General features: G+C 69.7%; 103 protein-coding genes and 1 tRNA gene (1 of these 104 only partly in view). 27 read left to right on the top strand and 77 right to left on the bottom strand.

What is annotated here, in order from left to right; translation table 11 throughout:
- The 5 genes from OG453_RS25645 to OG453_RS25625 form a co-directional block, all read left to right on the top strand.
- Positions 1-592, top strand: the 3' portion of a protein-coding gene (locus tag OG453_RS25645) for an ABC transporter ATP-binding protein (protein WP_266870834.1). The gene continues 398 nt to the left of window position 1, outside the view; only the last 592 of its 990 coding nucleotides appear in the window; its start codon lies off the left edge, out of view; its stop codon occupies positions 590-592.
- A gap of 3 nt (positions 593-595) precedes the next feature.
- Positions 596-1,366: an ABC transporter permease gene (locus OG453_RS25640; RefSeq protein WP_266870833.1), complete on the top strand. Its 771-nt coding sequence runs from the start codon at positions 596-598 to the stop codon at positions 1,364-1,366.
- Positions 1,359-2,147: a hypothetical protein gene (locus OG453_RS25635; RefSeq protein WP_266870832.1), complete on the top strand. Its 789-nt coding sequence runs from the start codon at positions 1,359-1,361 to the stop codon at positions 2,145-2,147. Before OG453_RS25640 ends, OG453_RS25635 begins: the two co-directional genes overlap by 8 nt.
- A gap of 109 nt (positions 2,148-2,256) precedes the next feature.
- Complete coding sequence (locus OG453_RS25630) at positions 2,257-3,432, top strand: ABC transporter ATP-binding protein (protein WP_266870831.1); 1,176 nt, start codon at positions 2,257-2,259, stop codon at positions 3,430-3,432.
- Positions 3,433-3,566: 134 nt separating this feature from the next.
- Positions 3,567-4,355, top strand: coding sequence for an ABC transporter permease (locus tag OG453_RS25625; protein ID WP_266873126.1), 789 nt, complete (start codon positions 3,567-3,569; stop codon positions 4,353-4,355).
- 3 nt (positions 4,356-4,358) lie between these two features.
- On the opposite strand, the gene OG453_RS25620 is transcribed toward OG453_RS25625, so the two are convergent.
- A complete protein-coding gene (locus OG453_RS25620) occupies positions 4,359-4,697 on the bottom strand; it encodes an ATP/GTP-binding protein (RefSeq protein ID WP_266870830.1) in 339 nt (112 codons plus the stop codon).
- Positions 4,698-4,908: 211 nt separating this feature from the next.
- Here OG453_RS25620 and OG453_RS25615 point away from each other — a divergent pair, with 211 nt between their 5' ends.
- The gene (locus OG453_RS25615) at positions 4,909-5,979 is read left to right on the top strand and encodes an LLM class flavin-dependent oxidoreductase (protein WP_266870829.1); all 1,071 of its coding nucleotides are present in this window, start codon (positions 4,909-4,911) and stop codon (positions 5,977-5,979) included.
- A gap of 70 nt (positions 5,980-6,049) precedes the next feature.
- On the opposite strand, the gene OG453_RS25610 is transcribed toward OG453_RS25615, so the two are convergent.
- Positions 6,050-6,442, bottom strand: coding sequence for an SCO5389 family protein (locus tag OG453_RS25610; protein ID WP_266870828.1), 393 nt, complete (start codon positions 6,440-6,442; stop codon positions 6,050-6,052).
- Between the two features lie 212 nt (positions 6,443-6,654).
- Here OG453_RS25610 and nucS point away from each other — a divergent pair, with 212 nt between their 5' ends.
- Positions 6,655-7,326: an endonuclease NucS gene (gene nucS, locus OG453_RS25605; RefSeq protein ID WP_266870826.1), complete on the top strand. Its 672-nt coding sequence runs from the start codon at positions 6,655-6,657 to the stop codon at positions 7,324-7,326.
- Positions 7,327-7,395: 69 nt separating this feature from the next.
- On the opposite strand, the gene OG453_RS25600 is transcribed toward nucS, so the two are convergent.
- From OG453_RS25600 to OG453_RS25585, 4 genes are all read right to left on the bottom strand, one after another.
- Entirely contained in the window at positions 7,396-9,867 is a 2,472-nt protein-coding gene (locus tag OG453_RS25600; RefSeq protein ID WP_266870825.1) for an ATP-binding protein, read from the bottom strand.
- Positions 9,868-10,102: 235 nt separating this feature from the next.
- Positions 10,103-10,426 carry an STAS domain-containing protein gene (locus tag OG453_RS25595; RefSeq protein WP_016643271.1) on the bottom strand — a complete coding sequence of 108 codons (324 nt, stop codon included), beginning with the start codon at positions 10,424-10,426 and terminating at the stop codon, positions 10,103-10,105.
- A 162-nt stretch (positions 10,427-10,588) separates the two neighbouring features.
- Positions 10,589-11,437, bottom strand: a complete 849-nt coding sequence (locus OG453_RS25590; RefSeq protein ID WP_266870824.1) for a 3-hydroxyacyl-CoA dehydrogenase family protein — start codon at positions 11,435-11,437, stop codon at positions 10,589-10,591.
- A gap of 147 nt (positions 11,438-11,584) precedes the next feature.
- Positions 11,585-12,226, bottom strand: a complete 642-nt coding sequence (locus tag OG453_RS25585) for a TetR/AcrR family transcriptional regulator (RefSeq protein ID WP_266870823.1) — start codon at positions 12,224-12,226, stop codon at positions 11,585-11,587.
- Positions 12,227-12,310: 84 nt separating this feature from the next.
- Here OG453_RS25585 and OG453_RS25580 point away from each other — a divergent pair, with 84 nt between their 5' ends.
- The 3 genes from OG453_RS25580 to OG453_RS25570 are packed head-to-tail and all read left to right on the top strand — an operon-like array spanning position 12,311 to position 14,450.
- Entirely contained in the window at positions 12,311-13,093 is a 783-nt protein-coding gene (locus OG453_RS25580; RefSeq protein WP_266870822.1) for an ABC transporter ATP-binding protein, read from the top strand.
- Positions 13,094-13,108: 15 nt separating this feature from the next.
- The gene (locus OG453_RS25575; protein ID WP_266870821.1) at positions 13,109-13,864 is read left to right on the top strand and encodes an ABC transporter permease; all 756 of its coding nucleotides are present in this window, start codon (positions 13,109-13,111) and stop codon (positions 13,862-13,864) included.
- A 13-nt stretch (positions 13,865-13,877) separates the two neighbouring features.
- Positions 13,878-14,450 (top strand): cob(I)yrinic acid a,c-diamide adenosyltransferase, encoded by a 573-nt coding sequence (locus tag OG453_RS25570; protein ID WP_266870819.1) that lies wholly within the window; start codon positions 13,878-13,880, stop codon positions 14,448-14,450.
- Here OG453_RS25570 and OG453_RS25565 read toward each other — a convergent pair.
- Positions 14,447-15,064, bottom strand: coding sequence for a hypothetical protein (locus OG453_RS25565; RefSeq protein WP_266870818.1), 618 nt, complete (start codon positions 15,062-15,064; stop codon positions 14,447-14,449). The two genes, OG453_RS25570 and OG453_RS25565, sit on opposite strands and share 4 nt — an antisense overlap.
- Positions 15,065-15,218: 154 nt before the next feature.
- Here OG453_RS25565 and OG453_RS25560 point away from each other — a divergent pair, with 154 nt between their 5' ends.
- The 3 genes from OG453_RS25560 to OG453_RS25550 all read left to right on the top strand — a co-directional run bounded on the left by OG453_RS25560 (position 15,219) and on the right by OG453_RS25550 (position 19,071).
- Positions 15,219-16,409 carry a sensor histidine kinase gene (locus tag OG453_RS25560; RefSeq protein ID WP_266870817.1) on the top strand — a complete coding sequence of 397 codons (1,191 nt, stop codon included), beginning with the start codon at positions 15,219-15,221 and terminating at the stop codon, positions 16,407-16,409.
- The gene (locus OG453_RS25555; protein WP_266870816.1) at positions 16,406-17,062 is read left to right on the top strand and encodes a response regulator transcription factor; all 657 of its coding nucleotides are present in this window, start codon (positions 16,406-16,408) and stop codon (positions 17,060-17,062) included. Before OG453_RS25560 ends, OG453_RS25555 begins: the two co-directional genes overlap by 4 nt.
- Before the next feature lie 179 nt (positions 17,063-17,241).
- Complete coding sequence (locus OG453_RS25550; protein ID WP_266870815.1) at positions 17,242-19,071, top strand: glycoside hydrolase family 18 chitinase; 1,830 nt, start codon at positions 17,242-17,244, stop codon at positions 19,069-19,071.
- Between the two features lie 72 nt (positions 19,072-19,143).
- Here the strand turns inward: OG453_RS25550 and OG453_RS25545 are convergent, their stop codons facing one another.
- The 25 genes from OG453_RS25545 to OG453_RS25425 all read right to left on the bottom strand — a co-directional run bounded on the left by OG453_RS25545 (position 19,144) and on the right by OG453_RS25425 (position 44,908).
- A complete protein-coding gene (locus OG453_RS25545) occupies positions 19,144-19,593 on the bottom strand; it encodes a DUF2550 domain-containing protein (RefSeq protein ID WP_135331165.1) in 450 nt (149 codons plus the stop codon).
- 129 nt (positions 19,594-19,722) lie between these two features.
- Entirely contained in the window at positions 19,723-20,097 is a 375-nt protein-coding gene (locus OG453_RS25540) for a F0F1 ATP synthase subunit epsilon (RefSeq protein WP_266870814.1), read from the bottom strand.
- A 109-nt stretch (positions 20,098-20,206) separates the two neighbouring features.
- On the bottom strand, positions 20,207-21,649 hold the full coding sequence (atpD, locus tag OG453_RS25535) for a F0F1 ATP synthase subunit beta (protein WP_266870813.1): 1,443 nt from the start codon (positions 21,647-21,649) through the stop codon (positions 20,207-20,209).
- A complete protein-coding gene (locus tag OG453_RS25530; RefSeq protein ID WP_266870812.1) occupies positions 21,649-22,566 on the bottom strand; it encodes a F0F1 ATP synthase subunit gamma in 918 nt (305 codons plus the stop codon). The genes atpD and OG453_RS25530 overlap by 1 nt, the downstream gene beginning before the upstream one ends.
- Positions 22,567-22,586: 20 nt before the next feature.
- Positions 22,587-24,185 carry a F0F1 ATP synthase subunit alpha gene (gene atpA / locus OG453_RS25525; RefSeq protein ID WP_266870811.1) on the bottom strand — a complete coding sequence of 533 codons (1,599 nt, stop codon included), beginning with the start codon at positions 24,183-24,185 and terminating at the stop codon, positions 22,587-22,589.
- A 127-nt stretch (positions 24,186-24,312) separates the two neighbouring features.
- Positions 24,313-25,134 (bottom strand): F0F1 ATP synthase subunit delta, encoded by an 822-nt coding sequence (locus tag OG453_RS25520; protein ID WP_266870810.1) that lies wholly within the window; start codon positions 25,132-25,134, stop codon positions 24,313-24,315.
- Positions 25,131-25,679, bottom strand: a complete 549-nt coding sequence (locus tag OG453_RS25515) for a F0F1 ATP synthase subunit B (protein ID WP_266870809.1) — start codon at positions 25,677-25,679, stop codon at positions 25,131-25,133. Before OG453_RS25515 ends, OG453_RS25520 begins: the two co-directional genes overlap by 4 nt.
- 35 nt (positions 25,680-25,714) lie before the next feature.
- Positions 25,715-25,954 carry an ATP synthase F0 subunit C gene (gene atpE, locus OG453_RS25510; RefSeq protein WP_135331172.1) on the bottom strand — a complete coding sequence of 80 codons (240 nt, stop codon included), beginning with the start codon at positions 25,952-25,954 and terminating at the stop codon, positions 25,715-25,717.
- 79 nt (positions 25,955-26,033) lie between these two features.
- The gene (gene atpB, locus OG453_RS25505) at positions 26,034-26,804 is read right to left on the bottom strand and encodes a F0F1 ATP synthase subunit A (protein WP_266873125.1); all 771 of its coding nucleotides are present in this window, start codon (positions 26,802-26,804) and stop codon (positions 26,034-26,036) included.
- Positions 26,805-27,080: 276 nt separating this feature from the next.
- Positions 27,081-27,518, bottom strand: a complete 438-nt coding sequence (locus tag OG453_RS25500) for a hypothetical protein (protein ID WP_266870808.1) — start codon at positions 27,516-27,518, stop codon at positions 27,081-27,083.
- A gap of 261 nt (positions 27,519-27,779) precedes the next feature.
- Positions 27,780-29,141, bottom strand: a complete 1,362-nt coding sequence (locus tag OG453_RS25495) for an MraY family glycosyltransferase (RefSeq protein ID WP_266870806.1) — start codon at positions 29,139-29,141, stop codon at positions 27,780-27,782.
- A gap of 130 nt (positions 29,142-29,271) precedes the next feature.
- Positions 29,272-30,513: a serine hydroxymethyltransferase gene (gene glyA, locus OG453_RS25490; protein ID WP_266870805.1), complete on the bottom strand. Its 1,242-nt coding sequence runs from the start codon at positions 30,511-30,513 to the stop codon at positions 29,272-29,274.
- Between the two features lie 92 nt (positions 30,514-30,605).
- Entirely contained in the window at positions 30,606-31,250 is a 645-nt protein-coding gene (locus OG453_RS25485) for a protein-tyrosine-phosphatase (protein ID WP_266870804.1), read from the bottom strand.
- A complete protein-coding gene (locus tag OG453_RS25480; protein WP_135331177.1) occupies positions 31,247-31,894 on the bottom strand; it encodes an L-threonylcarbamoyladenylate synthase in 648 nt (215 codons plus the stop codon). Before OG453_RS25480 ends, OG453_RS25485 begins: the two co-directional genes overlap by 4 nt.
- A gap of 47 nt (positions 31,895-31,941) precedes the next feature.
- Positions 31,942-32,787 (bottom strand): peptide chain release factor N(5)-glutamine methyltransferase, encoded by an 846-nt coding sequence (prmC, locus tag OG453_RS25475; protein ID WP_266870803.1) that lies wholly within the window; start codon positions 32,785-32,787, stop codon positions 31,942-31,944.
- A 35-nt stretch (positions 32,788-32,822) separates the two neighbouring features.
- A complete protein-coding gene (gene prfA, locus OG453_RS25470) occupies positions 32,823-33,899 on the bottom strand; it encodes a peptide chain release factor 1 (RefSeq protein WP_266870802.1) in 1,077 nt (358 codons plus the stop codon).
- 119 nt (positions 33,900-34,018) lie between these two features.
- Positions 34,019-34,240: a 50S ribosomal protein L31 gene (gene rpmE / locus OG453_RS25465; protein WP_135331180.1), complete on the bottom strand. Its 222-nt coding sequence runs from the start codon at positions 34,238-34,240 to the stop codon at positions 34,019-34,021.
- 160 nt (positions 34,241-34,400) lie between these two features.
- Complete coding sequence (locus tag OG453_RS25460) at positions 34,401-35,522, bottom strand: LCP family protein (RefSeq protein ID WP_266870801.1); 1,122 nt, start codon at positions 35,520-35,522, stop codon at positions 34,401-34,403.
- Positions 35,523-35,836: 314 nt separating this feature from the next.
- Positions 35,837-37,849, bottom strand: a complete 2,013-nt coding sequence (gene rho, locus OG453_RS25455; protein WP_266870800.1) for a transcription termination factor Rho — start codon at positions 37,847-37,849, stop codon at positions 35,837-35,839.
- 382 nt (positions 37,850-38,231) lie between these two features.
- The gene (gene thrB / locus OG453_RS25450) at positions 38,232-39,149 is read right to left on the bottom strand and encodes a homoserine kinase (protein WP_266870799.1); all 918 of its coding nucleotides are present in this window, start codon (positions 39,147-39,149) and stop codon (positions 38,232-38,234) included.
- Between the two features lie 226 nt (positions 39,150-39,375).
- Positions 39,376-40,434, bottom strand: coding sequence for a threonine synthase (gene thrC / locus OG453_RS25445; RefSeq protein ID WP_266870798.1), 1,059 nt, complete (start codon positions 40,432-40,434; stop codon positions 39,376-39,378).
- A 6-nt stretch (positions 40,435-40,440) separates the two neighbouring features.
- Positions 40,441-41,730, bottom strand: a complete 1,290-nt coding sequence (locus tag OG453_RS25440; RefSeq protein WP_266873124.1) for a homoserine dehydrogenase — start codon at positions 41,728-41,730, stop codon at positions 40,441-40,443.
- 99 nt (positions 41,731-41,829) lie between these two features.
- The gene (lysA, locus tag OG453_RS25435; protein WP_266870797.1) at positions 41,830-43,221 is read right to left on the bottom strand and encodes a diaminopimelate decarboxylase; all 1,392 of its coding nucleotides are present in this window, start codon (positions 43,219-43,221) and stop codon (positions 41,830-41,832) included.
- Positions 43,222-43,237: 16 nt separating this feature from the next.
- A complete protein-coding gene (gene nrtL / locus OG453_RS25430) occupies positions 43,238-44,326 on the bottom strand; it encodes an ArgS-related anticodon-binding protein NrtL (RefSeq protein WP_266870796.1) in 1,089 nt (362 codons plus the stop codon).
- Positions 44,327-44,455: 129 nt separating this feature from the next.
- Positions 44,456-44,908, bottom strand: coding sequence for a response regulator (locus OG453_RS25425; RefSeq protein WP_266870795.1), 453 nt, complete (start codon positions 44,906-44,908; stop codon positions 44,456-44,458).
- Between the two features lie 235 nt (positions 44,909-45,143).
- On the opposite strand from OG453_RS25425, the gene OG453_RS25420 reads away from it, so the two are divergent.
- Positions 45,144-45,215 (top strand) — tRNA-Arg (locus tag OG453_RS25420).
- Positions 45,216-45,347: 132 nt separating this feature from the next.
- On the opposite strand, the gene OG453_RS25415 is transcribed toward OG453_RS25420, so the two are convergent.
- The 22 genes from OG453_RS25415 to OG453_RS25310 all read right to left on the bottom strand — a co-directional run bounded on the left by OG453_RS25415 (position 45,348) and on the right by OG453_RS25310 (position 59,430).
- Positions 45,348-46,178, bottom strand: a complete 831-nt coding sequence (locus OG453_RS25415) for a DUF6602 domain-containing protein (RefSeq protein ID WP_266870793.1) — start codon at positions 46,176-46,178, stop codon at positions 45,348-45,350.
- A gap of 67 nt (positions 46,179-46,245) precedes the next feature.
- Entirely contained in the window at positions 46,246-47,688 is a 1,443-nt protein-coding gene (locus OG453_RS25410; RefSeq protein ID WP_266870792.1) for a tyrosine-type recombinase/integrase, read from the bottom strand.
- Complete coding sequence (locus OG453_RS25405; RefSeq protein WP_266870791.1) at positions 47,685-47,876, bottom strand: AlpA family transcriptional regulator; 192 nt, start codon at positions 47,874-47,876, stop codon at positions 47,685-47,687. Before OG453_RS25405 ends, OG453_RS25410 begins: the two co-directional genes overlap by 4 nt.
- Positions 47,877-48,004: 128 nt before the next feature.
- Positions 48,005-49,441, bottom strand: coding sequence for a phage/plasmid primase, P4 family (locus OG453_RS25400; RefSeq protein WP_266870790.1), 1,437 nt, complete (start codon positions 49,439-49,441; stop codon positions 48,005-48,007).
- 355 nt (positions 49,442-49,796) lie between these two features.
- Complete coding sequence (locus OG453_RS25395) at positions 49,797-50,699, bottom strand: bifunctional DNA primase/polymerase (RefSeq protein WP_266870789.1); 903 nt, start codon at positions 50,697-50,699, stop codon at positions 49,797-49,799.
- A gap of 85 nt (positions 50,700-50,784) precedes the next feature.
- Positions 50,785-51,249 (bottom strand): hypothetical protein, encoded by a 465-nt coding sequence (locus OG453_RS25390; RefSeq protein ID WP_266870788.1) that lies wholly within the window; start codon positions 51,247-51,249, stop codon positions 50,785-50,787.
- 3 nt (positions 51,250-51,252) lie between these two features.
- A complete protein-coding gene (locus OG453_RS25385; RefSeq protein ID WP_266870787.1) occupies positions 51,253-51,648 on the bottom strand; it encodes a hypothetical protein in 396 nt (131 codons plus the stop codon).
- A 19-nt stretch (positions 51,649-51,667) separates the two neighbouring features.
- Positions 51,668-51,961: a hypothetical protein gene (locus OG453_RS25380; RefSeq protein ID WP_266870785.1), complete on the bottom strand. Its 294-nt coding sequence runs from the start codon at positions 51,959-51,961 to the stop codon at positions 51,668-51,670.
- Between the two features lie 2 nt (positions 51,962-51,963).
- Complete coding sequence (locus tag OG453_RS25375; RefSeq protein WP_266870784.1) at positions 51,964-52,563, bottom strand: hypothetical protein; 600 nt, start codon at positions 52,561-52,563, stop codon at positions 51,964-51,966.
- A gap of 12 nt (positions 52,564-52,575) precedes the next feature.
- Positions 52,576-52,770 carry a hypothetical protein gene (locus tag OG453_RS25370; RefSeq protein ID WP_266870783.1) on the bottom strand — a complete coding sequence of 65 codons (195 nt, stop codon included), beginning with the start codon at positions 52,768-52,770 and terminating at the stop codon, positions 52,576-52,578.
- Between the two features lie 42 nt (positions 52,771-52,812).
- Positions 52,813-53,022: a hypothetical protein gene (locus OG453_RS25365; RefSeq protein ID WP_266870782.1), complete on the bottom strand. Its 210-nt coding sequence runs from the start codon at positions 53,020-53,022 to the stop codon at positions 52,813-52,815.
- Positions 53,023-53,070: 48 nt separating this feature from the next.
- A complete protein-coding gene (locus tag OG453_RS25360; RefSeq protein WP_266870781.1) occupies positions 53,071-53,322 on the bottom strand; it encodes a hypothetical protein in 252 nt (83 codons plus the stop codon).
- 141 nt (positions 53,323-53,463) lie between these two features.
- Positions 53,464-55,704 carry a cell division protein FtsK gene (locus OG453_RS25355; protein WP_266870780.1) on the bottom strand — a complete coding sequence of 747 codons (2,241 nt, stop codon included), beginning with the start codon at positions 55,702-55,704 and terminating at the stop codon, positions 53,464-53,466.
- A 99-nt stretch (positions 55,705-55,803) separates the two neighbouring features.
- Positions 55,804-55,995, bottom strand: coding sequence for a hypothetical protein (locus tag OG453_RS25350; RefSeq protein WP_266870779.1), 192 nt, complete (start codon positions 55,993-55,995; stop codon positions 55,804-55,806).
- Between the two features lie 11 nt (positions 55,996-56,006).
- Positions 56,007-56,177 (bottom strand): hypothetical protein, encoded by a 171-nt coding sequence (locus tag OG453_RS25345; RefSeq protein ID WP_266870777.1) that lies wholly within the window; start codon positions 56,175-56,177, stop codon positions 56,007-56,009.
- Complete coding sequence (locus OG453_RS25340; protein WP_266870776.1) at positions 56,174-56,590, bottom strand: RRQRL motif-containing zinc-binding protein; 417 nt, start codon at positions 56,588-56,590, stop codon at positions 56,174-56,176. The genes OG453_RS25345 and OG453_RS25340 overlap by 4 nt, the downstream gene beginning before the upstream one ends.
- A complete protein-coding gene (locus OG453_RS25335) occupies positions 56,590-57,696 on the bottom strand; it encodes a conjugal transfer protein (RefSeq protein ID WP_266870775.1) in 1,107 nt (368 codons plus the stop codon). The genes OG453_RS25340 and OG453_RS25335 overlap by 1 nt, the downstream gene beginning before the upstream one ends.
- A complete protein-coding gene (locus tag OG453_RS25330) occupies positions 57,693-57,908 on the bottom strand; it encodes a hypothetical protein (RefSeq protein WP_266870774.1) in 216 nt (71 codons plus the stop codon). The genes OG453_RS25335 and OG453_RS25330 overlap by 4 nt, the downstream gene beginning before the upstream one ends.
- Entirely contained in the window at positions 57,905-58,504 is a 600-nt protein-coding gene (locus OG453_RS25325; RefSeq protein ID WP_266870773.1) for a hypothetical protein, read from the bottom strand. The genes OG453_RS25330 and OG453_RS25325 overlap by 4 nt, the downstream gene beginning before the upstream one ends.
- Positions 58,501-58,800 carry a hypothetical protein gene (locus OG453_RS25320; RefSeq protein WP_266870772.1) on the bottom strand — a complete coding sequence of 100 codons (300 nt, stop codon included), beginning with the start codon at positions 58,798-58,800 and terminating at the stop codon, positions 58,501-58,503. The genes OG453_RS25325 and OG453_RS25320 overlap by 4 nt, the downstream gene beginning before the upstream one ends.
- A 179-nt stretch (positions 58,801-58,979) precedes the next feature.
- Positions 58,980-59,159, bottom strand: a complete 180-nt coding sequence (locus OG453_RS25315) for a hypothetical protein (protein ID WP_266870771.1) — start codon at positions 59,157-59,159, stop codon at positions 58,980-58,982.
- A gap of 40 nt (positions 59,160-59,199) precedes the next feature.
- Entirely contained in the window at positions 59,200-59,430 is a 231-nt protein-coding gene (locus tag OG453_RS25310) for a hypothetical protein (RefSeq protein ID WP_266870770.1), read from the bottom strand.
- An 821-nt stretch (positions 59,431-60,251) separates the two neighbouring features.
- Between OG453_RS25310 and OG453_RS25300 the strand changes: the two genes are divergently transcribed.
- A complete protein-coding gene (locus OG453_RS25300) occupies positions 60,252-61,022 on the top strand; it encodes an XRE family transcriptional regulator (RefSeq protein ID WP_266870768.1) in 771 nt (256 codons plus the stop codon).
- Positions 61,019-61,492 (top strand): NUDIX domain-containing protein, encoded by a 474-nt coding sequence (locus OG453_RS25295; RefSeq protein WP_266870767.1) that lies wholly within the window; start codon positions 61,019-61,021, stop codon positions 61,490-61,492. Before OG453_RS25300 ends, OG453_RS25295 begins: the two co-directional genes overlap by 4 nt.
- Here the strand turns inward: OG453_RS25295 and OG453_RS25290 are convergent.
- The 6 genes from OG453_RS25290 to OG453_RS25265 form a co-directional block, all read right to left on the bottom strand.
- The gene (locus tag OG453_RS25290) at positions 61,480-62,049 is read right to left on the bottom strand and encodes an HD domain-containing protein (protein ID WP_266870766.1); all 570 of its coding nucleotides are present in this window, start codon (positions 62,047-62,049) and stop codon (positions 61,480-61,482) included. The two genes, OG453_RS25295 and OG453_RS25290, sit on opposite strands and share 13 nt — an antisense overlap.
- Positions 62,050-62,060: 11 nt before the next feature.
- Complete coding sequence (locus OG453_RS25285) at positions 62,061-62,507, bottom strand: GntR family transcriptional regulator (protein ID WP_266870765.1); 447 nt, start codon at positions 62,505-62,507, stop codon at positions 62,061-62,063.
- Positions 62,508-62,626: 119 nt separating this feature from the next.
- Positions 62,627-63,220: a hypothetical protein gene (locus OG453_RS25280; protein WP_266870764.1), complete on the bottom strand. Its 594-nt coding sequence runs from the start codon at positions 63,218-63,220 to the stop codon at positions 62,627-62,629.
- 60 nt (positions 63,221-63,280) lie between these two features.
- On the bottom strand, positions 63,281-63,688 hold the full coding sequence (locus OG453_RS25275) for a helix-turn-helix domain-containing protein (protein WP_266870763.1): 408 nt from the start codon (positions 63,686-63,688) through the stop codon (positions 63,281-63,283).
- A 234-nt stretch (positions 63,689-63,922) separates the two neighbouring features.
- Positions 63,923-64,696 (bottom strand): hypothetical protein, encoded by a 774-nt coding sequence (locus tag OG453_RS25270; protein ID WP_266870762.1) that lies wholly within the window; start codon positions 64,694-64,696, stop codon positions 63,923-63,925.
- Positions 64,697-65,170: 474 nt separating this feature from the next.
- Positions 65,171-65,311 (bottom strand): DUF6233 domain-containing protein, encoded by a 141-nt coding sequence (locus OG453_RS25265; protein WP_266870761.1) that lies wholly within the window; start codon positions 65,309-65,311, stop codon positions 65,171-65,173.
- Between the two features lie 34 nt (positions 65,312-65,345).
- Here OG453_RS25265 and OG453_RS25260 point away from each other — a divergent pair, with 34 nt between their 5' ends.
- Positions 65,346-65,537 (top strand): hypothetical protein, encoded by a 192-nt coding sequence (locus tag OG453_RS25260; protein ID WP_266870760.1) that lies wholly within the window; start codon positions 65,346-65,348, stop codon positions 65,535-65,537.
- A gap of 274 nt (positions 65,538-65,811) precedes the next feature.
- Positions 65,812-66,621 (top strand): phage antirepressor KilAC domain-containing protein, encoded by an 810-nt coding sequence (locus tag OG453_RS25255; RefSeq protein ID WP_266870759.1) that lies wholly within the window; start codon positions 65,812-65,814, stop codon positions 66,619-66,621.
- A gap of 329 nt (positions 66,622-66,950) precedes the next feature.
- On the opposite strand, the gene OG453_RS25250 is transcribed toward OG453_RS25255, so the two are convergent.
- The 3 genes from OG453_RS25250 to OG453_RS25240 all read right to left on the bottom strand — a co-directional run bounded on the left by OG453_RS25250 (position 66,951) and on the right by OG453_RS25240 (position 68,669).
- Positions 66,951-67,364 (bottom strand): hypothetical protein, encoded by a 414-nt coding sequence (locus tag OG453_RS25250; RefSeq protein ID WP_266870758.1) that lies wholly within the window; start codon positions 67,362-67,364, stop codon positions 66,951-66,953.
- A 229-nt stretch (positions 67,365-67,593) separates the two neighbouring features.
- Positions 67,594-67,779, bottom strand: a complete 186-nt coding sequence (locus tag OG453_RS25245) for a hypothetical protein (protein ID WP_266870757.1) — start codon at positions 67,777-67,779, stop codon at positions 67,594-67,596.
- A 449-nt stretch (positions 67,780-68,228) separates the two neighbouring features.
- Entirely contained in the window at positions 68,229-68,669 is a 441-nt protein-coding gene (locus OG453_RS25240; protein WP_266870756.1) for a VOC family protein, read from the bottom strand.
- A gap of 521 nt (positions 68,670-69,190) precedes the next feature.
- Between OG453_RS25240 and OG453_RS25235 the strand changes: the two genes are divergently transcribed.
- The 3 genes from OG453_RS25235 to OG453_RS25225 all read left to right on the top strand — a co-directional run bounded on the left by OG453_RS25235 (position 69,191) and on the right by OG453_RS25225 (position 69,755).
- Positions 69,191-69,349, top strand: a complete 159-nt coding sequence (locus OG453_RS25235) for a hypothetical protein (protein ID WP_266870755.1) — start codon at positions 69,191-69,193, stop codon at positions 69,347-69,349.
- 33 nt (positions 69,350-69,382) lie between these two features.
- Positions 69,383-69,523, top strand: coding sequence for a hypothetical protein (locus OG453_RS25230; protein WP_266870754.1), 141 nt, complete (start codon positions 69,383-69,385; stop codon positions 69,521-69,523).
- A gap of 79 nt (positions 69,524-69,602) precedes the next feature.
- The gene (locus tag OG453_RS25225; RefSeq protein ID WP_266870753.1) at positions 69,603-69,755 is read left to right on the top strand and encodes a hypothetical protein; all 153 of its coding nucleotides are present in this window, start codon (positions 69,603-69,605) and stop codon (positions 69,753-69,755) included.
- 60 nt (positions 69,756-69,815) lie between these two features.
- Here OG453_RS25225 and OG453_RS25220 read toward each other — a convergent pair whose 3' ends face one another.
- From OG453_RS25220 to OG453_RS25180, 9 genes are all read right to left on the bottom strand, one after another.
- Entirely contained in the window at positions 69,816-70,928 is a 1,113-nt protein-coding gene (locus OG453_RS25220; protein ID WP_266870752.1) for an alpha/beta fold hydrolase, read from the bottom strand.
- A complete protein-coding gene (locus OG453_RS25215) occupies positions 70,925-73,951 on the bottom strand; it encodes a thioester reductase domain-containing protein (protein WP_266870751.1) in 3,027 nt (1,008 codons plus the stop codon). The genes OG453_RS25220 and OG453_RS25215 overlap by 4 nt, the downstream gene beginning before the upstream one ends.
- On the bottom strand, positions 73,944-82,112 hold the full coding sequence (locus OG453_RS25210) for a type I polyketide synthase (RefSeq protein WP_266870750.1): 8,169 nt from the start codon (positions 82,110-82,112) through the stop codon (positions 73,944-73,946). The genes OG453_RS25215 and OG453_RS25210 overlap by 8 nt, the downstream gene beginning before the upstream one ends.
- Positions 82,113-82,122: 10 nt before the next feature.
- Complete coding sequence (locus OG453_RS25205; RefSeq protein WP_266870748.1) at positions 82,123-102,081, bottom strand: type I polyketide synthase; 19,959 nt, start codon at positions 102,079-102,081, stop codon at positions 82,123-82,125.
- Between the two features lie 225 nt (positions 102,082-102,306).
- A complete protein-coding gene (locus OG453_RS25200) occupies positions 102,307-102,840 on the bottom strand; it encodes a response regulator transcription factor (RefSeq protein ID WP_266870747.1) in 534 nt (177 codons plus the stop codon).
- A gap of 415 nt (positions 102,841-103,255) precedes the next feature.
- Positions 103,256-103,465 (bottom strand): ferredoxin, encoded by a 210-nt coding sequence (locus OG453_RS25195; protein ID WP_266870746.1) that lies wholly within the window; start codon positions 103,463-103,465, stop codon positions 103,256-103,258.
- Positions 103,466-103,467: 2 nt separating this feature from the next.
- Positions 103,468-104,676 (bottom strand): cytochrome P450, encoded by a 1,209-nt coding sequence (locus OG453_RS25190; protein WP_323178713.1) that lies wholly within the window; start codon positions 104,674-104,676, stop codon positions 103,468-103,470.
- Between the two features lie 162 nt (positions 104,677-104,838).
- Positions 104,839-105,621, bottom strand: a complete 783-nt coding sequence (locus tag OG453_RS25185; RefSeq protein ID WP_266870744.1) for a thioesterase II family protein — start codon at positions 105,619-105,621, stop codon at positions 104,839-104,841.
- 44 nt (positions 105,622-105,665) lie between these two features.
- Positions 105,666-106,601, bottom strand: coding sequence for an oxidoreductase (locus OG453_RS25180; protein WP_266870743.1), 936 nt, complete (start codon positions 106,599-106,601; stop codon positions 105,666-105,668).
- An 81-nt stretch (positions 106,602-106,682) separates the two neighbouring features.
- Here OG453_RS25180 and OG453_RS25175 point away from each other — a divergent pair, with 81 nt between their 5' ends.
- Positions 106,683-107,288 carry a TetR family transcriptional regulator gene (locus tag OG453_RS25175; RefSeq protein WP_266870742.1) on the top strand — a complete coding sequence of 202 codons (606 nt, stop codon included), beginning with the start codon at positions 106,683-106,685 and terminating at the stop codon, positions 107,286-107,288.
- Positions 107,289-107,393: 105 nt separating this feature from the next.
- Here OG453_RS25175 and OG453_RS25170 read toward each other — a convergent pair whose 3' ends face one another.
- On the bottom strand, positions 107,394-107,708 hold the full coding sequence (locus tag OG453_RS25170) for an HGxxPAAW family protein (protein ID WP_266870741.1): 315 nt from the start codon (positions 107,706-107,708) through the stop codon (positions 107,394-107,396).
- 121 nt (positions 107,709-107,829) lie between these two features.
- Here OG453_RS25170 and OG453_RS25165 point away from each other — a divergent pair, with 121 nt between their 5' ends.
- On the top strand, positions 107,830-108,303 hold the full coding sequence (locus OG453_RS25165) for a MarR family winged helix-turn-helix transcriptional regulator (protein ID WP_266870739.1): 474 nt from the start codon (positions 107,830-107,832) through the stop codon (positions 108,301-108,303).
- Here OG453_RS25165 and OG453_RS25160 read toward each other — a convergent pair.
- Positions 108,276-109,652, bottom strand: a complete 1,377-nt coding sequence (locus OG453_RS25160; RefSeq protein WP_266870738.1) for a DUF1254 domain-containing protein — start codon at positions 109,650-109,652, stop codon at positions 108,276-108,278. The two genes, OG453_RS25165 and OG453_RS25160, sit on opposite strands and share 28 nt — an antisense overlap.
- On the bottom strand, positions 109,649-109,897 hold the full coding sequence (locus OG453_RS25155; RefSeq protein WP_266870737.1) for a type B 50S ribosomal protein L31: 249 nt from the start codon (positions 109,895-109,897) through the stop codon (positions 109,649-109,651). The genes OG453_RS25160 and OG453_RS25155 overlap by 4 nt, the downstream gene beginning before the upstream one ends.
- Before the next feature lie 123 nt (positions 109,898-110,020).
- Here OG453_RS25155 and OG453_RS25150 point away from each other — a divergent pair, with 123 nt between their 5' ends.
- Complete coding sequence (locus OG453_RS25150) at positions 110,021-110,821, top strand: class I SAM-dependent methyltransferase family protein (RefSeq protein WP_266870736.1); 801 nt, start codon at positions 110,021-110,023, stop codon at positions 110,819-110,821.
- A gap of 192 nt (positions 110,822-111,013) precedes the next feature.
- On the opposite strand, the gene OG453_RS25145 is transcribed toward OG453_RS25150, so the two are convergent.
- Entirely contained in the window at positions 111,014-112,045 is a 1,032-nt protein-coding gene (locus OG453_RS25145; protein ID WP_266870735.1) for a Ku protein, read from the bottom strand.
- A 93-nt stretch (positions 112,046-112,138) separates the two neighbouring features.
- On the opposite strand from OG453_RS25145, the gene ligD reads away from it, so the two are divergent.
- From ligD to OG453_RS25130, 3 genes are all read left to right on the top strand, one after another.
- On the top strand, positions 112,139-113,035 hold the full coding sequence (gene ligD / locus OG453_RS25140) for a non-homologous end-joining DNA ligase (RefSeq protein WP_266870734.1): 897 nt from the start codon (positions 112,139-112,141) through the stop codon (positions 113,033-113,035).
- Positions 113,032-113,913: an RNA ligase family protein gene (locus tag OG453_RS25135; RefSeq protein WP_266870733.1), complete on the top strand. Its 882-nt coding sequence runs from the start codon at positions 113,032-113,034 to the stop codon at positions 113,911-113,913. The genes ligD and OG453_RS25135 overlap by 4 nt, the downstream gene beginning before the upstream one ends.
- A 117-nt stretch (positions 113,914-114,030) precedes the next feature.
- Complete coding sequence (locus OG453_RS25130) at positions 114,031-114,459, top strand: DUF4440 domain-containing protein (RefSeq protein ID WP_266870732.1); 429 nt, start codon at positions 114,031-114,033, stop codon at positions 114,457-114,459.
- A gap of 12 nt (positions 114,460-114,471) precedes the next feature.
- Here OG453_RS25130 and OG453_RS25125 read toward each other — a convergent pair whose 3' ends face one another.
- The gene (locus OG453_RS25125) at positions 114,472-115,275 is read right to left on the bottom strand and encodes a nuclease-related domain-containing protein (RefSeq protein ID WP_266870731.1); all 804 of its coding nucleotides are present in this window, start codon (positions 115,273-115,275) and stop codon (positions 114,472-114,474) included.
- Positions 115,276-115,343: the final 68 nt, after the last annotated feature.

Below are 115,343 nucleotides of genomic sequence, written 5' to 3'. Positions count from 1 at the left end.
CCAGCGCCTTGGCATCGCGGGCGCGCTGCTCGGCGACCCCGAGATCCTGATGTTCGACGAGCCGGTCAACGGCCTCGACCCCGAGGGCATCCACTGGATCCGCAACCTGATGAAGTCCCTCGCCTCGCAGGGCCGTACGGTCTTCGTCTCCTCGCACCTGATGAGTGAGATGGCGCTGACCGCCGACCATCTGGTCGTCATCGGCCAGGGCCGGCTCCTCGCCGACACCTCCATGTCGGACTTCATCCAGCAGAACTCACGCTCGTACGTCCGAATGCGCTCCCCGCAGCGCGAACGGCTCCTCGACGTGCTGCACCAGGAGGGCATCACCGCCGTCGAGACGGGCAGCGGCTCCCTGGAGATCGACGGCACGCCCCCGGAGAAGCTCGGGGAAATCGCCGCCCGGCATCAGCTCGTCCTCCATGAGCTGAGCCCTCAACAGGCCTCCCTGGAAGAGGCGTTCATGCAGCTGACCGCGGAGTCGGTGGAGTATCACGCGCACGCCGACCATGAAGGGCCCGGCGCACCGCCGCCCCCGCAGCAGGCCGCGGACTGGGGCGCGGGCTGGCAGCAGCAGAAGAAGGGGTCCTGAGCGATGGCCGCGACGCAAGTCCTGAAGTCGGAGTGGACCAAGATCCGCTCGGTCGCGTCGACCGTGTGGACGCTGGGGCTCGCCGTGGTCGTCACGGTCGGGCTCGGCCTGCTGATCAGCATCCTGGCGAAGAACGACTACGACAGCCTCAACGCCCAGGACCGCAGGGTCTTCGACCCGACCTTCACCAGCTTCGCCGGGATGAGCCTCGGCCAGCTCGCGATGATCGTCTTTGGTGTGCTCGTCGTCTCGAACGAGTACAGCACCGGCATGATCCGCACCTCGCTCTCCGCGGTCCCGCAGCGCGGCACCTTCATGTTCAGCAAGGTCGCGGTCGCCACGCTGCTCTCGCTTGCGGTCGGCATCGTGACGAGCTTCATCGCGTTCTTCGTGGGGCAGGCGATGCTCGGCGAGCACAGGGCCGAGATCGGCGATCCCGGTGTGCTGCGCGCGGTCATCGGCGGCGGGCTCTACATGGCGCTCATCGCGATGTTCTCGATGGGCGTCGCCACGATGCTGCGCAGCCCGATGCTCTCGCTCGGCATCCTGATGCCGTTCTTCTTCCTGATCTCCAGCATCCTGGGCAACGTATCGGCCACGAAGAAGGTCGGCCGCTACCTCCCCGACCAGGCCGGAAGCAAAATCATGCAGGTGAAGACGCCGCTGGACGACGACACTCCGTACGGTCCGTGGGGCGGGCTCGCGATCATGGTGGCGTGGGTCGTGGTCGCCCTGATCGGCGGCTACGCCCTGTTGAAGAAGCGTGATGCCTAGCCTCTCGGCGCTCGGCCTCGACGAGGTGCCCGCCCTGCGGCCGCTGACGTATCCGGGGCGTCCGGCCCCCTGGCCCGCCGTCCTGGCCGGCGACGAGCTGCTCCCCCTCGATGTACGTCCGCTGCCGCTCGGCCAGTGGCCCGTGGCGGGGCTGACGCTCGACGAGACGCTGAGCGGGCGGGGCGAGGCGCCCACCGGCCGCAGGCACCCCGTCATCGCCGTGGGATCGAACGCCTCGCCCGCGCAGGTCGCGTACAAACTGGCCCGGCGCGGCATCACCTCCGCCGTGCCGATGGTCCCGATGCGGGTGCGCGGCGTCGCGGTGGGCTGCTCGGCGCACATCGGGCGTGCCGGGTATGTGGCGGCCGCCCCTTACCTGGACCCGGCGGTCGAAACCTCCCTGGTCGTGAGTTGGCTGGATCAGGACCAGTTCCGTGTGGTCGACGACACGGAGCTGCCCAACTACCGGCGGGCGCTGCTTCCGGGCGGCGACTTCGCGATGACACTGCCGTCCGGTGAGCGGCTCGACGGCGCGTATCTCTACGTCAGTACGTACGGCGTCCTCGCCGATCCGCGGTCGGGCCTGCCACGCCCCGGCGGCGGCGACCAGGCGGCGCTGCTCGCCTCGCTCATCGCGGATTCGGCCGCCCTGCGCGGGCTGCTCGGGCCCGGTCCCGCCGACTGGGTGCGCAAGGCCGCCGCGGACCGCGAGCTGCGCGATCGCGGCAGGCGCGCCTTCGCCGACGCGGGCTGGGCGCTGCCACAGCCGGGTTTCCCGTGATGCCGCACTTTTACCCTCTCTTGGCTGGAACCGTCAGCTCGGCTATATCCTCCTAACCCTTACGGGGGCGTGTGCCCCGACGTCCTGAACCATTCGATGGGTGCGGAGAATGATCGAGGCAGTCGGCCTGACGAAGCGCTACGGCGCCAAGACAGCCGTGTACAACCTTTCCTTTCAGGTGCGACCCGGCACCGTCACCGGCTTCCTGGGCCCCAACGGCTCCGGCAAGTCGACGACGATGCGCATGATCCTCGGGCTCGACCAACCCACCACGGGCCAGGTGACGATCGGCGGCTACCCGTACCGCAAGCTCCCCAACGCCCCGCGCCAGGTCGGCGCCCTGCTCGACGCCAAGGCGGTGCACGGCGGCCGGCACGCCCGTAACCACCTCCTGTGCCTGGCGCAGCTCTCCGGCATCCCGGCCCGCCGGGTCGACGAGGTGCTCGGCGTCGTGGGCCTCCAGGACGTGGCGAAGAAGCGCTCCAAGGGCTTCTCGCTCGGCATGGGCCAGCGCCTGGGCATCGCGGCCGCTCTCCTGGGCGACCCGCAGGTGCTGCTCTTCGACGAGCCGGTCAACGGCCTCGACCCCGAGGGCATCCTCTGGGTCAGGAACCTGATGAAGTCCCTCGCGGCCGAGGGGCGTACGGTCTTCGTCTCCTCGCACCTGATGAGCGAGATGGCGCTGACCGCCGAGCACTTGATCGTGATCGGCCGCGGGCAGCTGCTCGCGGACATGAGCGTCAAGGACTTCATCTCGCACAACTCCGCCGACTTCGCCCGGGTGCGTACGCCGGACAGCGAGCCGCAGCAGCGCGAGAAGCTGACGGCCGCGCTGACCGAGGCCGGCGGCCAGGTCCTGCCCGAGCAGGACGGCGCGCTCCGGGTCACCGGGCTTCCGCTGCCCCGCATCAGCGACCTCGCGCACGGCGCGGACGTCCGCGTGTGGGAGCTCTCCCCGCACCAGGCCTCGCTGGAAGAGGCGTACATGCGGATGACGCAGGGCGCCGTCGACTACCGCTCCACGGTCGACCAGCGGGCGGGCCTGCAGCAGCCCGTGCAGCAGGGCGCCATGCCCGGTGGCATGCCGCCGCAGGGCCAGATGCCCGTGCCCGGCCAGGGCCAGCCCGGGTGGTACGCACCGCCGCCGCCCCAGCAGGGCGGTCAGCCCTTCGCGATGCAGCAGGGCGCCCCGCAGGGCCCGCCTCAGGGCACCCCCAACCCGTACGCGGCCGCCCCCGCACCTGAGATGACCAAGAGCGCCACCGACAACGAGGATGCCCGATGACCACGCCTCCGACTCCGCAGCCGCAGGCGCAGCCCCAGCAGGCGTACGCACAGGCCGGCGCCCCCATGCCGCAGGGCGCCCCGATGGCTCCCCCGCCCGCCGCGCCCGCGCCGCCCTCCGCCTGGCAGCAGGCGATGAGCAACGCCTACACCTCGCCGATCCCGGTCAAGAAGACCCACATCGGCAACGCCCTGGCCTCCGAGTGGACGAAGATCAAGTCGGTCCGCTCGACGATGTGGACGCTCGGCGTCTTCCTCCTCCTGGTCATCGGCATCGGCCTGCTCGTCGCCGCGCAGACGGAACCCCGTGACTATCTGGACGTGCCGTTCACCATCCCGGCGTTCTTCGGTCTGGTCCTCGGCCAGATCTGCCTGATCACGCTCGGCGTCCTGGTGACGTCGTCCGAGTACGGCACGGGCATGATCCGTACGACGTTCACGGCGTCGCCGCAGCGCTACCGCGTCCTCGCCGCGAAGATCGTGGTCTTCTTCGTGATCGCCTTCGTCGTCTCGGCGGCGTCCATCTTCCTGGTGGGCGCCATGACGTCGGGGATGCACAGCGGCTCTGAGGCGGGCGACGTGGCGTGGGGCGGCACGGTCCTCAAGGGCGGCCTCTACGTCTCGCTCCTGGGCGTCCTCGCCCTGGCGGTCGGCTCGATGCTGCGCCACTCGGCGGGCGCGATCACCGCGATGCTGGGCCTGGTCCTGGTGCCCGCGATCCTGCCCGCGTTCCTGCTGATCTCGGAGAGCACCCGCAGCGTGGGCGAGAAGATGATGGACTACAACGCGCCCAACTCGCTCGCCAAGATCTTCCAGATCGACACCGGCTCGGGCAACGGCAACTCGCAGCTGGTGCTGCTGATCGTCGTGACGCTGGCCGCGATCGTCGGCGCCTTCGCGCTTCTGGAGAAGCGCGACGTCTGATCCTCAGTACCGAGGCGCGTTACGGGACCGCTGCACCCGCGAGGTGCGGCGGTCCTTCGCGTTCCAGCAGGCCTTGTGCCAGTGCCTGCGCTCGTCCACGCCCGAGTGCTCGGGCCAGGCCACCACATGCGCCATGCCGGACGGGATCTCCTGGTCGCAGCCGGGGCAGCGGTAGGTCTTGCCCGCCGCGCTCGCGCCCGCGACATGGCGCACGCTCCACTGCTCGTCCTGCCAGCTCTCGGCCCGCTGGAAGCCGCCGTAGCGGCCCGAAGGCTCCGCGTCCGCACGCGGACTGTCTTCTCCGGCTCCGGCGCCCTTGGGGCGGTTGCGACGCGGGGACACAGGACACCTCACTGGATGTACGGGGTTCAGGGGTGTGTCCAGCCTACGCGTCGCCCTCAGGGGTAGGCGTCCTGCACCAATCCCCACAGATCCCCCCTGCATTGCGCAGAAAATCCGTCAATCTTCATGCCAGGCCGTGCCTTTGGCACGTGTCACGCGTTGTTGCCCGTAGGGGGAGTGCCTGCGTCGGCGCCAAGGAGGCAGGAGTGCGATGCGTGTAGGTAGTTTTGTTCTGGCCGCCCAGTTCCCCGGACAGGGGCAGGGGGAGGCGCTGCACCGTGCGGTGCGGTCCGCCGAGGTGGCCGAGGAGGCGGGTCTGGACGCGGTCTGGCTCGCCGAGCACCACTTCGTGCCGTACGGCACGTGTCCGTCCGCCGTGACCCTCGCCGCGCTCCTTCTCGGGCGTACGCGGCGCATCCGCGTCGGCACCGCCGTGAGCGTGCTGCCGACCGCGCATCCCGTCGCGCTCGGCGAGCAGGCGGCGCTGCTGCACGTGACGTCCGGCGGGCGCTTCTCGCTGGGTGTGGGGCGCGGCGGGCCATGGGTGGACCTGGAGGTCTTCGGCTCCGGTCTCGACGCGTACGAGAAGGGCTTCCCGGAGTCCCTCGATCTGCTGCTGCGGTGGCTGACCGAGCCCCGGGTCGCCAGCGAGAACGGCCGCTTCGCCTTCCGCGAGGTCGCCGTGGTGCCCCGCCCGCAAGAGGCCCTGCCCGGCTCGGACGTCTCGGACGCCTCGGGCGCCGACACTCCGGAGGCGGTGGGCGGCCCCGAGCTGATCGTCGCCTGCACCTCGCCGTCGAGCGTGCGGCTCGCTGCGGAGCGCGGTCTGCCGATGCTGCTCGGCATGCATGTCGGCGACGAGGAGAAGGCCGAAATGGTGGCGTTGTGGCGCAGGCACGCGCGCGCCTCGGGGCGCACGCCGGAGGAGATCCACACGGCCGCGCACGTCTCCGCCGGGGTCGCGCAGATCGCGGACCGGCGCCTGGAAGCGGCGGAGACGCTGCAGAAGGCGATGCCGGGCTGGCTGAAGCAGGGACTGGACGCGCATGTCACGGTCGACGGCCGGGCGCGGGCGATGCGGGACCCGCTCGCGTACACCGAACTGCTCTGCGGCATCCACCCGGTGGGCACCCCCCAGGTGTGCGCCGACCGGATCTCGGCGACCTCGGAGCGGACGGGCATCACACGCTTCGCGCTGCTTGTCGAGGGCTCGGGAGATCTGTCCACGACGGAGGAGAACGTCCGCAGGCTGGGCGCCGAGGTGCTGCCCCAGCTGGGCTGAGCCGCCGGGGCGGGGAGCTGCCGCTCCGGTACTAGAACACCTCCCGCGTACGGAGCGGCAGCAACAGGCGTCAGCAGTCCCGCAGTTCGGGTGACTGATTGAGCAACTGACCTCGGATCGAGGTGAATCGGGCCAGCCGGTCGTCCACGGAAGCATCCAGGGGGAACACCGCCACACGGTGGCAGTTCTGGAATGCCAGGCGCACGCCGAAGTGCCGTTGCAGCGCACCGCGGATCGCGTCACTCGCGAGTGCGCGCAGCAGCTGGCCACGCGCCTGCTCGTCGGGCGGCGGCGTCTGATTGTCGGCGAACTCTCCGCCGTCAACCTTCAGCTGGGCCACCAGGGAGCTGATCATCTCCCATGCGTAGGGCAGGGAGGTCCGGACGCAGTCGACGAATTCCGCTTCATCGACCTCGCCTCGCTCGGCCTGTTCCAACAGTGCCGGTGAGACGTCGAGCGACATGGGTTCTCCTCTCGCACCCCCGGGGAGCGGGGGCTTACGGACAGGGAAGAAGTCTGCATACGCAGAGTGCACGCATGACGACCTCCTGCTTATACGGTAAGCATCGGACCGGCACCGCACCAGGAGATTGGGCACATAACCGGCCAGGATCGAACAGCCCCATCGACGGCGAAATCGCGCGCACCACCTGGTGTCGAGTAGCGTTGCGCCCCATGCGTCTCGTCATTGCCCGATGCTCCGTGGATTACGCGGGCAGGCTCACCGCCCATCTCCCGTCGGCCCCCCGCCTGATCCTTGTGAAGGCGGACGGCAGTGTCTCGATCCACGCGGACGACCGGGCCTACAAACCCCTCAACTGGATGTCCCCGCCCTGCACGTTGAAGGAGGGTTCGGGGGACGACGCCGGCGTCTGGACCGTCGTGAACAAGGCGGGCGAGAAGCTCATCATCACGATGGAGGAGATCCTGCACGACTCCTCGCACGAACTCGGCGTCGATCCCGGCCTCATCAAGGACGGCGTAGAAGCACACCTTCAGGAACTGCTCGCCGACCGGATCGAGACCCTCGGCGACGGCTACTCCCTGATCCGCCGCGAGTACATGACGGCGATCGGCCCGGTGGACATCCTCTGCCGTGACGCCGACGGGCAGACCGTCGCCGTCGAGATCAAGCGGCGCGGTGAGATCGACGGCGTCGAGCAGCTCACCCGCTATCTGGAGCTCCTCAACCGCGACCCGCACCTCGCACCGGTCAAGGGCATCTTCGCCGCCCAGGAGATCAAGCCCCAGGCGCGCGTGCTCGCCACGGACCGGGGTATCGGCTGCACCGTCCTGGACTACAACGCGATGCGCGGCATCGAGGACGACAAGCTGCGGCTGTTCTAGTCTTCCGTCGGTTTCCGTACGTACGTGAGGGCCGGGTCCTGATGGACCCGGCCCTCCTCTTTTCGTACATCAGATGCTCGGCGACGCGGGCTCGCTGCTCGTCGCCGGGCCGCTCGCCGAGTCCGAGGTGTCCGGGGACGACGGCGGATCCGAGGTCGGGTCCGTGGTCGTCGGCGGCGGCGTCGTCGGCGGCTTCGTCGTGGGCGGCTTCGTCGTCGGGGGCTTGGTCGTGGGCGGCTTCGTGGTCGGCGGCTTCGTCGTGGTGGGCGGCTTGGTCGTGGGCGGCTTCGTCGTCGTCGGGTCGTCGGACGGGTCGTCCGACGGCTTGTCGCTGCCGCTCGGGTCGTCCGACGGTTCGCCGCTTTCGCTCGGCTCGTCCGAAGTGCCCGGCACACCCTGGTCCGTGTCCTCAGGACGGCTCGTCGAGTCCTTCGCCGGCTTGTCGGCGGTCAGGCCGTCGTCGTCGCGGTCCTCGCTCGCCGACTGCTCCGTCTTGACCTTGTCCGGCGGCGGATCGTCGTTCCCGGACGTCGCGCCCAGCGTCACCACCGTGCCGAGCACGGCGGCGAGGAGGGCTCCCGCGCCCGCCGCCACCAGGTTGCGCCGGGTGCCGCTCACGATGGAGCGGCGGGTCGGTGCCGCGCCGGAGCCCCCGGCGGGCGTGGCCTTGCGGGTCACCAGCGTCTCGGGCTCCGGGGGCGGCCCAGGCAGCGAGAACGCCGCGGGGACGCCGCCCGGGGGCGACGCCGACTCTTCGTAGCGCGCGTCGGGCACTTCCTCGCCCGCGGCCGTGCGGCCGCCGGGCAGCGCGCCGCCGGAGCGGTCGGCGACCAGCGCGAGGGCCCTGCGGCCCGCGATCATGCCGCGCTTGTCGGCGAGGGCGCCGCGCAGGCCGATGGAGGCCTCCAGCTCGGCGCGGGCCCGGTCGAGGTGGCCGCCGCAGAGCGCGAGGATGCCGAGCTCGTGGTGGAAGTACGCCTCCTCGGCGACCTCACCGGCGGTGCGCGCGGCCTCCTGGCCCGACCGCAGAGCACGCTCCCACGCGCCCCAGTTGAGCCCGCCGGCGAAGGCGGGCGCGACGGTGCGGGCCAGCAGCACGGCGGCGCTCTGCTCGCCTCCCACGGCGCCTGAGGTCTGCCCCGGCCGCCCGGCGACCAGGACGCCGAGCGCGGCGAGCACGGCGTCCGCCTCGGCCGCTACCCGCTCGGGGCTGACCGAGGGGTGCCCGGCCCACCAGGCGTAGTGCTGGGCGGCGCTCTGCGCGCGCTCGGCCATGTCGTCGGCGTACCCGGAAGTCTCCAGCTGGGTGCGGACGCCGGCGGCGAGGCGGTAGTGCGCGCCGACCGGCGTGACGAGCGCGGTGGAGACCAGCTCGGCGAGGGCCGCGTCCGCGTGGGTGTTCCCCACCAGGGCCGGCAGATGCGCCTGATGCGGCAGCTCGCCGCCGAGCGCGACGGCGAACCGCAGGGTGGTGCGGGCGGACGGGCTCAGCCGGGAGGCGAGCAGGGCCGCGGGCGCCGCTCCGTCGGCGAGCGAGGGCAGCGGTACGTCGTGGCCCTCGGCGTCGAAGGGCGCGTCGACCGGGCCCTCTACGTAGTAGCCGTACTCGTCGAAGGCGTTGGGGTCGGCGCGCAGCTGGTCGCGCTGGCGCAGCAGGGCGCCGGCCTGCACGAAGCGCAGCGGCAGGCCCTCGGACTCGAACCACAGGTCGCCCGCCCAGGCCGCCTCGTCGTCCGTCAGGACGCGGCCGACGCCGCGCTCCAGGAGCTCGAGGCCGCCGCTGCGGCCGAGGCCGCCGAGGAAGACCTCTTCGAGGTGCGAGTCGGCGGAGGGTGCCGCGACGTCGGGCGTCGCGGATATCAGGAAGGCACACTCGGGCGTCGCGTCGAGCAGCTCCTCCAGGCCCGAGCCGCCGAACTCCAGGTCGTCCAGGACGACGACCGCCCCGATCTCATGGACGAGTTCGAGCAGCAGGGTGCGGTCGGGGCGGTGCAGCGGTGCGTTGTAGACGGCCCCGAAGAGGTCCTGGAGCAGATCGCCCGGGCTCTTGTGGTAGCCGGAGAGCCGGACGACGCCGTCCGGTGCGAGGTCGGCGCAGTCCTCCGCGACGGCGTTCAGGAGCGCCGTGCGCCCCGAGCCCGCGGGACCGGTGAGCCGGACCGAGCGCCCGCGCGCGAGCAGGCGTACGAGCCGCTCGCGCTCCTCCTGGCGTTCGAGGAGCGGCATCCGGGGCAGCGCAGGACCCGGCGGCACGGGCGGCACCGCGGCGCGGCGCAGCTCGGCGCGCTCGGCGGCGGAGCGCTTGACGGGGCGCGAGGGCCGCTCGCCCGGCGGGCAGGGCTCTATCTCGCTGCCGTCGACCGGGTTCACGGTGAGCAGGAAGTCGCCCGAGATGAGCTGGACGGTGCGGGCAAGCGCGGGTGCGGGCTGCCCGAAGTCGGGTGTCAGAGGATCGCGGGGTGGCCGCGATCGGCGCGCCGAATCGTCGTCATTCATGCCGTCTTGGCCATACTCTTCCGGTCCCCGGTTCATCGGGTCCATGGTCAAAGCCCCCCAGATGCGTGGTGTACACAGCCCCCTCCGGCCTTGTGCACACTGCGCTGTCGCTTCTGGTCCGGTGCCCCCGCTCGGGTTCTCACATCGGTGGCGACCGAACCCTAGACCTTCGCTCAGTATCTACGAACGGGCGGGGTACCGCCCCGTCCGAGACGTCACAGTCTCGTGAGGATTGTGCGCGAGATGCGTTTCCTACCGGATCGCCGGGGATCCCCGGCGATCACACACGGGGAAGCGATTCCACCCCGATGCCACCCTCGATCGCGAGGATCCGGTGCAGCCGGGTGGCCACCAGCAGACGCTGCATCTGGGGCGGTACATCACGCAGCACGAGCCGGCGTCCGCACCGTCCCGCGCGCCGGTGCGCGCCCATGATCACGCCGAGTCCCGTGGCGTCCCACGAGTCGAGTTCGGACAGGTCGAGCACCAGGTCGCCGGCTCCGTCGTCGACGGCCGAGTGCAGGACCGTACGGGCGTCCGCCGCGCTGCGTACGTCGAGGCGTCCCCCGACGACCAGCTGGGCCTGGTCGCCCCTGATGTGCATATGCGCTCCCCGAGAGTGCCGAGTTTCCTGTGACGTCTGTTCCGTAAGGCGTCTGCGTATGTCACTGCAACTGACTGCCGCATGGACAAGGAAGTTGCCGTCTGTAAGCGAACCGATACCGAATTCACTCCGAGGGGTGACCCCGCAAGGGAGGAGATGGCGTCAGTGCTTGTAGAACCCCTGCCCGCTCTTGCGTCCGATGTCACCGGCGTCAACCATCCGGCGCATCAGCTCGGGCGGTGCGAACTTCTCGTCCTGGGACTCCGTGTAGATGTTGCTGGTGGCGTGCAGCAGGATGTCGACGCCCGTCAGATCGGCGGTCGCGAGCGGCCCCATGGCGTGCCCGAAGCCGAGCTTGCAGGCGATGTCGATGTCCTCGGCGGTGGCGACACCCGACTCGTAGAGCTTGGCGGCCTCGACGACGAGCGCGGAGATCAGACGGGTCGTCACAAAGCCGGCCACGTCGCGGTTCACGACGATGCAGGTCTTGCCGACGGACTCGGCGAACTCCCGGGTGCGGGCGAGGGTCTCGTCGCTGGTCTTGTAGCCGCGGACGAGTTCGCAGAGCTGCATCATCGGCACCGGCGAGAAGAAGTGCGCGCCGACGACCCGCTCCGGACGCTCCGTCACGGCCGCGATCTTCGTGATCGGGATGGCGGAGGTGTTGGAGGCGAGCACCGCGTCCTCGCGCACGATCTTGTCGAGCGTACGGAAGATCTCGTGCTTGACCTCGAGCTTCTCGAAGACGGCCTCGACGACGATGTCCGCGTCGGCGACGGCGTCCATGTCGGTGCTCGTCGTGATGCGCCCGAGCGCCGCCTCGGCGTCCTCGGCGGCCAGCTTGCCCTTGCTCACGAACTTGTCGTACGACGCCTTGATCCCGTCGGTGCCACGGGTCAGGGCCTCATCGGTGACGTCGCGCAGGACGACGTCCCAGCCCGCCTGTGCGGAGACCTGTGCGATACCGGACCCCATGAGTCCGGCTCCGATGACGGCGAGCTTCCCTGCCACTGTTCCGACTCCCCTACCGCTTATCACGCCTGGCTTACACGCTGTTTACGTCTGCCTGTTCGCCGGACATTAGCGGTCGTGAGCGCCCAGGTGGCGGCGAAGAGATGCGCGTCACGTCTCAGATGACGGACATCACACTGGTACGGCTCATTCGGCGTCCCGCACCGCGTAGTTGAGGACCTTTTCGCTCAGTAGGTCCTCCATCTCGTCGAGGAGTTCGAGGGCATCGCGGGACACCTCGGCGGGCTTGCGGCACTTGACCATCTCGTCGCCGATCCAGGCCATGAGCGTGCTGTGGACCCAGGAGAGCTGACCCGCGATCAGTCCGGGCATGGGGTCGCCGTCGGCGGCCTTCGCCTCTTCGGCGAGGGTCGTCGTGAGATGCGCGAGCGCCTGCTGCTGGATCTCCCAGAGCCGGGAGCGCAGCGGGTGGGCCTCGTGGATGACCTTCATGAAGTCGGCCCATCCTGCGAAGAGGCCGATGCTGGGCGAGACGCTCTCCACGTCCGAGCGCAGCGCACGCAGGACGGCATGGGCGGCGGACTCCCCCGCGCGACGGCCGCGTACGTAGCCGGAGAGCCGGTCGACGACGGCCTCGCCGCGGTCGAGGAACAGGTCCTCCTTGGCGGGGAAGTAGTTGTAGACGGTGTTCACGGAGACGTCCGCGGCCTCCGCGACCTCCGCGACCGTCACCGTGACGAAGCCGTGCTCCAGGAACAGCCCCGTCGCGATGTCCGAGATTCGCTGCCTGGTCTGCCGCTTCTTGCGTTCCCTGAGCCCTTCAGCCATGAGCCCACCCTACGACCCTCTGCTTGGGCAACTGAAAAATTGGTGCCATTGCAAAATTTAAGAGACTCTGTTTTTGTGGTCGCCATGGCAATCATCAGCACGGCTGGGCTCACCCAGACCTTCCGCACCAAGCGCGGTCCCGTGGAGGCGGTGCGGGGCATCGACCTGACCGTCGCGCCCGGCGAGATCGTCGGCCTCCTCGGGCCGAACGGCGCGGGCAAGACGACGACGCTGCGCATGCTCACCACGCTCCTGCGGCCCACCGGCGGCGCCGCCACCGTCGCGGGCCTCGACCTGGCAGGCGATCCGGCGGGCGTCCGACGCAGGATCGGTTACGTCGCCCAGTCCGGCGGCGTCGACCCCAGCATCTCCGTACGCGAGGAACTGGTCACCCAGGGGCGCCTCTACCGCCTGACGAGGACTCAGGCTGCCTCCCGCGCCGAGGAGTTGGCGCACGACCTGGGCCTCACCGAGCTGCTCGACCGCAAGTGCGCCGCGCTCTCCGGCGGCCAGCGGCGGCGGCTCGACGTCGCCATGGGGCTGCTGCACCGGCCCGACGTGCTCTTCCTCGACGAGCCGACCACGGGGCTCGACCCGGGCAGCAGGGCCGATCTGTGGGCGCTGGTGCGGCGGCTTCGCGACGAGCACGGCACCACCGTGGTGCTCACCACGCACTACCTCGACGAGGCGGACGCGCTCTCCGACCGCCTCGTCGTCATCGACAAGGGCCTCGTGGTCGCCGAGGGCACGCCGAGCTCGCTCAAGCTCCAGTACGGCGGCTCGATCGACGCCTCGCTCCAGGACACCTTCCTCGCCATCACCGGGCGCGACCTCGCCCCCAAGGACACGGCGCCGGTCGCCGTCTGAACCCCAGGACCTCTCATGTCTGCGTTTCTCTCCGACACCGCCCTGATCTTCGGGCGGTACGCGCGCCAGACCCTGCGCTCCAAGTTCCAGATCCTCTTCGGCGTCCTGATGCCGCTGCTCTACCTGCTCTTCTTCGGCCCCCTCCTGACCGATCTGCCGCTCGGTTCGCGCGGCGACTCCTGGCAGGTGCTCGTGCCGGGGCTGCTGCTCCAACTCGGCCTGTTCGGAGCCTCGTACAGCGGATTCGCGATCATCATCGAGAAGCAGTTCGGGGTGGTGGAGCGGATGCGGGTCACGCCGGTGAGCCGGCTCGCGCTCCTGCTCGGGCGTGTCCTTCGCGATGCCGCGCTCTTCGTCTTCCAGGCGGTGCTTCTCGTCGTCGCGTCCCTGGCGATGGGGCTGCGGGCGCCGCTGGCCGGCATCCTCATCGGCTTCGCCTTCGTGGCGGTGCTCACCGTCGTCCTCGCGTCCCTGTCGTACGCGCTGGCGCTGCTCGTCTCCAAGGCGCACGAGTTCGGTCCCGTCATCAACGCGGTGAGCATGCCCTCGATGCTGCTCTCCGGCCTGATGCTGCCGATGGCGCTCGCGCCGGGCTGGCTGGACGTGCTCTCGCACTTCATGCCGTTCCGCTATCTCGTGGACGCGGTGCGGGCCGCCTATGTGGGCGACTACGCGAGTACGGCGATGCTGTACGGCGTGCTGACGGCGGCCGCGCTCACCCTGGTGTCCGTGACGGTCGGCACACGTGTCTTCCGGACGGCGGGCGCGTAACTAGGCTGACCCCATGGTCAATCTGACGCGCATCTACACCAGGACCGGCGACCAGGGCACGACGGCCCTCGGCGACATGAGCCGCACCGCCAAGACCGATCTGCGGATCGCGGCGTACGCCGACGCCAACGAGGCCAACGCCGCCATCGGCACGGCGATCGCGCTCGGCGGGCTCGACGAGGAGGTCGTGAAGGTCCTGGTCCGGGTCCAGAACGACCTCTTCGACGTGGGCGCCGATCTGTCCACGCCGGTCGCGGAGGACCCCGAGTACCCGCCGCTGCGCGTCGAGCAGTTCTACATCGACAAGCTGGAGGCGGACTGCGACCGCTTCAACGAGCAGCTGGAGAAGCTGCGCAGCTTTATCTTGCCGGGGGGCACAGCGGGCGCGACGCTGCTGCATCAGGCGTGCACTGTCGTGCGGCGGGCGGAGCGGTCCACTTGGGCTGCTTTTGAAGTCCACGGGGAGGTCATGAACCCGCTGACCGCCACGTACCTCAACCGCCTCTCCGACCTGCTGTTCATCCTGGCGAGGACGGCGAACAAGTCGGTGGGCGATGTCCTGTGGGTGCCCGGGGGCGAGCGCTAGGCACTCCGTCGGGAAGCGGGTACCTCGTCTGCGGGTACTTCGTGGCTGGTCGCGCAGTTCCCCGCGCCCCTTCGGGGCCCGACCACCGGCGGTGCCTTCTTCGGGAAGACCGTGTATGTCGCCGCGATGATGATGTTGATGCCGATCAGCCACAGCATCTTCTGCTGCCACATCCGCAGTGAGTCGATGTCGCCGTCGTCGCCCACGTACCAGACCGCGCCCTGCAGCAGCGCCATCGCGATCAGACCGGCGAGGACCCAGCGGGCGGCGATCTTCCACTCGTCGATCGCCTTGGCCGTGCCGTAGAGCTTGACGGGCGGCGGGCCGCCCGCGAAGCGGTGGGCCACGCGGACGTCGACCCACTTGATCGTGTAGTGGCCAAGGGCGATCGAGTAGCCGATGTAGACGGCGGCCAGGCCGTGCTTCCAGTCCGGCTCGGCGCCGTTCTTCAGGTCGATCGCGGTGACGACGAAGAGGACGACCTCCAGGATCGGCTCACACAGCAGTACGGCGATGCTCGCGCGCGGCATCTTCGCCCAGTAGCGCAGGGTCAGGCCTCCGGCCAGCAGCAGCCAGAAGCCGACCTCGCAAATGATGATCAGCGTGACAATCACGGTTCGCTCCTCTCGGTCACCTTTCCAGGCTCCCGTCAGGGCGGCCGCGGATCATCGTCGGCAGTGACGAAGTGGGACTGCATCCTTCGATGTACCGGGCGGTTCCTCCCTCAGGATCAGGCACCGCCCGCGCCCGCCGTGTTGGATGGAGGGCATGGCCCTGTCCCTGCCCCGCCCGCAACGTTTCGACGTACAGATCGCCGTGGGCAGCGTGCTCGCAGGGCTCGCGTGGTGGGGGCTCGGGCTGCAGATGCAGGCGGACCGGCTACTCGGCGGCACCTGGGCACTGATCCCGCTCTTCGTTCTCTCGGGGCTCGAACTGCTGCGCAGGAGCAGACCGCAGTTCGCCCTGGTCGTCGGCACCCTCGCGTTGGTCGCCGATCAGTTCACGGCGGGCAATCTGGCCTCGGTCTTGATGTTCACTGACATCATGTACGCGGCCGTGGTGTACGGGACACCGGCCGCCGCCCGTCGCATCCCCGTCACCACGGGGCTGATCACGGTGGCCGTGACGCTCGGGTTCCTGGCCTGGTTCCGGGAGCCCGAGGCGATCCTCATCGGTGTCGTCACCGGCATGGTGTCCTTCGGCCCTGCGACGACCGGTGTGCTCGTACGCAATCACCGCGAGGCCGCCGAAGCGGCCAGGCTCCGTGCCGAGCAGACCGCGCTGCTCGCCGAGATGGACCGCGTGCAGGCCGTCACGGCCGAGCGCGCCCGGATGGCCCGCGAGCTGCACGACATGGTCGCCAACCACCTCTCGGCGATCGCCATCCACTCCACGGCCGCGCTCTCCCTGGACGACCCGCAGACCAGCAAGGACGCCCTGGCCGTCATCCGTGAGAACAGTGTCGAGGGCCTTGCCGAGATGCGCCGACTGATCGGCATCCTGCGCGACTCCAGCGACGACCGGGAGCCGGCGGCCGCACCCACCCTGGACGGCCTCGGTGCCCTCATCGGCAACGCCCGTACCAATGGTCTGGACGTCACCCTCGACGACACCCGCGCCCCGGAGGACGACAAGCTCCCCGCCCCGGTCGAGCTCGCCGCGTACCGCATCGTCCAGGAGTCCCTGACCAACGCCCTCAAGCACGCGTCCCCCGGCCGGGTCACCGTGACCCTCGCCCAGGAACCCCGCGCACTCACGGTCCGCGTCACCAGCCCGTACGGCGATCCGTCGGGTCCCCGCGCCCCGGGCTCGGGCGCGGGCCTCGTCGGTATGCGCGAGCGCACCGAACTCCTCGGCGGCACCTTCGATTCGGGCCCCGAGAGCAGCCCCGACGGCAAGGTGTGGATCGTGTACGCGACGCTGCCCGTCGACCCCGCAGACAAGGAAGTGACCGAATGATCCGCGTGCTCGTCGCCGAGGACCAGTCCGCCGTACGCGCGGGACTTGTCCTGATCCTGCGCAGCGCGCCCGACATAGAGGTGGTCGGCGAGGCCTCGAACGGTGAGGAGGCGGTGGCGCTCGCCCGTGAACTGCGGCCTGATCTGGTCCTCATGGACATCCAGATGCCGCGCCTCGACGGCGTGTCCGCGACCCGTCAGGTCGTCGCCGAAGGCCTCGCGGACGTGCTCGTCCTGACCACCTTCGACCTCGACGAGTACGTCTTCGGGGCGCTGCGCGCGGGTGCCTCCGGGTTCCTCCTGAAGAACACCGAGGCCAAGGACCTCCTGGAGGCGGTCCGTACGGTGGGGCGCGGCGAGGGCCTGATCGCGCCGGCCGTCACACGACGGCTGATCGCCGAGTTCGCCGCCCCGAAGACGATGAAGCCCGTACGCCGCGAGAACGGACCCGATCCCGCCATCCTCGACGCCCTCACGCGCCGCGAGCGCGAGGTGCTCGCGTGTCTCGGCGAAGGGCTGTCGAACGCGGAGATCGCGAGCCGTCTGGTGATGGCGGAGGCGACAGTGAAGACGCATGTCAGCCGGTTGCTCGCCAAGCTGGAGCTGCGCAGCCGGGTCCAAGCAGCCGTCCTCGCACAGGAGTTGGGCGTATAAGTCGCGAGATCGCGGTCGCGACCGACGCAATTCGGCCAATGGTTCAGACCTCTTGACCGCTGGTCCAGACCTTTCTATTCTCACCGCACTGCGGTGAGCACTCCCCCACGTGTTCCACGTGCTCACGGGCGGCGCAGGGTCCCATCCCTAACCCCCGTAACTCACCCGAGGAGCACACCGTGCGCTTCAGACACAGAGCCGTGGCAGGCCTCACCACCCTGCTGCTCCCGCTCGCCACCCTGGTCGCCCTCACGGGTCCCGCCGAGGCAGCACCCGAAGCCGCCCCGGCCGCCACCGCCACGTACGCCAAGACCCAGGACTGGGGCAGCGGCTTCGAAGGCAAGTGGACCGTCAAGAACACCGGCACGACCTCCATCAGCTCCTGGACCGTCGCGTGGGACTTCCCCGCCGACACCAAGGTGACGTCCGCCTGGGACGCCTCCGTCACCAACTCCGGCACCCGCTGGACCGCCAAGAACCTCGGCTGGAACGGGACGCTCGCCCCCGGCGCCTCGGTCTCCTTCGGGTTCAACGGCTCGGGCCCCGGATCGCCCGCCAACTGCACACTGAACGGCGGCAGTTGTGACGGCGGCAGCGTCCCCGGCGACAACCCGCCGAGCGCCCCCGGCACCCCGACCGCCTCCGACATCACCAATACCTCGGTGAAGCTCGCCTGGAGCGCGGCCACCGACGACAAGGGCGTCAAGAACTACGACGTGCTGCGCGACGGCGCCAAGGTGGCGACGGTGACCGGCACTTCGTACGCCGACAGCGGTCTGACCGCCGGCACCGACTACTCGTACACGGTCCAGGCCCGCGACACCGCGGACCAGACAGGACCGGCATCCGGCGCCGTCAAGGTGCACACCACGGGCGGCACCGACCCGGGCCCCGGCGGCAAGGTCAAGCTCGGCTACTTCGCCCAGTGGGGCGTCTACGGCCGCAACTACCACGTGAAGAACATCGACACCTCGGCATCCGCCGCCAAGATCACGCACATCAACTACGCCTTCGGCAACGTCCAGGGCGGCAAGTGCACCATCGGCGACGCGTACGCCGACTACGACAAGGCCTACACCGCCGACCAGTCCGTCGACGGCGTCGCCGACACCTGGGACCAGCCGCTGCGCGGCAACTTCAACCAGCTGCGCAAGCTCAAGGCCAAGCACCCGAACCTCAAGGTCCTGTGGTCCTTCGGCGGCTGGACCTGGTCCGGCGGCTTCACCGAGGCGATGAAGAACCCGGCGGCCTTCGCCAAGTCCTGCCACGACCTGGTGGAGGACCCGCGCTGGGCCGACGTCTTCGACGGCATCGACCTGGACTGGGAGTACCCGAACGCCTGCGGCCTGACCTGTGACACCAGCGGCGCCGCCTCGATGAAGAACATGATGTCGGCGTTCCGCACGGAGTTCGGCAAGGACGCCCTGGTCACCGCCGCGATCACCGCCGACGCCTCCAACGGCGGCAAGATCGACGCGGCCGACTACGGCGGCGCCGCGCAGTACGCCGACTGGTACAACGTGATGACGTACGACTTCTTCGGCGCGTGGGCGGCGAAGGGCCCGACGGCCCCGCACTCGCCCCTCACCTCCTACGCCGGCATCCCCCAGGACGGCTTCAACTCCGCCGACGCGATAGCCAAACTGAAGGCGAAGGGCGTGCCCGGCGCCAAGCTGCTGCTGGGCATCGGCTTCTACGGGCGCGGGTGGACCGGGGTCACGCAGAAGGAGCCCGGTGGCACGGCTACCGGCGCCGCGCAGGGGACGTACGAAGCAGGCATCGAGGACTACAAGGTCCTGAAGAACTCCTGCCCCTCTAACGGCACCATCGCAGGTACCGCCTACGCCCACTGCGGCAGCAACTGGTGGTCGTACGACACCCCGGCGACGGTCAAGAGCAAGATGGCCTGGGCGAAGGGGCAGGGTCTCGGCGGCGCGTTCTTCTGGGAGTTCAGTGGGGACACCGCGAACGGGGAGTTGGTGTCTGCCATCAATGACGGTCTGAAGTAGCGGCCGTCCCGCATAGACGAAGCCGGGAAGACAAGTACGCCCCTTGTCTTCCCGGCTTCTCGATTCAGGGCTCTACGCCACGTTCACTCGCTGGCCCGGAGGTGCCGCCTCCAGCCAAGCCAGGAACCCCGTCAGCGCGTCCTCGCCCATCGCCAGTTCAAGGCGTACGCCCCGATGCAGGCAGCCGAGGACGATCGCGTCGGAGAGCAGGGCCAGCTCTTCCTCGCCGTCCGGGGCGCGGCGGTCCACGACCTCGATGGCCGAACGCTCGAGGACCCGGCGCGGCCGGGGAGCGTACGAGAAGACGCGGTACCACTCGATCCGGTCGCCGTTGTAGCGGGCCACCCCGTAGCCCCAGCCCTTGCCGGAGGTGTCGCCCTTCTCCGGGGCGTTCCAGCGCAGGCTGCAGTCGAAGGTGCCGCCGGACCGCTGGATCAGCCGGCGGCGCAGTCCGAAGACGAAGAGCCCCACCAGTACCAGCGCGACCAATACGAGTCCGCACACGAGCAGAGTGAGGATCATCGGCACCGACCTCCTCGCCTCTTCGAAACGGACCAACAGAATTGCACCCGCATTGCCTCAGCCGCGACCCGCTCCGGATTGCTCCGGATCAGGCCGCGGCTGAGTCACGTCAACGCCGACACGCTGGGTTCAGCGCGTCGCCACCGCCCGCAGTCGGACGTCCGCGCGGCGCTCGGCGGAGGCGTCGGCCTCCGACTTCGCGCGCTCGAGCGCCCGCTCCGCGCGCTGGACATCGATCTCGTCCGACAGCTCGACGATCTCAGCAAGCAGTGACAGCTTGTTGTCCGCGAAGGAGATGAATCCTCCGTGGACGGCGGCGACGACAGTGTTGCCGTCGCTCGTACGAATGGTCACCGGGCCCGACTCCAGCACACCCAGAAGCGGCTGGTGACCGGGCATGACGCCGATGTCGCCGGACGTGGTGCGCGCGACGACCAGGGTGGCCTCGCCGGACCAGACACTGCGGTCCGCGGCGACCAGCTCGACATGCAGCTCAGCAGCCAAGGGTGGCTCCTCGGGTCACCACCCGGCGGCTTCGCCGGGTGTTGGGTCAAATTCTAGTGGGCGTACCGGGAGGGGCGGGACGCGCCCACCCCTCCCATGAGTCAAGGACTCAGGAGACGCCGAGCTCCTTGGCCTTCGCCTTGAGGTCCTCGATGCCACCGCACATGAAGAACGCCTGCTCGGGGAAGTGGTCGTACTCGCCGTCGATGATCGCGTTGAACGCGGCGATCGACTCGTCGAGCGGCACGTCCGAACCGTCCAGGCCGGTGAACTGCTTGGCGGCGTGGGTGTTCTGCGACAGGAAGCGCTCCACGCGACGGGCGCGGGAGACGACCAGCTTGTCCTCTTCGCTCAGCTCGTCGATGCCGAGAATCGCGATGATGTCCTGGAGGTCCTTGTACTTCTGCAGGATTCCCTTGACGCGCATGGCGGCGTCGTAGTGGTCCTGCGCGATGTAGCGCGGGTCCAGGATGCGGGACGTCGAGTCCAGCGGGTCCACCGCCGGGTAGATGCCCTTCTCCGAGATCGGACGCGACAGCACGGTCGTCGCGTCGAGGTGCGCGAAGGTCGTGGCCGGGGCCGGGTCGGTGAGGTCGTCCGCGGGGACGTAGATCGCCTGCATCGAGGTGATCGAGTGACCACGCGTCGAGGTGATGCGCTCCTGGAGGAGGCCCATCTCGTCGGCCAGGTTCGGCTGGTAACCCACCGCGGAGGGCATACGGCCGAGCAGGGTCGAGACCTCGGAGCCGGCCTGCGTGAAGCGGAAGATGTTGTCGATGAAGAACAGCACGTCCTGCTTCTGCACATCGCGGAAGTACTCCGCCATGGTCAGACCGGCAAGGGCGACACGCAGACGCGTGCCCGGCGGCTCATCCATCTGACCGAAGACAAGGGCGGTCTTGTCCAGAACGCCCGACTCTTCCATCTCGTCGATGAGGTCGTTGCCCTCACGGGTGCGCTCGCCGACGCCGGCGAACACGGAAACGCCCTCGTGCAGCTTGGCCACACGCATGATCATTTCCTGGATGAGGACGGTCTTGCCGACGCCCGCTCCACCGAACAGACCGATCTTTCCACCCTTGACGTACGGGGTGAGAAGGTCGACGACCTTCAGGCCGGTCTCGAACATCTCGGTCTTCGACTCGAGCTGGTCGAACGCCGGGGCCTTGCGGTGGATCGGCCAGCGCTCGGTGACGTCGGCCTCGGCCTCGGGGTGGTTCAGGATCGCACCGAGGGTGTTGAACACCTTGCCCTTGGTGATGTCACCGACGGGGACGGTGATGCCCTCGCCCGTGTTGGTCACCGCGGCCTGGCGGACCAGACCGTCGGTGGGCTGCATGGAGATCGCGCGGACCACGCCGTCACCCAGGTGCTGGGCGACCTCGAGGGTCAGCGTCTTCAAGGCGCCGTCCAGAGCCGGGTCTGCGACCTCGACGTGCAGGGCGTTGTAGATGTCCGGCATCGCGTCGACGGGGAACTCCACGTCGACGACCGGGCCGATCACCCGGGCGACGCGGCCCGTGGCAACGGCCGTATCAACAGTGGTCGTCATTACTTGTCACTCCCCGCGGTCGCGTCGGCCAGGGCACTGGAGCCACCGACGATCTCGCTGATTTCCTGGGTGATTTCGGCCTGGCGGGCCGCGTTGGCAGAGCGGGTGAGCGCAGTGATCAGGTCACCCGCGTTGTCGGTCGCCGACTTCATCGCGCGGCGCGTGGCGGCGTGCTTGGAAGCAGCCGACTGGAGCAGCGCGTTGTAGATACGGCTTTCGACGTAGCGCGGCAGCAGGGCGTCGAGGACGTCCTCCGCCGACGGCTCGAAGTCGTACAGGGGACGGGCCTCGTCCGTCGCGCCCGCCTCCTTCGCCACCTCGTCGAGGCTCAGCGGGAGCAGCCGGGAACCGACCGCGTCCTGCGTCATCATCGAGATGAACTCGGTGTAGACGATGTGGAGTTCATCCACGCCGCCCTCGGCCGAGTCCTTCTCGATGGCCTCGATCAGGGGTCCGGCGATCGCCTTGGCGTCCGCGTAGGAAGGGGCATCCGTGAAGCCCGTCCACTGCCCGGCGATCTTGCGCTCACGGAAGTTGTAGTGCGCGATGCCACGGCGGCCGACGATGTACGTGTCGACCTCCTTGCCCTCGCCCTGCAACTTCTTCGTGAGCTGCTCCGCACCCTTGATGGCGTTGGAGTTGAAGGCGCCGGCCAGACCGCGGTCGCTCGAGAGGAGCAGGACAGCGGCCCGGGTCGGAGCCTCGGCCTCAGTGGTCAGCGGGTGCTTGTCGCTCGCACCCGTGGCCACCGCGGTGACCGCGCGCGTGAGCTCGGTCGCGTACGGAGTGGAGGCCGCCACCTTGCGCTGTGCCTTGACGACACGCGAGGCGGCGATCATCTCCATCGCCTTGGTGATCTTCTTGGTCGCGGTGACGGATTTGATGCGACGCTTGTAGACCCGGAGCTGGGCTCCCATGAGTCAGGTCCCTTCCGTCGTCACTTGGACGCGTCGACGGCGGCCGGAGCGTCCTCGCCGAGCAGCTTGCCGTCCGACGTCTCGAACTGCTTCTTGAACTCCGCGACGGCGTCGGACATGGCCGTGATCGTGTCGTCGGACATCTTGGCGCCCTCCTTGATGGAGGTCATGAGGCCCTGCTCCTTGCGGTGCAGGTGCTCAAGAAGCTCGCTCTCGAAGCGACGGATGTCCTTGACCGGAACCTCGTCCATACGGCCCGTGGTGCCGGCCCAGATGGAGACGACCTGGTCCTCGGTGGCCATCGGCTGGTACTGCGGCTGCTTGAGCAGCTCGACCATCCGCTGACCGCGCTCGAGGGAGGCCTTCGACGCGGCGTCCAGGTCGGAACCGAAGGCGGCGAACGCCTCGAGCTCACGGAACTGGGCGAGGTCCACGCGGAGACGGCCGGACACCTGGCGGATCGCCTTGTGCTGCGCGGAACCACCGACTCGGGAGACGGAGATACCGACGTTCAGCGCGGGGCGCTGACCGGCGTTGAACAGGTCCGACTCCAGGAAGCACTGGCCGTCGGTGATGGAGATGACGTTGGTCGGAATGAACGCCGACACGTCGTTCGCCTTGGTCTCGACGATCGGGAGACCCGTCATCGAGCCCTTGCCCATCTCGTCCGACAGCTTCGCGCAGCGCTCGAGCAGACGCGAGTGCAGGTAGAAGACGTCACCCGGGTAGGCCTCGCGCCCCGGCGGGCGACGGAGCAGCAGGGACACGGCGCGGTAGGCGTCGGCCTGCTTCGAGAGGTCGTCGAAGATGATGAGGACGTGCTTGCCCTCGTACATCCACTGCTGGCCGATGGCCGAACCGGTGTAGGGCGCCAGGTACTTGAAGCCCGCCGGGTCGGACGCCGGGGCGGCGACGATGGTCGTGTACTCGAGCGCGCCGGCCTCTTCCAGGGCACCGCGCACGGAGGCGATGGTGGAGCCCTTCTGACCGACGGCGACGTAGATGCAGCGCACCTGCTTGTTCACGTCGCCCGAGCGCCAGTTGTCGCGCTGGTTGATGATCGTGTCGACGGCCAGGGCGGTCTTGCCCGTCTGGCGGTCGCCGATGATCAGCTGACGCTGGCCACGGCCGATCGGGGTCATCGCGTCGACGGCCTTGTAGCCGGTCTCCATCGGCTCGTGCACCGACTTGCGGTCCATGACCGTGGGGGCCTGCAGCTCGAGGGCGCGGCGGCCGGACGTCTCGATCTCGCCGAGGCCGTCGATCGGGTTGCCGAGCGGGTCGACGACGCGGCCGAGGTAGCCCTCGCCCACCGCGACGGACAGGACCTCGCCGGTACGGGTGACCGGCTGGCCCTCTTCGATACCGCTGAACTCGCCGAGGACGACGGCGCCGATCTCGCGCTCCTCAAGGTTGAGGGCGAGACCGAGAGTGCCGTCCTCGAACTTCAGCAGCTCGTTTGCCATGGCCGAGGGGAGGCCCTCGACCTTCGCGATGCCGTCACCGGCAGCGCTGACCGAACCGACCTCCTCGCGCGAGGCCGCGTCCGGCTTGTACGCCTGGACAAAGTTCTCCAGTGCGTCCCGGATCTCCTCCGGCCGGATCGTGAGCTCCGCCATCTGGGTTCCCTGCTCTCCTTGTTGGGCCCGAAGTTTCACTTTGGGGGTCTGGGGACTCCCCCCAAGTAAGAGGTGAATCCTCTGCACGGCCCAACTAGGGCCGTAATTACTACGTGTTGCGTTACTGCTAGCTCGCCATGCGGCGGTGCGCGTCCTCGATGCGGTCCGCGATGCTGCCGTTGATGATCTCGTCGCCGACCTGCACCGTGATCCCGCCGAGGACCTCGGGGTCCACGTCGAGGTTCAGGTGCATCTGCCGGCCGTAGACCTTCGCCAGGACGGCACCGAGGCGCTGCTTCTGCTGGTCCGAGAGCGGCACAGCAGAAGTGACGACGGCGACCATCCGGTTCCGGCGGTCCGCGGCCAGCTTCGAGAGGGACTCGAGTCCATCTTCCAGGCTACGTCCACGGGGCGCGGTCACAAGGCGCTCGACCAGCCGCTCGGTCACCGCGTTGGCCCGGCCGCCGAGCAGGCTGCGCAGCAGCTCGCTCTTGGCCGCGTCGGTGGCGCCGTGGTCGGTCAGCGCGGACCGGAGGGCGGGGCTCGAGGAGACGATCCGGCCGAACCGGAACAGTTCGTCCTCGACGTCGTCCAGCGCGCCGGACTTCTGCGCACCGGTCAGGTCGGCGAGGCTGGCGAGCTCCTCGAGGGAGTCCACCAGGTCGCGCGACTGCGACCAGCGCGAGCGGACCATGCCGGCCACCAGGTCGACGGTCTCGCCGCCCACCTGCCCGCCGAGCAGCCGCCCGGCGAGCTCGGCCTTGGACTCGCCGCTCTGCGACGGGTCGGTCAGGACCCGGCGCAGCGAGACCTCACGGCCCAGGAGCGCGGTGACAGCGGCCAGCTCGTCCGCGAGCTTCTTCGCGTCGACCGACGTGTTGTCGGTCAGCGCGTCGAGGCGCTCGCGCGCGGCGGCCGTGGCCTCGCGGCTAGCTCCGTGCGCTGTCATCGAGTGGCCTCGGCCTTCTCCTCGAGCTCGTCGAGGAAGCGGTCGATCGTGCGGCTCTGCCGGGCGTGGTCCTCGAGGGACTCGCCGACGAGCTTGCCGGCCAGGTCGGTGGCCAGCTGGCCCACGTCCTGACGCAGCGTCTGCGCGGCGGCCTTGCGGTCGGCGGCGAGCTGCGTGTGACCGGCGGCGACGATCTCCTCGCGCTGCCGCTGGCCTTCGGCACGCATCTCAGCGATGAGCTGGGCGCCCTGCTCCTGCGCCTCCTGGCGCAGACGCGCGGCCTCGTGCCGAGCCTCGGCGAGCTGAGCCTTGTACTGCTCAAGAACGCTCTGGGCCTCGGTCTGAGCGGCCTCGGCCTTCTCGATACCGCCTTCGATCGCCTCCCGGCGCTCGTCCAGAACCTTGTTGATGTTCGGGAGGAGCTTCTTCCAGAAGAAGAAGAAGACGATGGCGAAGGCCAGTGCGCCGACGAGCAGCTCGGGGCCGGGCGGGATCAGCGGGTTCTGCTTCTCCTCGGCCGCCAGCTGCACCAGGTTGGCGATCACATCAGTGCCTTTCGTCGAAGTGTCAGTAAGAGTGATTACTGACCGAACACGAACGGCATGACGATGCCGATGAGGGCGAGCGCCTCACAGAAGGCGAAGCCGAGGATCTGGTTCGAACGGATCAGCGCGGCAGCTTCGGGCTGACGGGCCAGGGCCTCGGTGCCCTTACCGAAAACGATGCCGACGCCGATGCCGGGGCCGATCGCGGCGAGGCCGTAGCCGATGGAGCCGAGGGAGCCGGTGACGCCAGCGGCGAGTTCGAGGGTCGCGGACATGCCGTTACTTCCTTCTCTTTCATGGACCGGTGGGGGTTGGCCACCGGGCGATCTGGGGGGCTAGAAAGCCGGGGGGCACTCAGTGGTGCTTGGCGAGAGCGCCCTGAATGTAGGTGGCGGAGAGGAGTACGAAGACGTACGCCTGGACCGCCTGCACGAAGAGCTCGAAGAGGATCATGGCGATGGTCATCACGAAGGACACACCAGCGGCCGGGATCATGAAGCTGTTCAGCAGGTACCAGGAGGCGACGGTGAACATCACCAGCATCAGGTGACCGGCGAACATGTTGGCGAACAGTCGCACCGAGTGCGTGAACGGCCGGACCAGCAGGTTCGAGAAGAACTCGATGAACGACACGAGCCACTTGATCGGGCCCAGCGAATTGTCGTAGCCGGTGATGTTCTTCCAGCCGCCGACGAATCCGTGCCGCTTGAAGGTCAGGGGCACCCAGATGAAGTAGACGATCGCGGCCAGGACCACCGGGTACGCGAAGATCGACGAGACCGGGAACTGGGTCAGCGGGATCACGGACCAGATGTTCATGATCCAGATGAAGAAGAACATCGAGACCATCAGGGGGACGTACTTCTCGCCCTCCTTCTTGCCCATCGTCTCGTAGACGATGCCGCGGCGTACGAAGTCGTAGCCGGCCTCACCGATCATCTGCAGCTTGCCCGGGACGACCTTGGCCTTGCCGAACGCCGAGTAGAAGAAGGTGACGACGACGAGCGTGGTCAGCAGGGCGAGCAGCATGACCTTGTTGAACTCGAACCCGCCGACCTCGAAGATCGGCTTGAAGAGGAACGAGTGCAGGCCCGGAGCCGGGAAGCCACAGCCGTTGTCGGACATGATCCGACAGCTCCAGTCAAAGGCGAGCTCAGTTTGGTCAGCACTCACCGCGGGCTCCTTCGGCGTGACGCATAGGTACGGCAACCTCGTTGTCGTGTCGGCGCGGCGCGCGGCCGCGTGTCGGCACCAGACTGGTGTTTCGGATGTGGGCGCGGCGTTCAGGCATCGAGCCTCGCGATCGTGCAGGCGTCAGCTCAGATGCCCGCGCCAGCAGTGCCGCAGTTGGCACCGGACGATAGCAGCATCTCGAACGGGCATTTATCCCGGCCCTACCCTTCACGTCGAGGACCCCGACTTCTCCGGCTTGTCCTTCTGCTCGGAGTCGGGATCGACGTAAAGGATCTTGGCCTTCATGTGCGCGCGGGCCTGCGACGCCATCCATACGACGGTCGCCACGACAAGACCCACGGCGAATGCCTTGGGGTTGAACAGCGTGGTGTCCTTGAAAAGGGCCACAAAGACGAGAAGCAGCAGGAGTTGAAGGACGTAGAGCAGCAGACCCATCATCTGGAACAGATGCGGGAGCGCCTTCGCCGTTCGCTGCAGCGCGAACATCCCGAGCCCCATGAAAGCGATGACAACCAGAGTGCCGACGACTGCACCGAGCGCCCCCTTGCCGCCCGCGACCACAGCACTGACGACGGCGACGATCGCGCCTGCGACAAGCGTGGGTACGGCGGTCTGAAGGAGTGTTCGGGTGTCTTGAGACGGCATGGCGGCGCTCCGCTTACTGATGGGGGCAGGGTGTCGTCATGGACGAGCGTAGTCCGGGGTCGAGAGCGTTCCTCGGGCCAACGGACCGTCGCACTACGGTCCTTCGGCTCTGTCCCCGGGTTTCGTGAACGGTATCACAAACTATTTGATGAGGTCTTTACCTGTCAGGTGTGCTCGCCGTCACACATGAGAGTGAACCTGCGCGTCTGTGCACTCAGCGAGGCAACTTGTCTGGTATTGGGCGAGTTTGGCCTCGACCCGTCAGCTCGACGAGCCGGCCTTGCGCCGATCCTCGAAGCGCGAGCGAGTGCCGACGGCGGTCGCTCCGTTGACGCCCGCGCCGACCGGAGGAAGGGAATCCGCATCCGCTTCGGCCTCTCCCTGCTCATCCGTCCCGGCTGTCGCGTTCGTCTCATCGCCCGCGCCGGCGGCGGCCTCCGCCGCGGCGGCCCGACGGCGGCGCCGGTACCGCGGCGGCACGAACGACTCGGCCCAGCGCGGGATATGCGGCGTGAAGCGCGGCAGCAGGAGCAGCACCAGGCCCACGGAGCTGAGCGCGACGATGCCGAGCAGGATCCACATGCTCGTGGAGTGGACCGAGTACGCGACCGTCCCGAAGGCGATGAGCGCCGACCAGAAGTACATGATCAGCACCGCGCGGCTGTGCGAGTGGCCGATCTCCAGGAGCCGGTGGTGCAGGTGCCCGCGGTCGGCGGCGAACGGCGACTTTCCGTTCCATGTACGGCGGACGATGGCGAGCACCAGGTCGGCGAACGGGATCGCGATGATCGTCAGCGGCATCAGGAGCGGGATGAAGACGGGGAGCATCGCGTGGGTGGCGTCGCGGGTGCCGCCGAAGTTCAGCTTCAGGGCGTCACCGTCGATCTGCCCGGTGGCGGAGATCGCCCCCGCCGCCAGGATCAGCCCGATCAGCATCGAGCCCGAGTCCCCCATGAAGATCCTGGCGGGATGGATGTTGTGCGGCAGGAAGCCCACACACATGCCGATCAGGATCGCGGCGAAGAGCGTCGCGGGGGCCGCGGCCTCGATGCCGTAGCCGTACCAGAGGCGGTAGGCGTAGAGGAAGAACGCCGATGCGGCGATGCACACCATGCCCGCGGCCAGGCCGTCGAGGCCGTCCACGAAGTTCACGGCGTTGATGGTGATGACGACGAGCGCGACCGTCAGGAGCGTGCCCTGCCCCTGGTCCAGGAGGACCATGCCGTAGCCCGGGACCGGGATCCACAGGATCGTCAGACCCTGGATGACCATGACGCCCGCGGCGATCATCTGGGCGCCCAGCTTGATCAGTGCGTCGATCTCGAACTTGTCGTCGAGCACACCGATCAGCCAGATCAGCGCGGCACCGGAGAGCAGCGCGCGCGGCTCGTTGGACCGCTCGAAGACGTCGTTCAGATTCGGCAGGTGGTCGGCGACGAGCAGCCCCGCGCACAGTCCGAAGAACATCGCGATCCCGCCGAGCCGGGGCGTCGGCTCCCGGTGCACGTCGCGGGCGCGGATCTCCGGCATGGCGCCGGCCACGATCGCGAACTTCCGCACCGGGCCGGTCAGCAGGTAAGTCACCGCGGCCGTGATGCAGAGCGTCAGCAGGTATTCACGCACGGGCTTCCCCACAGGTATCGCTGGCCATCTCAGCCCCACAGCCTAGCTCTGCGGGCATATGGCTGGGGACTTCCGGGTAGCGACGATGGTTGCACGAGAACGCGCCTCTTCCGGACGCCTCTACCCCGACCTAGCCCGGATACGGCGGAAATCTGCCCACCAATTCGCGCACTTCCTCTCGTACCCCTGGTTCCTCGCGCACCGCTTCGGCGAAGAGCCCGGCGATGCGGACCATCTCCGCGTCGCCCATTCCCTGTGTGGTGACGGCGGCCGTGCCGAGCCGCAGTCCCCGGCTGTCGCCATACGGCAGGGCGCAGGTGTCGAGGACCAGGCCCGCCGCGGAGAGGCGGCCGCGGGCGGTGCTCGCGTCGACGCCCAGCGGGGCCGGGTCCGCCAGGATCAGGTGGGTGTCGGTGCCGCCGGTGCTGATCACGCAGCCCGCGGCGGCCAGCGCCTCGGCGAGGATCCGCGCATTGGCGACCACGTCATGGGCGTACGCCGTGAAGGCCGGGGTGGCCGCCTCGCCGAAGGCCACGGCCTTGGCGGCGATCGTGTGCATCTGAGCACCGCCCTGGGTGAAGGGAAAGACCGCCCGGTCGATACGTTGCGCGAGCTCGGCCCCGCACAGGATCAGGCCGCCGCGCGGGCCGCGGAGCACCTTGTGGGTGGTGGCGCAGACGACGTCCGCGTACGGCACCGGGCTGGGGGCCGCTCCCCCGGCGACCAGGCCGATGGGGTGCGCGGCGTCGGCGATGAGATAGGCGCCCACGTCGTCGGCGATGTCGCGGAAGGCCGCGTAGTCGATGTGCCGGGGGTAGGCGATGGAGCCGCAGACGATCGCCTTCGGCTGGTGCGAACGGGCGAGGGTGTGCACCTGTTCGTAGTCGATGAGGCCGCTCTCGGGGTCGACGCCGTAGCCGACGAAGTCGAACCAGCGGCCCGAGAAGTTCGCGGGCGAGCCGTGCGTGAGATGGCCGCCGAACGGCAGGCCCATGGCGAGGACGGTGTCGCCGGGGCGCAGCAGCGCGGCGTACGCGGCAAGCACGGCGGACGATCCGGAGTGGGGCTGCACATTGGCGTGCTCGGCGCCGAAGAGTGCCTTCGCCCGGTCGATGGCGATGCGCTCGGCGACGTCCACCAACTCGCAGCCGCCGTGGTGGCGGGCGCCGGGGTATCCCTCGGCGTACTTGTTGGCGAGCGGGGAGCCGAGGGCTTCCAGGACGGCCGGCGAGGTGAAGTTCTCGGCGGCGATGAGCTGGAGGCCGCTCGCCTGGCGTTCGGCCTCGGCGAGGATGACCTCGGCCATCTGGGGGTCCTCGCGGCGGAGCGCGTCAGCCCCCACGGCGGGCGGTTGTTCTGTGGTGACCGGCATCGTGGGCTCCGGGCCTAGCGGGGGTTGAAGTCCCTCCAATGTAGGCCTGCCGCACGCGGCACGCGCGGTGTCCGCCCCCGCAGGGGAAAGGTTCAGGCTTTGGCCCGTACGCCGGTCAGCGCCGTCACCACGGGATCCAGCGCCTCGTTGATCTCGTCGCCCACCGAGCGGAAGAAGGGCAGCGGCGCCCCGTAGGGGTCGTACACCTCGTCCGCCTCGACGCTCGGCGCGAGCAGCCAGCCGCGCAGTGCCGCGGCCGCCCGCACCAGGGCACGCGCACGCTCCACCACGCCCTCCCCGTCGGGGTCGGGCAGCGTGGCCGGGTCTATGGCCCGCACCAGACGGGTGAACTCCTTGAGCGTGAAGGTGCGCAGTCCTGCCGAGTGACCCATCGAGATGACCTGCGCACGGTGGTCCCGCGTCGCCGTCAGGACGAGGTCCGCCCGGATGACGTGGTCGTCGAGCAGCTCACGGCCCATGAAGCCGGAGGCGTCCGCCCCGAAGTCCGCGAGGACCGTCTCGGCGTTGGTCTCCATGGGGGCGCCCTCGTGCCCCCACGTACCCGCGCTCTCCACGATCAGGCCGCCCGTGAACGGGTCGCCGAGGCGGTCCGCCAGGGCATGCCGCGTCAGCCGCTCGGTGATCGGCGAGCGGCACACATTGCCGGTGCTGACGTGGAGGATGCGGAACGAATCTCGACAAGCCGCTATGCCACGCCCCGTCTCAGGGGCTGTCAATTCGCCACCTCGAGGTCGGGTACCACCTTGCGGAGCTCCTCCGCGGTCAGCGCACCCGCGCGCAGCAGTACCGGCACCTTCCCGGTGACGTCCACGATCGACGAGGGGACGATGCCCGGCGTCGGGCCGCCGTCCAGGTACACGGAGACGGAGTCCCCGAGCATCTCCTGCGCGGCGTCACAGTCCTCGGGGGCCGGGTGGCCCGTGAGGTTGGCGGACGAGACGGCCATCGGGCCGACCTCGGTGAGCAGCTCGATGGCGACAGGGTGCAGCGGCATGCGGATCGCGACCGTGCCGCGGGTGTCGCCGAGGTCCCACTGGAGCGACGGCTGCTGCTTGGCGACCAGCGTCAGCGCGCCCGGCCAGAAGGCGTCGACGAGCTCCCAGGCCGACTCGGAGAAGTCCGTGACCAGGCCGTGCAGGGTGTTCGGGGAGCCGATGAGGACAGGGGTGGGCATATTGCGGCCACGGCCCTTGGCGTCGAGCAGATCGGCGCAGGCCTCCGGGGTGAAGGCGTCGGCACCGATGCCGTAGACGGTGTCGGTGGGCAGCACGACCAGCTCGCCACGGCGGACGGCGGACGCGGCCTCGCGCAGACCGGTCGTACGGTCGGTCGCGTCGTTGGTGTCGTATCGCCGTGCCATCTAGCGAGCCTCCTCGTACACGTACTGCTGGCTTGAAGTGTTCGTCCTCACGGCATCGCCTTGCGGGCGGTCGCGAAGCGCGGGCGGTTGTTCAGGTCCGGGTGGTCGGCCGCGTCGGCCCAGCCCCGCTCCTCGGTGAAGATCCACGGGACCTGGCCGCCCTGGGTGTCCGCGTGCTCGATGACGACGACACCGCCGGGCCGAAGGAGGCGGTGCGCGGTGCGCTCGATGCCGCGGATCAGGTCGAGGCCGTCCTCGCCGGAGAAGAGGGAGAGCTCGGGGTCGTAGTCGCGGGCCTCCGGGGCGACGTACTCCCACTCCGTGAGCGGGATGTACGGCGGGTTGGAGACGACGAGGTCGACCTGGCCGTCGAGCTCCGGGAACGCGTCACGCGCGTCGCCCTGGGAGAGCTTGACCCTGGACCCCTCGACGTTCTTCCGCGTCCACTTCAGCGCGTCCTCGGACAGCTCCACGGCGTGCACCCGCGAGCGCGGCACCTCCTGCGCCATGGCGAGCGCGATGGCGCCGGAGCCGGTGCACAGGTCGACGATGAGCGGCTCGACGACATCCATCGCGCGCACGGCGTCTATGGCCCAGCCGACGACCGACTCGGTCTCGGGGCGCGGCACGAAGACACCGGGGCCCACCTGCAGTTCGAGGTAGCGGAAGAAGGCACGCCCGGTGATGTGCTGAAGCGGTTCGCGGGCCTCACGGCGCGCGATCGCCTCCCAGTAGCGTGCGTCGAAGTCCGCGTCCTTGACGGCGTGCAGCTCGCCCCGCTTCACGCCGTGCACGAAGGCGGCGAGCTCCTCGGCGTCGTTGCGCGGCGAGGGCACGCCGGCGTCGGCCAGCCGCTGGGTGGCCTGGGCCACTTCCGCGAGCAGCAGGTTCACGCTGGTCCTCCGGGGGCAGTGCGGTTGTCGGGTGCTTACGCGGCCGCGAGCTTGGCGGCGGAGTCCGCGTCGACGCAGGCCTGAATGACCGCGTCGAGCTCTCCGTCGAGCACCTGGTCCAAGTTGTACGCCTTGAAGCCGACGCGGTGGTCCGAGATCCGGTTTTCCGGGAAGTTGTACGTACGGATCTTCTCGGAGCGGTCAACCGTGCGGACCTGGCTGCGACGGGCGTCCGCCGCCTCCTTCTCCGCTTCCTCCTGGGCCGCGGCAAGGAGCCTGGAGCGCAGGATACGCATCGCCTGCTCCTTGTTCTGCAGCTGGCTCTTCTCGTTCTGGCAGGAGGCGACGACTCCGGTGGGAATGTGCGTGATGCGCACCGCGGAGTCGGTGGTGTTGACGGACTGGCCGCCGGGGCCCGAGGAGCGGTAGACGTCGATACGGAGGTCGTTCGCGTGGATCTCGACGTCGATCTCCTCGGCCTCCGGCGTCACCAGGACACCGGCCGCGGAGGTGTGGATGCGGCCCTGCGACTCGGTCGAGGGAACGCGCTGCACGCGGTGTACGCCGCCCTCGTACTTCAGCCGCGCCCAGACGCCCTGGCCGGGCTCGGTCGCACCGTTGCCGCCCTTGGTCTTCACGGCGACCTGGACGTCCTTGTAGCCGCCCAGCTCGGACTCGGTGGCGTCGATGATCTCGGTCTTCCAGCCCACGCGCTCCGCGTACCGCAGATACATGCGAAGGAGGTCGCCGGCGAAGAGCGCCGACTCGTCGCCGCCCGCGCCCGCCTTGACCTCGAGGATGACGTCCTTATCGTCGGACGGGTCCCGGGGTACGAGCAGCAGCCGCAGCTTCTCGGTGATCTCCTCGCGCTGCTTCTCCAGGTCCTTGACCTCCGCGGCGAACTCCGGGTCCTCCGCGGCCAGTTCACGGGCCGTCGCGATGTCGTCGCCGGTCTGCTTCCAGGCGCGGTACGTCGAGACGATCGGGGTGAGCTCGGCGTAGCGCTTGTTGAGCTTGCGCGCGTTGGCCTGGTCGGCGTGGACCGAGGGGTCCGCGAGCTTCGTTTCCAGATCGGCGTGCTCGCCGATCAGTTCCTCGACCGCCTCGAACATCGGGGGCTCCTGGTTTCGTACGCGAATTTCGTTCGCGGAGTGGCGCTTGCGTCAGACGGCAAAGCGCCGGTCCCGGCCACCCCCTCCCGAGGGCGGCCGAAGACCGGCGCAGTGGCTCGCTACTTGTTGGAGCCGGCAGCCTTGCCGAAGCGGGCCTCGAAGCGGGCCACACGGCCACCGGTGTCGAGGATCTTCTGCTTGCCCGTGTAGAACGGGTGGCACTCGGAGCAGACCTCGGCACGGACGGTGCCGCTGGAGATCGTGCTGCGGGTGGTGAACGACGCGCCACAGGTGCAGCTGACCTGCGTCTCGACGTACTCGGGGTGGATGTCGCGCTTCAAGGTGTCTCCTAGTTTCGGGAGGGCACCGGGTCGTACGTGCGGATTGCTCGTACGTGAACCGGGGCCGACGTACCAGTCTGCCAGGACTGGTCGCATCTGCCCAAACCGGGGTGGGTGCCGATCTATTCCCGCCGGGCCCGTGCGACCGATCGGGTCACGGCTAGTTACTGGTCACGACGTCGTCCGCTTCGCCCTTGTCGCCCGCGGACTGCTCGGTCGCGGACTTGGGGATCGCCTTGTCGGCCTTGAGCGCGGCCCAGACCTGGCGGTCGGCCTTCTCCAGGGGCAGTACGCGGTTGGGGTCGGCCGGGTCGTACTGGATGGGCAGGGTGACCATGTGCATGTCGCCCGCGCCGATGCCCTTGAGGCCGCCCGCGAAGCCCGCGAGGCTCTTGACGTCGTTCAGGTCCGAGTCGGTGGTGATGGCGCTCGTCGCGTCGTCCGCGAGGTCGTAGAGCTTCTTCGGGTTGCTGAACACGCCGACGTCGTTGACCTGGTTGATCAGGGCCTTGATGAACGCCTGCTGGAGCTGGATGCGGCCGAGGTCGCTGCCGTCGCCGACGCCGTGCCGGGTGCGGACCAGGCCGAGTGACTGCTCGCCGGTCAGCTGGTGCTTGCCGGCTTCGAGGTCGAGGTGGCTGTCCTTGTCATGGATGGCCTCCTTGGTGGTGATCTCGACGCCGCCGAGGGTGTCGATGAGCTTCTTGAAGCCCGTGAAGTCGACTTCCAGGTAGTGGTCCATGCGGATGCCGGACATCTTCTCGACGGTCTTGACGGCGCAGGCCGGGCCTCCGACCTCGTACGCCGTGTTGAACATCTGCCGCTGACCGCCCGGATCGGTCTGGCCGTCGTCGGTCTTGCACTCGGGCCGGGTTATCAGGGTGTCGCGGGGTATCGAGACGACGCTGGCCGTCTTGTGGCCCTTGTTGACGTGCACGACCATCGCCGTGTCCGAGCGGGCGGCGCCCTCGTCCTTGCCGTACTTGGCGTTGTCGCCGGAGCGGGAGTCGGAGCCGAGGACGAGGATGTCCTGCGAGCCGTTGTCGACGTTCTCGGGGCGGTCCGTGCCGAGCGCCGCGTTGATGTCGACGCCCTTGATGTTGCCGTTGAGCTTGAAGTACACGAAGCCGAGGCCCGCACCGCCGAGGACGATCACCGATGCGGCGGTCCACGCCGTGATGACGAGGGCCTTGTGCCGCTTGGTGGTCGGCCTGCGGCGCCGGCCGCCTCCGCCACGGGGGCGCTGGGGCTTCGTATCCTCGGGCGCGCTCTCGTCGGTCATGTGCTCCTCAGTCCTCGTCGGGTCGGTTACCCCCTGCTTTCAGGGTCAGGCGTGGTTGTGGCGTCATTTGTCAGACGTGCAAACCGCCTGAAGGGTTGCACAGCGCCCTGTGGGCGCCCCTGGCGCACACCGGTGACCCACCGTGCACTCCGAACCCGCCCTTCCAGCTTCTCACCTGCGATTTCGTCGGCGCCGGGGCTACTGCCCGTGACCGTAAGAATCTCTTATGTGTGTGGCCAAGGTCTCTCGGCAGGCAAAAGGGCCGCCCCCGTCGGATGACGGGGGCGGCCCTTTGGTGGTGCTGTTCGCTGTGACTAGTCGTTGCCGTTGCCCGGCGTCGGCGTCGTCTTCGCGATCTGCATCAGGAACTCGGCGTTCGACTTCGTCTGCTTCATCTTGTCGAGAAGCAGCTCGATGGCCTGCTGCGAGTCGAGGGCGTGCAGCACCCGGCGCAGCTTCCAGACGATCGCCAGCTCTTCGCTGTTGAGCAGGATCTCTTCCTTACGGGTGGAGGACGCGTCGACGTCCACCGCCGGGAAGATGCGCTTGTCCGAGAGCTTCCGGTCGAGCTTGAGCTCCATGTTGCCGGTGCCCTTGAACTCCTCGAAGATCACCTCGTCCATGCGCGAACCGGTGTCGACGAGCGCGGTGGCCAGGATGGTCAGCGAGCCGCCGTCCTCGATGTTGCGCGCCGCACCGAAGAAGCGCTTCGGCGGGTAGAGCGCGGTCGAGTCGACACCACCGGACAGGATGCGCCCGGACGCCGGGGCCGCGAGGTTGTACGCACGGCCGAGGCGGGTGATGGAGTCGAGCAGGACGACCACGTCGTGACCCAGCTCGACGAGACGCTTGGCGCGCTCGATGGCCAGCTCGGCGACGGTGGTGTGGTCCTCGGCGGGACGGTCGAAGGTCGAGGAGATGACCTCGCCCTTCACCGACCGCTGCATGTCGGTGACCTCTTCCGGACGCTCGTCGACCAGGACGACCATCAGGTGGCACTCGGGGCTGTTGGTGGTGATCGCGTTGGCGACCGCCTGCATGATCATGGTCTTGCCGGTCTTCGGCGGGGCCACGATCAGCCCTCGCTGACCCTTACCGATCGGCGACACGAGGTCGATGATGCGGGTGGTCAGGATGCCCGGGTCGGTCTCCAGACGGAGCCGGTCCTGCGGGTAAAGGGGCGTCAGCTTGTTGAACTCCGGTCGCCCGCGCCCGGATTCGGCCGCCATGCCGTTCGCCGAGTCGAGGCGTACGAGCGCGTTGAACTTCTCGCGGCGCTCGCCGTCCTTGGGCTGACGGACCGCGCCGGTGACGTGGTCGCCCTTGCGCAGACCGTTCTTACGGACCTGGGCGAGCGACACGTACACGTCGTTCGGTCCGGGCAGGTAGCCCGACGTACGAATGAACGCGTAGTTGTCGAGGATGTCCAGGATGCCCGCGACGGGGATCAGTACGTCGTCCTCGGAGACCTGCGGCTCGTTGGCGCCGAACTCGTCGCGGCCACGGCGGCCACGGCGGTCGCGGTACCGGCCGCGACGCCCGCGACGGCCGCCCGCCTCGTCGTCGAAGTCGTCCTGCGGGCCGTTGTCCCGCTCCTTGCGGTCCTGACGGCCGCCACCCTGCTGGCGGTCCTGACGGCCACCGCCCTGCTGGTCGTCGCCCTTGTTGCCACCACGGCGGTCACGGTCGCGGCCACGGCCCTGGCGGTCGCGGCCCTGACGGTCACGACGGCCCTCGGCGCCCTCACCGGAGCCGTCGCCGCGGGACTCGGGCTGCGCGTCCTGCTTCGGCTCGGCCTTCGCCTCGGCGGTGACGGTCTCGGGGCTGCCCGCGTCGGCGGTGGCGCGGCGACGCCGGCGCTCGCCCTTGTCGGCACCCGCGGGCTGGCCCGGGATGTCGATCTGCTGCTGGGCGACGGCCTCTTCGGCCTTGCCGCCCGAAGCCTGCTCCGTCTTCTCGGCCTTGTCGGCCTTGCTCGACTTGCCGCCGCCGGCCGCCGCGTCCTCGCCCGTACGGGCCTTGGAGGTCGCGCGGCGCTTCGGCTTGGTCTCGGCATCGGCCGAGGACGGCGCGGCACTCTTCGCGGGGGCGCCCCCTCCCGCCTGCGCCTCCTTGATGACCTCGATCAGCTGGCTCTTGCGCATCCGCGCAGTGCCCTTGATACCGAGGCCGGATGCGACCTGCTGCAGTTCCGCCAGCACCATGCCCTCGAGGCCGGTGCCGCGGCGCCGCCGGGACCCGGCCGAAGCACCGGTGGCAGGCGCCGCAGAGGCGTCCGTGGCGGGCGTGTCGGCAGTCACGCCCATCAGATCGGTGGTGTCGCTCACGAAGGGTCCTTCCCTGGAGCGGACGTCGGCCTGTCTGGCTCGGCGACCGGTTGTGCTGTCCGGCGGTCCTTTGGTGTGTGGACCTGGCCGGGGCGGTGGTCCGCCAATGCGCGGCGGAAGAATTCACTGGTGATGGCGAGTCCCGGTGAGGTGCCACTGATGTGCGGTGTCACTCGGCTCGGTCACGCCGGTTCCGGAGCGTGCTCGGCACTGCTCAGTGCAAGGCACGAAGCAGTTTGGGAGGCTCCCGGAAGGATGGATGTCCCGGACGGGGACACGAAGCACCTCGCCATGGTGGGGTCGGGTGCAGACTTGAGGTTAACACTACCGGATCCAACAAACATTCCCCCTCTCCAAATCCGGTTACCCGGAGGTCACTGCGTCAAGGCGCGAGCGGCAGCACGCTCGCCCCGGTCGCGTCGAGCGCCAGACGGTTGGCCGCCCAGCCCTCGCCCGCGAGGCGTGCGACCTTGTCGGCCGTACTCTCATCGGCCAGCGCGAGGACCGTGGGTCCCGCGCCGGAAATCATCGCGGGGACGCCGTCCGCCCGCAGTCGGTCCACCAGGGCGGCGCTCTCCGGCATGGCGGGTGCGCGGTACTCCTGGTGGAGGCGGTCCTCGGTGGCGGGGAGCAGCAGCTCGGGGCGCCTGGTCAGCGCCTCGACGAGCAGGGCGGCCCGGCCCGCGTTGGCGGCCGCGTCCACATGGGGGACGGTGCGCGGGAGCAGTCCGCGCGCGGTCTCGGTGAGGACCGGCTTTCCCGGTACGAAAACCACCGGAACGATGGAATCGGCGGGGTCCATCCTGATCGCCCGCGCCGCTCCCCCGTCCATCCAGGAGAGCGTGAAGCCGCCGAGCAGACAGGCGGCGACGTTGTCGGGGTGGCCCTCGATCTCGGTGGCGAGCTCAAGCAGGGCGTTGTCGTCGAGCCGGGCGTCACCGCCTATCGTCACGGCGCGCGCGGCGACGATTCCGGCGCAGATGGCCGCGGACGACGAGCCGAGGCCCCGGCCGTGCGGAATGCGGTTGGCGCAGACGATTTCGAGCCCGCGCGGCTGTCCGCCGAGCAGGTCGAAGGCGGTACGCAGGGAACGTACAAGCAGATGCGACTCGTCGCGCGGGAGCGTCTCGCTGCCCTCACCTGCGATGTCGATGTTCAGTCCGGAGTCGGCCACCCGGACGACGACGTCGTCGTACAGCCCCAGCGACAGGCCGAGGGCGTCGAAGCCCGGCCCGAGGTTGGCGCTGGTGGCGGGGACGCGCACCCGGACGGCGGCGGCGCGGAACGCGGGACCGGCCATCGCTCGATGACTCTCCTTGAGCTGCGATCTTTTGGAGGACTTGCCACATGTGAGGCAGTACCCGGAGGCCGATACACGGCGGCACCGCGGCATATGCGGCGGGGCGGGTTGGGTACAGCCTATCGAAGGAAGGTTCTGTGGCGACATAGGGCGCACAGGAGGCGCACGATGCGTGCTGTAAGCCCCCTGTGCACCCCCTGTGGGGAGTTGCGGGTTTTCCCCGGGGTTATGCCAGACCGAGGCGCTCGGCGGCGGTGGCCGCGTCGACCGGCACGGTGACCGGCTGCGGGGCGCCGGCGACGGCCCAGTCGGGGTCCTTCAGGCCGTTTCCGGTGACCGTGCAGACGATCTTCTGGCCCTTGTCGACCTTGCCCTGCTCGGCGGCCTTCAGGAGACCGGCGACCGAAGCAGCCGACGCGGGCTCGACGAAGACACCCTCCTGGGACGCCAACAGCTTGTAGGCGCGCAGGATCTCACGGTCCGTCACCTCGTCGATGAAGCCGCCCGACTCGTCGCGCGCGGCAAGGGCGAAGTCCCAGGACGCGGGGTTGCCGATGCGAATCGCGGTGGCGATGGTGGACGGGTCCTTGACGACCTCGCCGCGCACGATGGGCGCCGAGCCCGAGGCCTGGAAGCCCCACATCCGGGGAGTGTGCGTCGACACCGAGTCGGCGGCGTACTCCTTGTAGCCCTTCCAGTAGGCCGTGATGTTGCCGGCGTTGCCGACGGGAAGGACATGGATGTCCGGGGCGTCGCCGAGCGCGTCGACGATCTCGAACGAGGCGGTCTTCTGGCCCTCGATGCGGAACGGGTTGACCGAATTGACCAGCGCCACCGGGTAGTTCTCGGAGAGGGCGCGGGCGAGGTTCAGGCAGTCGTCGAAGTTCCCGTCGACCTGAAGGATCTTCGAGCCGTAGACGAGCGCCTGGCCCATCTTGCCGAGCGCGATCTTGCCCTGCGGCACCAGGACCGCACAGACCATTCCGGCGCGTACGGCATAGGCGGCCGCGGAGGCGGACGTGTTGCCGGTGGAGGCGCAGATGACGGCCTTGGCGCCCTCCTCCTTGGCCTTCGTGATCGCCATCGTCATGCCGCGGTCCTTGAAGGACCCGGTCGGGTTGGCGCCCTCGACCTTGAGATGGACCTCGCAGCCCGTGCGCTCGGAGAGCACCTGCGCGGGCACGAGCGGCGTGCCGCCCTCGCGGAGCGTCACGACCGGCGTCGTGTCGGAGACGGGGAGACGGTCCCGGTACTCCTCGATGATTCCGCGCCACTGGTGGGTCATTGCTGGTTACTCTCCTTCAACCCGCATGATGCTCGCGACACCACGCACGGTGTCGAGATTCCGCAGCGCCTCGACCGTGCCGCTGAGCGCGGCGTCGGGTGCCCGGTGGGTGACGACGACGAGGGATGCCTCGCCGTCCTTGCCCGTCTGACGGACCGTATCGATCGATACGCCGTGCTCGGCGAAGACCGTCGCGACCTGGGCGAGGACACCCGGCTTGTCGGCCACGTCGAGGCTGATGTGGTACCGCGTGACGACCTCGCCCATGGAGCTCACGGGCAGCTGGGTGTACGCGGACTCGCCGGGCCCGGTGGCCTCGCCGAGCTTGTTCCGGCAGACGGCGACGAGGTCGCCGAGCACGGCCGACGCGGTGGGCGAGCCGCCCGCGCCGGGCCCGTAGAACATGAGCTGACCGGCGGCCTCGGCCTCCACGAAGACGGCGTTGTACGCCTCGCGCACGGACGCCAGCGGATGGCTGAGCGGAATCATCGCGGGATGCACGCGCGCGGTGACGGACTCGCCGTCCGCGGCCCGCTCACAGATGGCGAGCAGCTTGATGGTGCAGCCCATGCGCTTCGCGGAGGCGAAGTCGGCGGCGGTCACCTCGGTCATGCCCTCGCGGTAGACGTCGTCGAGCCGCACGCGCGTGTGGAAGGCGATTCCGGCGAGGATCGCGGCCTTGGCGGCGGCGTCGAAGCCCTCGACGTCGGCGGTCGGGTCGGCCTCTGCGTACCCGAGAGCGGTGGCCTCGTCGAGGGCTTCCTGGTAACCGGCCCCGGTCGTGTCCATCGCGTCAAGGATGAAGTTCGTGGTCCCGTTGACGATCCCGAGGACCCGGTTGACCTTGTCGCCGACGAGGGACTCGCGCAGCGGCCGGATCAGCGGAATCGCGCCGGCGACGGCGGCCTCGTAATAGAGATCCCGCCCGTGCTCCTCGGCGGCGGCGTGCAGCGCGGCACCGTCCTGGGCGATGAGGGCCTTGTTCGCCGAGACGACGGACGCGCCGTGCTCGAAGGCGGTGGTGATGAGGGTCCGGGCGGGCTCGATCCCTCCGATGACCTCGACGATGACGTCGATGTCGCCCCGTTTGACCAGCGCGGTCGCGTCGGTGGTGATGAGGGAGGGGTCGATTCCCTCGCGCACCTTCGAGGGACGGCGGACGGCGACCCCGGCGAGTTCCACCGGGGCGCCGATCCTGGCTGTGAGGTCGTCGGCGTGCGTCGTCATGATGCGCGCCACCTCTGAGCCGACAACCCCACAGCCCAGCAGCGCCACCTTCAGCGGACGCTTACGCATCATCCGACCTCACTTCTCATACATCTAAACGATGGGACCAGTCTCACCCACCGGACCGGAGTTTCTATCCCCTGTCCGAATCATGAGACATCTATTTCATTACCCGACATCGAGACGCAGGAGATCTTCCTCCGTCTCGCGCCGGACGATTACGCGCGCCGCACCATTCTTGACCGCGACGACCGGCGGACGGAGCGCGTGGTTGTAGTTGCTCGCCATGGAACGGCAGTACGCGCCGGTCGCGGGCACGGCGATCAGATCGCCGGGAGCCAGGTCGGCGGGGAGGAAAGCGTCCTTCACCACGATGTCGCCGCTCTCGCAGTGCTTGCCCACGACGCGTACGAGCATGGGCTCGGCGTCGGACTCGCGCGACACCAGGGCGACGCTGTACTCGGCGTCGTAGAGCGCGGTGCGGATGTTGTCGGACATGCCGCCGTCGACGGAGACGTACGTACGCAGACCCTCGAGCGGCTTGACCGTGCCGACCTCGTACAGCGTGAAGGCGGTCGGCCCGACGATGGCGCGCCCCGGCTCGACGGAGATACGAGGAGTGCGGAGATCGGCGGCCTCGCACTCACGCGTGACGATCTCGCTCAGCGCCTTGGCGATCTCGTGCGGCTCGCGCGGGTCGTCGTCGGAGGTGTACGCGATGCCGAGCCCGCCGCCGAGGTCGATCTCGGGAAGCTCGACACCGTGCTCGTCACGGATCTCGGCAAGCAGCTGCACGACACGACGGGCGGAGACCTCAAAGCCCGCCATGTCGAAGATCTGCGACCCGATGTGGCTGTGTACGCCGATGAGCTCGAGCCCATCCAGCCGCAGCGCGCGGCGCACGGCCTCGGCGGCCTGTCCTCCCGCGAGGGCGATGCCGAACTTCTGGTCCTCATGGGCGGTGGCGATGAATTCGTGGGTGTGCGCTTCCACGCCGACGGTGACGCGGATCTGTACGGGCTGCCGCTTGCCGAGCCGCTCGGCGATGTGCGCGACCCGAACGATCTCCTGGAAGGAGTCGAGCACGATGCGCCCCACTCCGACGGAGATGGCCCGCTCGATCTCCTCTTCACTCTTGTTGTTGCCGTGGAAGGCGATGCGGTCGGCGGGCATCCCGGCGTCGAGGGCGGTGGTGAGCTCGCCCCCGGAACAGACGTCGAGGTTGAGCCCTTCTTCGTGCAGCCAGCGCACGACGGCACGCGAGAGGAAAGCCTTGCCGGCGTAGAAGACGTCGGCGTCGGTTCCGAAAGCACCGCGCCAGGCGTGGCAGCGGGCGCGGAAGTCGGCCTCGTCGAGGAAGTAGGCGGGGGTGCCGAACTCCTCGGCGAGCCGGGTCACTTCGATGCCGCCGACGGTGGCGACACCGTCCGCGTCGCGGGTGACGGTCTGCGCCCAGACCTTCGGGTCGAGGGAGTTCAGATCGGCGGGCGGCGCGGTGTAGTGCCCTTCGGGCAGTACGTCGGCGTGGCGGGGCCCGGCGGGGTGTGCGGAACGGCTCATGTCGCGGTCGTCTCTCTCACAGATGTTCTGGTGCGCTGATGCCGAGCAGGGACAGGCCACCGGCGAGCACCGTCCCGGCGGCTTCGGCGAGCGCGAGCCGGGCACGGTGGGCGGCCAGGGGTTTTTCGTCACCGCGCGGCAGGACGGAGGGCTGAAAGGCGAGGAAGGCGTCGGCGGTGGTGACGAGGTGCCGGGCGAGGCAGTCGGGCGCGTGACGCCGGGCGGCGGCTGCGAGGACGCGGGGGTGGTCACCGATGGCGTCGAGAAGGTCTCGCGCTTCTTGTCCGTCTTGCACGTCTTCCACGTCTTGCACGTCGCCGGGGGCGGCGTCGAACCCGAGGGCCTCGGCGTTCCGGCTCAGGGCACGGGTACGGGCGTACGCGTACCGCACGCGGAAGAGGGGATTGCTCTCGCGCTGGGCGAGGTGCCGCTCGGCCGGCTCGATCCGGGGGCGGTCGTGCCCGGCCGGATACAGCAGGGCCCAGCGGGCGGCGTCGCGGCCGAGGGGGGTGGGGTCCTGCGGGGCGGGGACGGGACGGAGCGTGTTGAGCGGGACGGGAGGCTTCCCGTGGGCGTCGACGCGCACCCCGAGGCCGGTCGTCCAGCCGGGATCGGGCGCCTCGTCACAGGTGACACGGACGAGGGCGCCCTGCGAGCGGAGGATGCGGCGGAGGGTGTCGGCGAGGACTGCGGCGCGGACTTCGCGGGGGAAGTGGAGCTGGTGGCGGGCGCCGGTGTCGGGGTGGACGTGCCCGTAGCAGGCACCGCGGTCGCGTACGTCGCGTACGAGGGCCGCTCCGCTGCTGCCGGTGTCGTCCCCCTCTGTGAGGGTGATGTTGAGGAAGCCGGGCCCGGTGATGTCGATGGAGGCGATGCCGGGCTCCGCGGTGAGTCGCGGGGACAGAATCTCGGCTACCTGCATCGGCGGCCGCCCGGCGGCGCGGGCGACCTGGAGGGCGACGTTGGTGGCGTAATCCCCACGTCCCCCGGGCCGAGGCCGCTCGACGATCACCCGCTCGGGCATGCCCACGTCACGAAGCTCACCGTCATCGACGGCACGGCGCATGGCGCGCAGCACGGAACGGGAGAGCTCGACGGGGGTCACGGGGACAAGCGTATGGGAGGAGGGGGGTAGGGACGCGACCCGGTTTGGCGGATGGTCCGCGATGTGGACGGGGGGTAGGGGTCTCTGGGGTAGCCGGGCTTCCGCGACAGGGCCCGCGGGGCGGTCGGCTCAGCCGCCGGTGCGGCCGGCGCGCTCGGCCTCTCCGGTCCCGGCCGCGCAGTCGCCGCCGAGCGCTTCGCCGCCGCGGCCGCGCTCCAGCAACTGCCGTACGATCCCGACGAGTTCACTCGGCTCGAAGGGCTTGGCGAGGAAGGCGTCCACGCCCACTTCCAAACCGCTCTCCACCTCGTACTGAGTACAGGCGCTGACGATCACGATGGGCAGATGCCGGGTCCGCGGATCGGAACGCAGCCGCGCGGCGGTCCGCAGCCCGTCAAGGCGGGGCATCACGACATCAAGGGTGACGGCGTCGGGCCTGACCTCTTGCACCACGTCCAGGCACTCGGCACCATCGGCCGCGGTCACCACCTCGAAGCCCTCCAGCTCGAGGTTGACCCTGATCAGTTGCCGGATGACCTTGTTGTCGTCCACAACAAGCACGCGGCCGGGCACGCCTGACACAACTCGAGAGTAGGTCTGCCGACACCGCCGCGTCCGGGTTTTCCCCACTTCTGCCCTGTGCGGGGGACGCCTGGGGTGCGCGTCCGCCCCGGGCGGGGGACCCCAGGGCGACCCCTGGGAAGCGCGGTGCGGTGCGGGCGTTCCGGCGGCCGCGGAGATGCGGAAATACCTGTTCATGGGGAGCCCATTGGAGCTGGTAGGGTTCTACCCGTCGCCGCGCAATCAGCGCTGACACGCCCCCGTAGCTCAGGGGATAGAGCAACGGCCTCCGGAGCCGTGTGCGCAGGTTCGAATCCTGCCGGGGGCACCTCGCTTCAACCAGCAGAATCATGCGGTTGACCAGCGCAGATGCCAAGCATGAAGAGCGGGATCCAGTCTCACTGGGTCCCGCTCTTTGTCGTTGTTGCGCGCTCATCGCGATAGAGCTGCGATAGACACGCTAGGCGTCTGTCTCAATGCCCGCCAAGGTCTGCATGTGCCGGATCAGGTAGTGCTGCCCAACAGGGGCGAATCGGTGTGTCCGAGGCGTGGTCGATTCGAGCCAGATCAAGAACTCAGCGACGACCGAGTTCGTGTCACGCCACAGCCAGCCAGGCAACGACACCCACCCGCCCCCTTCAGGATCAGGGACACGCCACTGGAGGGATCCAGCTCCGTCGCCGTAGTCGATCGCGATTCCTCGCCCCAGGATGAACACTCCGTCGAGAGGGCGAAGGTGGGGTCCAGTGGCGCCAGGGCCCGGCACTAGAGCGGCTTCCTGCAACCTCTCCATGAGAGTCTCCAGCGCCACAGCGCTCTCGAAGGCGAAGAGGAAATAGGGCGGACACTCGTAGAATCTTGCAGAGTCCGAGTCATTCGTGTGTCGACTGTCACCGGCCGCATGCTGATTTCGAAGCTTCTTGAAGACGGCCGCCTTCTTCAGCGTGTCGTCTAGGTCGGGCAGCGTCAGCCGTGACTTGACCTCCCCTGCCGCAGAAACACCCTCAACTATGAAGATGCCTGGATCGTGGATGCCGCTTCGAAATGGCTGATCAACGTTGGCGACAACAACATCCGTCTGGGTGGAAGTCTGGTCACGCAGGTCCAGCACTTCGCCAGTACCCACAGTGAAGTGGCGAGGCAGATGTCGGTCTAGGAGCTCTCGGAAAGCGCACTCCACAACGTCACCGCGGAGACCTGCGTGCTTGAAGGCGCTTCTGCTCTCTTCGAGCGCGGCAGAAAGCCTGCGATCCTGAGCCCCCAGCATCGCAACCAGGTTACGGTTAAGCATGTAAGGCCCCTCTCGTACAGACCTAATAGGGTCTATCCCCAAATGGTGGCGGCGACTCGACCACGCATCACTCAGGCCAGTCCAGTTCCGCCTCAATCTTCCTGTTCATGGCCTCCTCCTGGCCGTAGATGCACCCCTCGTAGACACGGTGGATGACCTCCGGTGAGTTGCCGACTCGCCGGGCGACCTCGGCCACAGGCACACCGGCGTTCAGCCACGTCGTGATGCACGTGTGCCTGAGGTCGTACGGCCGCCCCCCAAGGATGGACGCTTGAAGGTCCGGAGGGAGCGCGTACTCCCGAGCGTCCCGCCACACCCGCCAATAGGTGCTGCTACCCACAAGGCCACCCCGCTCGTTCGTGAAGAGCCGCCCGTCCTTGGCCGTGCCGAACTTCTCCAGATGGGAGCGGAGCACGGTCACGAGTGGTGGCGGGATCGGGACTGGCCGGTCCTCCTTGGCCTCCCGAGACTTCAGGCCCCTCTTGTCGTGGCGCTCTCCGCTGTCTGTCCATTGCTTGCCCGACACAGGATGCGTATCGCGGAGCGTCACCACGCCCCACCCCGTCTCCGGGAGGAAGCAATCAGCCTTGCTGAGGCCCACTGCCTCGCTCGGCCGGAGTCCCGCGAAGTACATGACCGCGTAGAAGCCCACTAGGCGGCGCCCCTTCTTGCGGTCCCACGTGCCGACGTACGAGACCGCGGCGAGGAGTTGCGCAGCCTGGGTCTTGTTCACGAGGACACGGGGGTCCACGCGGTCCGATGCAGCGCTCTTCACCTTCTTGATGGCGGTGAGTGGGTTCGTCGTCAGGAGCTTGCGCTCGATGGCGTATTCCACTGCGGTGTTGAGGGCGCGCCGGCGGCGACGGGAGGTCTCCCCCGCTGCGGGGGTGCCGTCCAGCTTGAAGGAAATCCGGTACTGGACATCGCGAAGGATCTTCGGGTCTTCCAGCGAGGAGACGAGAAGAGACTTCTGACGAATCCACCTGAAGGCGTCTTCGAGTTCCTGCGGCGAGTCGAGTTCGACGTTCTTGGGGATGACCGACCACCGGAAGGCCAGCCGCAGCTCTTCCGGCGATGGCATTTCTTGTTCCTGCTCCACCAGGGCCAGCGTCACCGCGGCGAGGCCGTCGGCGATTCCCTCACGGGTCTTGGCTGCGGCCGTCGGCCAGCGCATCGCCATGTACTCCCGACAGAACGCGAACCAGGGCAGTTCCTCACGGGCCTCTTCCGCAGCGGACTCTGCTCGCACCTCGGACTCGGGTAGACCATCTGCGACGCGGAATGCCTCGCCACGGCGCATCGCCTGCCACAGTTCGGACCTGCGGCTCTCCGCAAGGGCCACCGTGGCAAAGGTGGCGCTACTGACCTTCCCTCCGACCTTCCAACGAAGCTGGTACGGACGGGTCTTGCTCTGCGCCTTGCTCACCTTCCACAGACGCACGTTGAGCGAAAACCCCTGCGGGGCCGAACGGCTGTCCCGTCCGGCCCCGCTGTCGGTGCCCTGGGTCACGCGCTCTCCTCCAGCGTCTGGAGCCACCGGCTCAGCTCGGACCGGCGAATCCGCACGGCACCGTTGGGGAGCTTGATGGCCTTCGGGCCCTTCTTGCATTGCCGCCAGCGGTAGAAGGTCGCTCGCGGTACGCCGATTTCTTCGATGACATCGGGGATGGTCAACATCTCGTCTCTGGGCTTGGCCACAGCTTCTCCTCGGATGAAGAGCGGGGAACCGGAAGGGCGCCAGCCCGGCCGCAGCCGTTGGCTGGGCTGGCGCGACACGGACCTGACCGTGTTGAGCCCGCATTGCTCTGTGTCGCGACTCAAGCGACTCAGAGGTGATCCGTACGGGCGGGGTGTCGGCTGATCCGCGACCCGGCCGACTGTGGATCGGACAGGTTGAGCGTGATCCCGGTATAGGTGGGGACCTGCCGGCCGAACTGGTCTCGGGGCCGGGCTCGGTGGAGCTGGGGGACGACGGATTGCAGGTTGCGGCCGAACATCTGCTTGGTTCCGACGGCGCGTACGCCGTTGTCCTCGGCCCATTCCCGCCAGACGGCCCACAGGGTGTCGACCGGCACCGTGGCCTCTGACCCTGTCGTGCAGCACTCGCGGACAAACGCGCTGGTTGGCGAGGCAGTGTCCTGCATGATGACGACCGATTCGCGCGAGGAGGCTGGTTCGGTGATGCGTCCTCCCCGTTCCAGGCGGGCCAGGCCGTCCAAGGCCCAGTTGAGGATGCCGGGCATTTCCTCGGCGAGCTTGTCGGTCAGGCCGGTGTCTTCCTTGCCGAGCCAGGAGAGGGTCATGCTCAGCACGACGAAGCGGCGAGCGATGACCCCAGAGGAGTCGCCGAAGTTGGGCAACTCATTGGTCAGCACCATCAGCCGGGTGGGCAGCTTCCCGGTCCATGGCTCGCGGAACTTCCGGTCGATGTCGATGGTGTCCTCGCCGGAGATGGTCAGCAGCCGTTCGACGACCTGCCCGCCGTCCTTGCCGGACAGCCGCGCATCGGAGATGACCGCAAGGGGCTTGCCGATCAGGGACGACAGACCGAAGTTGCTGCCCAGCCCCGCGAGGGTCGGCCCGGCGAGGTTCTCCCGCCCGACCAACTCCTTTAGGACACGGGCGATGGTGCCCTTCCCGGAGCGCGAGGGTCCTTTGATCAGCAGAATCTTTTGCTGGTCGGTGCGGCCAGACAGGATGTAGCCGAACCACTCCTGCAAAGCCGCGATGGCGGCGGGGTCTTGCGGCCAGATCTCCCGCAGGAATTGTTCCCAGTGCGGCGCGCTCGCCTGCGAGTCGTAGGCGAAGGGGACCGAGACCAGGTTGAAGAATCCCGGCGTGTGCGGCAGCAGGGCCCGGTCCCGGATGCGCAGCAAGCCGTTCTGGCAGGCCACGATGGGGCTGCGGTCGCCGCTGTCCGCGTTCTTCTCGATCCAGGAAGGCGCGTCCGCCTCGGTGGGCAGCAGTGTGATGGCTCCGAGTGCATCGAGAAGGTTGCTGATCTTCTGTTTGGTCGGTGCCCAGTCGCGGATTTCCGGCTGCCCCTCGCGGTCTACGCCGCCCTTGAACGTGGCATGCTCCAGCCGCTTGTACATGGACGCGCGCATCTGGTGCTCATCCAGCTCGCGCCAGTTCGTGCCGGTCCAGCGCATCCACGAGCCACGCCACCGGCGGCACAGCAGGTTGCCGTTCTGGTCCTGCCAGTCAGGGATAACGCGGCGGGCAACGGCCATCGGGTTGGAGGGCGCGGGCAGTTCCTCCAAGGTGGTCATGCGGCTTCCCTCCCTTCCTGGGGAGTACGGAGCGGACATTGATCGCGGTGGCCGGTGTGGTCGTCGATGAGAGCGAGTACACGGGCCTTGCCCACGGCGCTACGGTCCCTTCCGCACTGGCAATGCGAGGTGGCGGTGGGTACGGCGCCGCGCGGGGCAACGATGTGCAGCCAGGCCACGGGATACCGTCCGTCGCCGGGCGGCGGGTGCGGGAGAAGGACAGTGGGGACGCCTTCGGCGACGCCCTTCGGGTCGCCTACCGCCGTCCGGACTACGGCCGGTTCGGCGAGACGGCGGCCGGTCGACGCGTGGGTGAGGCCTTCCAAGGGGGAGTGGAGTTGGTGGCTCATGCCGCATCCCGAGGGCGGGCTTTGCGGATGGAGCTGTCCAAGGCGCTACGGATCGTGGCGCGGCACTCCGCCGCGGTGAGTCCGTGCGCCTCGCCCGCCGCTTGGAAGGCCTCTTCAACCACATGCCGGGGGACATCGCCCCATGCGATGAAACGCCCCACCTTGAAGGCGCACCGATTGAGAGCGATGTTCCGCTGCGATTCCGACGCCGCTGAGAGGACGGCGCACTCCGCCTCCAGTGCCGCCAGCGCCGCGCGGCTCCCGCTGACCGCGGGGAGCCTGAGCGGCCCAACGGGTTGCGCGGGGGCGGGCTCCAGAATGCTTTGAAGCCAGGCGGGCAACGGAACCGTCAGAGCGGTGCCTACAGCTTCGTAGGGTCCGGCGGGGGTGACACTGCCCGCTGCGACGACGTAGCCACCCCATGCCCGGGTATCGACCAACGGGGCAATCGTCCCCGCCGTGTTGGTCAACCGCACGCCCGACAGCGCGGCGAAGTACAGATGCTGTCCCCCGCTCGCGGTCCGCGTGCGGCAGGTGTCGGGGACGGTGTGGTCGGTGCGCTCGCAGAGCGCCGTGAAGGTCGTCACGCCGGAAGGCGTGTCCGAAGTGCCCTTGTGCTTGGGCAAGTCGAGGTCGACAACCAGCAGCCCAGAGGGGCCGGTGGCGATGCCGATATTGAACGGAGCGTGCGTCCAAGCAGCACGGATGCGGTCCGGGTCGGTAGTGGCGCGCTGTTCCCACTTACGGTGCCCACTTGCGCAGACCCCGGTGCGGGGGCAGGCCGCCTCGCCGTGCAGGGCGGGCCGCTTGGTTCCGGGGAAGAGCGGGAAGACGTGCCAGCCGCGTTCTGCGGCTTGAAGCGCTGCGGAGAGCAGCTCGGTGTTGCGCTCAGGTGTCATGCTGGAGGTCTCCTGTTTCTCTCGAAGGGACGGAGAGCCGAGGCGGTCGCGGTCTTTGGCGAGAGGGCGACCGCCTCGGGCACAGCTACTGGTTCTTGGCCCACGCGGCGTACTCGCGCCGGACGTAGTGGCGCGGGTCGCAGATGGCACCGCTGTCATCGACGTCCATCAGCCGGTGGGCCGCCTGCGTGGCAAGCTCGGTTGCGTCCGAGGCGGTGAACGCCCTGGCATCTCCCAGAGCGAGGCGGTCAAGGAGCGCAGCCTTGCGGAGCCAGAACTCTCGGTCGGCCTCGGTGAAGGGCTCACGGTTCGTGGCGGAGTGGGCGACCCACCCGATCTCGCTGACGATGCTGGGGGCGAGCGCGTACGCGCTCTCCGAGTCCGGCCACGGATCGTTCTCGGGACGGTGGTCAGCGGTGATGGACAGCCGAACCTTGTCCGGCGAGGGGGCCTCACGCTCCAACACGCGACCGAGCGTGAAGACCTCGGACAGAGCACGGGTGATGAGTGCGACATCGCCGGACGGACAGAGGATGCGGATCTCGAACACGGGTCAGGACTCCTTGGGGCTCTGGACGGCGGTGAGTTCAGGGCGCCAGGTGGCGAGGTAGTAGAGATCCAGTACCTCGGCGAGGAGTTCGTCGGTCTCGCCGGTGGGGTCGTCGGGGTCGGTGACCAGGACGCGCGGTGGGCAGCTCAGGCGAGCAAGGACGTTCAGCCGGTAGGCGGGCGCGTCGTCGGGGTCGGTGTCCGAGCGCAGCGTCCAACTCTGTCCGGCCTCTGCCAGCACCAGGGGATCGCCGTGCAGGATGCGGCGGACCGTGAGCGCGTAAGCGACGGGCTCAGGCAGGTAGTCGTTGCGGGTCAGCTCCTCGGCCCGCCCCCGAATGAACGCGTTGGCGGCCACGGCCCCCAGGATCAGGTCCAGCGGGGTGGAGTAGGCAGTCATCATCGGTTCCTTTCCAGGGTCAGATGGGCGGTTCGTCGCTGTAGCCGTTGGCGGCCCACGGGTCTGTGCTACGGCCACGCCGCGGCAGCCGCAGACGCCGACGCGGAAGGGGCAACAGGAGCCAGGAGCGCTGTTCGTTCCAGCAGGAGCAGGGCTCCCAATCGGTGCCGTCGTACTCGCCGGTCTCGGGGTGGCCGTAGTCGTGCTCGATTCCGCCGATGCCCTCGCACTCGCGGCAGTTCGGGCGGGGCGTGTCGGTGAGAATGAGCGCTGGGTGGGGCCAGGTGGCGTGCTGGATACGTAGGCGGAGCATGGTCAGTCCCTTTCCACAGTGGGGAGTTCGGGCAGCCCCGCGCGGGTGAGAGCCGTGGGGTCGTAGCCGGGCAGGGCGGCTCGGGTGAGTAGGGCCGTGGCGAGTTGTTCGGCGTACTCGGCTCCGGCGCGGGCGGATTCGATCTGTGCTCCGGCTCGCAGCGCTTCGACGCGTTCCACGTGGGCGTGCTCCTCGCGGCGCACCCCGGTGTGCCGCTGGTAGGCGAGGTGGTCGCGGCGGTCGGTGCGCCAGTAGCGGGCCGCGATCCCGTAGGCGGCGGTCGTGGCGAGCACCCACAGCAGGAGCGGCAGGGGCAGGCCGTCGGCGTATCCGGCGACGCCGGCGAAGGCCAAGGCGCCGGAGGCGGCGAACGCGGTCCCGGCAATCACGCGGTCCCCGGCGCGGCCGACGCTCGCGCAGGCCCCGGCCGCCCCGGCGGCGAGAGAGAGCGCAGTCATCAACACGGCGTTGCCGATGCTGTGTTCGGCGCCGTTGGCGTTCCAGATGCGGGCCAGGATCAGCACGGTGGAGGTGGCCAGCGCGGGCGCGGCCTTGGGGGCGATGATGGCCAGCCAGTGGCGGGCGACGATCTGTTCGTTCACGACCGCGCCTCCTTACGGGTTTCGGTCCGGCAGGGCACTGATGGCCGCGGACATGAGGTCGTTGATGGTGCTGCGGGCTCCGGTGTCGGCGAGGTAGAAGCCGAAGAGCACGGCGATGACCGCGGCTCCGGCACCCAGGGCCTTGAAGCGCAGGAGCAGGGCGAGCAGGACACCGAAGAGCAGAACCAGGGAGACGGTCAGGGCCACGACGGGCCTCCGTTCTGGGAGCGTGCGGCGGTAGGGCCGGGGTCAGCGGCCATGGCGCTTCTTGCGGGCCGCGGCGCGGGCGGCGGCCTTGGCGTCCTCGCGCTCCTGGGCGAGTTCGCGGATGCGTGCTGCCTGCTGCAGGACGCGCTTGTTGGACTTGCCGCGCCCTTCCAGGCGGGCGGCGCGGGCGGCGAGCACGATGATGCGGGCGCCCTCGCGGGCGTTGTAGGGGTCCTTGTCGCTGAGCGCCATCGGGCGTACTCCTCCACAGAGTTGGGATGGGGCGATGCGTGGGGTGGGTTAGCGGGTGCCGGCACGGTGGGTGCAGCGGGCAATGTTGAACCAGTGGCGTCCGCGGCGTATCCGGATGCCGTGGCCGTGGCAGCGGCGGCAGACACGGGCTTTCTTGGCCTTGCCGCGGCGGTTGAACTTGATGAGGTGGCCAAGGCCGTCGCACTTGCGGCAGCGGCCGAACGGGCTCAACCAGCACACAATGCCGTAACTGAGGGTGAGGAACAGGAGGCAGGCGCTAGCGAGCAGGCTGGGGGTCATCACAGGGCCTCTCGGGCGGGTTTCAGGGGTTTATGCAGGTGGGCTGCTAGGCGCTAGCGACCTGATCAGGTGCGGTTTGGGTCGCTAGCGAGGTCGCTAGGTCTAGCGACGGGTCTTGCTAGACCTAGCGACCGTGGCGGGTCAGGAATCGGCCCGCTTCTTGTTACGATGCGTGACGACGTCGATGATGTGCTGACGCTCGATGCCGCGCCGGTTGGCGCCCTTGCCGGACTCGGTCTTGCCCCACACCTGGTCCGTCTTGATGCCGTAGGGCTTGAGCGCGGCGGCGAGCTGGTCGGCCTTGGCGCGGCCCTCCAGGACGGCCCACTCGCCATAGGCGTCGGGGCTGTACTGGGCGAGGCGGTCGACGATGGACTCCGACCACACCTTGTCCTCGCTGCGGCCCAGGACCGCGGCGACGTCGTCGAGGATCGCGTCCGCGGCACGGGTCGTGCTCTGCTCGCCGGCCGCGTCGCCGGACAGCGTGCCCTGGTCCTCGCGCAGTGCGCGGGCCCGGTCCAGCACGGTTTCTGCGTCGCGTCCGTTGGCGAGGTAGGTGCGCACGATCCCGGAGTCGTCGGACATGCCCTTGAGCAGGCCAACGCCCTTGTGGGACTTCAGGAGCTTGGAGGCGTCCAGGCCCTCGGAGTAGGAACCGGCGCCGAGCACCACATCGGAGACCTGCCAGGAGCCGACCCGCAGGGAGAAGCGGCCCTGGTGCTGGTCGCGCAGCACGGAGGGGCAGGCGGTGTCGTCGGGCTTCTGGGTGGAGTTCAGCACCGAGACGCCGACCGCCGGCGCGACGCGGGCGAGGTAGACGAGCAGGTCAAGGATGGCCTTGCCGTGAGTGGGGTGCTGCAAGTACTCCTGCACCTCGTCCACCACCACCAGGGTCAGGGGCATGTTCAGCTTCTTGTCCCGGCTGATCTCCGGGGTGAGCTTGCCCTCGGGGCAGATGTGCAGCGGGAGTTCGGACAGCCGGTGGTAGCGGTCCTCCACATCCGCCTTCAGCTCCATCAGGGCATGGACCAGGTGCTCGACCGGGTCAAAGCCGTCGCGGGGCACGATGCCGAAGCCGACGCGGTGCGCGACCTTGGTGAAGCTGCGCCAGTCCGGCGATGCCTTCCCGTCGAACACGATCAGGCGCACATGCGGATCAAGCGCCGCAGCGAGCGCGATGGTGCGGGCGGAGAACGTCTTGCCCTGCCGCGGCACCGCCCCGACCAGCAGCGAGAGCCACAGCATCGAGATCATGACGGGATTGCCGCGCTCGTCCACACCCCACGGGAACGGCTTCCAGAAGTCCACCCTTGTTGCCCCGAGCAGCGGCGACTTGCCCGACGGGACGGCGAGCGGGTCACGGTCAGCGATCCAGTAGGACACCCGGCGTCCGCTCGTCTCGTCCTTGTCCAGGAAGAGCTGAGTGGGGGCGATGTCCATGCCGGACGCCAGGCGGGCGTGGGCCTTGACCGCGTCCTCGAAGGTCTTGCCGTACGGGAGGTCGACGACCACGCGCCAGCCGTCCCCGTCCCGGCCGATCGGCCGCGGGAAGGCGATGTTCTGGTCCTTGCTGGTCAGCTTGGCGGCCTCGTGGGCGCGGATGACGATGTCCGAGGACAGACGGCGCTTGCGGAAGGTCACCTTGGCCCGGTCGATGAGCGGCCGGTCCGCCGGCGCGCCCACGGCGCCAAGTGCCGTGGTCAGCGAGGTGACCGCCAGCAGGAGCAGCCACGAGGGCGCCATCACATACAGGACCAGGGCTGCGGTCAGGCCGATGACCGTGCCGAGCGCGGCCGTGATGCTCCGCAGCCGAACGCGGTCCTTGCGCTGGTGGGACAGCCGCAGGTACTCCCCCGCGTCCTCGTTCGCGACCGAGGCCAGCCGCAGGGGCTTACCTTCGGCGTCAAAGACCCACCGGCCGATGGCCGTTGACCAGCGCCACGCGCCGCGCGGCGAGTACCAGAGGATCTTGGGGGTGTAGATGGTCGGCACGCGCACCGCGTGGTAGCCGACCATGGTGGAGTAGTGCCGCACCGCCCACTTGCGGACGGCTTTGCGCTGGTCAGGCAGCTTGACCCAGTCCGGCAGGACCGGCAGGCGGGCCTTGTCCTTGGCCTCCATCCATTCCGCCACCGTCGGCGGGTAGACCTGCTTGGGCGGGTCGACCTCCGCGCCCTCGGTCAGGCCCTCGGCCTCCGGGTCGTCGGTGTCGGGGAGTTGGGCCTCCCACTCCCCCGGCTTCACCTCGCCCGGAGCGAGCCTGGCCGCTGCTTCCGGGGCGGGGGTGGTCTCTTTGCGCAGGAACGGCAGCACCCGCGCGGTGTTCTCGGTCTCCTCGTCCGGTGCCTTGGTGGGAGGTCCGGACACGTTGATCTCGGTCACGATGGATCTGCTCCCTCATGTTGAGCGGGGTTGGAAGGGGTCCGGACGGCGCTTTGGTAGGCGAGCCGTCCGGACCCCGCTGAGCGAAGTCGTGCCAGGTCAGTCGGTGATGTCGAAGACAAGTCCGCTGGGCGAGACCGTGACGACGCCCGCGCAGTCGCCGCAGGTGTAGTCGCGGTAGCCGAGCTCGTTGTCCTTCGCGGCCGTCTCCTCGCCGCAGCAGACTGGGGTGGTGTCGAGACCGAGGTCATCGGCGATGGACAGTTCGTAGCTGCCGTAGACGGTGGGCATGGGGCTCTCCCTCAGGCGGGGCGCGGGTAGTTGTTGGTGCTGGGGTGGGTGTGCATCGGAGCGTCGGCGCAGTCCTCGGCCCACTCCTGGTGGGTCCAGCAGGTCTTGCGGTCATCGCCGTGCATGCCGCGCTCCTCCAGCTCGTTTTCACGCTCGATAGCGGCGGCGAGCCTCTTGTTCATCGCGTACTCCCTTGCAGGTCAGCCGCATGCGCGGCGTGCGGCTGCTGTGCGTCGTGGCAGAGGAGGCACATGCCGAGCGAGGTCGGCAGGCAGTAGCTGTAGATGACCCCGCAGGCGGGGCAGGTGCGGCGGGCGAGCATGGCCAGCGCGAGCGCGCCCCACTTGCGCGAGGTCATCGGCCGCACCGGGAGCGCCTTGTCGACGCGGTAGAGATAGGCGACCTTCGCGCCGGACTTCCGGCCGCGCTGGCGAATCATCACCTGAGCCGCTATCGGCTGACCTCCCGGACGCAGCCCCTTCGCCCGCAACTGGCGACGGGTGGCCAGGTCATCCGGGGCCAGGCGCCACGGGAAGGTCGGCACGCCGTAGCGGGCGCCGGAAGGGTCGTAGCACTTGGCGTAGGCGGTGCCCATCACGCCGCCTTAAGACCGCGCTCGGCCCGCAGCGTGTCGCGCAGCGTGCGGGCTCGCTCGGGCGAGGTCCGCACCGCACGACGGATGCCCTCGGCCGTCAGATCCTTGTCCGGCCACTTGGCCGTGATCTCGTGGGCCTGCTCCAGCACCTCAGACCAGGTCCGGCGAGGCTGAGAGGGACGGGCCGACTCGGGTACCCGGCCGGTCGCCCGACGCGGACGGGGCGACTCCGCAGCCACCGGGCGCGCCTCGATCGGCCGGACCGGGGGCGGCTCGATCGCGGGCAGCGGCTTGAGCGGGAGAGTCGACTTCAGGAAACCGACCGCCACCGCACGCGGCAGCGCCAGCGGGTTCGTGGTGATCGGCTCCGGGGTCGATACCGGCAGGTCAGCCGTAGACCCATTCATGGTTGTCTCGGTAGATTCCTCCGCATTCCTTCCCTCGATCGGAAGAGCGTCGGGGGCGAGCAGGAACATCGATCCGAGCGCGGCATCCGCGCCGATCGTGATGCGCTCGCGCTGCACATCGAGCAGCTTCGTACCGAGTGCTGCATCGCCCGATCCGACCTTGCGCGCCAGACGCCACGACGCCCGAACGGAGCGCTTGCGCACGTTGTCATCGGGGTGGTTGGTGGCGCGGGCCCGGTGGTAGGCGAGCTTCTGCACCAGTTCGACCGCGCGACGCTCGCCCTCCGCGTCACGGCCCTCGGTGTGCACGGCGATGCGGCGGGCGAGGAAGGCCATGCCTTCGGCCGACACGCACATGCCCATCGGGGTGATGGCGTAGATGACGGTGGTACCCGGATCGTCGGCCGCCATCGCGGCCATCGCCGATGCGGCGGCGGGCAGCGCCCACAGGCCGAGCCGGATGATGAGCGGGGAGGACTGGCCCAGCATGGTCAGGCCGAGCAGCACCAGGGCGAGCACGGCGGTGGCCCCCTCGCCCGCGGCGACCGCCCCGAGTGCGGTGCCGCTGCCGTAGGCGCCGCTGATGTTGCTGTAGGTGCCGATCCCGCCGAACACGCCGGTGGCGAGCATCGGCACGAACGCCACGCTCAACACACCGATCTGGGTTCGGGTCAGAGACTTGCCGGCGGGGGTTCTCATCGGGCACCGCCCCTCTGGCGGTACATCCGCCGGCCGAGCAGTACCCAGCCGGTGAACTGGACGGCGCTGCCGCCCACGGTCACCCAGCGCCATCCGTGCGTGCCGGTCACCGGCGTCATGGTCGTGGCGAGGATGAGCGCCACCATGCCCAGGGCGATCAGGAACAGTGGCAGGCCGCTGAGGGGAGTCGAGTTGGCGGGATGCTCGCTCATGCCGCCACCTCCAGGCCGCGGGCGTTGTGGAGTCCGGTGATGTCGGCGATCTGGTCGCCGGTCAGGACGGTGTTTTCGTTCATGGCGTGCGCCACGGTGCGGATCTCGCGCCACAGATGGGTGGCCTTGCGGCGGGCGAGGCCGCGCACCATCGCCCAGGACTTCCCGCCGGCCGGAACGTGGCCGCGCCCGATGCGCACGCCGTGCGCGGCGAGCAGGTCGATGGCCTGCTCCCGGTCGTGCAGCGCGGCGCAGCCCAGGGCCCGCTCCGGGGTCCACAGCCCATAAGTCATCAGGTAGTTGACCTGGGTGACCTGGCCGGCCGCGCACATCGCGGCGAAGTGCCACGGCGAGGTGTCGTTGCCCTGCCAGGCGGTATTGCCCGTCACCGCCCAGCCACCCTCGTCGGGCTCCCAGGCGATGACCTCGCTGGTGTGCACGCGCATTCCGTAGGCCAGGGCGAGCACCGCGTGCCCTGCCTCATGGAAGGCCATGCCCAAGCGGGCCTGCTCGTAGGTGAGCGGCATGTGCACGAACGGCCGCGGGTTGCCCTGATAGTCCAACAGAGCCTCAGGCGCCGGGAGATTGCCGCTCATGCCGCCGCCCCCTTGTGGGCGCGGTGCTGGCGGACGGTCGGGCGCGTGAGGGGGATGACGTTGAACAGCTCCGGGGCGTGGGTCTCGATCGCCTGAGCGGCGATGCGGGCCACGTCGTCCGGCAGGTCCCGGTAGTCGGGGTGGGCGAGAATGTCGCGGGCCGCGTCCAGGCGGGCCGCGCGCTCCTCCTCACTCTCGTCCTCGGTGCCCAGCCACAGCTCCACGGGGGTGCCCAGGGCCAGTTCGAGGTAGTCGTCAGCCGAGACGACCTGGTGAGTGCCGATGAAGCTACGCATGGGTGACTCCTGATTCGAAGGAACGGAGAAGCGGGGTGGCCTCGGTCTTTGGCGAGAGGGCGGCCAGCCCCGGCAGGGAAGTCCGGACGGTGGAGCGGTCCGGTAGTGCCCCGGCCGGGAGTCGAACCCGGCCTTGCGACCATCGGGGCGGTGCAGCGATCGAACGGTGGCGCCTGTCGCTAGAAGCTGTAGTAGACGTCGCCGTGGTGGACACCGCCGCTGATGCCGTAGCGCTCACCGTGAACGACGGTCACGTCCTGGCTCGGCTGCTTCCGGGTGGCCTCGATGATCGCGTCGGCCACGTCCATCGCGGCCTTCATGCGGGCGTCGTGCTCTTCGGGGGTTTCGTCGCGGCTCACGAGTGATCTCCTCGGTGATCAGTGCGGTTGATAGGCGGCGTCAGCTCTGTGCGTCGCGGCTCTGTACGAGCTGAATGGCCATCCGGGGGAAGTCGGCGACGGCGTCGAAGTCGGCAAACTTCACGCCGTAGATCTCGGTGGCCTGGACCATGGCGTGCAGGACCGCCGCGGCGTCCGCCTTCTGAAGGGGCGTCGGCTTGTGGCTCGGGGCGAACTGCGCCGCGGCGGAGCCGATGCGGTGGCCGATGTCGTCGATCTGGTTCTGATCCACGGTGAGCGTCCTCTCGAATGGGGCTCGGGACTGTCCCGCTCTCCGCGGCCCGGCACACCAGGCCGGGACCACAGACAGCCGGTCAGCGCCACCAGCCTTTCTTTGGCGTTACGTTGGGGCATCCGTTGACCATGTGGCTGATGCACGGCGCGCAGTCCTCGCGGGTACCGAGACTGCGGTGGATGCTCTTGTCGTAGGCGTGCTGCCAGCACTGCGGGCACTCGCCCGGAGGCGTCTCTGGGTTCGGCATCGCGGGCTCCTTCGTGGGCTCGGGACGATCCCGGCTCCCCTCAGCCCCGCTCGTACGAGACGAGCGAAGGAGGCAACCGGCGCGGCCAGCAGGCCGCGAGGAAGTTGAGATGCGCTGTTCCACGCACGGAGACAGGACCCATGCGCATCCGCCCTCTTCCAGAGGTGGGGCGGACTGACCTCCTCAACCCATCGACCACCCGTGTTCAGGCGGCTGGGTTGGCACACTGTTCAGTTCTCAAAGCGATTCCGCTCCCAGCCCGTCGGCGTGCGACTACGTCGCCTTCCCGGTTCTTCCGGCTGGTGCGGGCACTGCGGTTCGTACGGCTCCGCCGGTCTAGGCGGGCACTGTGGCAATGAGGAACATGTATTACGTGTTCCTCATCATGCAGAGAGAGGTTCGCACCGTCAAGCCCTTCGGCTGTTTGGGGTTCTGCGAGTCCCTCGCGTCGATGTGCTTACAGACTGGCCTGGCGGTCGAAGACGATCGACCTCGCGCATGTACGACTTGTGGACGACTTCGCTACGGTGAAGTCGTCCCAAGTCGTCCCAGCTAGGGGAGAGTTCGCGACATGCCTAATGAGAGGCTCCGAGGCGCGATCGTCGAGAGCGGGATGACGCTCGACAAAGTGGCCGCGAGGTTAGGTGTCTCGGCGAAGACGGTTGAGCGTTGGATCGGCGAGCCGAACCGCAAGCCGTACCGTCGCTTCCAGTACGCGACCGCCTCGCTCCTGCAATGTGAGGTGTCCTACCTGTGGCCGGAAGAGCGGACCTCCGCCGAGATCACCGAGGCTGGGAACGCTGAGCTGATCAAGCTCTACCCCCATCGATCCGTCGTACCGAAGCGCTTGTGGCCACAGCTCTACGCACAAGCAACACAGGCCTTCGACGTGGTCGTTTACTCAGGCTTCTGGCTCACCGAGGACCCCGCGTTCCACCGAGTCGTCAAGGAGAAGTCAGCGGCTGGCGTCTCGATCCGCTTCATGCTCGGGGACCCGGACTGTCCGGCTGTGGCGGTCCGTGGCGAGGATGAGGGGATCGGCCCCGCCATGGCGAGCAAGATTCGAAACGCACTCGTCAACTACAGCCCGTTCTTCGGACTGCCAGGAGTTGAGTTCCGCCTCCACAGCACGACGCTGTACAACTCGCTCTACCGAGCCGATGACGAGATGCTCGCCAACGGCCACCTCTACGGTGTCGGCGCGTACATGGCTCCCGTCCTACACCTGCAACGCGTGCCCGGCGGCGAACTGTTCGACGCCTACGCTGAGAGCATCGAACGGGTCTGGGAGTCAGCTAGGCCCATCTCTTCGCCCGCCGATCGCGGAGGCCTCCACCCATGAGCCGAGTCGACCACTTTCGCGACCCCGACGCGCCCAAGGCCAACTCTGTGGTCCCTTCCGTCACAGCGGTCGTCCTTGACGACGCCGGGCAGCTCCTTCTCATCCACAAGACGGACAACGACCTGTGGGCGCTCCCCGGTGGCGGCCACGACATCGGCGAACGCGTCGGCGACACCGTCGTACGGGAAGTCCTGGAGGAGACGGGGATCACCGTCGAGATTGACAGCATCGTGGGTCTCTACACCGACCCTCAGCACGTGCTCGCCTACGACGACGGCGAGGTACGGCAACAGTTCTCGATCTGCTTCCGCGCCCACCCGACGGGCGGTTCACTGCGGACAAGCAGCGAATCGAAAGAGGTCCGCTGGGTCGACCCAGCGGACCTTGATGACCTCGACATTCACCCGTCTATGCGGCTGCGTATCCAGCATGGACTGGACGGCTCTCGCCAAGAGCCTTACATCGGCTGATCTGCGGCAGGGGCGTGAGCAAGGCGGCCCTCCACTCGCTCCACGGCTCCGTGGATCTCGGGCGCCGCACGTTGAATGAAGCGGCCGACGATGGTGTCTGGGCCATACCTCTGCACGATCTCGTCAAGCCGCTTGGTCGACGTGGTGTGCGTGCCGTCCGGAGTGGTCGTCATGTCGCAGAAGAGGAGCGCGTCAACGAGGTCGGGCCGCTCTAGCTCGAACTCGGTCTCCAGCTCTTGCCTGAGCCCTCGTTCCTCTGCCTCCAGGAGCGCGCAGGAGTGATGCGCCACGAGCCGGATCACCCGCTCGTCCGCCCGTTCCTGGTCCCGGAGAAACCGAGCCCCGTCAAGCGGGTGGAAGCCAGTGACAGCGATCTGCGGTGAGTATCCGATGTCGTGCAGCACGGCGGCTGCTTCCAGCAACTCCGCATCGTCACCCAGGATCGAGCCCAATGAGCGGGCGCGCTCGGCGACTCCCAGGGAGTGCGCCCACCTGCGCGGCAGCGGATCGGACAGCAGCGATTCAGAGAGCGAGTACGCCCACTCAGTCAGTCCCATGGCGGCCAAGGCTACGGCCGACCGCTGGAAGTCGGGAGAGCGCGAACGGTTCGCCCCTTGCCATGGACAGTGGCGAGCAAGCCGGTTCCCTCCATCTGGGCAAGGCCACGGCGCACGGCGGTGCGGGATACACCGAACCGCTCGCAGAGCTTGGCCTCGGACGGATACGCATCCCCGACCACGAGCGAGTCCTCTTCGATCACCGCAATCATGCGCTCCACGAGGGGGCGCCGGTCACCGCCCCGAGAGACCCTCCACCCCACCCCAGGGGCGGACTCAAGGACACCCGCGGCCTCCAGGGTCTTGAGAGCCCGGCGAATCGTGTTGCGCCCGACCCCGTGCGTACGTACAAGGTCAGCCTCGGACGGCAGATCGTCGACGATCTCGCCCTCTTCGATGCCCTTCCGAAGGGCCTCCGAGATCACCAGGTAGGTTCCGCGCGGACTGGCCTCCGACACTGGGGCTCCTCTCGTGTCTCTCCGTTGCTCGCTGCCAAGAATCGCACGGTCGCGCGGAACGCATCGGGGCTCTTCCTGTGGTTGCCGGCCAGCTAAGCCACTCCGTCTCATTTTCCGTCTCAGTTGGGGCGTGGCACGGCTCCATTGCCCTGCAACGACTCGCTCACAGCATCAATCAGGTCGCTGTGTGCCCGTCCGAGTGCGTACCTCTGCTGCTCCTCGCGAGCGCGCCACCCAGCCCTAATTTCATCGGTCGCCGTCATGATGCCGTCGGCCCACTCCTGAATGCCTTCGTGATGCTCCTCGATCAGCTGCCAGAGTTCACGTGCCGCCTGATGCACCCGAGCGGGTCCGAGGAGACGGAGAGGGAAGTAGGCCGCCCGAATCTTGTTCAGGCTCGTGTTGTGGGCACCCCAGACTTCGGCTGATGCCTCGATCTCCAGGTCGAACATGCGCGTGACGTTGGATGCGGCAACCGTGAACTCGTCATACGCCTCAAGCATGAGGACCGCCGCGCGCTTCCTCTCGTCCCGCAACCAGTGGTCGCGCTGGGCACGCTCCTGGGCCCGTGCCTGCTCGATCGTCGCTCGCGCCGTGGTCTCGGCACCCATTCGCGCCCCACGGACCGCCGCCAGTCCGCCCATGGCTGCGCCGCCAAGCGCCCCGACCAGCCCGACTCCCGCCGCCACTAACGCCACAAGCCCTTCGTCCATGTTGGCAGGATGCAAGATCCGAGCCCAAGTAGACGCGAGGTTCAGCAATCTGGGCCGCGATCACGTTGCCGAGCCGACCGCACTGGTAGTCGTTCCACGCGTGCTCCACACGCACCGCCACAGGAGCAGGTGTGGGGAGTTGACGTCCGCCTCAGGCCCGAAGAGCAGGCGCGAGAGACGCCGGGGGCTCATAAGCGCATCACGTACGGCCGGTACGTCGTCCTGGTGCTTCTCATCCTCTACTAGGAGAGTCTGTCCGAGCAGGTCGCCAAGTGGCACACGCAGGATGCGCGCCAGTTCCGCGAGCATGTCGATTCGTGGCGGCTTCCTGCGGCTTGTCTCTGCCTTCGCGAGCCAGTCAGTGCTACGGCCGACCAGTCCGGCCAGCACCTCTTGCGTGTAGCCGCGCCGCTTCCGGTAGAACGCGACGCGCTCGCCGATGCTGAGGTGATCTCCAAGACCACGCATGGGGGCTGCCTCCTGCTGCTGGTAGGGGCGTGTTTCACGGTACATAGCCGGCCAAGGGGCGGGTAGCACCCTGGTGCTTCGTCTCCGCTAGTACGAGCTTGATGGGCCCACGCGGAAGAGACACCGGACGGAGTGTCCGGGTCTCGTGTTTGCAGGTCACGGGATCTTCCTGGGGGCGGAGCTCCACCTACCGCAGCCCTCTGCTACAAGCGGATATTCCGCCCCGCCTACAGATCAGACAGCCTTATTCAAAGCTATCGATCGAAACTTACTGGAGAGTCGGCGTGCGTCGTTTGTCGCTTGGGTAAGGTCGGCAGGAGAAATTGCCGAATATCGCCCATGAGTCACCTTGTTCCGCATGGCAAGAACCGCACGTAGGGCCTCATGATCATCACTCGACAGGCGGGCAGCACGCGAGAAACGATCGACTAGGTCAGACAACGATTGGTCAGCCCTGGATTCACCAAAAGTTTCACTCATTCGCGACCGAATAGAGATTTCCAGTGCGGTAACTTCCGCCATGAAGACACTAAAGGAAGGACGAATCTCCGTTCTCCTGCTCCTTTTGATTATCGGCTCCATGATGAGCATCAGCGGCTTCTGAAGTGAGTTCATTATCAGACCCACCATTGGACCGACCAGAAAGCCAGTGGAGAAGAGTTGCACTTTCTCGGTTGTCCAGGGCTCGCCCCAGGGTTGCCCGGTGCCAGCTATGGCGAAGACGATGAAGCCCGCTGCGGCAATGATGCCCATCGCAACCCAGAGGGATTTCTGGAATAGTGCGATTTCTGCTTTACGTCCCTTGGGGTCACCTAGCTCCGCCATGAGCTGGGCAGTGGCCTCGGCAACATGTCGTGCATTAGCGATAGTTGTAGGGTTACCTTCGGATGCAGCAGCAATCGCAGCTTTTTGTCGAAGATTATTCTCGAACTCCTCGACCGCTTCTTCGACTGCTAGTTCTGCGGCAGGGGAGAATCCGATTGCAACGAACTCTTCTCCATCGTTCATCGCATATACCCCACAGTTACGCATCCGACCGTAATGGCGGCACAAATGGCAAGCCCTATGACACCCCAGGGCTTGTCGGCGTGATTAACAAAGTAACCCGCAAGAAGGGCAGTTAAAGCCGAGGAGCCATTCAAGATGACTGCGGTGTAGTCCCTCTTAAGTGAAACGCGCCCTCGCCGCAGCATGGTGTTAGCGTCATCCACGTCCGTCACGGTAATTTGCGCCGGCCCATTATGCGACCGGTTGATCGACTCCAAACGCTCCGACTCACTGAATAGCAATTGCCCATATTCAGTCACTTTCTGATGGAATGCGCCTTTTGTCGCCGGGGCTAGCGTGTCACACCCAGGAACTTGGATCTGCAATTCGTCCGGCATTCATCACCCTCGAATCTGCCGACAATGTTCGCTCATCGTAGATCGGTGTGTGACACTGCGTGGCGAAAGCGGGAAAGGAGGAACTGCAGCTTGCTCGTCACTCCAGCACGCCGAGGGTCGCGTCTGGCCGGCAGTGTGGACACGAGTCGACCCGATCGACTGAGAGGGCTCGCCACGCCTGCTCGCGCGTGACGCCCTTCGACCGCTTCCCCGCTTTGTGGCAGCCGCCAACATGCACATATACAGGGGCCCATCCGTCAAGGCCCTGCTTGATGAGGCACTCTGGCGCCCGGCGGACGAGCCGCCTCGCCGCGGGGCCGTTCAGCCTGCCGCTGCTGCTCCTGCGCGATCCGTCAGTCGATCTGGTCGAGCTGAAGGACGAGGAAGCTGCGGACGATGCGGAGCTTCTCCAGACGCGACGACTGCAGCCGATCGGACGCCTGTTCGAGTCTAATCGGAAATGATCGAACCGGTGCCGTCGAACCCGGTTTCAGGACAGAGGACCAGGCGTAATGTTCAGTCATGGAGCGGGACATTCCGCCCATGTCGAGGGAGCGCGATTCCCGACCCGCGCTCCCCGTCTGCCGCTTCCGCCCCCGCAAGCGCCAACTCGTTGTCAGTGGCGGAGCGTAGACTTCTCGGCTAGCCGATTCGCATGTGCCGGTCGGCTTCGGGACAAAGATCAGCCCTCGCGCGGAATGTGAGTCCGCCGAGGGCTACGGATCAAGGAGTTACACCTTGGATCAGTTCCACAGTAACGCGTCCATACCTGCTGGCGACAGCGGGGGGTCTAGTCCATTCGACCAGATTCGTCGAGAAGACGAGCACGGTGAGTGGTGGTCAGCCCGTGACCTGCAGCCCCTCCTCGGGTACATCGGCTGGGAGGACTTCCGGAACTCCATCGAACGGGCGCGCGTCGCTATCGAGAACAGTGGGCAGACCTCTGACCTGCACGCTTCGGAGCGCCCCGAAGTGGTGCGCCCCCGGAGTAACGCCGCAGCGGTCAGGCGTCTGAACTACAAGCTGACCCGGTACGGCGCGTACATGGTCGCCATGAACGGCGACCCACGGAAGCCGGAGGTTGCAGCAGCCCAGACGTACTTCGCTGTGCAGACGCGCAAGGCGGAGACTGCGGCCGTCGCCGCCCCGGCACTTCCGCAGGACTATGAGGAAGCGCTCGTCGCCCTGCTGGACAAGGTGCGCGAGAACAAGGCTCTAGATGCCGAGAACAAGGTCCTCGCGCCTAAGGCCACCAAGTGGGACCAGTTCATGAACGCCGAGGGCCTGATCGGCATGACCGCCATCGCCGACATGCTCGACATGCCGGTAACGGGCATGACGAACTGGCTAGTCGATCTGGGCGTCTACCGAAAGCAGCGCTCTAAGTTCGGCTCGAACCAGAACATGCCACGGCGCATGTACCAGACGTCTGGCTACTTCGCGGTCAAGGTAGAAAGCAACGGCAAGGTCTCCTACGAGGTGGCCTACGCCACCCCTGAAGGTGCCGACTTCGTCGTTGAGCAATGGGCCAAGAGGTCGGCCGCCTAACCTGCCTCGGCCATGCTGGCTGTCGGCTGCGCAGCGACGCCCCACCCTCGCGATGCCAAAGGTGGGGCGCTCTGCTGTCAGAAGCCTTCCTTGCCCATCAGGCATTGCTCGCCGGGGCAACGCCAGCTGACGTCGCCCTCCGGATCGAGCTCGGCACTCAGGCCCTGGTGCGCTCTCCATCGTCCCGCTACTGGCTTGCCACAGTCGGGGCAGGCTCGGCGGGGTATGTGACGCTTCTCGGATTGCTGGTAGATCCGTCGCACGTTATCCATGCGTTGACAGTGGCACGAGAAGCTCGTCTTGTCCGAGCTGCTTTCCCTCGGTGCAGGTCAGGCATGCTTTCCTTCGTCGCTCGGCGCAGGGCTGTGAGGGGCTGCGTCGGGGTGATACACCCGCCAATCAGAGCTCGAAGTGACCGGAAATGCTTCACCCGCAGAATCGGTGTCGATAGGAACGGCCTGCCCGTCCGAGTAGACGACCCAGGCAACGACAGGGTCGGCGAACGCCGCCTCCTCACCGTCAACCTGCCACTCGATCATCCAGCCGCCTCCCGGAACGACGCCGATGATCTCGCGCCGCTCACGGACCTCTTTGAAGCCCTCTATGGACTGTGCGCGCTGCAACGCACCTCTCCACAAGGCCACGGCATACCCGTCGTCGTCCCACGCGTGCACGGGCACTGTTTGGGTAACGCCGTGGCGGTTGGTGTAGACGACTTCGGCAGGAACGGATGCCGGGATCACGGGACCTCCTCAAGGCGCGGCTATGCCGGGCACAGTCTCGCGGCTCTCGATGCCGCGCGGGGCGTGATCACGAACTTCTGTCTGCCTCCTGACGACACACCGCAGGAACATCCCCTTAAGGGGATCACCTCTGGCAAACAGCCCCAGGCGCCTGAACCATAGGCCGTGTAGAGCGACTACTCGGCAGGGTCCTCGGCGGAGTGGCCGGACGGCATTCTTCACAACCTGCTCAACCTCGTGCTGCGGCTGTCCGGTCGCTTCGGCGTGGGCCGTAACCCGCCTGGAAGACGACAGCTGCGTCGTACCAGCGGCGCCACTGCGCCGCGCGTTCCTCCCCGTCCAGACCCGCGAGCTTGGCACGCTCTTCCTCGGCGGAACGTTCCAGCTTGATCAGATCTTCGGAGGCCTCTGCCACGAACGGATCCTAGGTACTGAGTCGCGATGCGCCGCTCAGCCTCGCCCCTCCTGACCTGCATTGAGACGCTTGAGTCGCGACAGACAGCATTGCGGGCCCAACAGGCAACTGCCCCCGGCAGCGAGGGCTCCCGCGACCCGCGGCTTCGTGGGCAAAGTGTGCGAGACGTCGGCAGCAGCCGGCGCGCTGGGGTGCCTGCCGACCAGCCTGGCTGAGGATGGCGTGCGCACGGTATGCGATAGAGATCAGCGCACGATCGGGCACCTTGCGGAGGACTTGCAGGTCAACTGGCCTTCTCCACCGTCTTGAGGCATGCCCTCCGGAGCCGTGTGCGCAGGTTCGAATCCTGCCGGGGGCACCTTGTATGAGGTGCCCGAAGACCCCGCCATCAGCGGTTTCGCTGAGGACGGGGTCTTGGCGTATGTGGAGGTGGATGCGGTTCCTTCTTCTCAGCGCAGTTGCTCCGCCAGTCCGACGATGATGCCCTCCGGGCCGCGGAGGTAGCAGAGCAGATAGCTGTCCTCGAACCGGGCGATCTCGCCGACGAGTTCGGCGCCGTGGGGGCGCAGGCGGGCAATGGTGTTCTCGAGGTCGTCGACGGCGAACATGACGCGGTGCGTGCCCAGGATGTTGTGCGGCTTGTTGCGCGGACCGGTGCTGATCGCCGCGGGGCTGCGGTACTTCGACAGTTCGAGCCGGCTGTGGCCGTCCGGGGTCCGGAGCATCGCGATGTCGCAGTGGACGCCGTCGAGTCCGGTGCACTGGTCGGCGACGAGGCCCTTGACCTCCGCCCTGCCCTCCAGCTCCATGCCGAGTTCCTCGAAGAACGCGATGGCGGCGTCCATGTCCTCGACGACGATGCCGACGTTGTCCATCCGCTGAATCGCCATGCTGGCTTCTCCTTCTTCCTCGTCCGGCCGGTGGTGGCCGCTGATGTCCCTGGGACGGAGCCGGTGGCACGTTCTCGACATCCGGAGAGCGCCGAAGTTCAGAGGGTGCCGAGAGCGTGACTCGATTGGCGCACCCAACCGCGAATAAGGCAGCCGAATGAAGTCTTTCCAGTCCAAGAAAGGGAAAGGTATTCAGGACTCCTGTTCCTGAGCCTTGCCATTTACTTGGGCGTCACGGATTCATGCGGCGGATCCATCGCCGCGGCCTTCGGCACAACGTACGGCGTTCTGTTCGGCGTCATTGGGGCAGTGTTCGCCTCCACTCGAGCCTTGGACATTGACATTCAAGGCATCGATGACGATCTGGAACTGCTTGCCGTACAGCGGCAATCGCCCATCCTGCGAGCCTACGCCTCGCGGGCATCGGCTGCATTACCGGCGGCTTCGTCATTGCGGGCGTCACACTTTATCTGCTCGCACGGAACATCGATGCCAATTTTATCGCCGCCCTGTATCTCAACATGTTCACCACCACCACGAAATCACTCACCACCCAGCACGACCGCCTGATCTCGACGTATTTCCTCCACTTCGGGAACTTCCTTGCGACGAAAGTCGATTCCGTGAAGTACTGGGAACCGACCGAAGGCGCCGAAAAGGGCCAGAGCTCAGCGGACTGAATTTTCGGGTGCTGCCCCTGCCCGGGGGTTTCGGTGTGGGCGGGCGACTCCGGCACGATCGCCGAGATCGAGGTGGCGTCGCCGAGCGTGGGCGGGCGGAAGGTCTACGCCTTGGAGATCGAGTCGGCGGTCGACTCGCTGAGGCGGTCGTCGGCGCGGGCGATTCGGGCATGACGCGGCTCGTGCTGATGCTGGAGCCGCAGGGCGACCCGCGGGACTTCCGGCCGATCGCGGAGGAGGCGGCGTCCTGGCGATGGACCGGGCCGGGGTCGCCATCGCCGAGTGTCTGTTCCTGGCGCGCGGCGTGCTGCCGAAGACGCCGAGCGGGAAGATCCAGCGGTTCCGCTGCCGGGCGCTGCTCGATGACGGGCTGCTCGATCCGGTGGCGCGGGTGACGTTCGCCTGACGCGGACCACGACGGCCCCCGCCGCCCGGCATGACAGCCGGGCGACGGGGGCCGTTGACGTCACCTTGCGGCGTTCACGCTCCGGCACTCGTCGAGGAAGTCGACGATGTGGCCGAACACGTCCAAGGCCGCGTTACGGCCGATGAACGTGTCGAGGTGGCCGTAGCCCGGCACCTCGACATAGCGGACGTCCATGTCCGGGTAGCGGCTCGAAAGCACCTCGTGGCAGAGCTTGTTGGAGTCGTACCAGAAGCGGTTGTCGCTGCCCGAGAGCAGAAGGAGCGGCGCCTCGTACTTGCCCGCGTTGTCGAGCGCGTTCTTCGGGAGCGCGTCGTAGCGGCCGTCGGCGTCGTTGAACCGCAGCATGGTGTGGGCCAGTTCGATGCCGCGCAGATGCGGCAGGATCCACATCGGCACCGTGCCGTACAGATCGGCGAGACGGTCGTGGGTGACGTCGTGGAGATTGTCGTGCTCGAAGAGTGAACCGCCCACGCCCCACGAGTCGTTGTGCAGGATCTGGCAGTTGGGGTCCTTGCACTCGGCGCCCAGCGAGACCTCCGCGAAGATCAGCGAGTGCTTCGACCACAGGCCCACCTTCTTGAAGTCGGTGGGGATGTTGACGAAGCGGGACCGCAGCAGCTCCCCGCCGAAGTGCAGCCGCGCCCGCGTCTTCCAGGACATCTTCGGGGTGAGGAAGACGCCCTGCGCGACGACTCCGGCGAGGCCCGGCACAAGCCCGGCCGCCATGCTCATCGACAGGCACATCGCGCCGATGCAGTGCGCGACGACCAGCAGATCACGGCCCTCGATCCGCTCCTTGATCAGCGACACGGCCTCCGGTATGTCGTAGAGCGCCACGTCGTCGAAGCTGTAGCGCACCCGGCCCTCGTTGTACGGAAGCCGGCAGCTGCCGCGCCAGTCGAGCAGCCAGGGCTCGTAGCCCGCGTCCAGCAGCACATCGACCAGGTTGCGGGTCTCGGGCAGCGTGAACATGTCGGCCGACGCGGTGAGTCCATGCAGGACGAGCACGGCCGGGCGGTCGGTGGAGCCGTCCTCCGGAGCGATCCGGCACAGGCCGAGCTCCGTGCCGTCGGACGCGGTGAAGGGGATCTGCTCGACCCTGTCGCCGAATGCGGAGTGGAGTGGCCTCAGCGCCATCGGGCTCAGCGTCATCGGGTCTGCTCCCTCTTGATCATCAGCTTCCTGATCTTGCGTTCCAGCTTGCCCTTGTCCCGGTCGATCGCGTCCTTGCGCAGGTCGAGGAGTTCGGCGCCCGCGCGCAGGGTCGGCTCCGCGAGCCCCATGCCCACCTGGACGAAGAACCACGAGAGCCACGCCAGCTTGGCGAGCCGCTGCTCCTGCGGCGTCAGCTTCGGGTCGACGCGGATCCCGTCGATCTGGTCCGGGACATAGCTCTTGGCGGGCACCTTGACGACACCGGCCAGGCTCGCGGGCTCGCCCTCGCGGCCGATGGTGACGTCGATGGTCCGGGTCTGCTTCCAGAAGTCGCGGCTCGCGCGGGCCGTCTTCCAGCCCTCAAGCCACCAGCGGCCGCCGTCCCTGTCGACGAGGACAAGGCGGTAGCGGAGCAGCGGATGGTCGCTGCCGTGCTGCAGCGGGACGCCCTCGTCGGGGCGGACCCAGATCTCGCCCGCCGCCACCGTCAGCGGCTCCGGGTGCAGCCGCTCGCAGGTCACCTCGCCGCGTACGTCGATCTTCCGGTGCCGTACGACCTGATACATGCTCGCGATGGACAGCGTGAGCGCCATCCGGCACTTGGTGTCGCGGTCCTCGCCGACCGGGCCGACATGACCCTTCGTACGCTCGCGGAACGACAGGTAGGGCGGGTCCTCACGGCTGGGCAGCCGCGCGATGCCGTCCTTCGCCATCCGCTCGAAGGCCTTCAACTGGGCCTGGGAGCCGTACCGTTCGGCCATCGGGAGCCGGTGCCTGGCAAGGAACGCCTCGGTGCGCTCAGAGCCGGCCTCGGGGCCGAACATCAGCGCCTCGAACAGCTTCATCGCGGTGGGGCTGCTCAGGATCCGGATCAGGAAGTCGAGCTCCGGCACCGGCTCCGCGGCGTGCCGGCGCAGCAGGTCGTCGCGCCAGTCCTGCCAGCCGGCCACGCGCACGTTCATCCCGGCCAGCTTCATGTCCTTGACCAGTTCGGGCAGCGTCTCGGCGCGGCCGGTCAAGTTGTAGTTCTGGCCCCACGCCTTGGGGTCGAAGACGACCGCGGCCGCGGTGCGGCTGATCCAGTCGACCGGCGCCAGGTTCATGAACTTGAAGGCGGGCACGGTCCGGTAGCGGGAGAACGCCCCGATCAGGCCGGTGCTGAGGTCGCGCGGGTTGTAGACGCCGGTGCGGGTGTGGCCGCCGATGGCGCCGGGGCGCAGGAACGTCACGGTCAGGCCGTGTTCGCGGGCCCGCCGCAGTACGGCCTCGGCGGCCCACTTCGACTTGTCGTAGCCCGCGAAGAGCCGGTCGATGTGGGCGACCGGGTCGTCCTCGCCCATCTTCTCGATGCCGACCTCGTTGAACACGGCGACGGACGAGATGTGGTGCAGCGGCTTGGTCCGCCCGGTCATCGCCAGCTCCGCGAGGACCAGCGGGCCGATCACATTGGTCTGCCGCAGCGAGGGGTAGCCGCGCAGGAAGTCGACCGCGGCGGCCACGTTGACGATGGAGTCGATGTCCTGGGCCAGGCTCTCCCAGCGGTCCTGCGTCAGGCCGAGGCGCGGCTGCCGCAGGTCGGCGGCGAGCACCGTGACCCGCCGCCGCACCTCGGACGACCACGGCTGGTCGAAGCTGGCCAGGGCGTCGGCGAGGCGCCGTTCGGCGGCCGCGTCGTCCGCGCCGCGCACCAGGCACACGACATGGGCGTCCCCCTGCCGCAGCAGGTCGAGCAGCATGTGGCTGCCGAGGTAGCCGGTGGCCCCGGTGAGCAGGATCCGGCGCGGGACCACGGCATCGGCCTGCCGGCTGAAGGGCAGCCGGTCGGCAAGCGCGAGGTCGGCCAGGATCATCTCCAGGTCCTCGTGCAGGCCTTCGGCACGCGGAGCGGCGGCGACGATGGTGGTGGTCGGCTCGATCGTCGGCGGTGCGGCGGTGGGCGCGGGTGCGGTGGCCGCCGGTGCGGCGGTGGCCGCGGGTGCGGTGACCGCCGGTGCCGCAGTGGCCGCGGGTGCGGTGACCGCCGGTGCCGCGGGCGCGCTGCCCGCCGCCTCAACGGGCAGTCCTGCCGCCTCGGCCCAGCGCTGGGCGATGCGGCGGGGGCGGGCGTCCGCGAAGACGTCGTCGAGGCTGACGCTTACGCCCAGTTCGCGGGCCATCAGTGCGACGAGTTCGACGGCGTCGACCGACGAGAGCCCGGCGTCGAACAGGTCGGTGCCAATGTCCGTCGTGCTGCCCGGCAGGAAACGGGCGGCGCGCGCCGCGATGTCCGCGGCGAGCTGTTCGACGCTGCGGTGTCCCGTGGCCTCGGTGGCCATCGAGCTCCCGGTGGCCGTCGGGCCATGGCTCGCCTTCGAGCCCCCGCTCGCTGTCGAGCCGTCGGCTGCCGTCGAGCCGTCGCTCACCTTCAGACCATCGCTCGCCGTCGAGCCAGCGGTCGCCTTCAAGCGCCCGCTCGCTGTCGAGCCGTCGGTGGCCGTCGAGCCGTCACTCGCCATCAGACCATCGCTCGCCATCAAGCCGTCGGTCGCCGTCGAGCCGTCACTCGCCATCAGACCATCGCTCGCCATCAAGCCGTCGGTCGTCGTCGAGCCGGTGGCCGTCGAACCCTCGCTCACCTTCAGGCCCTCGCTCACCATCAAGCCCTCGCTCACCATCAAGCCCTCGCTCGCCGTCGAGCCAGCGGTCGCCTTCAAGCGCCCGCTCGTTGTCGAGCCGTCGGTGGCCGTCGAGCCGTCACTCGCCATCAGGCCATCGCCCGCCGTCAAGCCGTCGGTCGCCGTCGGGCCGGTGCCCGTCGGACCCCCGCTCACCTTCAAGTCATCGCCCGCCATCAGGCCCTCGCTCGCCGTCGAGCCCCCGCTCGCCTTCGGCCCCGCCGCGGCGGTCCCCGCCGGCCTGCGGAAGCGGGCCAGGAGGTCGGAGGCCTGGGCGCGGCCCGGGCCGCGCCGTTCGATCACCTCTTCCTCGGGCCGACGGTTGACACTGCGGTTGCGGCTTGTGCCGCTGCCCGCCTCAGACATTGCTGACCTCCGCTGCGATTTCCGATCCGGGGTTCCAGGAACGGAACTCCCGGAGTTGCGCCAACGCCACCGTCGTCTCCAGGCGCGGTGCCTCGACCTCGCCGCCGCCGAGCCTCGAGACCAGGCGACGCGCGGGGATGTTGCGGGGCGTGTTGTCGGCTATGAGGCGCACCGTGCGGCACCCGTTGGCCTCGGCCCGGTCGGCCAGCCACTGCAGCAGCCGGTCCTCCACGCCGCGGCCGAGCACGCGGCAGCTCATCATCCAGGCCACCACTTCGAGTGCGTCGCCGTGCGGTTCGACGGCCAGGACGCCGATCTGTCCGTACGCGCCGAACCGGTCGCGCGCGGTCGCCGTCCACACCTCGCCCTCCTTGCCGAGCCGCTCCAGTTCGGCCGCGTCCAGGGGACGGGGCCGCAGGTTGAACTGGTTGGTGCGGCGGCTCAGTTGGATCGTCCGCTCCGCCGTCTGAGCGGAGACCGGCTCGATGTCGAGTTCGAGCTGGAGGTCGGCCAGGAACTGCGCGAAGCTCATCTGCGCGCGGGCCTCGTCGCGCACCTGCTCCTGCTGGTAGAACGCGGCACGGGCGGCGTCCTCCGCCGTCGCCGCGCGCGGCACCACCGGCCACAACCGGCCTACGAAGTCGCCGAGTTCACCGGCGCCCGGGCAGGTGACGCAGAGCACCTCGGGCAGCTGGGTGCGCACCCCGGCGATCTCTACGGGGTTGTCGTCGAGGAACAGGAAGCTGTCGAGACCGAGCCGCAGCTCCTCGGCGATCTTCACGATCCGGGTCCACTTCGGCTCCCACGCCGCGGAGATCGCCGCGAAGTGCTCGCGGCGCAGCGGGCTTTCGGGCCGGTCGAGGATGCGGTACACCGTCTCCTCGTCGTTGTTGGAGACCAGGGCGAGCAGTACGCCGGCCTCCCGCCACTGCAGCAGCCGCCGGGCGAGCAGCGAGCGGGCCCCGCCGAAGTCGACGTTGTCGGGGCCGATCTCACCGGCCACGCCGCTCCACAGCGTCTCGTCGCCGTCGACGACGATCACCTTGGGGGCGCGGCGGCGGATGTTCCAGACGGTGTCGGCCAGGCGCAGCGCGACGACGGCCTGGAACTCGTCCTGGAACGGCAGATGGGCGATGTCGTCGGTGTGCGCGTCGAACACGTCGTCCACCGGGTACTCGTCGTCGCCCCACGAGTCCGACGGCAGTACGGCGATGCCCGGCCGGTCCTCGAGCTGTTCGGTCACCTTCCGCTCCCAGGCGCGCAGCCGTTCGTCGTCGGAGCGCTCCGGCAGGAAGGCCACGACGAGCGGCTTGCGGGTGCGGTCGGCGAGGGCGCGCAGGGCGGCCGGGTACTCGTCGGCGAGCTGGTCGAGAAGTCCGCTGCCCCCGTCCCCGTCCGCGAAGCGCGTCAGGTCGCAGGGCCGCAGCAGGACAAGGCCCGCGGCGGTCGACGGCTGGGCGAGGACGCTGCCCGGGTCGTGCAGGCTCGCCAGGACCTGGTGGTACGGCGCCTCTGCCACCTCGAAGGGGCCGCCGTCGACTCCGGTGTCCTCCAGCGCGACGGACAGCATCGCCGGGAGGTTGCCGAGGGCGAAGGTGGCGGCGACGGCGATCTGGCCGCTGCTGACCGCAGGTTCGGGCTCGGAGGCCACCACAGGTGATCCTTCCGGCAGCGCGACGAACGTGTCGGGCGCGTCGGCGATCTCGGCGGCCAGTGCGAGGAAGTCACGGCCGAGGTCCGCGCAGCTCGCCTCGTCGAGGACGTCGACGTTGTACTCAAGGCCGACCTTCCCGAGGCCCGGCATCACCGTGACCATCAGGTCGAGGTCGGAGTGTCCGGTGCCCGCCGGGACGATCCGCAGGCCCTCCGCGGCACCCGCCTGCGGCGGCATGTAGTTGAAGTAGACCTCCACGAGCGGCGCGTCCTTGCGGTACAGGCCTTCCTGGACGAGGGCGGACATCGCGTCGAAGAACGTGACGCCGCGCTCCAGGACCCGGCTGAGCCGGCTGTCGGTGCGTCGAAGGACGTCGACGGCGGACTCCCCCGTCTCCACCTGTGCGGCGTACGGAATGGGCAGACCGAAGTAGCCGACCGCGTCGAGCGCGTTCACATGCAGCCGGGTGTCGACGGGGACCGCGAGGACGAACCTGTTCCGGTCACGCACCCGGGCGAGGTGCACCGTCAGGACGCCGAGCCAGAAGGCGGCCGGTGTGATGCCGAGGCGGTTCGCCCGTGCGGCCACCCGCTCCTGGAGGTCCTGCGGCAGGTCTGCCAGATGCATGGCCGAGCGGAACGACCGCTCCGCGGGCCGCGGCCCGGCCAGCTCCAGGTCGAGGCGCCCGGCCCCCGCGAAGTCCGCACGCCAGTCGGCGGCGGGGCTTCGCTCGTCCGCCGGGCGCGCGGCCTGCGCCCGCAGCAGCAGGTCGATGTCGCGGTTGGTGACGGCGGCGGGCGGCTCGGTGCCGCCGAGCCCTGCGCCGAGGCCGTGCGCCACCAGCATCAACGAGGCCAGGTCGGAGACAGCGTGGTGCGCGCCGAAGACGAGCACCTGCTCGCCCGACGGGTACGCGAGCAGCTCGAACCGCCACAGCGGGGCGAGCGCGAGGTCGAACGGCGGCTCCATCAGCTCGCGCAGCCGCTCGTCCACGTCCGTGCCCTCGTCCACCGCCGACCAGCGCACCAGGTCGCCTTCGAGGGAACGACGTACCTCCAACTGCTGTCCGCCGTCGGCGTCCTGGACGATCGCGGTGCGCAGCGCGGCGTGCCGTGCGGCGAGCGAGGCGATCACCTCGCCGATGCGGTCGCGGGTCGTCGGGGCGGTGAGCCGCACGGCGAGGCCGATGTGGTGGGTGACGCTCGGCGTGCCGTGCTGCTCGGAACGGAGAAGCCGTACGACGTCCCGGGTGGCCGGATGGCGTACGACCTCCGCGACCTCCTCGGCGTCCTCGGCCGTGTCCTGGCCGGATCCGGCATCCCTCGCGACGGTCTGCCCGGCGCCCGCGATGAGCTGGTCGGCGATGCTCTCGACACTGGCGCCGTTGAACATCGACGCGACCGGCAGGGCCTGGCCGAAGTCCGACTCGATCAGGCTGCGGATCTGCATGGCCATCACGGAGTCGAGGCCCTGGCCGACGAGCGGCGCGGCGACGTCGATCTCCTCGGTGCCGAAGCCCATGGTGCGGGCGATGCGGTACCGCAGCCGGTCGGTCACCGCGTCGCGCGAGTCGAGCGCCACCCGGCCTTCGGCGCCGGCGGGCCGCCCCGAGCGGGCCACGGCGACACGGCGGCGCGGCGGGAAGAGCCCGGCGAGCAGCGGGGGCAGCAGGCCCGGTTCGGTGGTGCGCAGGACGGGCTCGTTGAGGGCGGCCGCGAGGAGCAGCGCGTCGTCCGCGTCCCGGGTGAGTGCGGCGTCCAGGAGCCCGAGCCCCTGTTCGGTGCCGAGGGCGGCGATCCCGCCGCGGTTGATCCGCTCCAGGTCCGCTTCGCCGAGGTGTCCCGTCATCCCGGTCGCCTCCGCCCACAGGCCCCAGGCGAGGGAGAGGCCGGGCAGGCCGGCGCCGCGGCGCTGCCGCATCAGGGCGTCGAGGAAGGCGTTGGCGGCGCCGTAGCTGCCCTGTCCCGCTCCGCCGAGCACGCCCGCCAGCGAGGAGAAGACCACGAAGGCGGACAGGTCCTCGCCCGCGGTCAGTTCGTGCAGATGCCAGGCGGCGTCGGTCTTCGGCCGCAGCACCGTGTCCAGGCCGTCCGCGTCGATCGATTCGATGACGCCGTCGTGCAGCACTCCGGCGGCGTGCACGACGGCCGTCAGCGGATGCCCGGCGGGCACCGCATCGCGCAGTGCCCGCTCCAGCTGGCCGCGGTCGGCCACGTCACAGGCGCGTACGGTCACCTGCGAGCCGGCCGCAGTGAGTTCGTCCCGCAGCGCGTCGATGCCCTCCGCGCCGGGGCCGCGCCGGGAAAGCAGCAGCAGATGCCGGGCGCCGAGCCCGGCGGCGTGCCGGGCCACCTGGGCGCCGAGCCCGCTCGTACCGCCGGTGATCAGGACGGTGCCGGTACCGAGGGCCGCGGCCGCATCGGCGACCGGTTCCGTCGGCTGCCGACGCAGGACGGGCACGTACAACTTTCCGTCCCGGACGGCCAGTTCAGGCAGCCCGGTCCGCAACGCGCTCTGGAGAACGCCCTCGTCGAGGTCACCGTCACCGTCGACGTCGACGCCCTCGTCGACGTCGATGAGGAAGACACGGCCGGGGTTCTCCGCGCGCGCGGCCCGTGCCAGACCCCACACCGGCGCGTGCGTCAGGTTGACGGCGCAGCCGGGCTCCTCGGCGCCGGTCGACACGGCCCGGCGGGTCAGCACGACAAGGCGTTCCGATGCGGGCCGCTCCCCCGCGAGCCACTCCTGCATCTCGCGCAGCGTCGCGTGCAGCGCCACCCGGGCCCTGGTCGCCTCGTCACCGGCGTCCGGCCCTGCGTCGGCGGCCTTCAGGAGCGTCACTTCCGGAGCGCTCGCCCCGGCGTCCGCGTCGCCCTCGTACACGGACCACTCGACGGACAGCAGCGCATCCGTGCTGCTGTCCGGGGTGGCGAGATCCCCGGCCGTCACCGGGCGCACGAGCAGCGAGTCGATCCGGGCGACCGGCGTGCCGGACGCGTCGGCCGCCTCCACCGTGAAGGTGTCGGCGCCGGTGGGGGCGATGCGCACCCGCACCTCGCTCGCGCCGCGGCCGTGCAGGGTGACGGCGCCGAAGGAGAAGGGCAGCGGCGTACGCCCGTCGAGGCCGTCCACCGCGGCGGCCTGGAGCGCCGCGTCGAGCAGGGCGGGGTGCAGCCCGAACCGCTGGGCCTCCTCCGCCTGCCGGCCGGGCAGGGTGACCCGCGCGAGGATCTCGTCGCCGAGCCGCCATACGTCGGACAGGCCCTGGAACGCCGGGCCGTACTCCAGACCGGCGGCGGAAAGGGTGTCGTAGTGGGCGTCCACGTCCAGGCGCTCCGCGTCGGCGGGCGGCCACGCGGTGCCGTACAGGGGCCCGGTGGTCTCCGGCCGCACCGCCCCCTCGTCGGAGAGGACGGCACTGGCGTGGTGCGTCCATTCGGCCGTGCCGTCGGCGCGGTGGGGCCGGGAGTAGATGTCGAGCGGGCAGCCGTTGCCGTCGGCGGCTCCGACCTGCACCTGGAGGTCGACCTCACCGTGTTCGGGCAGGGACAGCGGGGCGTGCAGCGTCAGGTCCCGCAAAGACGGGCAGCCGGCCTCGTCGCCCGCGCGAAGTGCCAGCTCCACGAAGGCGGTTCCGGGAAGCAGCACCGTGCCGAAGACGCCATGGTCCGCGAGCCAGGGGTGCGTGGCCCGGGATATCCGCCCGGTGAGCACGATGTCGTCGCTGCCCGCGAGACGTACGGCGGCGCCGAGCAGCGGGTGCCGCACGGCGGCCAGACCGGCGGACCCCACGTCGGCGGTCGTGGCGGCGGGCTGCCAGTACCGGCGGCGCTGGAAGGCGTACGTGGGCAACTCGACCGGACGCCCGCCCGCCACCCACGGCGACCAGTCCACGTCCACCCCGGCCACGAACAGCTCGGCCAGGTTCTGCAACAGCCGTGCCTCTTCGCCCTCTTCACGACGGAGGGTGCCGACCGCGGTCACTCCGGCGGTGCGGCTGTGGTCGGCGTTCTGGCTCACGGCACCGAGCAGGACGGGGTGGGGGCTGGCCTCGACGAAGACGCGGTGTCCGGCCTCCAGGAGGCTTTGGAGGGCAGCGTCGAAGCGGACGGTCTGACGGAGATTGGTGAACCAGTACTCCGCATCCATCGTCGCGGTGTCGATCGCCTCGCCCGACACCGTTGAGAACAGCGGGACTTGACCCGTACGCGGCTCGATCCCATCGAGTACGTCGAGCAGCTCGGCCTTCAAGTCCTCGACCTGCGGGGAGTGCGAGGCGTAATCCACGGCGATCCGACGCGCCTGGATCCCGTCGGCCTCACACCCGGCCATCAGTGCGTCCAGCTCGTCCGGAGCACCGGACACCACGACCTGCTCGGGACCGTTCACCACGGCGATCTGCAGACCGTCCGACAGACGGCCGATGACCTGCGCCTCGGGGGCGAGTACGGAGACCATGCCGCCACGACCCGACAACTTCAGGATCGCGCGACTGCGCAACGCCACGACACGCGCCGCATCATCCAAAGACAGACCACCGGCGACACACGCAGCCGCAATCTCACCCTGCGAATGACCCACCACCGCAGACGGCCGCACACCCAGCGACCGCCACAACTCGGCCAGCGACACCATCACCGCGAACAACACCGGCTGCACCACATCAACCCGCCGGAAAGCCCCCTCATCCCCCTCCCGCACAACATCCAGCAGCGACCAGCCATCCACGTACGGATCCAAAGCGGCAGCACACTCCGCCATCCGCCCCGCAAACACCGGCGAAAACTCCAGGAGTTCACGCGCCATACCCACCCACTGCGAACCCTGACCCGGGAACACGAACACGGCACCACCAGACGCACCGGACCGCGCACGCCCCTCGACCACGCTCGTGCCAGGGCTGCCCGCCGCCAACTCGCCGAGGCGCGCCGCCAGTTCGGAGCCGTCTCCGCCGAGGACGACGGCGCGGTGCTCCAGGGTGGCCCGGCCGTGCACCAGGGAGTGGGCCACGTCGCGCGGGTCGAGTTCGGAACCCTCGGTGACCCGGGCGAGCAGTCGGGTCGCCTGTTCCGCGAGCGCCGCCTCGCTCCGGCCCGAGAGGACCCACGGCAGGGCGCCGCCGTCCCGCACCGGATCGGCGGCCGGCGGCGTTTCCTCCGCGACCGGCGCCGCTTCGATGATCACGTGTGCGTTGGTGCCGCTGTAGCCGAAGGACGAGACGCCGGCCCGGCGCGGGCGGTCGGTCCGCGGCCACGGTCTGTTCTCCGTGAGAAGCCTGACCTGGCCCTCGGTCCAGTCGACGTGCTGCGAGGGTTCGTCCACGTGCAGGGTGGACGGCAGGACGCCGTGCCGTATGGCCTGCACCATCTTGATGATGCCCGCGACGCCCGCCGCGGCCTGCGTGTGACCGATGTTGGACTTCAGCGAGCCGAGCCACAACGGCCGGTCCTCGCCCCGCCCTTGGCCGTACGTGGCAAGCAGCGCCTGCGCCTCGATCGGGTCGCCGAGCGTCGTGCCGGTGCCGTGTCCCTCGACGACGTCCACGTCGTCGGCGGAGAGCCGCGCACTGGCCAGGGCGTCCTGGATCACCCGCTGCTGCGCCGGGCCGTTGGGCGCAGTCTGGCCGTTGGACGCGCCGTCCTGGTTGACCGCGGTGCCGCGGACGACCGCGAGGACCCGGTGGCCGTTGCGCTCGGCGTCCGAGAGCCGCTCAAGGACCAGGACGCCCACGCCCTCGCCCCAGCCGGTGCCGTCCGCGGCCGTGGCGTACGACTTGCAGCGGCCGTCGGCGGCGAGGCCGCGCTGGCGGGAGAACTCGACGAAGACGCCGGGCGTGGAGAGCACCGTCACGCCGCCGGCCAGGGCCAGCGTGGACTCGCCGTCGCGCAGCGAGCGCACCGCCTGGTGCAGCGCGACGAGGGACGAAGAGCATGCCGTGTCGACCGTGACGGCGGGGCCCTGCAGGCCGAGGGTGTAGGAGACGCGTCCGGAGACGAGGCTGCCGACGCTGCCGCCGCCGGGGTCGTAGTCGTGGTGGAAGGAACCGGCGAAGACTCCGGTGCGGCTGTCCTTGAGGGTCTGCGGGTTGATCCCCGCGCTCTCCAGGGCCTGCCACGAGGCTTCGAGCATCAGGCGCTGCTGCGGGTCCATGCCCTGCGCCTCGCGCGGGGTGATCCCGAAGAACGCCGGGTCGAAGTCGGCGGCGTCGTGCAGGAATCCACCGGAGCGAGTGTAGGTCTTGCCGGGGTTTCCCGGTTCGGGGTCGTACAGCGCGTCGACGTCCCAGCCGCGGTCGGCGGGGAACTCGCCGATCGCGTCCTGTCCCTTGACGACGACGTCCCAGAGGTGGTCCGGCGACGACACGCCGCCGGGCAGCCGGCAGCTCATGCCGACGATCGCCACGGGCTCGTCGCGGCGGCCCTCCACGGCCTGCAGCCGGCCGCGCGTGACGTGCAGTTCCTCGGAGACCGCCTTGAGGTACTTGAGGAGCTCGTCTTCGGTGGGCATGAAATCACTCTCAACTCGGGTCGGTGGGCGATGCGTCGCCGTCGGTTGCGTCGCCGGTGCTTGCGTCGCCAGGGGTTGCGTCGCCGGAGATGGAGATGCCGAGGCTGTTGGTGACGAAGTCGAGGACTTCCGCCGCGGACGCGGATTCGAGGGCGGCCGGTGCCGGGTCCCCGGCCGCACGCGCCATGGACTCTCCGTTCGTCCATGGCTCCGACATGCCGCGGACGGTCTCGGCCAGCGCGACTCGTTGCGCGCGGGTGAGCTCCAGTGCGGCCAGGTGGCTCCTGATCCTGGTGAGGTCGGCCATGACCCGCTCGTAGTCCGGCTCCTCGGTGTCCCGCGGGTCGGCGGGCGCCGGGGCGATGCGGCCGAGCAGATGGTCGACGAGGGCGAGCGGGCTCGGGTGGTCGAAGACCGCGGTCGCGCTCAGCTTCACGCCCGTACGGGTGTTGATCCTGTTGCGGAGTTCGACGGCGGTCAGCGAGTCGAAGCCCAGGTCGCGGAAGGCCCCTTCGGCGGAGACGCCGCGCGGGTCGCTGTGCCCGAGCACCAGGGCGACGTCGGTCAGGACCAGGTCGAGCAGGAGGGTGCGCTGCTGCTCGGCCGGAAGGCCGCGCAGCCTGCTCTCCAGGGACTCGTCCCGCGCCGCCGCGACGCCCGCCGCGGCCCGCCGGTTCGGGGCGGGTGCCAGGTCCCGCAGGAGCGGCGGTACGGACTCGGCGGCACGGAGCGCGGCGGTGTCGACGCGTACCGGCACGACGTTGGGCAGGGCGCCGGCGAGCGCCCGGTCGAAGGCGGCGAGGCCCTCGTCGGTCGCGGTGGGCAGCAGTCCGGTGCGGGCGATCCGGCCGAGGTCGGCGGTGCCGAGTCCGGCCGTCATCGTGCTGGACTGCGTCCACATGCCCCAGGCGATGGAGACCGCGGGCCGTCCCGCCGCGTGCCGGCGGGCGGCGAACGCGTCCAGGTAGGCGTTGGCGGCGGCGTAGTTCGCCTGCCCTGCCGAGCCGAGGACACCGGCCACCGACGAGAACACCACGAAGGCCGCGAGGTCCGCGTCGGCGGTCAGTTCGTGCAGGGCGTCGACCGCGTCCGCCTTCGGGCGCAGCACGGTGGCGAGCCGCTCGGGCGTCAGGGCTTCGAGGACCCCGTCGTCGAGGACTCCGGCCGTGTGCACCACGGCGGTCGGCGGATGCTCCGCGGGGATGCGGGCCAGGGCGCGGGCGAGCTGCTCACGGTCCGCGACGTCGCAGGCCACCGAGTCCACCCGTACGCCGCTGTCCACCAGGTCGCTCGGTGCATCGCCGCCGCTGCGGCTGAGCAGCAGGACGTTGCGTACGCCGTGCTCGGAGACGAGCCGCCGCAGGACGAGCCGGCCCAGGGTGCCGCTCGCGCCGGTGACGACGACGGTGCCTTCCGGGTCGAGCGGACGGGGAAGGGTCAGGACCGAGCCGCCGGTCTGCCCGCCCTCGCCGAGCCGACGGTAGGCGTCGGCCGCGGCACGGATGTCGTACGCCGTGACCGGCACCGGACGCAGCGCGCCGGTGGCGAAGAGCCCGCCGAGTTCGGCGATGACGGCTTGCTGCCGGGTGGTGTCGATGGCGGTGGGAGGGGTCGGGTCGGAGGCGGTGGTCGGGGTCAGGGTCGGCGTCGGCGTCGGCGTCGGGTCGGCACCGGCAGTCGTCGTCGAGTCGGCGTCAGTGGCCGAGGCCGGGACGCCACCGATGGCCGGGGTCCAGTCGGCGTCAGTGGCCGAGGCCGATACACCACCGACGGCCGGGGTCCAGTCGGCGCCAGCGGCCGAGGCCGATACACCACCGACGGCCGACGGCGAGTCGGCGCCAGGGGCCGAGGCCGATACACCACCGACGGCCGGGGTCCAGTCGGCGCCAGCGGCCGAGGCCGATACACCACCGACGGCCGACGGCGAGTCGGCGCCAGGGGCCGAGGCCGAGTCGGCGTCGGTGGCCGACGGCGAGTCGGCGCCAGGGGCCGAGGGCGAGTCGGCGTCGGTGGCCGAGGCCGGGACGGCGCCAGTGCCGGCGCCGACGGCCGAGCCCGTGCCTGCGCCGGTCACCGAGCCAGTGCCCACAGCCACGAACCGGCCCCCCTCGGCGAGCAGCGCCGCCGAGGCGTCGGTGTCCCTGCTGCTCCCCTCCTGGGCCAGGATCACGTCCAGGCCCATGGGCACCTTCCGCACGATGTCGCCGGCCTCCGGTTCGGCGATGTGCGCCGCGTCGAGGCCGCTGTCGCGCAGGGTGTCCCACGCCGTCCGGGGCGCGGTGGCGAACACCTCGGCGCCCAGGTGGCGGGCGATCTGGACCGCGGCGAGGCCGATGGCGTCGCCGCCGGAGTGGATCAACACCCGTTGCCCGGAGCGCAGTTCCGCCTCGTCCACCAAGGCGTGCCAGGCGGTGAGGAAGGCCCGCGGGAGCGCCGCGGCCTCGGCGAAGTTCACGCCCCGCGGGACGCGGGCCACGGAACGGTGGTCGGTGACCGCCGCCCGGCCCAGGGCGCCGCCCTGCGGGAACACGCCCCACACGCGGTCGCCCACGGCCACGCCGGTGACGGCCGCACCGGCCTCCGTCACGACACCAGCGCCCCCGGTGCCCGGCGTACCGGTCCCGGCGGTCAGGTCGTCGCGGGCGATCCCGGCGGCCCGCATCGCCACCCGGATCTCGTGCGGGCCAAGCGGGGCGGCGGGCGCCGGTTCAGCGGTGACGGCAAGGCTGCCGTCACCCGTCGTCGCCAGCCGCCACTGCGGGGCGTCCGGCAGTGTCAGGGTCGGCGCCGTGGAGCGGACGAGCCTCGGTGCGAACACCTGCCCGTCGCGTACGGCGACCTGAGGTTCGCCGGAAGCGACAGCCGCGGCGACGGCCGCAGCGACAGCCGCGTCCGACCGGGTGTCCACGTCGACGATCAGCAGCCGGCCCGGGTGCTCGGCCTGGGCCGAGCGCAGCAGGCCCCACACGGCCGCGGTGGCCGGATCGGGCTGCTCCATCACGGCGCCCCGGGTGACCACGGCGAGCCGCGCGCCCCCGTCGGCCGACTCGGCGAGGAAGCGCTGCACGCGCTGCAGCACCTCGGCCGTCCTTGCGTGTACGTCGCCGGGCTCCACGTCGACGACGGTGACCGCCGGGGCGGCCCCGTCCGTGTCCACCGGCAGGGCGCGCCACCGCAGTTGGAGCCCGCCGTCCAGGTCCGGTGCCGCTACGGACGCCGAGGACATGGGCCGCAGCAGCAGCCCGTCCACGGTGATGACGGGGCGCCCCGTCGCGTCGACGGCGGCCAGGGACACCGCGCCGTCCCCGGCGGCGGTGAGCCGGACCCGTACCGCGCTCGCTCCGGACGCCTCCATCGTCACGCCCGTCCAGGAGAACGGAAGCAGCGGCGCCGCGCCCTCGGCGCCGCTCAGCGACGGCACTCCGAGCGTGACGGCGTGCAGCGCGGCGTCGAGCAGCGCCGGGTGGATGCCGAACGCGCCCGGCTGTGCGGGCAGTTCGACCTCCGCGTAGAGGGCGTCCGCCGTACGACGGACCGTGCGCAGGCCCTGGAACACCGGGCCGTACCCGTATCCGCGCTCGGCCAGGTCCTCGTACAGACCGTCGACCGGGATCGGCTCGGCGTCGGCCGGCGGCCAGTCCCACACCTCGGCCGGGTGCGCGGCCCGCGCGGACAGCGTGCCCGTCGCGTGCCGGACCAGCGGCTCGGTGCCGGAGGTCGGCGTGGTGGGCGACGAGTGGACGGTGAGGGACCTGCGGCCCTCGTCGTCCGGGGCGCCGACGACGACCTGGAGGTACACGGCGGCGTCGGCCGGCAGCACCAGGGGTGTCTCCAGGGTCAGTTCCTCGACGAGGGGGCAGCCCACCTCGTCACCGGCGTACAGCGCCAGGTCGAGGAAGGCCGTGCCGGGCAGCAGGACCGTGCCGGCCACCGCATGGTCGGCGAGCCAGGGGTGCGCCCCGGGCAGCACCCGGCCGGTGAGCACCGCCTGGCCGTCGGCGAGGAACACGGCGGCGCCGAGCAGCGGGTGCCGGGTGGCGTTCAGACCGGCGGCGCGGATCCCGGCCGTCGACTCGGCCGCGTCCTGCCAGTAGCGCTGCCCCGCGAAGGAGTAGCCCGGCAGTTCGGTGCGGCGTCCGCCGGGCAGCAGCCGGTCCCACGCCACCGGCACCCCGGACACGAACGGCTGGGCGAGCGCCCGGGTGAGCGCGAGGGGCTCCGGCTGACCGGACTTGAGGGTGGCGACGGCGACGTACCCGTCGTCACCGAGGGCCGGGTCGAGGGTGGCGTGCACCATCGGGGTGACCACGGCCTCGGGCCCGACCTCCAGGTAGGTGGTGACTCCCTGGTCGGCGAGGTGCCGGACGCCGTCGGCGAACCGTACGGCCCCGCGGACGTGCTCCACCCAGTACTGCGGGGTGCAGAGACGCTCGGGGTCGACCGGGCCGCCGGTGACGTTCGAGACGACGGGGATCTTCGGCGCCTGGAAGGACAGGCCTTCCAGCACGTGGGCGAAATCGTCGAGCATCGCGTCCATGCGGTGCGAGTGGAACGCGTGCGACACGGAGAGGCGGCGCACCCGGTGCCCGGCGGCACGGAAGTGCCCGGCGACGGCCTCCGCCGCGGACTCTTCGCCCGAAACCACCACGGCCTCGGGGCCGTTGACGGCGGCGATCCCGGCCTGACCTTCCAGTCCGGCCTGCTCGATGTACGCGTGGGCCGTCCGCTCGTCGACGGCGATGGCGACCATCGCCCCGCCTTCCGGCAGGGCCTGCATCAGCCGGCCGCGCGCCGCGACGAGGGCGCACGCGTCGGCCAGCGAGAGCACGTCCGCCGCGTACGCCGCGGTGATCTCGCCCAGGGAGTGGCCCATGACGTACTCGGGTGTGACCCCCCATTCCTTCAGCAGCGCGAGGAGCGCGACCTCAAGCGCGAACAGGCCGGTCTGCGTGTACATGCTCTGCTGGAGGAGCGAGGCGAGCGGGGATTCGGCGGGGGCGAACACGACGTCACGCAGCGGGTGTTCGGCGTGCCCGTCGAGGTGCTCGTCGACGGCGGCGCACACGGCGTCGAAGGCCTCGGCGAACACCGGGTAGAGCCCGTGCAGTTCGCGGCCCATTCCGGCCCGCTGCGAGCCCTGTCCGGAGAAGACGAGCGCGAGCCCGCCCGGTCCGGCGGCGCGGGCCGGTCCGACGACGGCGCCCGGCGTCTCGTCGCCCCGGGCGACGGCGGCGAGACCGCCGGTCAGCTCGTCGCGCCCGGCGCCGAGGACCACGGCCCGGTGGTCCATCAGCGCGCGACCCGCTGCGAGGGTGTATCCGACGTCCCGGGGGTCGAGTCCGGGGTCATCGGTGATCCGCGCGAGCAGCCGTGCGGCCTGCCGCCGCACTCCGGCGGGGGTCTTCGCCGACAGCGCCCAGGGGATCACCGGCACGTCCGGCGCCTGCTCCCGCTCCTGTTCCTGCGTCTCGGTGTCCTCGGGCGCGGCTTCGAGGATGACGTGTGCGTTGGTCCCGCTGATGCCGAAGGACGAGACCGCCGAGCGGCGCGGCCGGTCGACCTCGGGCCACTCCTGATGGTCCGTCAGTACGCTGACGGCGCCGGCCTCCCAGTCGACGTGGCGCGAGGGCGTGGACGCGTGCAGGGTGCGCGGCATGACGCCGTACCGCATCGCGTACACCATCTTGATGATGCCCGCGACGCCCGCCGCGGCCTGCGTGTGACCGATGTTGGACTTGACCGAGCCGAGCCACAACGGCCGCTCCTCGTCCCGCCCTTGACCGTACGTGGCGAGCAGCGCCTGCGCCTCGATGGGGTCGCCGAGGGACGTGCCGGTGCCGTGTCCTTCTACGACGTCCACGTCGGCAGATGTCAGCCGCGCACTGCTCAGCGCATCCCGGATGACGCGCTGCTGCGAGGGGCCGTTGGGGGCGGTCAGGCCATTGCTGCCGCCGTCCTGGTTCACCGCCGAACCGCGTACGACGGCCAGGACGGGGTGTCCATTGCGCCGCGCGTCGGAGAGCCGCTCGACCACGAGCAGGCCGACCCCCTCCGACCAGCCCGCACCGTCGGCGTCGTCCGAGAACGCCTTGCAGCGGCCGTCGGGAGACATCGCCCGCTGCCGGGAGAACTCCACGAACGTCGTCGGCGTCGACATCACCGTCACACCACCGGCAAGGGCGAGGCTGCACTCCCCGTTGCGCAGGGCCTGCGCCGCCAGATGCAGCGCGACAAGCGACGACGAGCAGGCGGTGTCCACCGTCATCGCCGGGCCCTCGAGGCCGAGGAGGTAGGAGATGCGGCCCGACGCCACGCTCGACGAGTTGCCGAGCATGCGGAAGCCGTCCATGCCCTCGATCGGCTCGTACAGCGGCGGCCCGTACTCCATCGGCATCAGGCCGGCGAAGACTCCGGTCCTGCTGCCCCGCAGCGAGGTCGGGTCGATGCCCGTCCGCTCCAGGGCCTCCCACGCGGTCTCCACGAGCAGTCGCTGCTGCGGGTCCATCGCCGTCGCCTCGCGCGGGCTGATCCCGAAGAACTCGGCGTCGAAGTCGCCCGCTCCGGTGAGGAAGCCGCCGCGACGGGAGTACGTCGTACCGGGGTGATCCGGGTCCGGGTCGTAGAGGCCCGCCAGATCCCAGCCGCGGTCGGCAGGGAACTCGCCGGTCGCGTCGACACCATCGAGGGCCGCCTGCCACAACTCCTGAGGCGAGTCGATCCCGTCGGGCAGCCGGCAGGCCATGCCGACGATGACGATCGGGTCGTCGTCCGTGTCCGTGGCCGCGCCGACCGTCACGGGGCTCGTCGGCCCCGTCGCGGTGCCCTGCACCTGCTCGCCGAGGAAGCCCACCAGGGTGCTCAGCGTCGGATAGTCGAAGACCAGCGTGGACGGCAGCCGCAGACCTGTCGCGCTCTGCAGCCGCTGCCTCAGCTCAAGCCCGGTCAGCGAGTCGAAGCCCAGGTCACGGAAGGCACGGTCGGCGTCGACGGAGGACGCCGAGCCATGGCCGAGGACCAACGACACCTGCGCGCCCACGAGTTCGAGCAGTGCCGCGGTGCGGTCGGCGTCGTCCAGGGCGGCCATGTCCGCGGCCCACGACGACGCCTGCCCGTCACCGACGGCGGCCGCACGGCGGGCCGGCCCTCGGACCAGGGACTTGAAGACGGCGGGCAGGCTGTCCTGCGCCGCCTGGTTGCGCAGGGCGGGCAGGTCGAGGCGCGCCGGGAACAGCGTCGCCCGGTCGGCGGCCAGAGCCGCGTCGAAGAGCGCGAGGCCCTGGACCGGCGACATCGGCGCGAGACCGCCACGGGTGAGCCGGGCCAGGTCGGCGTCGTCCAGGTGCGCGGTCATCGCGCTGTCGCTGGTCCACAGACCCCACGCCATGGAGGTGGCCTGCAGTCCGGCGGCCCGGCGCTGGTGGGCGAGCGCGTCCAGGAAGGCGTTGGCCGCCGCGTAGTTGCCCTGTCCGGCCGTGCCCATCACCCCGGCCGCGGACGAGAACAGGACGAAGGCGGCCAGATCCAGATCCAGCTCCCGGGTCAACTCGTCCAGGAGCAGGGCGCCGTCGACCTTGGGCCGCATCACCGTGTCGAGGCGTTCCGGGGTCAGGGCGGTGACGATGCCGTCGTCGAGTACGCCCGCCGCGTGGATGACGGCGGTCAGCGGGTGCTCGGCGGGAATGCCGGTGAGCGCCGCCGTGAGGCCCTCGCGGTCGGCCACATCGCAGGCGGCGAAGGCCACCGACGCGCCCGCATCGGTCAGCTCGGCGGCCAGCTCCTCCGAGCCCTCGGCGCCGCGACGGCTGACCAGCAGCAGATGCCGTACGCCGTACTCGGCGACCAGATGCCGGGCCACCAGCTTGCCGAGCGCGCCGCCCGCGCCGGTGATCAGTACGGTGCCGTCCGGCTTGAAGTCCGGGGCTGTCGCCGCTTCCGGGGCGACGGTGACGAGCCTCGGCACGCACAACCGCCCGTCACGGAGGGCCACTTGAGGCTCCCCGGAGGCAAGGGCCAGTGCCACGGCGTCCTCGGGGTCCCCGTCTTCGACCGTGTCGACGACCACCATGCGTCCGGGGTGCTCGGCCTGCGCCGAACGCAGCAGACCCCATACGGCCGCGGTGGCTGGGTCGGGCTCCGCCATGACCGAGCCCCGGGTGACAAAGGCCAGCCGCGCGTCACTGTCGGCCGCTTCGGCCAGGAACCGCTGGACCGAGTCAAGGACTGCCGCCACGCTCGTACGGACGTCACCGCCGGGCTCGACGTGCTCGATGACAACCTCCGACGGCACGCCTCCGGAGGCGTCCGGCACCGGCACATCGGTCCACCGCACCTCGAACAGCGGGTCGGCGGCCACCGCCGAGCCCAACTGCTCCTGCGACATCGGCTGCAACCGCAGCTCGTCCACGGTCACCACCGGCAGCCCGGCACCGTCGAACACCGCCACGCGTACGGCCCCGTCACCACACGGCGACAGACGGACCCGCACGGCGGACGCACCCACCGAGTGCAGCCGCACCCCGCTCCAGGAGAACGGCACCTTCATGTCACCCGACGGCAGCGGATGCAGCGCGGCATCGAGGAGTGCCGGGTGAACTCCGAACGCGTCGGGTTCCACGGGCAGTTGGACCTCGGCGTACATCTCGTCGCCGTCCCGCCACAGCGCACGCAGGCCACGGAAGGCAGGACCGTACCCATACCCCAGGCCGGCCAGAAGCTCGTACGCATCGGACGCGTCCACGCGCTGACCACCGGCGGGCGGCCACGCACCGTCAAGACGCTCCTCCGCCGCCACGGGACCCGCGGCCAGCACACCCACGGCGTGCCGGACCCACTCCAGGCCCGTACCCATGCCCGTGTCCGTGCCCGTGTCCGCGTCCTGGACGCGGGAGTGCACGGCGACGGGCCGGCGCCCCGCATCGTCCGGGGCCCCCACCGACACCTGCACCGCGACCAGCGCGTCTGGCGCAAGCACCAGCGGCCGCTCAAGCGTCAGCTCCTCAAGCATCTGACAGCCGGCCTCGTCGCCCGCGCGAAGTGCCATCTCCACAAAGGCGGTTCCGGGAAGCAGCACCGTGCCGAAGACGGCGTGATCCTCCAGCCAGGGGTGCGTGGCCCGGGATATCCGCCCGGTGAGCACGATGCTGTCGTCGCCGCCCGCGAGGCGCACGGCCGCGCCGAGCAGCGGATGCCCGGCCGGGTGCAGCCCGAGCCCGGCCGCGTCCACCACGGACCGCCCGGCGGGCAGCCAGTGACGTCGCCGCTGGAAGGCGTACGTCGGCAACTCCACGAGCCGCCCGCCCTGGAGCCACGCCGACCAGTCCACGTCCACACCGGCGACGAACACCTCGGCCAGACTGCGCAGCAGACGCGCCCGCTCGTCCTCACCACGGCGGAGGGTGCCCACCGCGGTCACACCGGCCGTGCCCGCGCCCTCGGCGGCCTGGGTGACGGCGCCTGACAGGACGGGGTGGGGGCTGGACTCGACGAAGACGCGGTGTCCGGCCTCAAGCAGCGAATCCAGCGCCGCGTCGAACCGGACGGTCTGACGGAGATTGGTGAACCAGTACTCCGCATCCATCGACGCCGTGTCGATCAGCTCACCCGACACCGTTGAGAACAGCGGGACTTGACCCGTGCGCGGCTCGATCCCATCGAGTACGTCCAGCAGCTCGGCCTTCAAGTCCTCGACCTGCGGGGAGTGCGAGGCGTAGTCCACGGCGATACGACGCGCCTGGATGCCGTCGGCCTCACAGCCCGCCATCAGCGCGTCCAGCTCGTCCGGAGCACCGGACACCACGACCTGCTCGGGGCCGTTGACGACCGCGATCTGCAGACCGTCCGACAGACGGCCGACCACCTGCGCCTCGGGGGCCAGTACGGACACCATGCCGCCACGACCCGACAACTTCAGGATCGCGCGACTGCGCAACGCCACGACACGCGCCGCATCGTCGAGGGACAGTCCGCCCGCGACACACGCGGCCGCGATCTCCCCCTGGGAGTGCCCGACCACGGCAGCAGGCCGCACACCCAGCGACCGCCACAGCTCAGCCAGCGACACCATCACCGCGAAGAGCACCGGCTGCACCACATCAACCCGCCGGAAGGCCTCCTCATCCCCCTCCCGCACGACATCGAGAAGCGACCAGCCATCGACGTACGGATCCAAGGCGGCAGCACACTCGGCCATCCGCCCCGCGAACACCGGCGAAAACTCCAGGAGTTCACGCGCCATACCAACCCACTGCGAACCCTGACCCGGGAACACAAACACGGCACCACCGGAGGACGTTGCGCGCCCCGCGACGACTCCCGTCGCCGCACGACCAGCCGCCAACTCCGCGAGCTCTTCTGTCAGTTCGGTCTCGTCGCTGCCGAGGACCACGGCCCGGTGCTCAAGCACCGCACGCCCCGCCGTCAGCGTGAACCCGACATCCCGCGGATCGAGTTCGGCACCCTCACCGACCCGGGCAAGGAGCCGCGCCGCCTGCTCCGCGAGCGCCGCCTCGCTCCGGCCCGAAAGGACCCACGGGACCGCCGGTGCGTCCACGACGGCGGGGGCCTCCGGCAGAGCGGGAACGGCCTCGTCGGCCGACGCCAGCTCGGCATCCTCGACCGGGGCGGCCTCCAGGATTACGTGCGCGTTCGTCCCGCCGATACCGAAGGAGGACACACCGGACCGGCGCGGGCGGTCGCTCTCCGGCCACGGCTGGTTCTCCGTGAGGAGCTTGACCTGGCCCTCGGTCCAGTCGACGTGGTGGGAGGGGGTGGCCGCGTGCAGGGTGCGCGGCATGGTGCCGTACCGCATCGCCTGGACCATCTTGATGATGCCCGCGACACCGGCAGCCGCCTGGGTGTGACCGATGTTGGACTTCACCGAGCCGAGCCACAACGGCCGGTCCTCGTCACGCCCTTGGCCGTACGTTGCCAACAGCGCCTGCGCCTCGATCGGGTCGCCCAGCGACGTACCCGTGCCGTGCGCCTCGACCACATCCACATCGGTCGACGTCAGGCGCGCGCTGGCCAGCGCATCCCGGATGACCCGCTGCTGGGACGGACCGTTCGGCGCGGTCAGGCCGTTGCTGCCGCCGTCCTGGTTGACCGCCGAGCCACGCACGACTGCCAGGACGGGGTGTCCGTTGCGTCGCGCGTCCGAGAGCCGCTCGACCACCAGCAGGCCGACCCCCTCCGACCAGCCCGCACCGTCGGCGTCGTCGGAGAACGCCTTGCAGCGGCCGTCCACCGACATCGCCCGCTGGCGGGAGAACTCGACGAACGTCGTCGGGGTCGACATCACCGTCACGCCACCGGCCAACGCAAGCGAGCACTCGCCATTGCGCAGCGCCTGCGCCGCCAGGTGCAGTGCGACAAGGGACGACGAGCATGCCGTGTCCACCGTCAACGCGGGCCCTTCCAGGCCCAGTTGGTACGAGATGCGCCCCGAGGCGACACCACCGCTGTTGCCGGTGATCAGCAGGCCCTCGACGTCCTCGGTCGCCTCCGCGAGCCAGGAGCCGTAGTCGTGGTACATCAGGCCGGCGAAGACGCCGGTCCTGCTGCCCCGCAGCGAGGTCGGGTCGATGCCGGTCCGTTCCAGGGCCTCCCACGCGGTCTCCAGGAGGAGCCGCTGCTGCGGGTCCATCGCGGCGGCCTCGCGCGGGCTGATGCCGAAGAACTCCGCGTCGAAGTCACCGGCACCGGTCAGGAATCCGCCCCGGCGGGAGTAGCTCGTGCCGAGGTGGCCCGGGTCGGGGTCGTAGAGGCCCGCCAGGTCCCAGCCGCGGTCGGCGGGGAACTCGGTGATCGCGTCGACGCCGTCGAGCGTCGCCTGCCACAACTCCTGCGGCGAGTCGATCCCGTCGGGCAGCCGGCAGGCCATGCCGACGATGACGACCGGGTCGTCGTCCGTGGCGGCCACCACCGCCACAGGAAGGGCGGAGCCGGTGGCGGTGCCCTGGATCTGCTCCTCCAGGAAGCCGACCAGCGCGGTCAGCGTCGGGTAGTCGAAGACCAGCGTGGACGGCAGCCGCAGCCCCGTCGCGCTCTGCAGCCGCTGCCGCAGCTCAAGCCCGGTCAGCGAATCGAAGCCCAGGTCGCGGAAGGCACGGTCGGCCTCCACCGAGGACGCCGAGCCATGGCCGAGGACCAACGACACCTGCGCGCCCACGAGTTCGAGCAGCGCCGCCGCACGGTCCGCGTCGTCCAGAGCCGCCATCCGGCCGGCCCAGGACGAGGCCTTTTCCGCGCTGGGCGCCACCGCACGGCGTACGGGAGCCCGGACCAGGGACTTGAAGACCGCGGGCAGGTTGTCCCGCGCCGCCCGGTTGCGCAGGGCGGGCAGGTCGAGGCGGGCCGGGACAACGGTCGCCCGGTCGGCCGCAAGGGCCGCGTCGAAGAGCGCCAGGCCCTGGGAGGTCGACATCGAACCCAGGCCGCTGCGCGACAGCCGGGCCAGGTCTGCCTCGTCCAGGTGCGCGGTCATCGCGCTGTCACTGGTCCACAGGCCCCAGGCCATCGACGTGGCCGCGAGCCCTTCGGCCCGGCGCTGGTGGGCGAGTGCGTCCAGGAAGGCATTGGCAGCCGCGTAGTTGCCCTGCCCGGCCGTTCCCATCACACCGGCCGCCGACGAGAACAGCACGAAGGCGGCGAGATCGGCGTCTCGCGTCAGCTCGTCGAGCAGCCGCGCACCGTCGACCTTCGGCCGCATCACCCTGTCGATCTGCTCGGGCGTCAGGGCGGTGACGATGCCGTCGTCGAGTACGCCCGCCGCGTGGATGACGGCGGTCAGCGGATGCTCGGCGGGAATGCCGGTGAGCGCCGCCGTAAGGCCCTCGCGGTCGGCCACATCGCAGGCGGCGAAGCCCACCGTCGCGCCCGCATCGGTCAGCTCGGCGGCCAACCCCTCCGAGCCCTCGGCACCCCGACGACTGACCAGCAACAGATGCCGCACCCCGTACCCGGAGACCAGGTGCCGAGCCACCAACTGACCCAGCGCCCCACTCGCGCCGGTGATCAGTACGGTGCCGTCCGGCTTGAAGTCCGGCGCGGTCGCCGCTTCCGGGGCAACGGTGGCCAGCCTCGGTACGCACAACCGCCCATCAACCAGGGCGACTTGAGGCTCCCCGGAAGCGAGAGCCAGCGCCACGGCGGCTTCAGCATCCCCACCGGCGGGCACATCCACGACCACCATGCGCCCGGGGTGCTCGGCCTGCGCCGAACGCAGCAGACCCCACACCGCCGCGGTGGCCGGATCCGGCTCCGCCATGACCGAACCCCGGGTGACGACAGCCAGCCGCGCGTCACCGTCGGCCGCATCGGCCAGGAACCGCTGGACCGCCCCAAGGACCTCGGCCACGCTCGCACGGACGTCCCCACCGGGCTCGACGTACTCGACCACGACCTCCGACGGCACACCCCCCGAGACGTCCGGCACCGGCACATCGGTCCACCGCACCTCGTACAACGGATCTCCGGCCACCGCCGAGCCCAACTGCTCCCGCGACATCCGCTGCAACCGCAGCTCGTCCACGGTCACCACCGGCAGCCCGGCACCGTCGAACACCGCGAGCCGCACGGAACCGTCGGCCCGCCGCGACAACCGCACCCGCAGCGCCGCAGCGCCCACCGAGTGCAGCCGCACCCCGCTCCAGGAGAACGGCACCCACAGCTCGCCGTCGAGGAGCGGATGCAGCGCGGCGTCGAGCAGCGCCGGGTGGACACCGAACTCATCGGCCTCGGCCGGCAGCCGCACCTCGGCGAACAGCTCTTCGCCCGCGCTCCACACGGCGTGCAGGCCCTGGAACACCGGCCCGTATCCGTATCCCACCCCGGCAAGCAGCTCGTACGCGTCGTCGACGTCGACCCGCTGAGCACCGGCGGGCGGCCAAGCACCCTCCAGCCGCTCCTCCTCCGTCACCACGGGCTCGGCCACCAGCACACCCACGGCATGCCGGACCCACTCGGCCCCCGCGTCCTCGTCGGCGCCCTGGACACGCGAGTGCACGGCGACAGACCGGTGCCCCGCGTCATCCGGGACGCCCACCGACACTTGCACCGCGACCACCGCGTCCGGCGCAAGCACCAGCGGCCGCTCAAGCGTCAGCTCCTCAAGCACCCCGCAGCCGACCTCGCCACCGGCGTGCAACGCCAGCTCGACGAAGGCGGTGCCCGGCAGGATGACCGTGCCGAAGACCGCGTGGTCCGCAAGCCACGCATGGGTGTGCAACGACAGCTGACCGGTCAGGACAAGCCCGTCCTGCGAGGCGAGGCGCACAGCGGCCCCGAGCAGCGGATGCCCGGTGGCATTCAGCCCGAGCCCGGCCGCGTCCACCACGGACCGGCCCGCGGCCAGCCAGTGACGACGCCGCTGGAAGGCGTACGTCGGCAACTCCACGAGCCGCCCGCCCTGAAGCCACGCCGACCAGTCCACGTCCACACCGGCCACGAACACCTCGGCCAGGTTCTGCAACAGCCGTGCCTCTTCGCCCTCTTCACGACGGAGAGTGCCGACCGCGGTCACACCGTCGACGCCGCTTCCCTCCGCGGCCTGGGTGACCGCACCCGCCAGGACGGGGTGCGGACTCGCCTCGACGAAGACGCGGTGCCCGGCCTCAAGCAGCGAATCCAGCGCCGCGTCGAACCGGACGGTCTGACGGAGATTGGTGAACCAGTACTCCGCATCCATCGACGCCGTATCGATCAGTTCACCCGACACCGTTGAGAACAACGGGACTTGACCCGTACGCGGCTCAATCCCATCGAGTACGTCCAGCAGCTCGGCCTTCAAGTCCTCGACCTGCGGCGAGTGCGAGGCGTAATCCACCGCGATCCGACGCGCCTGAATCCCGTCGGCCTCACACCCGGCCATCAGCGCATCCAGCTCGTCCGGAGCACCGGACACCACGACCTGCTCGGGGCCGTTGACGACCGCGATCTGCAGACCGTCCGACAGACGGCCGACCACCTGCGCCTCGGGGGCCAGTACGGACACCATGCCGCCACGACCCGACAACTTCAGGATCGCGCGACTGCGCAACGCCACGACACGCGCCGCATCGTCCAAGGACAGTCCGCCCGCGACACACGCAGCCGCGATCTCACCCTGCGAATGACCCACCACCGCAGACGGCCGCACGCCCAGCGACCGCCACAACTCGGCCAGCGACACCATCACCGCGAACAACACCGGCTGCACCACATCAACCCGCCGGAAGGCCCCCTCGTCCCCCTCCCGCACGACATCCAGCAGCGACCAGCCATCCACGTACGGATCCAAAGCGGCAGCACACTCCGCCATCCGCCCCGCGAACACCGGCGAAAACTCCAGGAGTTCACGCGCCATACCCACCCACTGCGAACCCTGACCCGGGAACACGAACACCACACCACCGGAGGGCTTGGCACGCCCCGCAACAACCCCTGAAGCCGGCCGCCGAGCCGCCAACTCCCCAAGCCCAGCCGCGAGTTCATCCACCCGGCCACCAAGGACAACCGCCCGATGCTCAAGCACCGCGCGCCCCTCCGCCAGCGTGAACCCGACATCCCGCGGATCGAGTCCGGCACCCTCACCGACCCGGACAAGGAGCCGCGCCGCCTGCTCCGCAAGCGCCGCCTCACTCCGGCCCGAAAGGACCCACGGCAGAGCACCGCCATCCCGCACCACCGGCTCAGCCGCCGACGGCTCCTCCTCCGCCACCGGCGCCGCTTCGAGAATCACATGCGCGTTGGTGCCGCTGATGCCGAAGGACGACACCGCGGAACGTCGCGGCCGTTCCGGCTCGGGCGTCCACTCCTGCTGTGCCGTCAGCACGCTCACAGCGCCGGACTTCCAGTCCACGTGGCGCGAGGGCGTGGTGGCGTGCAGCGAGCGCGGCATGACGCCGTGGCGCATCGCCTGGACCATCTTGATGACGCCCGCGACACCGGCGGCCGCCTGGGTGTGACCGATGTTGGACTTGATCGACCCCAGCCACAACGGCTGTTCCGCATCTCGCCCTTGGCCGTACGTCGCCAGCAGCGCCTGCGCCTCGATCGGGTCGCCCAGCGAGGTGCCCGTGCCGTGTGCCTCGACCACATCGACGTCCGCCGACGTCAGCCGTGCGCTGGCCAGCGCATCCCGGATGACCCGCTGCTGGGACGGACCGTTCGGCGCGGTCAGGCCGTTGCTGCCGCCGTCCTGGTTCACCGCCGAGCCGCGTACGACGGCCAGGACCTGGTGGCCCTGGCGTTCCGCGTCCGAGAGGCGCTCGACGACGACCAGGCCGACGCCCTCCGCCCAGCCGGTGCCGTCCGCGTCGTCGGAGAAGGGCTTGCAGCGGCCGTCGGGGGCCAGGCCGCGCTGGCGGGAGAACTCGACGAACATGCCCGGCGTGGACAGGACCGTCACGCCGCCCGCCAGGGCCAGGGCGGACTCCCCGCTGCGGACCGACTGCACCGCCTGGTGCAGTGCGACAAGGGACGACGAGCACGCCGTGTCCACCGTCAGCGCCGGGCCCTCGAGGCCGAGGAGATACGAGATGCGGCCCGATGCCACGCTGGTGGTGTTGCCGGTGAGGCGGAAGCCCTCGGTGCCGTCGGCAGGGGCGTTCAGGCGCGGGCCGTACTCCATGTTCGTGGCGCCGACGAAGACGCCGGTCCTGCTGCCGCGCAGCGAGCTCGGGTCGATGCCCGCGCGTTCGACGGCCTCCCACGCGGTCTCCACGAGGAGCCGCTGCTGCGGGTCCATCGCGGCCGCCTCGCGGGGGCTGATCCCGAAGAACTCCGCGTCGAAGTCGCCCGCCCCCGCGAGGAATCCGCCGCGGCGCGCGTACGTCGTGCCGGGGTTGGCGGGGTCCGGGTCGTAGAGGCTCGCGAGGTCCCAGCCGCGGTCGGTGGGGAACTCCGATGTCGCGTCGACGCCGTCGGCGACGGCCCGCCACAGCTCCTGAGGCGAGTCGATCCCGTCGGGCAGCCGGCAGGCCATGCCGACGATGACGACCGGGTCGTCGTCCGTGGCGGCACGCACAGAGGTGATCGCCGGGATGTCATCCGGCGTGTCCAGTACGCCGACGATCTCGTCGTGCAGATGCGCGGCGAGGGCGTTCGGCGTGGGGTGGTCGAAGAGGACGCTCGCGGGCATGCGCAGGCCGGTCGCCGAGACGAGGCGATTGCGCAGTTGAACAGAGAGGACCGAGTCGAAGCCCAGGTCACGGAAGGTCGTGTCGGGGTCGGCCGGGGCGGAACCGGTGGTCTCGGCCAGGTGGTCGGCGAGCCAGCGGGCCAGGAATCCGTCCGGCTCGGTCCGGATGCGCTCGCGCAGGGCGAGCGTCGCCGAGCTGAGGTGCTGCTCGGCCGCCGGGGCAGCCGGGCGTTCGTCGAGCCAGTAGCGCTCGCGCTGGAAGGCGTAGGTGGGCAGGTCGACGGTGCGGGCGGCGCCGGACGCCTGTTCCCAGTCGACGTGCACGCCCGCGGTCCAGGCCTCGGCGAGGCCGGTGAGCAGTGCCTGGGCCTCGGGGCGTTCGCGGTCCTGTAGCGCCACCGCGAGGTCCGTCCCGGTGGTGTCGACGAGCGGCGTCAGCACGCTGCCGGGGCCGAGTTCGACGAACCGGGTCACGCCCTGCTCGCGGCAGGCGGCGATCGCGTCGTGGAAGCGGACCGTGGCGCTGAGGTGGCCGATCCAGTAGTCCTCCGTGAGGGCGTCCCCCGTACGCCCGGTGACGGTGGAGACGATCGGGATGGCGGGTTCGGTGACGGCGAGGCCGCGGATCCTGCGGGCGAACTCGCCCTGGGCGGGGGCCATCAGCGGCGAGTGGGCGGCATTCTGCACGCGCAGCCGGTTCGTTCGCCGGCCGCGGGCACGGAACGCGTCGGCGATCCGGGTGACGGCGTCCTCGGCGCCCGAAATGACGGCGGACTGCGGTCCGTTGACGACGCCCACCGAGACGTCGTCGACGCCGTCGAGCGCTTCGAGCAGCTCCTCTTCGGTGGCCTCGACGGCGATCATGGCGCCGCCGGGCGGCAGTCCCTCCATCAGCTCGCCCCGCGCGGCGACGAGGGCCGCCGCGTGGGCCAGCGGCAGGGCCCCGGAGACATGGGCGGCGACGACCTCGCCGAAGGAGTGGCCGACGAGCAGGTCCGGGGTGACGCCCCAGGAGGTGACCAGGCGGTACAGGGCGACCTGGAAGGCGAACAGGGCGGGCTGCATGTAACGCATGCCGTCCAGTGCCTGTGCGGCGGCCTCGTCGTCGCCGCCGCCGAGCAGCAGCTCGCGCAGGTCGAGGCCGGGCACGAAGTGGTCGAGCACCTCGTCGAGGGCTTGAGCGAACACCGGGTACGTCTCGTACAGTTCCCGGCCCATGCCCAGGCGGTGGGAGCCTCCGCCGGAGAAGAGGAAGGCCGTCTTGCCGGCCGTGGCGACGCCCTGCACCGCCTCTTCGTGGAGGCGGGCAAGGCCCGCCGTGAGCTCGTCGCGGCCGGTGCCGATGACGACGGCGCGGTGGTCGAACGTGGACCGGCCGCCGGCGAGGGACCGTGCGATGTCGGCGGCGTGCGCGTCCGGGCGCTCCTCGACGTGGGTGAGCAGCCGGGCGGCCTGCGCGTCCAGGGCGCGGGCGGTGCGGGCGGAAAGCACCCAGGGCAGCGGCCGGGCGGCGGCGGGACGCTCTACGGGGGTGTCGGGGCGGCCGGTGTAAGGCCCTTCGGCAAGGACGACATGGCAGTTGGTGCCGCCGACGCCGAACGAGCTGACGCCCGCGACGAGCGGGGCGTCGGGGGCGGGCCAGGCTTCGAGCTCGGTCTGTACACGGAGGTTCAGCTCGGCCAGGGGTATCGCCGGGTTGGGCGTGGTGAAGTGCAGGTTCGGCGGCAGTTGGCGGTGGCGCAGGGACAGCGCGGCCTTGAGCAGGCCCACGATGCCCGCGGCGGCCTCGAGGTGGCCGACGTTCGTCTTGACCGAGCCCACCCGCAGCGACTCGCGCCGCAGCGAGTCGCGGTCCTCGGCGCCGCGGGCGATGACGGCGGACACGGCGGCGGCCTCGACGGGGTCGCCGACCGGTGTGCCGGTGCCGTGCAGTTCGACGTACTGGACCGCGTCGGGGCTGATCCGGGTGTCGGCGTAGGCGCGGCGCAGGACGTCCCGCTGGCCGGCGACATCGGGGTCGGTGAGCCGCTCGCCGCCGCCGTCGTTGTTGACGGCGCTGCCCTGGATGACGCAGTAGATCGGGTCGCCGTCGGCGACCGCCTTGGCGAGCGGCTTGAGCAGGACCGCTCCGCCGCCCTCACCGCGTACGAACCCGTCGGCGCTCTCGTCGAAGGTGGCGCAGCGGCCCTTGACGGACAGCGCGCCGAGGCCGGCCGTCGTCACCATGCTGTCCGGCGAGAGGATCAGGTTCACGCCACCGGCGAAGGCGAGATCGGACTCGCCGCGGCGGATGCTCTCGCAGGCGAGGTGGACGGCGACGAGCGACGAGGCCTGCGCCGCGTCGACGGCCAGGCTGGGGCCCCGCAGGCCGAGCGACCAGGAGACCCGGTTGGCGATGACGGCGCGGTGCTGCCCGGTGAAGTCGTGCAACTCGCCGCCGCCCGCCCGGCCTTCGTGGGAACGGGAGACGAGCGTGGCGTAGTCGTCGGAGGAGACGCCCACGAACACGCCGGTGCGTGAGCCGCGCAGCCGGTCGTCGCGCACACCGGCGTCCTCCATCGCCTCCCAGACCAGCTCCAGGGCGAGCCGCTGCTGCGGGTCCATGGCGGCGGCCTCGTCGGGCCCCACACCGAAGAAGGCGGCGTCAAAGCCGCGTACGTCGTCCAGGAAGCCACCACGCCAGTTCCGGCGTCCGGGGCCGCGCTCCGCCGGCCAGGGCGTGACGGCGTCGGTGCCCTCCGACAGCAGGCGCCAGAGCTCGGCCGGGTTCGCTGCCGAGGGGACCCGGCAGGAGGCCCCGATCACTGCGATGGCGGTGTCTTCGGCCCCGCCGATCCGCTGGTCACCTGACATGGATGGCTTCATAGGCGGAGTATGGGTTTCCGGCCCTGACCTGGGCTTCCGCCAGAGGATGGGGCTCCGGACCGGGCTTCGGTGCAGGGCCGCCGACGAGAACCAGAACTTTCGACCAGGGCTGTTTTCAGCCGCCCTTGCCGGAACGCGGGCATGACGAAGGGGGCGCACCCACGGTCACGCCGTGGGTACGCCCCCCGCTCGCCAAGTGCCCGCGCCCGACGCTCACATGGCCGCCGCCGACGCGATCAGCTGCGCCCTGGACGCCATGTGCGCCTTCGCAAGGACGTTGGAGACATGGAACTTGATGGTCTTCTCGCTCAGGCCGAGCCGCCGGGCGATCTCTTTGTTGGCCATGCCGCGCCGCACCAGTTGGAGCACCTCGGACTCACGCGAGGTCAGCGGTGCGTGCGTGGGTACGACCGTCAGAGGTCGTGGCAGCGTGGCGCGCACAAACCTGAGCAGCGCCCCGCTGAGGCCGGGCGAGACATAGCCCGTGCCTTCGCCGGCCCGGCGGACCGCCTCCACCAACTCCTCCTCGGGGTCGTCGCTGTGGACGAGCGCGCCGACGTTGACCTGGGTCAGCCGGACCCAGTCGGCGACGGCGTCCACGTCCGACACGATCACCACCATGGCGGCGTCGACCTGCTTCAGCTCATGCACATGGCCGGCCTGCGACTGTGCTTCGAGCACCACGACATCCGGTTCGTAGACATGCACCGCCGAGAGGAGTTCGCCGATATCTCCGGCCTCACCCACCACGACCAGTGCGGGGTCCTCCGCGAGTGCCCCTCGAATACCCAGACGCGCGTACGGATGGGGATCGCATACAACAACTCGTATCTGAATTCCACTGTTCAACTGCCCGCCCCCTGTTAAGATTTTCCCGCTCTCCCGATACGCGGAATTCACACACAGGGGCAAGGGCGCATGCCGGTGCACCATTCACGGAATTCGCCGTGTGAATGGATGGAATGAAGGCATGACAGACCCGTTCCCGGACCGCCGCCCGCAGAGTGATCCGGCGGGCGGCGGAATTCAGGACGGGTCGAGATCCGCGATGAACATCAAAAACGCGGCGCACTCCCCCGTGCACTACATCGTGCACTCACCTGTGCACTACTTTGCGCACTCACCTGTGCACTGCCTCGTGCACTGATCGTGCACTACTCCGTCAGCGCGCGATCGCCTCGCGCACGACGTCGATCGCGCCCACCGGGCACAGCTGGGCGGCCAGCTCGACCGACTGCTCCAGGTCCGCGGGCGGCTGCGTGACGCGCAGCAGCACCAGACCCTCCGTGTCGTCCTGGTCGAAGACCTCCGGGGCGTTCACCACGCAGTTCCCGGAGCCCGCGCACAGTTCCCTGTTCACCGTGATGTGCATGGTCACCACGTCACCGGCAGCTCGGCGACGCCGAACGTCACGGCCATCGGACGCTGCGGGACATCGGCCAGCTTCAGCTCGGAGCGCAGATTCGGGAAGCGGCGGGCCAGCTCGACCAGCGCCACCCGCAGTTCGGCCCGGGCCAGCGGCTGGCCGATGCACTGGTGCAGGCCGAAGCCGAACGCCATGTGCCGGTGCGCCTCGCGCCGCTTGGGGTCGAAGTCGTCGGGGTCCTCGAAGACCGAGTGGTCCCGGTTGGCCATCGACAGCATCGCCACGACACCTTCGCCGGCCTTGATCTGCTGACCGCCGATCTCGGCGTCCTCCATGGCGAGGCGGGGCAGTCCCGTGCGTACGACGGTGATGTACCGGAGCAGCTCCTCCACCAGGCCGGGCGCGAGGCTCGGGTCCGCGCGCAGGGCGTCGAGCTGCCCGGGGTGTTCCAGGAGCGCGAGGGCGGAGAGGCCGATCATGTTGGCCGTGGTCTCATGGCCCGCGACGAGCAACAGCATGGCCAGGCTGACGAGTTCGTCCTCCCGGAGCTGGCCGGTGTCCACCCGCTCGACCACGAGCCGGCTGAGCAGGTCGTCCTCGGGAGTGGCCCGCTTGAACTTGATGAGGTCGCCGAGGAGTCCGGCGAGCGCGCCCAGGGCGGCCTGGGTCTCTTCGGGACCGGAGTTCCTGTCCATGATCACGCGACTGTGATCCTGGAAGAAGTCATGGTCGGAGTACGGGACTCCGAGCAGATGACAGATCGTCATCGACGGGACGGGGAGCGCGAACTCGTTCATCAGGTCCGCGGGCGGCCCGATCTCCCGCATGCGCTCCAGCGCCTGGACCACCGTCTCCTCGATGAGCGGCTCGATCCGCCGGATGTTCTTGATCATGAACTCGGCGGTCAGCATCCGCCGGAACCGGCTGTGCTCCTCGCCGTCCATGAAGATGAACAGCCCCGATGCATCCTCCTGCTTGGGAGGTATCGGGTTGAGTATCGGAAACCCTGTCTTGTACTGGTCCGAGCTGAACCCCGTATGCCGTAAAAGCTGTCGTACGTCGTCGTGCCTGCTGATCAGCCAGGCCCAGCCCCCAAAGGGAAGTCGGACTTTTCCGACAGGCCCCTCGAGTCGCTCCAGATCCGCTCCCTTGACGGGAATGAACGGGTTGTCGTCCGGGCCAATAAACGGGAATGCCGGAAGGCTTGCGACATCCACATTTGCCACGTCCCCCACTACGTCAACACCTCGCAGAACTCGGTATTGGAATGAGGATTCAGCCTAACAAGGAGGTTGACCGAAAAATGATCGATCGTGAGACAGGTCACACAACTCATAAGAGGCCGGATTCAAAACCGGGCACCTGATATTGATGCCCCCTTACGACTCCGCCGCACCCCGCTGCGCCAGCAGATCGGAGATCTGCTCGCGCACGGCCGCCGCGACGACCTGCATCTGGTCGCTCAGATAGAAATGGCCGCCCGGATAGGTGCGCAGCTCGAAGCCGCCGTCCGTGTGCTCGCTCCACGAACGCACCTCGTCCAGGGTCGCCCTGGGGTCGTCGTCGCCCACATGCCCGCGGACGGGAGCCGCGAGCGGGGGCCCGGGGACGTAGCGGTAGGTTTCAGCCGCCTTGTAGTCGTTGCGGATGGCGGGCAGCGCCATCCGCAACAGGTCCTTGTCCTCGAACACCCGCGTGTCGGTGCCGTTGAGCGCCCGCAACTCCGCGATCAGGCCCTCCTCGTCGCGCAGATGCACGGGGCTGTCGTCCGCACGCCGCCGGGACGGTGCGCGCCGCCCCGATGCGAAGACGACGAGCGGCCCGGCCCCCTTCTCCTCGAGACGCAGGGCGAGTTCGAAGGCGATCATGGCGCCCATGCTGTGCCCGAAGATCGCCAACGGCCGGTCCCCGTACGGGAGCGCCTCGGCGAGCAGCGCGTCGGCCAGACCGCCGATGGAGTCCACGCCCGGCTCGTCGAACCGGTCATGGCGCCCCGGGTACTGGACGGCGAGCACCTCCACCTCGGGGCCGATGGAGCGGGCGAACGGGAGGTAGAACGGCGCGGAGCCGCCGGCGTGCGGCAGACACAGCAGCCTCGCCCGCGCGTTGGGGGCGGGGCGGTACCGGCGGATCCACGGTCCGGTCTCGATTTTCGCGGTCACCTACATGTTCCTTCGGCGCTCGGACAGTTCGGGTCGTACGTCGCTCAAGCCGCGGCCGGGAAGGCGAACTTGACGGCGGTCAGCTCCTCCGAAAGATCCCACAGCTTGCGCCCGGTCGCGGCCTCGGCGGCCGACGGGGCGAGCTCGACCCGCTTGGGCGCACCGCGCAGTTCACCCATGCCGTCGGGACCGATGAACTGGCCGCCCTCCATGTCCGGGGCGGTCGCCGCGTACAGCTGCGGGAGCGCACCCTGGTCCGGGGTCTGGGCGAGCGGCGAGAGGATCTTGCCGAACAGCAGCTTCACCATGCCGACCGGCGAACTCGTCTGCAGGTTCGTCAGCGTGTAGCCGGGGTGGGCGAGCACGCTGCGCACCGGGCTGCCCGCCGCGGTCAGCCGCTGGTGCAGCTCCCAGCCGAAGACGGCGTTGGCCAGCTTCGACTGGTTGTAGTAGCCCATGGGCGAGTACTTGCGCTCGCCGGAGAGGTCGTCGAAGAAGAACTTCGCCTGCCGATGATTGGCCGAACTCACCGTGACCACACGGGGGTTGTCGCCCGCCGACAGCTGGTCGAGGAGCAGCCCGGTCAGCGCGAAGTGGCCGAGGTGGTTGGCGGCGAACTGCAGCTCGTGGCCCTGCGCGCTGAGCGTGCGGGGCGGCGCCATCACACCGGCGTTGTTGATGAGCACGTCCAGGCGCGCATGGTCGGCGCGCAGCCCGTCGGCGAAGTCGCGCACCGAGTCCAGATCAGCCAGGTCGAGACGGCGCACCTCGAGCTGCGCGTCCGGCTGACCGGCGGTGATCTCAGCGACCGCCCGGCGTCCCTTGGCCTCGTCGCGCACGGCCAGGATCACGTTCGCGCCCTTGCGGGCGAGCGCACGCGTGGTCGCCAGACCGAGGCCGCTGTTGGCTCCGGTGACGACGAACACACGGTTGCTCTGGTCGGGGATCTGCTCGGTCGTCCAGCGCTGCTGACTGTTCATACGACACAAGTTGCCCCACGTGGCATCGAGTGTCAAGCCGCGCCTGAGTGCCATGGGCGCCATGGCGTATACGATGCGGGGGTGACTACCCGCCCAGAACCGAGCCTGGCCCAGCGCAAGCGTCAGCTCGTCGCGGACGAGCTGACCGGGGCCGCACTGAAACTGCTGGCCCGCAAGGGGTTCGACGCGGTCACGGTCGACGAGATCGTGGCCACCGCAGGTGTGTCCAAGCGGACGTTCTTCCGGTACTTCGCGTCCAAGGAGGACGTCGTCGTCCAGTTCCTGGCCGACATGGGGGCCGACATGCGCGCGGAGCTGGCGGGCCGCCCCTCGCCGGAGTCCCTCTCGGCGGCCCTTCGGCACACCGTCCTGGTCTCCGTGAACGCCTGCGCCGGCCATTCCGAACAGGCGCTGCGCGTGGTGCAGCTGATCCTGGGCACCCCTGCCCTGCGCGCCCGCTTCCTGGAACGCCAGGCGCAGTGGCGCGACGAGCTGGCGGCGGAGGTGGCCGAGCGCTTGGGCCTCGCCCCCGCCGACCTCTATCCGCAGCTGGCCGCGGGGGTCGCTCTGACCGCCTTCGACACCGTGTTGCAGCGGTGGAGCGACAGTGACGGTGCGGAGGACGCCGGCGCGCTGACGGAGCGGGCCTTTGCGATCATCGCTCCCGCGTTGGACGCCGACGCCTGAGCGCCCACCGGGTCTGCCACGCCGTGCCGTCGGGCGGCTGCGGGTCCTTCGTGGCTGGTCGCGCAGTTCCCCGCGCCCCTTCGGGGCGCGACCCGGGGCGCGCCCCTAGGAAACGGCCCCCGCACGCGCCCCGCGCCGCCCCGCCAACCGGCAGCCGACGCAGTTGTCGTGGCCCTCGCGCACCGTGTGGTCCCTGGTGCGGAAGGTGCGGCGACCGGCGGGACGCGGGCCCGACGGCTTGCCCCAGCCCGCGAGGTGCAGTGCCCATGTGACGAGCAGGGCCACCGCCATGATGCCGAGCCCCAGCCAGATCCCCGGCTCCCAGCCGGTTACGCCCATGCCGGCGACCAGGGCCCCGACCGTACCGATCGTGCAGCCGACCCAACCGGCGATGGTGTGGCCGTCGTCGTGCGTGCTCACGTGCCTGCCTCCTCGCGCCGCCGGTGCCCCCCTGCCACGGCGTGCCGTGGTCGAGCCACCGGCGCAAGACCTACAATGCCTTAGCAAGTGAGGAATTTATCTTACGCGCTAAGGGGTTTCAATGGAGGGCAAGCGACGCCCCGCAGCCTCCGTCCAGGACGTGCTCGGCGCGATGGACGACCTCGTCACGACGAGCGTCGTCGGCCAGCAGGAATTCGCCCGCAACCTCGGCCTGAGCGTCACGGACCTCGCCTGCTTCTCCTACATCCTGCAGGCCGGGGACTCCCCGGTGACCGCGGGCGATCTGGCCGAGCGCGCACATGTGACGACGGGCGCGGTGACCGGCATCATCAACCGCCTGGAGCGCGGCGGTTTCGTCACCCGGCAGCCGGACCCCGCCGACCGGCGCCGGGTACGCGTCACCGCCCTGCCGGCCGCGACCGAGCGGGTGCGGAGCGTCTACGGCCCGTACTACTCACTCCTCGAAGAGCTCTTCGCCGACTACACACCCGACGAGATCGCCGTGCTCTCCGACTGGTGCAAGCGCGCGAGCGCACTCGCTCGCACCTACGTCGACGACTCCTGCGAGCCCTGACCGCCCGCACCCTCCTGATCACGGCGCACCGGCGGCAGTTGATACGTCCCGTCGAAGACCGCGGCGCGCGGCGTGTACATCCGCACCACAGGACGGAAGCGCCCTTCGGGCGTGGGCAGCCAGTTGGCGGCCGTCTTGTCGTCGGCGGGCCGCCCGGCCTGCAGGCGCAGCGTGAGCGAGCCGTCGTCCCCGTACGCGAGACCGGGGGTGCGATCGCCGATCGAGTACCGGTCGACGGGGTTGTCGACCAGGTAGTAGTCCGGCAGGTCGTACATCGTGACCGACCAGAACGCGTCGACGGGCGGCGGCTTCTCGAACCGCAGCGTGTAGGAGCGCGACCCGTCGAGCGGCTCGCCGTCCTCGTCGTTCCACGTCATCGCGTACGCCGCTTCGTACCCGTGATTGCCCCAGAGCCCGGCACGGGCGGCCGCGGCTCGCATGACATGCCCCAACTCCCGGTCCCTGCACACCCATTGGGGATCCTTGAGCGTGCCGACCTCGAAGTGATCGGCGTTGTAGTCGAAGGCGTGATACGCCAGCTTCCACCCGTTCTGCTCGGGACTCTCGCCCTGGGTCGTGGCGTGCTCGACCTGCTCCTTGCCCGCGGCGAACCCCGCGCGCAGCGCCTCGACGAGCTCGGGCGCGGCCTGCCCGTACGGACTCTGCGGGTCGAGCAGGCCGAGCGGTGCGAACCGCTGCTGGTACGCCACCTCGGGCGCCGCGGGCGGAAAGGCCGCCATCCGCGCCCGCAGCTTCTCGAAGAACAGCAGCTCCGACTCGCCGTCCGGGGTGTACGCGTGCGTCGGCAGACCCACGGGCTCGCCGGACGCCGTCCAGTACGGCTCGAGGAGCGTCTCCGCCTGAAGCTCCCGCACCGCCGCCACGTCGTCGGGCCCCGAGCAGGCCCAGCGCCCGACGATCGTCGCCACCATGGTCGGCGCGGAGATCCGGGTGGCACCCGCGGGCACCAGCTCCTCCCACCCCGGCGGCGTGAGCAGAAAACTCGCCGCCCCGGTGCCGGTCGCACGACGCCCCACGTACGCGAAGTTGTTGGTCCAGGCGTCCACGAACTGCAGGACGTAGTAGCGCCCCCCGGTGTCCGGCACGGTGAGCAGCAGCGGCCCGCCCGACAGATCGATCTGCGCCACGGAGTACAGCGTGTCGTTGTTGACGCTCACGAAGCTGTCACGGGGCCCGGCGAGCGCGCCCGCATGGCTGAACTCGTTGAACGGGGCGGGCGCCACCGACCCCATGCCCTTGCGGGTGAAGCGATCGACTTCGTCGAGGCTGAGCACCATGGGGGAGCCGTACACATAAGCCTCGGCCGCCAGCGCCTGCAGATCGGTCATGCCCCGTCCCCGAAGCGCCGCTCGAACTTCGCCACCTGGCCCTCGGAGTCCACAGCACGGGCCCGGCCCGTGTAGAACGGGTGGCTCTCCGCCGAGATCTCCACCTCCACCAGCGGATACGTCTCCCCGTCGTCCCACTCGATCGTCTGGTCACTCGACGCGGTGGAGCGGGTCAGGAAGGCGTACCCCGCCGAACGATCACGGAAGACGACGGGCCGGTATCCGGTCTGCTTGTCCTGGGTCATTCCTCCAGAGTTCCCGCCGTACGGCTTCCCGGCGACCCTGAAGACGCCAGCCGGGGTACTCAGGGGCGTTCCGAGTAGCCCGACGGATATCCGCCGCGGCCCCCGCCGCCGACGCTGTCGGACATGACATCACCACCGAACCGACTCAAGTGGTCAGTGATCCGCGCCCTGTTGGGCACGGTGGGCAGGACCTCGAAGGGGATCCGCACCGGCTACCGGCACGGCTTCGACAGCGGCACGATGCTCGACTACGTATACGTGAACCAGGCCCGTGGCCTGCTCGGCATCGGCCGGCTCATCGACCGCGTCTACCTGAACGCCATCGGCTGGCGCGCCATCCGCGCCCGCCGCGACCTGCTGCAGGAGGTCCTGCGCCAGGAGATCGCACGCCGCCCCGGCCGCGAGGTGTTCATCCTGGACGTGGCAGCGGGCCCCGGCCGCTACCTCCAGGACCTGATCGCCCCGTACCCGCCCGGCCGGGTCCGCGTCCTCTGCCGGGACCTGGCGGGCCCGGGCCTGTGGCAGGGCGAACGACTGGCCCGCGAGCGCGGGCTCGACAACATCGCGTACGAAATGGGCGACGCCTTGGCTCCCCGAGTACCGCCGGAAGGCCCACCGGACATCATCGTGGTCTCCGGCCTGTACGAACTCCTGCTGGACGACGCAACGATCCAAAAATCCCTAACCCACCTCCACACCCTCCTGGCCCCCGGCGGAACCCTCACCTTCACCACCCAGACGCACCACCCCCAACTGGACTTCATCGCCAACGTCCTCCCCAACCGCAACGGCGACCTGTGGGTCATGAAGTGCCGCCCGGCCGAAGAGCCGGAGTCCTGGGCACTGGCCGCAGGCTTCACAGCCACATCAACCCGCAGCGAAAACCTGGGCCTCTTCACGGTCACAACCTGCACGCCCGCATGAAGAGACGCCCCGAAACCCGGCATCGAGACGCGAGGGGACGTGTCGGTATGTCCGCACGGAGCACGGCACGCAGCACTCGCGAGCCGAAGCAGCAAGACGCTCGGACCGAGATGGCGAGTACGGACATACCGGCGCGGCCCCGCCCCACAACCGAAGCCCCCCGCAGACGGCGCCCACTGCACCGCACGGCCACTAAGCCGAGGCCCGCTTCTTGGGCGCAGCCTTCTTCGCCGCGGCGGCCTTCTTCGCGGACGTCGACTTCGTCGCAGTCGACTTCTTGGCAGTGGACTTCGTAGCGGTCGACTTCGTGGCAGTCGCCTTCTTCGCCGTCTTCTTCGCCGCCGAAACGGACTTCTTCCCACCCACCTGCTTGGGCGCGGCCGGAGCCCGCTTCCGGCGCGAGGACAGCGGCGTGACCTCGGCCTCCTTCTCCTTCTCCTCCTCGCCCCGCGCACTCCGCGCCGCCCGCACACTGCTCTCCAGCGCGGCCATCAGGTCGATGACCTTGCCACCACCGGCAGCGGCAGCGGCCGGCTCCGCCGGGGTCTTGCCCTCAGCCTTGGAGGCGATGAGTTCCTCCACCGCCGCGCGGTAGTCGTCATGGAGGGACGACATCTCGACCTCGCCGAGCGTGTCCATCAGGGCGTCCGCCAGATCCAGTTCCGCGTCACGGATCTTGACCTCGGTCTCGGGCGCGACCCCCTCGGGGGCCCGGATCTCGTCCGGCCACAGCAGCCCGTGCATCGCGATGACGTCGTCCACCACCCGCAGCATCCCGAGCCGCTCCCGCCCCCGCAGCGCGTACTTGGCGATCGCCACCTTCTGGCTGCGCTTCAGCGCCTCCCGCAGCAGCGTGTACGGCTTGGCGGCGGGCACCCCGTTCGCCGACAGGTAGTACGCCGCGTCCATCTGCAACGGATCGATCCGGTCACCCGGCACGAAGGCCACGATCTCGATCGTCTTGGCGGTCGGAATGGGCAAGGAGGCCAGATCCGCATCCGTGATCGGGATCATCGACCCGTCCGCCTCCTCGTAGGCCTTGCCGATCTCGGCGGACGTCACCTCCTTCTCCTCCAGCTCGCACACCTTGCGGTAGCGGATCCGCCCCCCGTCCTCCAGATGGATCTGCCGGAAGGAGACGGAGTGGCTCTCGGTGGCGTTCACGAGCTTGATCGGGATGCTGACAAGACCGAAGGAGATCGCACCGTTCCATATGGATCGCACGTCAGGCGCCTCTCAGTCGAGGAGTACTTCCGAGGAATACTTTCGGGGAGCACTTTCGGGGTGTTTTGTTCCGATTCATGCGACTCTCATGGTATGACGCCGATCACCGAGGTGGAGGGGCGGCGGCTGGCCCTCAGCAATCTGGAGAAGGTGCTGTACCCGGCCACGGGCTTCACCAAGGGCGAGATGCTGCACTACTACGCCAGCACGGCGGGCTCCCTCCTCGCCCACCTCTACAACCGCCCGGTCTCCTTCCTCCGCTTCCCGGACGGCCCGGACGGCCAGCGCTTCTTCGCCAAGAACGTGCCGCCGGGCACCCCGTCCTGGGTACGCACCGCCGACGTGCCGCGCTCGGACGGCAACGCCCGGCAGATCGTCGTCAACGACCTCGCCACCCTCATGTGGGCCGCCAACCTCGTCACGGAGTTCCACACCCCGCAGTGGCAGGCGGACACCCCCGCCGTCGCCGACCGCCTCGTCCTCGACCTGGACCCCGGCGCCCCCGCCACCGTCGTCGAGTGCTGCCGGGCCGGCCTCTGGCTGCGGGACCGGCTCCGGGCCGACGGCCTGTACGTGTACGCGAAGACCTCCGGCTCCAAGGGCCTGCACCTGCTCTGCCCGCTGGAGCCGACGCCGTCCGATGACGTCACCGCGTACGCGAAGGGACTCGCGAAGGACGCCGAGCGCGCGCTGCCCGCCCTCGTCGTCCACCGGATGGCCAGGAACCTGCGCCCCGGCAAGGTCTTCGTCGACTTCAGCCAGAACGCCGCGGCGAAGACGACCGCCACCCCCTACACCCTGCGCGCCCGCCCCGAGCCGACCGTCTCCACCCCGGTGACCTGGGAGGAAGTGGAGCAGTGCGGCGCCCCGGAGCAGCTCGTCTTCCGGGCGGCGGACATCGCGCCCCGCCTCCAGCGGTACGGGGATCTGCTTGGCCCGCTGATCAACGCGAACCGCGCCCGGCCGCTCCCCCGATCGGGTCCCTCATGATCAGCCTTCCGGTGCGGGTCGCCCTCGCCGAGTCCGTCACCTCGCTGCCCGATGGCACCGGCTGGGCCTTCGAGCCCAAGTTCGACGGGCATCGGCTCGTCGTGATCGCCGAGCGCCGCCGGGTGATGCTGCAGGCCCGGTCGGGCCGGCTCGTCACCACCGCGTTCCCCGACCTCGCCGAGGCCGCGCGCCGGCTGCCCGCGGGGACCGTGCTCGACGGCGAGGTCGTCGTCTGGGTCGAGGAGGGCATCGACTTCGGGGCCGTGCAGCAGCGCGCCAACGCCACACGCGCGCGGGCCGCCCTGCTCGCGCGCGAACTCCCCGCTTCGTACGCCGCCTTCGATCTCCTCGCCGAGGACGGCGACGACTGCCGCGCCCTGCCGTACGAGGAGCGGCGCGCACGCCTCGTACGCATCCTCGGACCGCTCGGCCCGCCCCTGCAGCCCGTGCCGATGACGACCGACCGCGAGCTCGCCCTGACCTGGTACGAGACCCTGACCGCGGCCGGTGTCGAAGGCCTGGTGATCAAGCGGCTCGACGGGGCCTACCGGGGCGCCACGCGCGCGTGGCTGAAGCTGCGGCACAGCGACACCCGGGACGCGGCCGTCATCGGCTACACCGGAAGCCCGGCCCGGCCGCACGCGCTGGTGCTCGTGCTGCCGGGGGACGGCACGCCCGTGGTGTCGTCGCCGCTGACCCCCGCGCTGCAGACGGCGGCCGCGGCCGCGCTGCCCGAGGCGAAGGGCGAGGGGACGGCGACCGCCATCGGGATCGGCGAGGTCACCTACGCCGCGCTGCCGTCCGACCCGCCCGTCACGGTGGAGGTCAGACAGAACACGACCCGGCACGCGACGGCGGTGGTGGTCCGCTTCCGCTGACGGGCACGGGAGACCGACTTTTGGGAAGTGACCCACATCACAGCTAATCAAGTTTGACTAATGGCCGGATCGAGCATACCTTCCTCCGTAAGTAGTCAAGCTTGATTAGGAGACCGCGTGACCTTCCTGCCCGAGACCGGATACGTCCCGACCGACGAGGACCGCGCGAGCCTGGCCGCCTGGTTCGCCGAGTACGACGCCCACAGCGCCAAGCGCGACGTGGAGCGCATGGCCGATCTGGCCGTCTTCCCGCTCAACCTGGTCAGCGACGACTCCGCGGGCGACGGGCGCTCCGCGCAGTGGGACCGGGAACAGTTCGTCGCGACCATGACGCATGTGATGGGCGACGGGAGCGAGGACATCACCTTCGAGTCCACGCGCACCCCCGTCTTCCTCTCCCCCGCCATGGCCGTGGTCTTCACCGACTCGGTCATGACCGCGAACGGCGAGACGCAGCAGCTGCGGTACGCCGACATCCTCGTGAAGCGGGGCGGCGCCTGGGCCTTCCAGACCATGATCCAGGGCGGCTGGGGGGACAACCTGTGACGAGTTGAGGAGTCAGAGCCGCAGCCAGGTGTGGCGGTCGCGTGCCATCGCGTGCAGCGCCGCCACATCGGCCGGTTTCAGGACGCCGCCGGTGCCGGCGAGCGAGGAGATCTCCTCGTCGCGCACGATCCGCACCCCGCGCGGCGGCTCGGCCATGGCGAGGTCCGCCGCCCCGGAGAGGGCGAGCACCGGGCGGATCTCGGCGGTCAGCGCGAAGGACGCCCGGTCCGCGTCGGCGCGCAGCTCCCGCAGCAGCGGCTGCGGTTCCGAGCGGCCGACCGCGACCATCGGGTCGGCGATCCGCACCCGCTGCTTGCGGGCCGCGAGCGTACGGATGCCGAAGAGGCCGCCGGGGCCGATCACCAGGTGGTGGATGCGGGCACCGCCGGGCAGCGGGACCGAGTGCAGGGTGTGCCAGCCCGCCGCTTCGAGTCCGTCGAGCACCTCGCCGACGGCCTGCTCCGCCGCGAGCGCCCGGCGCCGCGGGTCGGCGCGCAGCCTGCGGGCGGGCGCCGGGTCGCGGTCCAGGGCGATGAGGAGGGCCTCGCCGGGCCGGTTCGGGGCGAGGTCGTCGTCCGGGTGGAGCGCGAGCCTGGCCAGTTCGGACGGGGTCGGCACGGGTGGCGGGCCGACCGAATAGCCGCCGGTCAGGAACGGGGCGAGGACATGCAGGACATCATCCCTGCGGTCCTCGCTCAGCAGGTTCACCCGGGCCGATTCCCTGTCGTACCAGGCCACGTTTGCGCCGTCCGCGAGGCAGACGTACAGCCTTTCCTGGCCGTGGCGCCAGGCCGGTATGACGCGCAGTCCTGTCATGCCATCACCCCTTGACCATGGGACCAGCCGGGGTGCGCCTTGGGCAATACGCAGACCGTGCCCGGCGG

Origin of the sequence: Streptomyces sp. NBC_01381, assembly GCF_026340305.1 — a bacterium.
Taxonomy (GTDB): Bacteria; Actinomycetota; Actinomycetes; order Streptomycetales; family Streptomycetaceae; genus Streptomyces.
The sequence above is the reverse complement of the archived record's forward strand: the minus strand, read 5'-3'. Positions and strand labels throughout refer to the sequence as shown.

Bases quoted from the DNA above. Each gene is read 5' to 3' on its own strand.
- OG453_RS25640 (WP_266870833.1), top strand. From the start codon at position 596: ATGGCCGCGACGCAAGTCCTGAAGTCGGAGTGGACCAAGATCCGCTCG.
- OG453_RS25635 (WP_266870832.1), top strand. From the start codon at position 1,359: ATGCCTAGCCTCTCGGCGCTCGGCCTCGACGAGGTGCCCGCCCTGCGG.
- OG453_RS25630 (WP_266870831.1), top strand. From the start codon at position 2,257: ATGATCGAGGCAGTCGGCCTGACGAAGCGCTACGGCGCCAAGACAGCC.
- OG453_RS25625 (WP_266873126.1), top strand. From the start codon at position 3,567: ATGAGCAACGCCTACACCTCGCCGATCCCGGTCAAGAAGACCCACATC.
- OG453_RS25615 (WP_266870829.1), top strand. From the start codon at position 4,909: ATGCGTGTAGGTAGTTTTGTTCTGGCCGCCCAGTTCCCCGGACAGGGG.
- OG453_RS25610 (WP_266870828.1), bottom strand. From the start codon at position 6,442: ATGTCGCTCGACGTCTCACCGGCACTGTTGGAACAGGCCGAGCGAGGC.
- nucS (WP_266870826.1), top strand. From the start codon at position 6,655: ATGCGTCTCGTCATTGCCCGATGCTCCGTGGATTACGCGGGCAGGCTC.
- OG453_RS25600 (WP_266870825.1), bottom strand. From the start codon at position 9,867: ATGGACCCGATGAACCGGGGACCGGAAGAGTATGGCCAAGACGGCATG.
- OG453_RS25595 (WP_016643271.1), bottom strand. From the start codon at position 10,426: ATGCACATCAGGGGCGACCAGGCCCAGCTGGTCGTCGGGGGACGCCTC.
- OG453_RS25585 (WP_266870823.1), bottom strand. From the start codon at position 12,226: ATGGCTGAAGGGCTCAGGGAACGCAAGAAGCGGCAGACCAGGCAGCGA.
- OG453_RS25580 (WP_266870822.1), top strand. From the start codon at position 12,311: ATGGCAATCATCAGCACGGCTGGGCTCACCCAGACCTTCCGCACCAAG.
- OG453_RS25575 (WP_266870821.1), top strand. From the start codon at position 13,109: ATGTCTGCGTTTCTCTCCGACACCGCCCTGATCTTCGGGCGGTACGCG.
- OG453_RS25570 (WP_266870819.1), top strand. From the start codon at position 13,878: ATGGTCAATCTGACGCGCATCTACACCAGGACCGGCGACCAGGGCACG.
- OG453_RS25560 (WP_266870817.1), top strand. From the start codon at position 15,219: ATGGCCCTGTCCCTGCCCCGCCCGCAACGTTTCGACGTACAGATCGCC.
- OG453_RS25555 (WP_266870816.1), top strand. From the start codon at position 16,406: ATGATCCGCGTGCTCGTCGCCGAGGACCAGTCCGCCGTACGCGCGGGA.
- OG453_RS25545 (WP_135331165.1), bottom strand. From the start codon at position 19,593: ATGATCCTCACTCTGCTCGTGTGCGGACTCGTATTGGTCGCGCTGGTA.
- atpD (WP_266870813.1), bottom strand. From the start codon at position 21,649: ATGACGACCACTGTTGATACGGCCGTTGCCACGGGCCGCGTCGCCCGG.
- OG453_RS25530 (WP_266870812.1), bottom strand. From the start codon at position 22,566: ATGGGAGCCCAGCTCCGGGTCTACAAGCGTCGCATCAAATCCGTCACC.
- atpA (WP_266870811.1), bottom strand. From the start codon at position 24,185: ATGGCGGAGCTCACGATCCGGCCGGAGGAGATCCGGGACGCACTGGAG.
- OG453_RS25520 (WP_266870810.1), bottom strand. From the start codon at position 25,134: ATGACAGCGCACGGAGCTAGCCGCGAGGCCACGGCCGCCGCGCGCGAG.
- atpE (WP_135331172.1), bottom strand. From the start codon at position 25,954: ATGTCCGCGACCCTCGAACTCGCCGCTGGCGTCACCGGCTCCCTCGGC.
- atpB (WP_266873125.1), bottom strand. From the start codon at position 26,804: ATGTCCGACAACGGCTGTGGCTTCCCGGCTCCGGGCCTGCACTCGTTC.
- OG453_RS25500 (WP_266870808.1), bottom strand. From the start codon at position 27,518: ATGCCGTCTCAAGACACCCGAACACTCCTTCAGACCGCCGTACCCACG.
- glyA (WP_266870805.1), bottom strand. From the start codon at position 30,513: ATGCCGGTCACCACAGAACAACCGCCCGCCGTGGGGGCTGACGCGCTC.
- OG453_RS25480 (WP_135331177.1), bottom strand. From the start codon at position 31,894: ATGGCACGGCGATACGACACCAACGACGCGACCGACCGTACGACCGGT.
- prfA (WP_266870802.1), bottom strand. From the start codon at position 33,899: ATGTTCGAGGCGGTCGAGGAACTGATCGGCGAGCACGCCGATCTGGAA.
- OG453_RS25460 (WP_266870801.1), bottom strand. From the start codon at position 35,522: ATGACCGACGAGAGCGCGCCCGAGGATACGAAGCCCCAGCGCCCCCGT.
- thrB (WP_266870799.1), bottom strand. From the start codon at position 39,149: ATGGCCGGTCCCGCGTTCCGCGCCGCCGCCGTCCGGGTGCGCGTCCCC.
- thrC (WP_266870798.1), bottom strand. From the start codon at position 40,434: ATGACCCACCAGTGGCGCGGAATCATCGAGGAGTACCGGGACCGTCTC.
- OG453_RS25440 (WP_266873124.1), bottom strand. From the start codon at position 41,730: ATGCGTAAGCGTCCGCTGAAGGTGGCGCTGCTGGGCTGTGGGGTTGTC.
- lysA (WP_266870797.1), bottom strand. From the start codon at position 43,221: ATGAGCCGTTCCGCACACCCCGCCGGGCCCCGCCACGCCGACGTACTG.
- OG453_RS25415 (WP_266870793.1), bottom strand. From the start codon at position 46,178: ATGCTTAACCGTAACCTGGTTGCGATGCTGGGGGCTCAGGATCGCAGG.
- OG453_RS25395 (WP_266870789.1), bottom strand. From the start codon at position 50,699: ATGACACCTGAGCGCAACACCGAGCTGCTCTCCGCAGCGCTTCAAGCC.
- OG453_RS25385 (WP_266870787.1), bottom strand. From the start codon at position 51,648: ATGACTGCCTACTCCACCCCGCTGGACCTGATCCTGGGGGCCGTGGCC.
- OG453_RS25380 (WP_266870785.1), bottom strand. From the start codon at position 51,961: ATGCTCCGCCTACGTATCCAGCACGCCACCTGGCCCCACCCAGCGCTC.
- OG453_RS25365 (WP_266870782.1), bottom strand. From the start codon at position 53,022: ATGGCGCTCAGCGACAAGGACCCCTACAACGCCCGCGAGGGCGCCCGC.
- OG453_RS25360 (WP_266870781.1), bottom strand. From the start codon at position 53,322: ATGACCCCCAGCCTGCTCGCTAGCGCCTGCCTCCTGTTCCTCACCCTC.
- OG453_RS25350 (WP_266870779.1), bottom strand. From the start codon at position 55,995: ATGCCCACCGTCTACGGCAGCTACGAACTGTCCATCGCCGATGACCTC.
- OG453_RS25345 (WP_266870777.1), bottom strand. From the start codon at position 56,177: ATGAACAAGAGGCTCGCCGCCGCTATCGAGCGTGAAAACGAGCTGGAG.
- OG453_RS25340 (WP_266870776.1), bottom strand. From the start codon at position 56,590: ATGGGCACCGCCTACGCCAAGTGCTACGACCCTTCCGGCGCCCGCTAC.
- OG453_RS25335 (WP_266870775.1), bottom strand. From the start codon at position 57,696: ATGAGAACCCCCGCCGGCAAGTCTCTGACCCGAACCCAGATCGGTGTG.
- OG453_RS25330 (WP_266870774.1), bottom strand. From the start codon at position 57,908: ATGAGCGAGCATCCCGCCAACTCGACTCCCCTCAGCGGCCTGCCACTG.
- OG453_RS25325 (WP_266870773.1), bottom strand. From the start codon at position 58,504: ATGAGCGGCAATCTCCCGGCGCCTGAGGCTCTGTTGGACTATCAGGGC.
- OG453_RS25320 (WP_266870772.1), bottom strand. From the start codon at position 58,800: ATGCGTAGCTTCATCGGCACTCACCAGGTCGTCTCGGCTGACGACTAC.
- OG453_RS25300 (WP_266870768.1), top strand. From the start codon at position 60,252: ATGCCTAATGAGAGGCTCCGAGGCGCGATCGTCGAGAGCGGGATGACG.
- OG453_RS25295 (WP_266870767.1), top strand. From the start codon at position 61,019: ATGAGCCGAGTCGACCACTTTCGCGACCCCGACGCGCCCAAGGCCAAC.
- OG453_RS25290 (WP_266870766.1), bottom strand. From the start codon at position 62,049: ATGGGACTGACTGAGTGGGCGTACTCGCTCTCTGAATCGCTGCTGTCC.
- OG453_RS25280 (WP_266870764.1), bottom strand. From the start codon at position 63,220: ATGGACGAAGGGCTTGTGGCGTTAGTGGCGGCGGGAGTCGGGCTGGTC.
- OG453_RS25275 (WP_266870763.1), bottom strand. From the start codon at position 63,688: ATGCGTGGTCTTGGAGATCACCTCAGCATCGGCGAGCGCGTCGCGTTC.
- OG453_RS25270 (WP_266870762.1), bottom strand. From the start codon at position 64,696: ATGAACGATGGAGAAGAGTTCGTTGCAATCGGATTCTCCCCTGCCGCA.
- OG453_RS25260 (WP_266870760.1), top strand. From the start codon at position 65,346: ATGAGGCACTCTGGCGCCCGGCGGACGAGCCGCCTCGCCGCGGGGCCG.
- OG453_RS25240 (WP_266870756.1), bottom strand. From the start codon at position 68,669: ATGGCGATTCAGCGGATGGACAACGTCGGCATCGTCGTCGAGGACATG.
- OG453_RS25235 (WP_266870755.1), top strand. From the start codon at position 69,191: ATGTTCACCACCACCACGAAATCACTCACCACCCAGCACGACCGCCTG.
- OG453_RS25225 (WP_266870753.1), top strand. From the start codon at position 69,603: ATGGACCGGGCCGGGGTCGCCATCGCCGAGTGTCTGTTCCTGGCGCGC.
- OG453_RS25220 (WP_266870752.1), bottom strand. From the start codon at position 70,928: ATGACGCTGAGCCCGATGGCGCTGAGGCCACTCCACTCCGCATTCGGC.
- OG453_RS25215 (WP_266870751.1), bottom strand. From the start codon at position 73,951: ATGTCTGAGGCGGGCAGCGGCACAAGCCGCAACCGCAGTGTCAACCGT.
- OG453_RS25210 (WP_266870750.1), bottom strand. From the start codon at position 82,112: ATGCCCACCGAAGACGAGCTCCTCAAGTACCTCAAGGCGGTCTCCGAG.
- OG453_RS25205 (WP_266870748.1), bottom strand. From the start codon at position 102,081: ATGTCAGGTGACCAGCGGATCGGCGGGGCCGAAGACACCGCCATCGCA.
- OG453_RS25195 (WP_266870746.1), bottom strand. From the start codon at position 103,465: ATGCACATCACGGTGAACAGGGAACTGTGCGCGGGCTCCGGGAACTGC.
- OG453_RS25180 (WP_266870743.1), bottom strand. From the start codon at position 106,601: ATGAACAGTCAGCAGCGCTGGACGACCGAGCAGATCCCCGACCAGAGC.
- OG453_RS25165 (WP_266870739.1), top strand. From the start codon at position 107,830: ATGGAGGGCAAGCGACGCCCCGCAGCCTCCGTCCAGGACGTGCTCGGC.
- OG453_RS25160 (WP_266870738.1), bottom strand. From the start codon at position 109,652: ATGACCGATCTGCAGGCGCTGGCGGCCGAGGCTTATGTGTACGGCTCC.
- OG453_RS25155 (WP_266870737.1), bottom strand. From the start codon at position 109,897: ATGACCCAGGACAAGCAGACCGGATACCGGCCCGTCGTCTTCCGTGAT.
- OG453_RS25150 (WP_266870736.1), top strand. From the start codon at position 110,021: ATGACATCACCACCGAACCGACTCAAGTGGTCAGTGATCCGCGCCCTG.
- ligD (WP_266870734.1), top strand. From the start codon at position 112,139: ATGACGCCGATCACCGAGGTGGAGGGGCGGCGGCTGGCCCTCAGCAAT.
- OG453_RS25135 (WP_266870733.1), top strand. From the start codon at position 113,032: ATGATCAGCCTTCCGGTGCGGGTCGCCCTCGCCGAGTCCGTCACCTCG.
- OG453_RS25125 (WP_266870731.1), bottom strand. From the start codon at position 115,275: ATGACAGGACTGCGCGTCATACCGGCCTGGCGCCACGGCCAGGAAAGG.